Genomic DNA, 115,343 nt, shown 5'->3' with positions numbered 1-115,343 from the left:
CCTCATTGCTGAGCAAAAAGTCATCAATCGTCTTCAATCGGTTTTGATCATCCACTACAACATGCTCATATTCGTTAATCTTTATAAAAATAGTAATAGTCACCACTTATAGCAATTTAAATACTGCTAATGTTGCATTGCTCAAAGGGTAAGTGAGGTTTACTCTAAAAAACGCTTAAATACACAGATACTTTTGAACATCTTGAACTTACCGCTAGGTAGGGAGTCTGTAAAACAGGCAAATCAATAACATTGGCTCGTCGCGAGATTGTGACGCGATTGTGTTACACTTCACCCGTTTTTATTTCATAGGATTACATAATTCATGTCGTGGATGCGAAAAGCCCTTTTGTCGGTATTTCATTATCCTGTTAAGTTACTGGTTAAAGCTCACAGTATTCCAGTTAACGTTGAAACCGAATTAGGAATAGATAAGAGCAAGCCTATTGTTTATCTACTTCCCACAAACTCAGTGACCGACCAGCTTGCGCTGAGAATGTCGACCAAATACCTAGGCCTTCCTAGCCCAACAGACACACTTACACTGGCAGGTAGAGAGTATTCGTCTACTCTATTTTTACGTAAAACCCAACCTCTTTTTCGCTCATCAGCCAAAGATACGGGAATTGAAGACGTTTTCACTGACCTTTTTCATTTGCACAGAGATCACGAAAACCTCGACTTACAGGTAGTTCCTGTTTATGTAACCTGGGGTCGAGCCCCAGGCCGTGGTAATCCAGGCTTAAGCGATTTAATAGCTGATAAGGCTGCACCGAGCTGGCTACGTAAACTTTTCATCGTGCTGTTTTTAGGCAGAGATAACTTTATTAATTATTCTAAAGCTGTTTCAGCGCGGGCCATGTCAAATCAACACGGTAGTGATCAAAGCATCGCCCATAAGCTTGTACGCGTAGCAAGTACTCACTTTCAACGTAAGCGTCAAAGTATGACGGGCCCTACTCTGCTAGAGCGACAAGAACTCAACAACAGTGTATTGGGTTCGGATGCAGTACGCCGTGCGATCGCGGAAGAATCAAGAAGCAAAAAGGTCACTCACGAAAAGGCCAAGGAGCGGGCTCAAAGCTATATCACCGAAATTGCTGCAGATTATCGTGAAGGACTTATCCGCTTTGGCGACAGACTGCTAACTCGTATATGGAACAAAATTTATAACGGTATTAGCGTAGGCCACGCAGATCGCATTCGCGAGTTGGCAGCTAACGGGCACGAAATTATTTATGTACCTTGCCACCGCAGTCACATGGACTATCTGTTATTAACCTACGTGATTTATCACGAAGGTATGGTAACGCCTCACATTGCAGCAGGTATCAATCTTAACTTTTGGCCCGTAGGAAAAGTATTCCGCCGAGGAGGGGCTTTCTTCCTTCGCCGGAGTTTTGCAGGCAACAAGCTTTACACGGCCGTGTTCAGGGAATATTTAGAGCTGCTGTTTAACAAAGGCTATTCTGTAAAGTACTACCCTGAGGGTGGACGCAGCCGCACGGGCCGTTTAATACCGCCGAAAACCGGTATGCTGGCCATGACAATTCAAGCCATGCTTAAAGGCGTTAACCGCCCAGTTAGTATTGTTCCTGTCTACATTGGCTATGAAAACGTGATGGAAGTGAAGAGCTACCTGAACGAACTTAAAGGGTCAAAGAAGAAAAAAGAGTCTAACCTTCAGGTGTTTTCAGCCATTCGTAAACTTAAGAATTACGGGCATGGGTATGTGAACTTTGGTGAGCCTATCGCTCTTAATCAGTTCCTTGAAAGTCATGTCCCGAACTGGCGCGACTGTCGCGATGCCGAACCAGAGAAGAAGCCTGCTTGGTTAACGCCTGCCGTTAATGAATTAGCTAACAACGTCATGACGCGTATCAATCGCGCTGCGGCACTTAACGGCATGGCATTAGCTTCGCTATGTCTACTGTCTTCTAAAAGGCAGACTATGAGTGAGGTTGAGCTTAAACAAGCCATGGATGACTTCATGAACTTGTTTAAAACAGTGCCCTTTAGTGATGACGCCACTATTCCTGATTCATCAGCACAAGAATTGCTTCGGGATACATTAAAGTTAGGTCGTTTTGATGTTAAAGAAGACGATTACGGTCGTTTGATCAGCCCTCAGCCTAAATCTGCTGTATACCTGACCTACTATCGCAACAATATTTTGCACTTGTTCGCCATACCAGGTCTTATCATGGCGTCTATCTTCGCTAAGAAGGGCGCAACCAAGAACAGTATTTTCCAACTGATTGCAGCACTTTATCCTTTGCTGCAAAAAGAACTGTTTTTACATCTAACGCAAGATGAAGCGCTTGCGCATACTGATGCGCTGATCACGGCGATGTTAGACAACGGACTGCTGCGCCAAAAAGACGGTGAGCTTTTACCACCAGATGCACACTGCAAGCAGTTCCATTCTGCTTGGTTATTAAGCCGCTGTATGCAAGAAACATTGCAGCGTTATGCCGTAGTGCTGACGATTCTTGATAAAGAAAAGGTGATTAGCCGCAGTGCATTAGAGCGAGAAAGTAAACAAGTCGCTGAGCGCTTATCAGCCCTTTATGGCTTAAGCTCTCCTGAGTTTTACGATAAGAACGTATTGTCTAGCTTTATCGGCGCGCTGAAAGATAACCATTGGTTAGATTCAGAAAAAGACGGCAGCTTAAAATACTCGGAAGAGTGTGAAGCCTTGCGGGCTGACGTGATGGCGCTGATATGGCCTGAGATGATTCAGCATTTGGAAAATGTTGCGCTTAACTCGGCAAATTAGCGTTGTAAGCAACAAAGACTATCGCTTTGTTAAAGGCGTAAAAAACCCATGCATCCGCATGGGTTTTTTATTGAGCGTATTGTTAACTTAAAACTATATTTCGATAGATACTCAGCCAGTCTTCCATTGAGGCTGATATAGTAAAGTTGAAATAGTGCCGCTTTGTATCGCTCCTCGGTAAACCTGCGCTTAACGTGAAGCAATACAAAGCGAAAAAAGGTTTAAAACGAGCTAAGTTTCGCTTTTGAATGTATAGCTATCAAAGGCTGCTGTACATAGCCGACAAAACGTTATGCTGGTTGCGACAGAAAAAAGCGATACGCAGGGTTATCCGTTACTTCTTCTACCTTATAGCCCAATTCAGCTACATGCTGGTTAAAGTCATCCCTGCTTTCTGGCGCAATGTCAAAACCAACCAATACCAAGCCTTCCGCAGCTCCGTGGTTACGATAGTGGAATAAAGTAATGTTCCACTGCTCGCCCAATGTATTTAAGAAATTTAGTAGTGCACCTGGGCGCTCCGGAAATTCAAAGCTGAACACCTGCTCGTTTAAAATGGTCGGCGGGCGGCCTCCTACCATATGCCGAACATGAAGCTTTGCTAACTCGTTATCAGTTAGGTTAACGCAGTCATATCCTTTACTTTCAAGGTCACTTTGAAGGGACGCAAATTCTTGTTGACCGCCTTTTAGCTTTACCCCAACAAAAATATGCGCTTCGCTCTCACTTGCATAGCGATAGTTGAATTCAGTAATCGCTTTTGCCCCAACGCATTCACAAAACTGTTTAAACGCGCCTTTAGTTTCAGGAATTTTAACGGCAAAAACGGCTTCTTTCTGCTCACCTAATTCACAGCGTTCAGACACATAGCGCAGGGTATGAAAGTTGATGTTTGCGCCACATAAAATACCGCCTAGCTTTTTACCTTTAAGGTCGTGTTGCTTGGCATATTTGCGAATTGCCGCTACCGACAATGCACCAGCAGGCTCGGCGATAACGCGAGTATCATCGAAAATATCTTTTATAGCCCCGCAAATCTCATCATTGCTAACCGTAATAGTTTCATCAACTAAGCGGTTACACAGGCGAAAAGTTTCTTGCCCCATTACTTTCACAGCCACGCCATCGGCAAAAATACCTACGCTTTCCAACTCAGTAGGCTCGCCTTGCGCTTTTGCTTTAATGAAACAGGCCGACTCTTCTGACTCAACGGCTACAATCTTAATACTGGGTTTGAGTTGCTTTAAGTATACCGCAATGCCCGCGGCTAGACCGCCACCGCCAACAGCAATAAACAAAATATCCAGGTTTGGGTTTTGCTCTAACAGTTCTCGTGCAACAGTACCTTGTCCGGCGATTACATCGGGGTTATCGAAGGGCGGAACAAAGGTATACCCGTGGGTATCACACAAATCTTTGGCATGGTTGCTTGCCTGGTCGAAGCTGGTGCCATGCAAGACTACATTTACGTTATCACCACCGAAGCGACGTACAGCGTCCACTTTAATGTCAGGGGTGGTTTCGGGCATTACGATAGTTGCTTGAATGCCCTTCATTTTTGCACTGTATGCTAAGCCCTGGGCATGATTACCCGCTGATGCGCCAATAACGCCAGCTTGAAGCTGTGCTTCACTTAACGAACAAATACGGTTGTAGGCACCGCGCAGCTTAAAGCTTTTTACTGGCTGCTGATCTTCTCGTTTCAAAAAGATCTCGTTGCCAAGCTCCGCTGAAAGCAAAGACATATAAGACAGTTCACTGGCCACCGCCACATCGTAAACGGGAGCGAGTAATATCTTTTTCAGATACTCGTGGTCGCTAACGTGCTCGTTTTCCATTACAAGTCTTCCAACTTAGTGACATCGCGCACCGCACCTTTGTCGGCACTGGTTGCCAGCGCGGCAAAGGTCTTAAGTGATGTAGACACTTCGCGTACACGATCTTTCGGTTTCCAAGGCTTATCGCTTGCTTCCATTTTTGCACGGCGCTCGGCAAGTGCTTCATCAGAAATAACGATGTTGATGCTTCGGTTAGGGATATCTATTTCAATCTTATCGCCGTCTTCAACTAAGCCAATGCCGCCACCGCTGGCAGCCTCTGGTGAACAATGACCGATAGACAAGCCACTTGTACCACCACTGAAACGCCCGTCGGTTACTAGCGCGCAGTGCTTACCTAGGCCCTTCGATTTCAAGTACGACGTTGGGTACAGCATTTCTTGCATACCTGGACCACCGCGAGGGCCTTCATAGCGAATAAACACGACGTCACCGGCTTTTACTTCATCGCCCAATATGCCTGCCACTGCATCATCTTGGCTCTCGTAGATACGCGCGGTACCGTTAAACTTTAGGATGGACTCATCCACACCTGCGGTTTTAACAATACAGCCATCTTCGGCCAAATTGCCGTATAACACCGCTAAGCCACCTTCTTGGCTAAATGCATTCTCGATAGAGCGAATGCAACCATTTTCACGGTCGGCATCGGCCTCATCCCAGCGACAATCTTGGCTAAAGGCTTTTGTCGTACGAATACCCGCAGGGCCCGCGCGATAGAAGGTGATAGCGTCTTTGTTCTCTGGGTTGGTTATGTCCCACTCGCTGATAACCTCAGTAAGCTGCTTGCCTAAGACGTGATTCACATCGGTATTTAGTAAGCCTGCCTTGTTCAACTCGTTCAAAATACCCAGTACGCCGCCGGCACGGTGAACGTCTTCCATATGATATTTAGGGGTAGAAGGCGCCACCTTACACAAGTGAGGCACTTTGCGAGACAAGCGGTCGATATCATCCATAGTGAAAGGTACTTCACCTTCCATCGCTGCCGCTAGCAAGTGCAGAATGGTATTGGTCGAACCACCCATGGCGATGTCTAGGCTCATGGCGTTTTCAAACGCTTTAAAGTTAGCAATGTTCCGCGGCAATACGCTTTCATCATCATCGCCGTAGTAGCGCTTACAAAGCTCTACAATTTGCTTACCGGCTTGCTTAAACAAACCTTCACGGTCGGCGTGAGTGGCCAGCATAGAGCCATTACCCGGTAGTGAAAGACCTAACGCTTCAGTTAAGCAGTTCATTGAGTTTGCAGTAAACATACCTGAACACGACCCACAAGTAGGGCAGGCAGAGCGCTCAATTTCGTCAGTGTCGGCATCGCTCACTTTATCATCAGCAGCCGCTACCATGGCGTCAACCAAATCAAGCTTAATCAGCTGGTCTGAAAGCTTGGTTTTACCCGCTTCCATTGGGCCGCCAGATACGAATATAACGGGCACGTTCAAACGCATAGACGCCATTAACATTCCCGGGGTGATCTTGTCGCAGTTAGAAATACAAACAATGGCATCCGCGCAATGTGCGTTCACCATGTACTCCACTGCATCAGCAATGATTTCACGAGACGGAAGACTATACAGCATGCCGCTGTGACCCATTGCGATACCGTCATCTACCGCTATAGTATTGAATTCTTTGGCGACACCACCGGCTTCTTCCACGCTGCGCGCTACTAGCTGACCGAGGTCTTTGAGGTGAACGTGCCCAGGTACAAACTGCGTAAATGAGTTAGCAATAGCAATAATAGGCTTGCCGAAATCAGAATCTTTCATTCCGGTTGCACGCCATAGCGCGCGAGCGCCGGCCATATTTCTACCTTGTGTGGTAGTTGCAGAACGTAACTTGGGCATAAATCCTTCCCGTTAATTTTAGGTGCTAGGGTTTAATGCTAGACCTTTGTGTGAAACTTAAAAACAGTGGTAAACCAGTAATGCTTTGGCTTGTTTTCCAATACGCGCTGTTTTACTCAAAATTGCATGTCATACTGATGATGTATTAAATCATCTTAGGTCGTTTAAGCGAAGGGCGACAAAGCCTTACTGCTTACAGATCAGTAGCGCTTTGTTTTATATGATATCTTTGACTTACAATGCCGTATTCCGTTGACATTATAAAAATGAAATGTTGTTCGTTAGGGGTTATGGCATTCCCCTACACGCAATACGCGATAAACCGCGAATTGGTATTGCGCAAAGAAATAGCATGAAACACACGGTTTGATCAAGTTTTTTGCGGTAGAAATAGCGAGTTCTTAAGAGTAGTAAAAGGGTAATAAGCATGTTCGATTGGTTTCACTGGTTAAACCTAGCAGGCGTTGCCGTGTGTGCAATTTCAGGCACCCTTATGGCTTATCAAAAACGCATGGATGGATTTGGCGTGGTAGTGCTTGCCAGTGCTACAGCCATTGGCGGAGGTACCTTGCGAGATGTGATGCTAGATGTACCCGTGTTTTGGATTGCCGATACCGATTACTTGTACACCACGCTAATTGCCGCCTTTATACCCATTGTTTGGCTGCGAATTAGCCCACGCTTCCCTTTTCACTACCTGTTAATTGCCGATGCTTTTGGGCTAGCACTTTTTAATGTAGTAGGCATAGAGAAAGCCTTAGCCAACGACACAGGCATGGCAGTGGCGGTAGCAATGGGCACTATTACTGGTGTGTTTGGAGGGTTGTTACGCGACGTTATCTGCCGCGAAGTACCGCTGGTACTAAACGGCGAGCTTTATGCGATGACCTGTATCGCAGGCGGTATCGTATATGGCATCGCACTTGAATTTAACCTTGCTACCCAATGGTGTGGTATTGCAGCCCTTGCAACCACCGTATTGTTTAGATTAGGCGCCATGCGCTGGCATTGGCAGCTACCTGTATTTTACAACGATCATCATTAGCATCTAACCTTCGTTGCCGAGCAGGGTAATCAATGACCTAGCTCGGTGAGTATTGGCGATAAATCCCGTCGTTAGTACAGTTACATCTTTATCCCACTCTCACTAGAGTTTATGCCCAAAGCGTTAACTATTTAGCCGCACTTGAGTTTTGAAATTTCAATTAGGCGAACAATGAGTGTGTAAGAAGAGAGGGTGTTCACAATATGGGAATGGCTGTTGTTAAAACCTTTGCAGGGCAGGGGGTGTCTGCACCAGAGGTAAGTGTTGAAATTCACTTGGCTAATGGACTACCTGCCTTTCAACTGGTCGGTATGGCTGAAACCAGTGTAAAAGAAGCCCGTGAGCGGGTGCGCAGCGCGCTAATTAACAGTGGTTTCGAATTTCCTGCCAAACGTATAACGGTTAATTTAGCGCCGGCTGATATCCCAAAGTTCGGCGGCCGGTTCGACCTTCCTATTGCCGTTGGCATTTTAGCAGCATCGGGTTACATTTCAGATATTAGCCTGCTTAATATTGCCTTTGTGGGCGAGTTAGCGCTAAACGGTGAGATTAAACCGGTTAACGGGCTTATTCCTGTAGTGATGACGGCAGCGAACGAAGATATAGCCCTGGTGTATCCGGGAGATAACGATGTTGAAGCAGCCTTGGTTTCCCACGCCACACGCTTTCCCGCCTTCGATCTTCTATCTGTTTATGAACACCTTACCGGTAACAAAAAGCTCGCCAAAGGCCAGCCTTTTACTTCTCATTCATCACGCAACGCCCCAACTGGTTGGGATGATATTATCGGTCAAGAGCAGGCTAAACGGGCCCTAATTATTGCAGCTAGCGGGGCTCACAACCTACTGATGGTAGGCCCGCCAGGCACAGGTAAAAGCTTGCTTGCCAGCCGAATGTTGTCGCTATTACCGGATATGAGTGAAGAAGAAGCCTTGGAAGTCGCCGCTATTCACTCAGTGAAAGGCGAAAAGCTAAATGCTGAACGTTTTCTAACCCGCCACCTGCGCTCCCCCCATCACACAAGTTCTGCGATAGCGCTTACTGGCGGTGGTTCTAACCCTGTGCCGGGAGAAATTTCACTGGCCCACAACGGCATCTTATTTTTAGACGAACTCCCCGAATTTGGCCGAAAAGCGCTGGATGTATTGCGCGAACCGCTTGAAACTGGCGATGTGCATTTATCCCGTGCATCAGGAAGTGCAACGTACCCCGCTAATTTTCAACTCGTAGCCGCCATGAACCCAAGCCCTACTGGGGATATTGACGACAACCGCCTGACACCCCAGCAACAACTTAATTACTTAAACCGTTTGTCAGGCCCGCTGCTAGATAGAATAGATATACAAGTCGAGGTGCCTAGACTGCCAGACTACGACTTGCCAGAGCGGGGTAATAGACCTGACGACTCGTTACATGACATGCGGGAAAGGGTGATAGCTGCACGGCAAAAACAGGAGTCTCGACAAGGCAAAGCCAATGGCGCTCTACACGCGGGGGAGCTTGCCGACATCTGTTTGCTAGATGACGCAGATCTCCTCTTTTTACAGGCAGCCGCGAAACAGCTTAATTTATCTATGCGCGTATTTCACCGCACGCTAAAAGTGGCTAGAACCATTGCCGACCTTGAAGAAGAAAACACCGTATCAAGGGCGCATATCGCGGAAGCTCTGGGCTATCGAGCTCTCGATAACCTTATAAAGCAGCTCAGTGCTAGCTAAGTGCAACTAATAAAATAACTTACCCTCTAGAATGCAAGTTTAGCTGCATAAAAGCGTTGATAAGCGGTTCGTTTTGCTTATCTTGTAAACAACAAAGGCCAAGGGCATAAGGCTCGATATCTTCAACCTGAATTTGGGTTACCGCATTAGCCATACTGGAGTGGTCGAGCACTACCTTTGGCACAAAGCCCACACCACACTCTAGCGCTACCATGCTTACAATAGCTTCGTTACCGCCTACATAGGCATACACGTTAGGCCGAATACCGTGCTCGGCAAACCAGTGATAGGCGGTGCGTCGAGTTGGCCCGGTTTCAGGCATTATCACCTGATGCTTGGTCCAATCTAGCTGACTTAGCTGAGTAAGTCGCCATTCCCTTGGCGCAATAAGAACCAAAGGCACGTTATCAAGAGCGGTGAAATGCAAATCTGTTGGCATGTCAGGGGTATAAATAGCAATAGATAAATCACACTGCTTACTTTTAACTTTCTCTATGGCAAGGGCAGGGTCACCGGTTATTAGGCGTATATCGACCCCAGGGTGTTGCTGCCTGAACTGCCTTAGCATAGTGGGCAAATGGCTTTGACTGGCAGTTACCGAGCAAAATACACTTAGTTCCCCCTGAAGTGCATCGCTATCTTCTTTTAAATCAATTTTTAATTGCTGCCAATCAGCTAACGCATGTTTTGAGAAGGACAGTAGCTTGTGCCCGCTATGGGTGAGCGCGACTTTACGGTTATCCCGTTTGAACAAGGTACAGCCTAACTCGTCTTCAAGGCGCTGAATTACGCGGCTTAAAGTAGATGGCGATACATACATGGCCTCAGCGGTAACGCCAAAGTGTAGGCTGGTAGCCAAGTGGTTAAAGAGCTGTAGACTGCGAAAATCCATATACATTTCACTTTATGCAATATTATCTTGCAAATATATCATTTTCCAAAACAAAAGAAATCTTTTAGTCTCACTACCAAGTCGTCATAGACGAGGTCTGTCAACGCCAAGGTCGGTGTTTGATATTGACAAAAATGAATGTTGTTCGGAAATTTTTATGGCTAATTATTTCAACACCCTGTCACTTCGCCAGCAGTTAGACCAGCTTGGCCGCTGCCGTTTTATGGCACGCGATGAATTCGCTGACGGTTGTCAGTTCTTAAAAGGCAAGAAAATTGTCATTGTAGGCTGCGGCGCGCAGGGCCTTAACCAAGGCCTGAATATGCGTGACTCAGGGTTAGATGTTTCTTATGCGCTGCGTCAGGCGGCGATCGATGAGCAACGCGACTCTTACAAACGCGCTTCAAGCAATGGATTTACTGTTGGTACATATCAGCAGCTTATTCCAGAAGCTGATGTAGTTTACAACCTAACACCTGATAAGCAGCACGCAAGTGTAGTTGAGGCAGTAATGCCGCTTATGAAAAAAGGTGCAACTCTAGGTTACTCACACGGTTTCAACATTGTTGAAGAAGGCCAGCAAATTCGTAGTGATATCACAGTAATTATGTGTGCGCCGAAAAGCCCAGGCTCAGAAGTACGTGAAGAATATAAGCGTGGCTTTGGTGTACCAACACTAATAGCTGTGCACCCAGAAAATGACCCTGAAGGGAAAGGTTGGGATCAGGCTAAGGCACTGGCAAGTGCAACTGGCGGTGACCGCGCAGGTGTACTTGAGTCTTCATTTGTGGCTGAAGTTAAATCTGACCTTATGGGTGAGCAAACCATCTTATGTGGTATGCAACAAGTTGCAGCAGTACTTGCGTTCGAGAAAATGGTTGATGATGGTATCGACCCAGGTTATGCAGGTGCGCTAATTCAGTACGGCTTAGAAGCCATTACTGAAGCACTTAAGATTGGCGGTGTAACTAACATGATGGACCGTCTATCAAACCCTGCAAAAGTGAAAGCGTTTGAGCTTTCTGAGCAGTTAACTGATTTACTTCGTCCGCTATTTGAAAAGCACCAAGACGACATCATCAGCGGTGAGTTCTCTCGCACCATGATGGAAGATTGGGCAAATGGTGATGCGAATCTACTTAAGTGGCGTGAAGAAACCGGTGAAACCGCGTTTGAAAACGCACCAGCTTACGAAGGTGAAATCAGCGAACAAGAATTCTTTGACCACGGCATTTTACTAGTTGCCATGATCAAATGTGGTGTGGAGGTTGCGTTTGACGTAATGGTTGAAGCTGGAATTCTGCCTGAGTCTGCGTACTACGAATCACTGCATGAAACACCGCTAATTTCTAACACAATCGCACGTAAGCGTTTGTATGAAATGAATGTGGTTATTTCAGACACAGCAGAATACGGAAACTATTTGTTTGCTAACGCAGCAATTCCAATTTTGCGTGAGAAATTTATGCCTACCATCGATACCAGCGTTATCGGTAAGGGTTTAGCTTCTGCTTCTAACCAAGTAGAGAACAAACGCCTTGTTGAAATTAACGAAGCCATCCGTTCACACGGTGTGGAATCTGTAGGTAAGACCTTGCGTGGCTACATGACTGACATGAAAGCCATTATAGGATAGGACAGTTTCTGTCGTTAGGTGCTTAACTAAGCCCTCTTGCCCGACCATTTTGGTCGGGCTTTTTTATGCCTGTAACTCAGTGAGTCACGTATCTTTTACAGCGAACTGCTTAGCTAAATCAAAGCAGTTAATAGCAACCACTTATCTCTTTAAGAAACAACCACTTCCCGAACGCGTTCAGCGAAGCGAACTGACAAATAAGCCAGTGCAAAAAAGATAAGAAACCCCCAACCTATTGGCATCAAATTCCCGTTTAAAAAACTATCGACAATAAGCGCAACGGGCACTGAGAATAAGCTTGAAAAGCAGCCAATAATGGCAGCACCTAAGCCTGCCATATCGCCAAGAGGCTGCATTGCCATAGCGTTTAAGTTACCAAACAGTATGCCCACGAAGAAAAAGCCAACAAACATAACGGCCACAGTCGGAATTAACGGCGGCAGGCCATCGTAAGCAAATAACAGTGCCAAATACACCACCGCAAAACAATTTACTCCTTTAAGCGCAAATCGACAGAGCTTGCGCATGCCGAAGCGCATTACCATTTTTCCGTTAAAGTAAGAGGCAAGACCGATAGAAAAAGCAAGAGTAGCGAAGATATAGGGGAACCACTCTCCAACATTGTAAAACACAGTGAAGATGGTCTGTGACGCGCTTAAATATGCTAAAAACGCCCCGAAGATACAGCCCATTGCAAAGGTATAACCCATCACTTCGGGGTGGGTCAGGATAAATTTTGAGGATTTAAAAAAATGTGCGCGCGAGAATTTTCTGCGCTTCGCCCGAGGCAAGGTTTCTCCCTGGCGAGAGAAAAACCAGATTCCAGCCATAGTAGCCACTATGAGGAACATAGTGAAAATATGAAACCATGACGTCAATTCCATCACAGTTTGCCCAATAATTGGGGCCAACATGGGCACCAATATAAACACCATCATGATAAACGACATGACTTTTGCCATGGCATCACCCACGTATAAATCACGAATAATGGCCATTGAAGCTATGCGAGGCCCCGAAACACCAAACGCTTGAATAACACGCCCCACCAGCATGGTTTCAAGATTAGTGGCAAGCATACATACAAAGGTACCCAACGCAAAAATACACAGCCCAACAAGAATAGTAAGACGGCGACCACGGCTATCTGAGAACGGACCAAAAAACATTTGGCCAAATGCCATCCCTAAAAAGAACACGGTGACAATTAAATGGGTCTGATGCGCCTCTTGCACATTAAGTGATTCACCAATTTGAATAAGTGCGGGCAACATAGCGTCTATACTAAGTGCCACCAGCGATGTCATGGTCGCCATCAAAGCAACGAATTCAACAAGGCCAAGGGCGGGCTTTTGCACAACTGCAGTATCATCAGATACGCCATTAGATGTCTGGGGCATAAAGTCTCGAATATGAAATTAAGTGAGGGAATTAAAAAAGGCGCGAAACCATCGCGCCTTGATTAGTATACCTGAAACCTGGTTAAAAAGCCGTCAGATTTGGCTGTCTTATCGTAAATACTAGGATCTTTAACGAGTCTTATTCCTCTGTCAGACTAGCTGTTACCGCCTCGCCGTTCTTAGTCGGTTTCAGGTATTGATCTAAAAATATATCCATTTCTTTAAAGAATAGGTGGCGATTGCGCTGAATAGAAAGGCTATGGTCTCCATTTTCAAGCTCTACGTATTTAAAAACTTTGTCGTAGTCTTCTAACTCATCAGCCATATAGCGGCTGTGAAGGGGTGGAACGATACGGTCTTCTTCGCCATGCACAAGTAGAATAGGCGTCTTGATCCCTTTTGCATTGTAATAAGGCGAGCGAGCTTCCAAATCATCGTAGTCGTCACCAATTTGATTTTTAACAAACTCATTATTGAGAAAGCGACGAGAGTGAATGATAACGTGTTTAAGCGAACTCACTCCGGCAAAACTTACGGCACATTGAAACAGTTCAGGGGTTTTAACCGTTGCCATTAACGCGGCATAGCCACCATAGCTTGCGCCAACTATGCACATATTATCTTGCTCTGCGTATCCCTGTTCTACCATCCAACCTGCGGCGTCAGTGATATCGTCTTGCATAGCTAGGCCCCATCCTTTCATTTGGCTTTGCGCAAAACTATAACCATAGCCTCTTGAGCCTCTGAAGTTTGGCCTCAACACCGCGTAGCCTTTCGAGGTGAAGTATGCAGTCCAGTAGTCGAAACCGCTGAAATCCCGAGCCCCCGGCCCGCCGTGAGGATGAATAATGGTTGGGAAGGGCCCGTCCCCCTTAGGAAGGGTTAAATATGCTTCAATCTTGATACCATCTCTGGCTTCGTACTCAATAAGTTTATGCTCGGATAGTTTCGTCGAGTCTATTTGGCTGTATTGCTCAAATAGCATGTTCAGCGTGCCTTCCTTGCGATTACCCAATAAATACACACCGGGCAATATGTCAGACTCAGAATAAACAATATAAGTTTGCTCATCGTCACTGAAACTAACTAACGTGTTGTTATAATCAGGAAGTCCCTGGTCGATACCGTTTTGAAGTGCAACATAGCGTTCATCCCAATAAAATCGGCCATCATGACGCACACCGATAGCATCTCGCGTAACGGGTGAATAAATAAGGCTGCCGTTGACGTCATAGCCTTCGTCGGCATATACCTCAGTTCGCTCGTTGGTTTTAAGGTTTAGGCTATATAATGCGCGATAGTCGCCCTTGTAGCCTTTGTAATAAAGAATATTTGGGTCTTTAGCAAAGCCCACTGGATATTCACCCTTCTCCGTCATGGCGTTATAGGCAAACAAGGTTCGCCAGCCATCTTCTTCTTTTAGGAAGACCTCGCGCTCACCGCTATCATAATTAAGTGAAACGCCAATACGAACGTTACTTTGTTGATCGGTAAGCCAATCTCTGATGCGCTTTTTACCGCGCATAATGCGACTTACGCCTCCTGTATTGACATTGACTTTATACACTGAAGGTAAACCTAGCACCTCGGCATCTATTGCTACAAGTACATGATCTGGGTCATCAGGTAGCCAATCGATAACCTCATCTTGAAATTGGGGAATGTGGTTAGGGTTACCGGCCCGACGCTTAATTCGTTCCCATTCAACCATATTAAACGCGCCGCCCTCGCCATCGAATTTAATACTTAACAAGCGGGTGTCATGCACTTTTGTGGTACCACGGCGAGTTTCATAGCGCGCGCTAACCACGACACGTTCATTGTTCACCCACTTGTACCAATTGATCTTTACACGTTCATTGTCAGAGCGAAGTAGGTAATGCTTTTCACCTTTTTCCAAGTCGAAGGTGGCGAGCATGGCAAACGCCTCTCCTTGTTCAACATTTTGAACAAAAGCGATTTTTGTTCCATCGGGTGATAAAGATGGCGTCCAATAGGTTGGCAGCGAACTAAACGCAGCGTAGGCATTTTCCTGAGTAGTCGACTCAGCGCTTAACGTAGTTGAAATAGCTAACAATAGTAGGGCAATAAGCGTAGCTGGTGAGAAAGCCTTTTTATAAGACATAACATTCCCTTGTAATTTTTTATTATGGGCGGAACTTAGCTAATGAGTAAACCTCAAAACCATGTTAATTCGAGTATACAAATTTGTGACCAAATGTACAAAAAACCAACCCATGCCGGTTAATATAGATAATATTGACGCAATAATTTGATCTCTCGTCGTACTTTGCGAATACAAAATGCAGATATGGTATTATTAACCACAGATATAATATGGATTTTACCCTAAACCAGTAAGCTTCTAAGCCCAGCGTTACCTTAAGGATCTAGCCTTTTCATGCCTTCAACTTGGAGCGGGCTTGCCACTTTGCAAGGCCTATTTTCTCGACAATTAGTGCGCAAAATATCCAAAGCATACTCTTTATTAGCTAAGGCGTTGTTGTGCGTGCAGCTGTGCTTGCTGTGCACGGTATCTTTTGCTCAAGAGTCAATTACCTACGATGTTCAAGGTGTAGAAGACGCTAAGCTACGTAACAACATTCGGCTGCATTTAAGCGGACTTGATGTCGAAAAAGCATTACTAACTGACCCTTATTGGCAAGACGAAGTGGCAGAAGCGGTGGCGACGGCAGTACAACCCTATGGCTTTTACAACAGTGAAACCAAGGTACGCATACAAGAAGGGGACAAGGTCACAGTAACGGTTTCTTTGAATACTCCTCTTACTATCAACAAAGTTACCCGAGAAATCATTGGTGCTGGTCGTGAAGATAAAGCATTCAGAGAGCGTTTTAACTCACTTAAACTCAAAGAAGGTGATGTGTTAAATCAGACCATCTATGAGTCATTTAAATCTTCCATGTTTAATTACGCCCTTTCCAACGGTTATTTTGATTATTTCTGGCAGGCAACACGGCTAGATTTAGTACGTGACGAAAAACAAGCAAACGTGCTGCTAATTGCGCAAAGCGGACCTCAATATAAGTTTGGTGAACTCAAATTCGTAGGTGATGATAAAGCTAAAGCGATTATTAAACGCCTAAAACCTTTTAAAACTGGCGATGCCTATTCATCATCAGTGTTAGGCGATTTTAACAGACGTTTAAATCAGTCAGGCTATTTCAACCGGGTCATAGCAAGGCCAGTAGTCAGCGACGCAGAAGGCTTACTGGTTCCTATTGAAGTCTCGCTTCAACACAGACCTACCGATGCATTTAATGTCTCGGTCGGTGCGGCTACTGATACAGGTCCGCGAGTACGTTTGGGTTGGGAACGTCCTTGGGTTAATGACAAAGGGCACTCGGTTTCATCAGATATTTTCATCTCAGAGCCTGAACAATCAGTTACCGCCGACTACCGCATTCCAATGAAAAATATCACTCGCGACTATGCCAGTATCGAAGCGGGCTACCAGTTTATTGAGTACGCCAATACGTCATTTGAAAGCGAAACCCTTTCTTTGTCAGCACATAGATACACGCAACAAGATGGTTCGCCCTGGCAACATGATTATTCAGTAACCTACCTTAGAGAGACTTACGATCAGGGGGACCTTGATACTAATACCACCTCGTTAGTTTTACCGGGCTATTCACTAACCTATCGAGATAAAGACGACGAACTCAACATAGGCAACGGCACCTATGTTCAAGTGCTGGCTCAATATGGCAAAGAGGGTTTTGGCTCAGACATTGACTATGCTAAAACTGCCGTTGAAGGCATGTTAATTCGTACATTCGCTAATAAGCACAGAATAACTTTACGCGGAGAAATTGGAGCAATTAAAACAAACTCTTTCGATGACGTGCCTGCTTCACTTCGCTTTTACGCTGGAGGCGACCAAAGCGTTAGAGGGTTTAGCTATCGTGATTTGTCGCCGAAAGCAGATGTTATTAACCCAGAGACTGGCGAGCTTGACCTTGAATCTATTGGCGGAAAGTACCTAGTCACATCGAGCATAGAATACGCGTACTCAATTGCAGATAACTGGCGAATAGCCGCTTTCGTAGACGCAGGTAAAGCTGCAAACGATATAAGCGACTCCCTCGCTTATGGTATAGGCCCTGGGGTTCACTGGCTGTCACCTATTGGCGCTGTAAGAGTATATTTAGCCAGAGGGCTATCAAAACAAGAGAATGCTTGGCGTATTCACATAATCTTGGGGCCTGAGCTATGAGAAAACGTACAGTTTCTGCCATCTTGCTCTCGCCTGTACTGCTATTGGTTGCCATTTATGCGCTACTCATCAGCCCGTTGGGCGGCCCAACAGTAAAACTTATCGCGAACAGCTTTGTTACAAACCTTTCCATTGATGATATCGATGGCAGTTTTGCCGATACCCTTGAAATACACAATTTACAATGGGAAAACGCGCAGTGGCGCGTGGCATCGCAGTACGCCTATATTGATATAACGTGGCGTTGTCTTTTTGAGCCAAAAGTCTGCGTAAATGAACTCACGCTTGAAAATGCCACGTTAACGCAACTCGCTGCTGCTCCAGAAACCGTTGAAGAAACCAACACTGGCGATGAATTTTCTTTGCCTATTCCCATTGAAGTAGGGTATCTAGCCCTTGCAAACATTAACGTTGAGCTTCTTACCACAACCGTTGAAGTGGATGAGCTAGAGCTTGCAGATTTCAGCGGCGACCAGACGCTGGCGCTTGACAGTTTAGCCACGAAAGGGGTTCGTATAGCCCTGTTAGAACAAAATACAAAAACAAGTTCACCAGCAGCAAATACAGCTTCTCAAGCTCAGCCTTCCACGTCAAAACAGACACCTAAACAAAGTGCTGAAAAAACAGCAGGGCTAGCAACTCCAGATGAAGAAAGCGCCTTGCCTAAGTCATACTCGCTTAGCTACGAGGTGCCTGAATTACCAACAATCACCGCTCCTATTCCCATATCGTTTGGTACTTTATTGGTTGAAGACTTACACGTTACCCAAGGCGATAGCACAAAACAAATAGCATTGATATCGCTGCTCGACGCACAGTTCAAAGACAGTGAGATTGCCATTGAAGAAATGGTTGTCGCGCATGAACAAGGGGAAGTAAAAGCAAAAGCGAGCGCCACCCTTAGTGGGAACTTCCCGCTAAGCATTGCAGCTAGAGCAAAGACAGTGCTTGATGATGCTCCCCTTACCGTAAACTTAAACGCATCGGGGGCACTTGATGATTTGGCCCTTTCCGTCAACACAAAGGGGGCTGTAAACGCCGACGCTAATTTGGCGGCAAACGTGCTTAATACCGAACTCCCCATTGAATTCACAGCAAAGTGGCAAGAACAACCCATTCCAACAATGGAAAGCGCCACGTTAAAAGCAGGTACGCTGACACTTGAAGGCACTATGGGCGATTACCAGTTAAAAGGCACCGGTGCAGCAATCTTGCCAGACATAGGCAATGTGCCTGTATCCCTGGATGTTGTGCTTAAAAAGAACAATATCTATGTCAATCAGGCGAATATTGAGGCGCTAGAAGGTAGCTTAGTCAATACAGGTACCCTTTACCTAAACGAGAGTATTGCTTGGGAGGGAAAAACCACGCTTTCAAACGTGTCTGCACAGCGTTTCAGCGCTTACGCACCTGAGAACTTAAGCGGCGAGATAGAGAGCATTTTACAGTACTCAGAGCGTGGCGGGCTGCATATGAGCTTTAAAGATATGCAGGTTTCTGGCGTGCTACAAGGTGAACCGCTAGAAATAAAAGGCAACGCTGTATATGCCGGCCCCAGTGACTTATTCGTTACTAACGTAAACATCGTGCAAGAAGGGGAAAATGAAAAGAACGTTATTCGAGCTATTGCACAGGTCTTGAACAAGCGTCATTTAAACGCCGATATTACTATTAACGCAAACACAATAAATAATCTTTACCCAGAAGTATCCGGTGCGATAAATGGTAAAATATCTGCCACTGGTCCGTGGCAAAATCCACGTGCTAACGGCACGTTAGATTTATCCAACATCACTATATCACCAAATTTAAATGCCTCTGCTGCGCAGCAAGGACCGTTGAGCGGCGAGATAACACTAGATGGCACTTATAAAGATCACCAAGCACAACTAAACCTTTCGTTACCCGATAATCAAATTGCCTTCAGCCTTAACGGTTCATGGGCAAACAATCATTGGATAGGTGAGATAAGCGATACCCAGCTAGAGCTTGCTAATATGCAATGGGCGTTATCAAGCCCGTTCAAACTTGATATAGGCACTGCGCCTGTGACTGCCAAAATAGGCCAGCACTGCTGGACATCACGTCGCGAGGGAGAGCTGTGCATCTCGAACGTGAATTATCAAGACAGCAAAGCAAGTTGGGATATCAAAGCAACGTCACTACCTGTAGGGCTGTGGGCGAATGAACTAGTGCCGACTATGGTTTCAGCGCCTTCTGAAGCTACATTAAGTATTCAAACAAAAGGCAGTTATTCACAACAAGATCCTATCGATGCGACTTTTACTGCGTCAATGAGTGCAGCCCCGTGGCAATTAGGTGAAACCAGACCATTAACGCTTACCATTAACTCATTTGAAACTAGCGGTAAAATAAAACAAGGGCAGCTGGAATCAACTTCATTGATTTCTAGCAAAGAGATTGGCGATGCTACGCTCACGTTAAATACACGGCCATTTGAAGATAAGATACCTTTAGGCGGTAAGTTGGTCATGGAGGGGCTCGATGTAGCGCCGCTAAAACCTCTTTCACCCGCTATTCGCACCTTAACAGGGGTGCTTAACGGTAATATTACTCTTAGCGGTTATGCTGATGACCCATCCCTAAATGGCGAGCTTACCGTTTCTAACGGCGCAATAGATATTCAAGATACGCCTGTCACATTAGCCGACTGGAATCAAAAAGTAGTGCTTAGCGACCAAACTGCAGCGCTTGATGGCAGTTTTATACTTGGCGGAGGTAAAGGTACGTTAAAAGGTGAACTCGACTGGTCATCAGAGCCTAGCGCTAACTTTAAGTTAAAGGGCAACAGCTTTGAAATAAGACAGCCAAACATTCGTCTTAAGGTATCGCCTAATATTGACGTTGCCGCAACTAAAGAGAAGGTCGATGTAACGGGCGATATTAATATTCCGTGGGCCCGTATTGAAGTAGAGTCCTTGCCTGAAAGTGCAGTGTCACCGTCAAAGGACGTTCACTTGCGCGGAGAGCCAGACAAAGAAGAGCCGCTGGATATTGTTCATGCATCTGTGTTGGTTAATATTGATAAAAACAAAACAGAAGAGGTAAAGCTTGAAGCCTTTGGCCTTACGGCTAGCCTATTCGGCGGTATACGCGTGAACACTCAGCCGGCGTTAGTTGGCTATGGAGACCTGCAAATAATAAACGGTCGCTACAGCGCCTATGGTCAGCAGTTGATTATTCAAACCGGCGAAGTGCAGTTCAACGGTCCTATCGACCAACCGCTGTTACTGGTAGAGGCTATAAGAGACCCGGCTAAAACCGACGATGATGTGATAGCAGGTATTCGTATTGACGGGGCTGCTGACGCACCAAGCATCAACCTTTTCTCTGAACCCTCTATGGACCAGCAGGGCGTATTATCGTATCTATTAACGGGGTCTGGGCCAGATTCAGGCAGTTCAGCAGATCCTAACTACGCAGCACTGCTATTAGGTTTTGGGCTGTCGAACACGGAAACCCTTACCGGGCAGTTAGGTAGTGCTTTAGGCATCGACGACTTTAGCTTGAGTACCAATGAAAACTTGCTTTCTGTTACCGGCCAAATCAACGACCGGCTTTCGGTGGAATACAATGTGGATGTAGGTATAAAAGATAACGATGCCAATAGTACCTTGAGACGTCGACAACTCCCACCTGATTTGGCACTTAAATATCAGTTACTACCTAGCCTGTATTTAGAGGCAATACAAACCACACTGGAAGACCAATCAGAATTTGCGTTAGACCTTTATTATGAGTTCTTTTTAGGTGATAACAGAACTCGCAAAAGCGATAACGATGATGATGACAGTGATGATACCGATGAGGTTGATAATAATTCAGAGTCATCACAGAGAAGCAACGCTGAAACCTCAAGTTCCAACAAAGACAACTAAACGCTCTGTGGTAGTGCTTTGAATTTCTAAGGCCCTATTTTCTAGCGCTGCTGCGCCATACTTTCTAGCGTTTTGAGCTGCCGCTCGAAGCGCTTTTGCCTTTTGTGTGCCCATACATACCACACTAGCATTCCGATACTAAGTGATGTCATAACTATCGTCATCTTGGTGATTTTCTCTGGAGCAAGCTCCCCATAAAAATAGCGCTCTAACGATAGACCTACCCCAAAAAACATGCCTATCCAAGTTGAGTGTTTAGTCATATAAGCGATCCTGACATTATTCTTAATTTGCTTAGTCAGCTTTGCAAGATGGTCAGCAGTTTGAGTATTTTTATAAAATGCAGCTTCGCTTCTCAGCCATAGTTGGTAAGCAAGAAAAGGAATAGACGCGATTAAGATGAACAAAATTATCATTTGCGCGATATACGACATGTTGTCCCAGTATTTTAAGAAAACATAAACTCCAGGAGCAATCATTAATAAATCCAGTACCATATACCAACGCTGCTTTGTTCGTTCGCTGCGCAAACTGGACTTTACTTCCTCAACATCGATAGTCGTAACTGGCTGAGTTTGCCATAGCGCAGATAGTGCATTGTTTTGCTCATCGTCTACTGATACTGGCGAGTTCGTTTGATTTTCTTTATCTGAATTATGCATGCGGTTGCTCCTGCATGATACTTTGCTTGGCGCGTTTTAATATCACACCAACATGATTCTTAGTTAGGCCACATACGTCTGCTATTTCGTCGTAACTTAAGCCTTCAAGGGAAAGGGTAAGCACCTGTCTTGGTTGCAGTGGTAACGCTCTGACAGCGCGCAACAGGCGTTCTAAAGACTGGTGTTGGCTAGACATTTCTTCTGGGGATTTTGTGTTACTCGCGTACCCTTCAGAGCCCGTATCATCGTGGTCGTATTGGTGGGTATCAATACGCTTCACTTGACTTGCTACGTGAGTCACAGCGCGGTTGTGAGCAATTTTCAAAATATAAGTTTTTACGCTGCTATCGCCTTTAAAGCGAGACAGTCCTTGCCAGACTGCAATAGCAATTTCTTGCAATAGCTCTTGTTGCATCGCTTCGTTTGCCTCATAGCTGTTAGCTACACGGCCAAGTAGTGCTCCGTATTGCGCAAAAACATCTTCAAAACCCTGGCCCAAGGTCACATCCCTAATAGCAAAAACTGTTGTTATTTTATTGTGTTACTTCTATCAGTCTGCCCATGCCAGTTTTTATTACAAACTTTTTTCATTCCCGTTGTAATTTTTTTGAGCAGCTCCCGACTACTGATAATAGAAATGAAAATAGAACATGCTGTATTGAGAGATGCAGGCACTTCTTTAAATGCTTCGACCTTAAATGAGGAAAACATTATGTCTACGTTAAGTTTAGTTTTGTTGATTGGCAGCATCACGTCGCTTGCGCTTTTGGCAAGCTACCTAGACGCAAAATTTCAGTGGCGATTGAACGACTGGATGAATGGCGAGTGCAGTAACCCTTTTGTAAAAGCCGTTACTGACAAACAGCAGAAGCGTTTAGCGGAAAAAGATGCGCAAATTGAATCTCTGATGGCTAGGATTGAAACCCTTGAAACCATTGTCACTGAGCCTGCTTACGAGCTAAACAAAAAAATCAACGCCCTTAAGTAAACACGCTTATCAGGGGTCGTTGAATTAATGTATAGTAAAGTTCAACAGGCACTAGCTAGATACGGGTGGGCGACGCATAAAGCGGGGCACTTTCCCCATTGCAATAGCGTTACCCATCAGCACAATCACGACACCGAGTACGGATAACACACTCCAGGTATAGCCTTCAAAAAACGTTGAGATAACCAGTGCAACCATGGGGTATACCAGCACCACGTAGGCAGCCTTGTCAGCGCCCATCTGTTTTAAAAGCTTCATGTAGGCGCCAAACGCAAACACAGAACCAAAAATAGCCAAATAAACAAGTGATAGATAAAACTCAATGTGGGTAGGTATTCTTAGTTCACCAGGCATAGCCAGTGAGGTGATGAAAAGCAGCGCCATGGCGTAGCTCATAGCATAAAAATTCATTTGAATAACAGGTGTGCCCGAGGTCAAAATACGCTCGGAAATAACGTTGCCCGTTGACGCACAGAAAAAGCTGACAAATGCAATGGCAAGACCGGTGGCTAGAGCCGCGTCCATAGAGACTTTTGAAAACTCAGGCACAAACAAACACACAATACCTACTAAGCCAAAGGTGGCCCCAACCACTACTTCTTTTCTTATGGGCTCTTTTAGCCACCACCGGCGAAGTACAACGTTAATGTAAATAATGCATGAGCTCATAAGTGCCAGCAGCGCACTAATGATATGCGCTTGCGCAATATACAGCAGCGTGTAGTTTAAGCTGTATAAGAAGAGCCCTACTGCCGCCATTTTCACATGAACGTGTAAGGGAAGTTTTAGCGGTAAACGTTTAATAACACAGTATGCCCCCAAACACGCCGACGCTAAGAGGTAGCGAAGCGCTATGGCAAACGTTTCTGATGTGTGTCCGATTTGATAGGTTATTGCTATCCAGGTTGAGCCCCAAATTAGGCAACAAAGAGCAAATAAGGTCGCATTGTTCATAACCGCGTTTTAACCTAAAAACTCTGTTAAATGGGCAAGGGCTTTATCAAGCAGCTTTTGCCTGGCCCCATTCCCAATCCACGCATTATGTGGCGTTACCAATAAATTAGATAAGGGTTCTTTTAGTAATATATGGTCGATGGGCGGTGGCTCTACGCTCAGTACGTCTAAGCCTGCACCACCAATCTTGTTGTGCTTAAGCGCATGGTAAAGCGCCTTTTCATCAACCAGTCCGCCACGAGCGGTATTGATAAGAAAAGCTGTTGGCCGCATCAATGACAGCGTATCTGCGTTAATAAGCTTTTCGGTGTCTTCAGTAAGCGGGCAATGAAGGCTTATCACGTCGGCATCGGGTAAAAGGGAAGTAAGGCTAGGGCGAGGGTCGTTTTGTTTACCGGGGCGAGCAGCAATACTCACTTTCATCCCCATAGCTTTGAACAATGCTTCTACACGCTTACCAAGTTCGCCGTGACCCACGATCACCGCGTGTTTACCTGCAAGCTCGATCACTGGGTGATTAAGTAAGCAAAAATGAGAAGAAGCGGACCATCCCTGCTTATCCATATCGCGTTGATATGCCACAAAGTTCGTAGCCAAATTCAGCACTAAGGTTAACGCGTGCTGCGCCACACTATCAGTGCCGTAGCCCTCTACATTTTGAACGGAAATACCCGCTTGCTTACAATAATCACGATCGATATTGTTCATACCAGTGGCCGTTACACCAATATACTTAAGCTGTTCTGCCTGCTTTAAATCTTCGGCATTTAGCACAACTTTATTTACTAAAACCGCATCGGCTGCTCGAATACGCTCGACAATCTCTTTAGCATGGGTCTGCTGATAAAGTGTGACGTCGGCATTGAGACTATCAAGTACAGAAGTATCAAGGCTCGGTAAATCCATGGTTTCAGCGTCTAAAAAGACAACTCGCTTTTTTGGCCCATTGCGCGACGATTGTGTTTGGTTATCTTCAATTTTACCGTTCGAAGTATTGTGTTTTGTCATTGTCGATAGGCCTACATTACTTCCACAATAGATTCTAACGCTGCTTTCACGTTTACAGGAATGGGAATAGCTTTATCGGTCTTCCTATCTACAAATACATGCACAAATTGACCATGCGCCACGCGTCGCTTATTTTCGCCCGCATACACAGACAATCCATAGGTCACCGAACTTCGCCCAATTTTAATTACCCGTAGTCCAACAAAAATGTCTTCAGGATATGCCGCCGGAGCCACGTACTGGCATTGACTACTTACCACATACGCAACGGTTTGCCCGTTGTGTATATCTAAATTGCCTTTTTCAATCAAAAAGCGGTTTACCGCGCTATCAAAAAAACCGTAATACACAACATTGTTGATATGACCGTATGCATCATTGTCTTGCCAGCGGGTGGCAATAGTGACGTTATAAGGGTAATCGGCAAGTGTCGGTGTAATATCAGTCATGATCAATCCTTGGCATATACATTTAGGTGAGTGTTGTTGCCCAATCAACACAAACAGTGAACATATATAGCGCCTAAGCGCTATATCGTATTTTATTGTTTGTGCTATGAATAAAGCACCATATCGTCACGGTGAACGGCAACATCGCTTGTTTCATAACCTAACACATTGGCGATTTCTTTCGACTTTTTCCCTTTTATTAGGGTTAAGTCTCTTGCGTTATACAAGCAAAGGCCTTTAGCAATAATTTCTCCTTCGCACATCACTTCAACGGCATCACCTTGTTCAAATGAACCGGTCACGTTCAAAATACCAGTGGGTAATAGCGACGCACCTTTGCTTACCAGCGCCTCTTTCGCACCGCTATCTACCTCGACTCTGCCAGCAGTTTTAAGGGTGTGAGTAAGCCAAAGCCTTCGGGCGCTGGCCGGTGTGCTGCTAGCAGTAAATAAAGTCCCAGGTACCTTGCCTTCAAGTAAAGCATCGAAGGTTTCGCCTTTTCGCCCATTAACAATAAGGGTTTGGATACCACTGCTGGTGCACTTATCCGCCGCTTCAATTTTTGTACGCATACCACCTGTACCTACCGCAGTACCCGCGCCCCCCGCTAGTCCGTAAATAGTACGGTCGATTTTTTCCACCTTCGGAATAAGTGCCGCAGAGTCATCTTTTCTGGGGTCTGCAGTAAATAAACCGTCAATATCAGAGCAAATAATTAAGGTATCAGCCTGCGCGACCAATGCCGTGTAAGCCCCCAAATTATCGTTATCGCCCACTTTAAGTTCATTAACGGCGACTGTGTCGTTTTCATTCACAATGGGTAGTGCATTGTGATTTAAAATTTCACGTAGCGTGTTTTTGATATTTACGTAGCGCGTTCTATTGCGTAAATCATCTGCGGTTAGCAATACCTGCGCACATGGGAAATCAAAAAAGCGCTGCCAGTTGGCCATCATTAGGTTCTGGCCGATTGCAGCCATGGCCTGCTTCTCCGCAATAGAAGCGTTGTGGCGAACTTTAACTTGGCTACGACCAGCAGCGACACTGCCAGATGAAACCAAAATCACTTCTTTGCCAGCCTCTCGGCTTGCGGTAATAAAACGAGCAAGAGACAAAAGATAGCGTCCGCTACACCCATTGCCTTCGGGTGCAATAAGGGCACTGCCAACTTTAATAACAGCACGTTGCCAATTAAAACAATTCATAGGGGGGAAGAAAAAAGATAACAAGAGCTTAAGAATACGACAGTTAAAGCGTATAACAAAACGTTCTGTTACAGTTTTTTTGCGTTAAAACATGGTTAGTTTACGGTCAAAAAATTGGATTGTGCGTGCCATGCTTATATACTAGCAAGTGTTATCTTATAACAATTCTAACTTACAAGTTGCAAGGAACCTGCATGAGCACCGCAAAACGACACTTTTTCTGGCTAGCGCCAGTGTTGTCTATGCTGATTTCTCTTCCTAGTACCGCCGCTATAAAACAAACAAAAGGCGACTTTGAAGATAAATTCCGTCAGCTAGACGAAGTACTTCCTACTCCCAATGTTTATCGCAACGCCGCTGGTGAGCCTGGTCATCAATACTGGCAACAGCAAGTAGATTACGATATAGATGTAAAGCTGCTTGAAGACGAGCGCCGTATCGAAGCAAGCGAAGAAATTACGTATTACAACAACTCGCCCGATACCCTTAAGTACCTTTGGGTTCAACTTGATCAAAACAAGTTTCGTGACGACTCAATGTCTGCGCTTACTACCACTTTCGGTGGCATTGGTAACCGTGGACCAGGCACGCAAGCCGCAAGTGGCAATACGCCCGCTAAATTAAGCATGGGCGCACTGCGCCGCCAGCAGTTTGTTGAAGACAATGAACTGGGTTACACCATTTCTCGCGTTGAAGACAAAGCGGGCAATGACTTACGCCACACCATTGTTGGTACCCTAATGCGGGTTGACCTAGCTAAGCCACTAAAGCCGGGCAGCAAAGTAACCTTTGATATCGACTTTGCCTTTAATATTGTTGAAGAAGATGCGGTTTCAGCACGTGCAGGTTACGAGCACTTCCCAGATGATGAGCGCGAAGGCGGCAACGATATTTTCTTGCTAGCTCAGTGGTTCCCTCGTTTGGCGGCTTACACCGATTACGAAGCGTGGACTAACAAAGAGTTTATTGGCCGTGGTGAGTTCACCCTAGAATTCGGTAACTACGAAGTAGATATCACGGTTCCAGCTGACCACATCGTATCGTCAACAGGTGTGCTTCAAAACCCGAAAGACGTGCTTACCAAAACACAACGGGATCGATTGAAAAAAGCAGAAAAAGCTGACCGTATCGTATTCATCGTTTCTCCTGAAGAAGCTATTGAAAACGAAAAAGAAGGCACCTCTAAGCTTAAGACTTGGACCTTTAAAGCGGATAACGTACGTGATTTTGCTTGGGCTTCGTCGCGTAAGTTTGCATGGGATGCACGTGGCTATCAGCAAGGTGGTGACACTCAGCCGCTTGTAATGGCAATGTCCTTCTACCCGAAAGAAGGTGGTGAGCTTTGGCAGAAGTATTCAACAGAGTCAATCATCCACACTATGGATGTATACAGCCGTTTTAGCTTCGATTACCCATACCCAGTAGCGCAGTCAGTCAATGGTCCAGTTGGCGGCATGGAATACCCCATGATCACCTTTAATGGACCTCGTACAGAACTTCGTGATGACGGTTCACGCACCTACTCGCTAGCTGAGAAACGCTTCCTAATTGGCGTAGTTATCCACGAAGTGGGCCATATCTACTTCCCTATGACAGTAAACTCTGATGAGCGTCAGTGGACGTGGATGGATGAAGGTCTTAACAGCTTCCTAGATGGCGTTGCCGGTCGCGAATGGGACCCAACGATTCCATGGGGTGTAGAGCCGCGTGATATCACAGGCTACATGAAGTCTCAGACGCAGGTGCCAATTATGACCCAGTCTGACTCGGTACTTCGCCTAGGTCCTAATGCTTACACCAAGCCAGCGGTAGCATTAAACATTCTTCGCGAAACTATCCTTGGTCGTGAGCTATTTGACTTCGCATTTAAAGAATACGCGCAGCGCTGGATGTTTAAACGTCCAACTCCATCTGATTTCTTCCGCACTATGGAAGAGGCCTCGGGTGTAGATCTAGATTGGTTCTGGCGCGGTTGGTTTTATACCACGGACCACGTAGATATTAGCCTAGACAGCGTACACAAGCTGCGTTTAGACACTGAAGATCCAGATATCGACTTTGCTCGTGAGCGCGAAGCGGAAATGGAAAAGCCTAAGTCACTTACCGATATTCGCAATAAAGAAGAAGGTAGAAAGCTGTGGGTAGACCGCTTTGAAGATATCAGCGATTTCTACGATGAAAACGACCGCTATACCGTAACCAACAAAGAGCGCAACAAGTACAAGAAGTTCCTTGATAAGCTTGAACCTTGGGAGCGTAAAGCCTTTGAACGTGCGGTAAAAGAAGACAAAAACTACTACGTGCTAGATTTTAGTAACAAAGGTGGTTTGGTAATGCCGATTATTCTTGAGCTAGCCTTTGAAGACGGTACGAAAGAAGAAATGCGCATTCCGGCGGAAATCTGGCGTCGTACACCTAAGGCCGTAAGTAAGCTTATCGTGACTGACAAAGACAAAGAGCTGGTAAGCGTTACGGTTGACCCACATTGGGAAACTGCGGACGTAGACGTGGAAAATAACCACTACCCACGCCGTATCATTCCTTCTCGCATTGAAGCGTATAAGAACAAGCCGCGTAACACTTACGAGTACCGCGACCTTATGCACGATTCAAAGACCGAGCTAAAAACTGACGACGAGGATAAAGATGACGAATAAGTTGTCTTTATCCCGCCTGCTGCAGAGCTCTCATGCTCTGCTTGCAAGCGTTAGTGGGTTGGCTATTGCGGCTTCGCTATTTGTTAGCGCGATGTCGTTCAGCACAATTGCCCAAGCGCATCAAATAAAAGCAGCGATAACAACGGTACTGTTCAACCCCAGAACAGAAAATATCGAAGTGATGCACCGCTTTAATTTGCATGATGCTGAGCACGCGGTTAAAGCCTTATTCGATAAGCATGCAGATATTATGGATGACGTTGAAACACAGCAACAGTTTGCTGATTACGTTGCCCATCACTTTGCGATTTTAAATGCGGCAGGCGAATCGTTAAAACTTGCAGATGTGGGCTTTGAAGTTGAAGGTAAGCACTTTTGGGTTTATCAAGAAACTGCTGAACCGCCTGTGCTAGAAGGCATTAAAATTCGTCATGATGCATTGCGTGACTTATGGCCGAAGCAAGTGAATACGCTAAATGTAGAAGGCAAGGGCGATATTAAAACCCTCACCTTTGCTGATAGTGTAAATCTGCTGGAAGTGAGCTTTAAAAGTCAAAGTAGCGACCATCATTAATACCTAGCAGTATAGGTTTATGAAAGCCCACCAGCATTCTTTGTCAAACGACAGTGAAAGCTGGTGGGCTTTTTTGTTTACGTGTTTCACGGTGCCCTTATAGATAATGGATGCCTATCTCAGTCCTTGCCCCCTCTAGTTCGAGAGTCGCATTCGAATAGGGAAAATCAAATATCTAAAACACACTTTATAATTGTCGTGTGAGACCGAAGTCGTATAGTCATCTTGGCATGCATGCTCTACCTTAACTATGGATAAACAGTTAATGAGGTACATCATGACCAATAGCGCTACAGCACCGTTGCCTTCACAGGTCAAGAAAACCCAAACAAGAAGCGAGCGCCGCGCTAAAAAAATGCGTACTGCTAACGCTGTAGAGCGCGCTGAGCAAAAGGTAAATGATGAACTAACCCAAGGTGCTAATTTAACAAAGGGTAAAGCCAGCAATGCGTTCGCTGATAAGAAAAATATCATGTGGGTGCTGTTGAGCGGTGCCATGGCACTGACATTTATCGTAATGCTATTTCTGCCAGATACAGGCATGGGCGGGGGCCTAATATCAACTTATTCTGCAATGCTATGGTGCGGATTCTTTGGTGCTGCACTTTGGCGTTACAGAACAAAAAGCGGCTGGGCTGGCTTTGCTTATGGCAGCGTTATAGGACTAGTGCTTCAATTTATTTCTCAGATCATCTAAATATATAGCACTGTGTAGGCCGCACACTTTTTATGCAGTGCTCAATCTTATATTTAATTCTCTGCCTGATTCTATAATCTCAACCTTACTATCAAACTACCCAATGAGATACTTGGTGACTTATGGCTCCTATACCCGATCCAGCCGCCGTAGTTAAATGTATAAAGGGTCAGAGTACTTTTTAAGTCATGCTTTAAACGATAAATATTAATGTTCCTTTCCGTCTTTAATAAAACAGAGTGAACCTATGGCAGAGAAGCCAAATAAATCCTCCGAATCGCCGCCCCGTTCAAGCAAGGCAGTACCCTCGTCTCGCCTATCTCGTATAGGTCGCTTAGGCACGTTAGCAGGTAGGATTGCAGGTAATGTGGTTTCTCAGGGTGCTGGCCAGTTACTAAAAGGTGAGAAGCCAGTCTTGTCTTCGCTGCTTTTAACACCAAAGAATATTTCAAATATTGCCGATCAGTTTGCCAGTATGCGTGGCGCCGCCATGAAGCTTGGACAACTCATTTCCATGGATGCGGGTGACTTTTTACCCGAAGAACTCGCCGCCATTTTAGGACGTTTACGGGATGATGCTGACCCCATGCCCAAGGACCAGCTAATAGCCACGCTAAATCAGTCTTGGGGCGACAGATGGCAAGATGACTTACTTTACTTTTCCTTTGCTCCTGTTGCCGCAGCTTCTATAGGTCAAGTTCACAAAGTTATTACTATGGACGGCAAAATGTTAGCGGTAAAAGTACAGTACCCAGGCGTGAAGAGGAGTATTGATAGCGATGTGGATAACGTAGCAACGCTTATAAAGCTTACTGGCTTGGTGCCAAAATCATTAGATATAGGCCTGCTGTTGCAGGAAGCCAAAGCGCAGCTTCACCAAGAGGCGGATTACGAACGAGAAGCCGATATGCTTAACCGTTATCGCAACCTAGTTGAAGCCACTGATATCCGATGTGAAGAACAAAGCGCGTTTATTATTCCAAAGACCTATTCACCGCTTACCACAAGTACGGTACTAGCCATGGACTTTATCGAGGCGAAAGATTTGGATGTGCTAATTGATGAGCCCCAAGAAGTCCGAGATGCCGTGATGACAGCGTTAATGACGTTGTTTTTTAATGAGGTTTTCCACTTTAAGCTGCTTCAAAGCGACCCTAACCTAGCCAACTATCAGTTTAAACCTGACACCAAAGAAATTGTGCTGCTAGATTTTGGTGCCACTCGCGAAGTGTCTGAAAATATATCTCAGCAATACCAAACTTTGCTTAAGAGCGCCGCAGACAATGATAAAGCACTGATGCAGCAAGCTGCATACAATATTGGGCTTATTGATGACAGTCATTCTCAGATGCAAGTAAATGCAGTCATAGATATAGGCATGGAAGCCTGTGAAGCCATTCGCTTTGAGGGGGCTTATGACTTTGGAAAAAGTGATTTAATCGCAAGACTTCACGAAAAAGGAATGGCGCTTACAATGGAACACAACTTTTGGCACACACCGCCGGTCGATGCGCTCTTTATACATAGAAAGCTCGGAGGTTTATTTTTGTTAGCGAAGCGGTTGCAAGCTAAAGTGGATATGCGAAAGGCCGCAGGCAACTGGCTTTGCTCTTAACAAGGTTTGGCCCCATCTTACGATGAATCCTACCGCGCTTTATGCAGCTTGTTTGAATGCAGCTTGTTTGAAAGTGGGATTATCGGAAAAGGACGAAGACTCTAGTTAATGCCTTCGCCTAATCTTTACACTTCTAATAGCACTGAGCCGGTAGTATTGGGTAGATTGCGTTGCGTTTAATAGGGCAGTTCCATACTAAAAGGTAAGGCCATCTGCTCTTTGCTTTTCGGCGGGTTGCCTATCATCTCGTCGTACGGTGTATCGTGCTTCATTACAGCCTGCTGAACGCGACAATGAGCGAACGCTTCACGTATATGCCCGGCACTAAAAAAACGCATTGGCTTGTCTTTATTGTCGTAAAGCATACCGCTTTGTTTATCGATAGTCAGATAAACCAAATAGACGTTCATTTCATAAGACTGAACTTCTAAGTAATCGATAACCGTCGGCGACTCTTCAATATCCCGAAAATAAAACTTATGCATTTTCCTACCTCATGAAATCAGCGTGCGCATTACGCTCGCCCTGCTTGGTGTTATTTATATTGAATATAGCCAGGGCGAAATAATGACTTTTATACGCTATGCGAGGTTTTCAGGTTCATTCAGAAGATGAAGTGGGGGGCGGTGATTTTTATGTCGCACTGCGTTGGCTAAAACCAACAACGAAGCAATAGAAAAAACGGTGTACACAAGAGCAGCTACCCCCATTCCCGTTGCTATCCATAGGAGTGGGAAAACCAGCAACCGAGGCCCTTCTACAGCAAGTGCAACTTTTGCTCTCGACAAGATAAAGCCATTTTGTATGCCCATAACAACCACGGTTATTACAGTAATTAGTTGATGATGCGGTGGCAGACTATGCATATTCCAAAATAGGTAAAGCATTATCCCTAGTGCAATAACGTATTGTATAACAGTGTACCGTGTAACGGCTCGGTGTAACTTTGGATGATATGATTTGAATTTACTCACGCTTACTATCCTACGAGGGCACATTTAGGTAACACTGGGACTCAAGGACTCAAAATGTTAGTTAATTACTGTAAATAGCAGTGCTCTAGCATTTGCTTTTCAATGATTAATCAACACATTAGTACACAAAGCCCCAAATGTTAAACAATTGTTTTAAAAATTACTTTCACATTTACATTATATGGCGAACTGGAAGATCGAAAAAATGGGGAGTTCCCACTAATTTTTGGACGAAAACAAATCGGAAAGTGTCTTTCAAACGTTAAAATCTGTTCAAAATAAGGAATTTGGATTTTGAGGGAACATTTCTCTTGATTGATTTTCTAATTTTGGGTGTTATCTCTGGTAGTATTACCGAAAGGATATTTTTGTAGCGGAGTCATTATGAGCGAATCGTCAGAAAAGAAATCGTTAGGCCCACATTTTATTATTGTTGGCATCCTTCTTATCGTTATTCTGGCTGTAGTTTTTTGGCCAAGTGACGAAGAGCCAGAGCCAGTCATTACGCCTGAACCTGAGGTGACCGAGCCTGAAGTCACAGCGCCGCAAGAGCCAGAGATTTTTGAGCCTACCCAGCCTGCGCCCACCGTCGAGCTTGAAGAAAAAGACGACGTTGAACCATTGCCAGAACCCGTTGAACCAGATCCAGAACCACTTGATACAAGCGACCCAGCAGTCAAAGCGTCATTGATTGAGAGTTCATCAGCAGACGAAGAAACCGTAAATCGTATGCTGGTTAATGAAGGGCTTATTCAGCGCTTTGTAGTCTCTGTAACTAATCTAGCGAACGATGAGATGGCACCAAACCATCAACTACTTACGCCGCCAGAACAAAATTTCCGTGTTTATTCTCAAGCAGGAAAGCAGTGGATTGACGCTGCAAGTTATAAACGATATACGCCTTATGTAGATATGCTGGAGTCGTTCGATAATGAAGCGCTACTGAATATCTACGGTATTTATAAAGACGATATCCAAGCGAAGTTTGCAGAGATTGGTAATCCAGACCAAGACTTTAACAGCGTATTGCTAGAGGCCATAGACCAGTTACTTGATACACCAGAAGTACCGGTTCCTGTTGAGGTGTATACAGATTCGGTAGCTTACAAGTATGCCGACGATCGTTTAGAAAACCTTAATGAGCCACAAAAGCAGCTACTGCGTACCGGGCCAGACAATATGCGTCGTATTAAAGCAAAGCTACGTGAATTGAAAGTTTTGGTTGAAGAGCGTGGATCTAACTAAATTTCAACAACAACTTAAGGGCACGTCTTCAAAAGCGCGCCCTTTGCCTCCTGTCGACCAATGGAATCCAGATTTTTGCGGTAATATTAATCTGACGATAGCCCTTGATGGCCGATGGTTTTACGAAGGCAGCCCTATCGGGCGGGCAAGCCTGGTCGAGCTTTTTGCCTCTGTACTGAAGCGAGAAGGCGATAAGTACTTTTTAGTCACCCCTGTCGAAAAGGTAGGGATCACTGTTGAGGACACGCCCTTCCTAATCACCCAATGGCATATAGAAAGAAATGAAGGCGGCGAAGCGAGTGAAATTGAGATAGAGGTTGAACCGACTAGTGACTGCACCTATGTATTTACTACGCAAACCGGCGACACTGTTCGCTTAGAGCGCGAAGATCAGCTAGAACTTCGAGTTCCCCCACAAGCTATTCAGGACCCACAGGCAACACCTATTCCTTACATTCGCGTTCGTAGAAACCTATGGGCAAGGCTACATCAAAACACTTATTATCAGCTGTTAGAACAAGCCAAAGAGTCATCGGATGGTTCGAATACGCAATTTAGTATTCAATCTAGCGGTACGACCTTCGTATTGGGTGAAATACTTCAAACACCCTAATTCGCGTTTTTTACTCTTACATTACCTATGGTTACGCTACTAGTCTTGCACAGCTATTTTGCGCCTGTAACTTGCACCTACTATTAAAATACGTATCGCCATCAATATGTCATTAAAAGCACTTTATTTTGCGTTATCTCGTTGTGTGCATTACATTCGATGTAGTCTATAAAACAATCAAAAGAAGACCTACATTATGAAAAAGCCTTTGATCACCCTTGCGATTACCAGCGCACTAATCTCATCACCTTTTTCTACGGTTGCCGATACCCTCATACACGCGGGAAAAGTGTTTACTGGCACCTCAAAATCACTTCAAGAAAAAATGACCATTGTTATTGAAGGCAACAAAATAGCGGAGATAAAGAAAGGGTTTGCTAAACCACAAAAAGGCGACACCGTCATCGATTTAAGTGCTTCTACGGTTATGCCCGGTCTTATGGATATGCATGTTCATTTATCGTCGCAACACGGCGGGCCGCAAACCTACTTAGAACGTTTTTCACTTAATGAAGCCGATTACGCACTGCGTGCAGCAAACTACGCAGAAATAACCTTAGATGCAGGCTTTACCACAGTGCGTAACCTTGGTGATGGCTATAACGAAACAGTGGCTTTAAGAAATGCTATTGCGAAAGGCTATGCCACCGGCCCACGTATTTACACGGTAGCTAAATCTATTGCGACTACAGGCGGACATGCTGACCCAAGCAATGGTATGTCTCACTTACTTCGACCAGATGTAGGCCCCAAACAGGGCGTAGTTAACGGCGAAGTGGAAGCCCGCGAGGCGGTACGTGCCTGTTATCAAGATGGTGCTGACCTAATCAAAATTACTGCAACTGGCGGCGTGCTAAGCGTAGCTAAAAGTGGCCAAAACCCTCAGTTTATGACCGACGAATTAGAAGCGATTGTCGATACAGCAAAAGATTACGGTATGACGGTGGCAGTGCATGCTCATGGTAAAGAGGGCATGAAACGCGCAATAGAAGCAGGAGTGGATTCTATTGAGCACGGTACCTACATGGACAATGAAATTCGCACCCTAATGAAGAAGCACGGCACCTATTATGTACCTACTATACTGGCTGGGAAGTTTGTAGCAGATAAAGCCAAGATTGATGGTTTCTTTCCTGAGCTCGTTCGCCCTAAAGCAGCAGCCATCGGACCTTTAATTCAAAATACCTTTGAACAAGCCCACAAAGCGGGCGTAAAAATTGCTTTTGGTACAGACAGTGGTGTATCGGCCCATGGCGACAATGCACAGGAATTCTCTTTAATGGTTGAAGCGGGAATGAAACCTGCCGACGCGCTACTTAGTGCTACCGTTAATAGCGCAGATTTACTGGGCATAAGCGACATTTTAGGTACGTTAGAACATGGCAAGTTAGCAGACATTGTTGCTGTTCAAGGCGACCCGCTTGATGATATATCGCTTATGGAAAGCGTGTCTTTTGTGATGAAAGACGGGGTAGTTTACAAGCAATAAAACAATAAAAGTGGTAGAGGTTACATGGCACTAGGTAAAAAGGTTAAGCACAAAACCAAAAAGCTTATTGACTCTAAACATATGTTGAAAGGTATTACTTTAGCATCATTTTTAGAGTCGACCATTGTTCCTATACCTCTTGAAGCTGTTATGGTGCCGTTGATGCAAGCTAGGCGAGAGTCGCTATGGAAAATTGCGTTAATGGCCACCGTAGGCTGCGTGATTGGCGCTGTTTTTGGCTATGCCCTTGGCTATTTCCTTTTCGACCTTGTTGGTCAGTGGGTTATTGATACCTTTTTTAGTCAGGAGCAATTCGACAGCGTTAAACAACAAATGCAAAATCAAGGCTTTTGGTTTGTGATGACGCTAGGCATTGCGCCTATTCCTTTTCAAGTGGCCATGTTAGCTGCCGGCGCCACCCAATACTCTCTTCCGCTTTTTCTTTTAGCCACGGTTATTGCCCGCGCTATACGCTATTTTGGCCTTGCAGTAGTGGTGTATTACGCAGGTGATAAAGCCGAGCAGCTTATAAAACGCTACAAGATGAAAGCCGTGTTTGCTATTACGCTAGTGGTAGTCTTACTATGGTGGCTGTCTAATATGTTATCCTAATTGAAGAGCCTTTCGATTTGAGGGCGCTAAAGCTATCAAAATAGCATCGACCAAATCGTGCGAGCTCCCCCTTAAATTCCCAAATCAAATTACGCCAATAGATTTTTTGAACTTTACATTTGATAATGATTCTTATTTGCACTAATGTAATATAAAACAGGAGGTGCTTATATGAATGTTCAACGTTTATGCCCAGTTTACAGAAAGTGGCTACAGCTAAACCCTTCAAGCGCACGAGAGCATCGCTTAGCAATGCAGGCACAAACGCAGAAAGCCCATCAACAGGGTGAATTAGATTATGCCAGAGAGTTGGGTTATCAAACTTTTGAAGCCGCGAAGGCCATTCTTAACGCGCTGCAGCCCATATCCTCTCAAAAAGTAAACGCGGTGCAAGAAGATATACTCGCGTTCGGCACTATGGGCATGTACTTATCTTCTTTACTCGCTCAAGAGCATAAAAAACAAGAATCTCACGCAATTTTGCAGGAATGCCAACAGCAGCTAATCGCCATATTGCCTTTGCATGCCACTAACCCGTCTGTATGCCGGCTTATATCCGCCATTCAGCACACGCTTGAGCAAACCTACGAACCTCAAATTAGCAGACAGCTTGCTTCTGCAGCTCTGCATTAAATCAAACAGTTGAAGGAGCAAATGATGATGTCGAAACAAATTCCAAATGAAGACGGCTTTGTCTCTTTAAGTGTGAGAGCATCTGTACTTCAAAAAATGCTTAAAGGTGAAGTTCTGCATATGACAGATGTTCACTGCAATTGTGCTCACAGCAAACGTACGCTTCAAAACTTGCTGCTAAAAGCCGTTGCAGACAGTTCAGAACGTTAACCTGAAACGCTAGCTCGCAAGCGTAAAATACAGACAGGTGCAAAACGGAACATAACTTGATACAGGATAAATAACTCAATCGTTTTTATTTTGCAATTAAGCTATGAGAGGATACCGTGGAACCTTCGTCTAAATGGAAAGAGATAACCGCTAGAGCGGGATATAGCGCCAAAACCGTCATGTATGTTATGCTTGGTGTCTTCATTCTTACATCTGTATTTACTGCGCTTAACCGTGAAAAAGCCTCTCAGTCCAATGTCTTTCTTACACTTAAAGAACAACCACTCGGACAGATCTTATTAGGCATTCTTGTTCTTGGCTTAGCATGCTATGCCTGCTGGCGTTGGCTGCAGATTTTCATTACTGAAAAATCAGATGAGGACAGTTGGTTCATTCACATTATAAATAAGCTGTTCTTCTTTATATCGGGCGCGTTCTATTTTGTTGCTGCTTACGCAGGGGGTAAAACCTTATTAGAAGTACAAAGTAGCTCTTCATCCCAAGGTAGTGGAAAGAAGGTGAGTGAATTTCTAATGCAATACGAATGGGGGCTGTTGCTTGTAGCCGCAATCGGGCTTTGCATCATCATATTTGCCGTTGTGCAGTTCAAACATGCTTACACTGCAGACTTTTTAAAGAAGTTTTCACTACACGCTTTAAATCAGCGAATTAGAAAGAGTGTGAAAGTAACTGGTCGCCTGGGGTATACCGCGCGAGGAGTCGTTTATTCCTTAGTAGGTGTTTTTTTTATTCTTGCCGCCATATTAAGTAACCCATCGCAAGCAGGTGGATTACAAAAAGCACTAGAAACCTTAATGAAGCAGCCCTTTGGCCCTTATCTCATCGCTGCTGTAGGCGCAGGCTTTGTTATGTTCGGCCTTTATTGTGCGCTGGAGGCGAAATACAGAAAAGTAGAGTAGGAAATTTAAATGAAAGGCGCTAAAAGCCTAAATTTGAATGATAAAAGGGCGCTTAAGCGCGCCCTTTTTTAATCACATATTGGTAAGGCAAGGTCTCTGTTTGAGACGCTACTAATGTATGGTCCATAAAACGGCAAAAGCTAGGAATATCTCTTGCCGTTGAGGGATCGTCAGCCGTGACCGATAAGGTTTCCCCATCGGCCAGCTTACGAATATTTAGACGCACCATCATCACCGGCTCCGGGCAACGTAAGCCTAGTGCGTCTAGATGCTGACTTGCTGCGCTAAAGGCGCTATCAAAATCAGATGCCATAGTTTTCACGGTAGGCGTTAATGGCATTGATTTCATTATCAAAACCGCCTTTTTCAATCAAATAAGCCACCACATCGGCTAGCGATACGATAGAAATCACCTGAGTGCCAAAATCACGCTCTACTTCTTGAATAGCTGACAGTTCACCATTACCGCGCTCTTGTCTGTCTAATGCGATCAATACGCCAGTCAAACTTGCCTGCTGCTGTTCAATTAATGTCATCGATTCACGAATAGCGGTACCCGCGGTAATTACGTCATCCACCAGCATAACCTTGCCTTCAAGCGGACTGCCTACTAAATTGCCGCCTTCACCGTGAGTCTTCGCTTCTTTACGGTTGAAGCAATAAGGTACGTCAAGGTTGTGGCTATCGGCCAGTGCGACGGCGGTAGTCGTCGCAATAGGAATGCCTTTATACGCTGGACCAAACAGTACATCGAACTCGACACCTGCATCCATTAACGCATCAGCGTAAAAACGACCTAGCTTGGCCAGATCGCCGCCGCGATTAAACAAACCGGCATTGAAAAAGTACGGGCTAACGCGGCCTGACTTTAAAGTAAATTCGCCAAATTTCAGTACGCCACGCTCAATGGCAAACTCGATAAAATCACGCTGAAACGCTTTCATGATGACCTCTTTATTACTAACTTATCCGTAGGCGCTAAATTCGCTTTGATAACTCGCTTACGCTAGCGCAGCTTTTTGAATGTCGAACAATTCGCGTAGGCCATGCTTGCCAATTTTCAGCATTTCGTCGAGCTCTTCAAACGAGAAGGGTTCGCCCTCTGCCGTACCTTGAACTTCAATCAGCTTGCCGGTTTCGGTCATTACGATGTTCATGTCTGTCTCTGCCTCAGAGTCTTCAGTGTATTCAAGATCAGCGATTGGCGTACCTTCATAAATACCCACCGAAAGGGCAGCAATCATGTGCTTAAGCGGGTTAGTTTTGATAATGCCTTTTGCACGCATGTAAGTAAGTGCATCAACAAGAGCTACACACGCACCGGTAATTGACGCTGTACGCGTACCGCCGTCGGCCTGAATAACGTCGCAGTCTAACGTAATGGTGTTTTCACCCAGAAGCTTCAGGTCTACTGCCGCTCGCAATGAACGCGCAATTAAACGCTGAATTTCTAACGTACGTCCGCCTTGTTTGCCGCGCGCAGCTTCACGGCCGCTTCGCGTGTGAGTAGCACGTGGAAGCATGCTGTACTCAGCAGTAATCCAGCCTTTCCCTTGGCCCTTCATAAAGCGTGGTACACCTTCTTCCACCGTCGCATTACACAACACTTTAGTGTTACCGAACTCTACAAGTACAGAGCCCTCTGCGTGACAAGTGTATTGGCGAGTAATTGTAACAGGGCGAATTTGACTGGCGGTTCTGCCGCTTGGACGCATAGTGTTCTCCACAACGTAAGTGCTTAAAAAAGGGTAGCGTTTTACAGGTTTTTATCGGCGATATGAGAATAGAAAGCCCAATTCGCGGTCAAAACCTATAAATTCGATGTAGCTACGAAATTGCGCCTAAGTATAACGCAATACCCGCGGCCGTTAAAAACGAACTTTACATGTTTGCTTATTGAATTACGTAAATGTGCGCTAATATACAAAATACAAGAAAACCTGCTGTAGATATTCACGTATACAACACGACGTTCGGGTTGTTTTTGCAGGCTTTCAGTTAAATTTAAAGGATATTTATGATTTACAGCATGACAGCGTTTGCGCGCGTAGAAACCAAAAAAGAGTGGGGCTCAGCCGTATGGGAAATACGCTCGGTCAACCAACGCTTTTTAGAAACCTATTTTCGCCTACCGGAACAGTTCCGCTCGTTGGAGCCAGTTTTACGTGAACGGTTTCGTAAAAAGCTAGCTCGAGGTAAGGTGGAATGTGCGCTACGCTTTACCGCGAACGATGCTGCTGTAACCAAGCTAAGCTTAAACGAAGAGTTGGCTAAGCAAGTGCTTCACGCTGCTGATTGGGTGCAATCCCATGGTCAGTCTACGGGTGTAAACCCACTAGACGTTTTACGCTGGCCTGGGGTAATTGCAGCGGAAGAAGCCGATATGGATACCATCCACGGTGACGTAATGGCAGCGTTCGACCAAGCGTTAAACGACTTCATCAGTGCCCGCGCTACAGAAGGCGAAGCCCTTAAAGGTATGATCACGCAGCGCCTAGACGCCATTGAAGTGGAAGCTGAAAAAGTAGCCGCGCGTATGCCTGAAATCATGGTGTGGCAGCGAGAAAAAGTGCAAACCCGCTTTGAAGAGGCAAAGGTTGAACTTGATGCAGGCCGCTTTGAACAAGAAATGATCATGCTGGCTCAAAAAGTAGATGTGGCGGAAGAGTTAGATCGTCTGAATGCTCACGTTAAGGAAACCCGCAATATCCTTAATAAGGGCGGGGCAGTGGGCCGCCGTTTAGATTTCATGATGCAGGAGTTTAACCGCGAATCGAACACGTTAGGTTCAAAGTCTATCAGCACCGACATCACACAATCGGCAGTTGAACTTAAAGTACTGATTGAGCAGATGCGCGAGCAGATTCAGAATATTGAATAATATCCGTTGGAGTCCAAAAGCCTCCGCTAAAGCCCAGCCATACTGGGCTTTTTTATTTTTATGAAGCCCCATGGCTTGATGCACCTCAAAGATATTTTTATATATCGCGGCGAACTGATCGAACAGAAAGTTGAAAACCACCAGGCGCTAAAATTTTATTTAGTACCGAAACGCGAGGATCGGTATTCCCTTTCTCGATATCACGCAATGTTTTATCAGACACCTTAATAAATTTCGCGTATTGTGTTTGGGTCATGCCATAAAGTTGGGTACGAACTTGCTTTACTAGTTCGCCTATGCCGATAATATTGTTTGCAAGATCATTTTCAAGCTGAGCTAAAGTTTCTTTTCGTTGTTCACCCGTCAACCTAACCATCATAGACTCCCATTGCTACTAACTTAGTTTTAGTGTTACTAAAACCAATCGCCGGAAAATTCAATATCTCATCTGGGCAGTGCAATCTTTTTAACCTCTCAGGCAAGTCGATTAGTTTTTCTGCCAGTTGCCGCAAAAATAAAATTATTTCATAAGGCTCACAATAATCTGAAAGCTGCTCTGCAATGATTAAAAAATTAACGTGCCCACCTACTTCGCAACTTCGCCCCCACTTAAATAAACGGGTTATCCCTTCTTCATCGGCTTTCATAGGAGCAAAATCATAGATGGGTGCAAAACAAATATCGCCGTCATATTTTAAAAATGAAATGTTGCGGCCGTGATTGTCTGAGTTACCGAAAACAATATTTAAAAAATCTCTAACAACATATTGCTTAGCAAATTCGTTTTTCGTCATTTGAGTTGCAGAATTTATTCTTCGCCACACCGTCTCCATCACATCAAAATGATCTTGATAGCTGCCAGGCTCGGCATTAATGATTGAATAAATACTTTCCAATCCAATACGACTAGCCACACCACTTTCTATGCGGACGTCAAAGCGAGGTAGCCATAAACTAGCTTGGCCACTTTGTTTATCTTCTAATATTTTTAGCTTTTCAACATCGATGGTGGAAACATTTGTACCCTTCAGAATCTCCGAAAGTGCCTTATAAAAAACGCCCTCAGCTTTTAAGATGTTGTTATCTCGAGTTGAGCGTCTATTTCTAGCAAACTTGGTTAGATAAGGTGTGGCGGTCAACGGCTTACCTGCAAAGTCCCCATCAATGAAAACATTATCATCTTCAAGCATGAGTAGCAGTTTTGGTGCAACACCACCAGCTCCTGTCGCCCCTCCTACTGCGGCGCCTTGTTCATTAGCATACTCTAAAAAGTCATATTGTAATGAAATCACGTTCTCAATTGGAAAACGGCGAGAGTCGATATTAGCTTCTGTCGGTACGGCTTCTTTTATTCTTAAATTACCAACGGGCGACATACAAGCATTAGTCAACAGTGCGTAATTTTGTTGAAACTCGTCTGAGCGACTGACATTAAGATAACTGAGCCACCAATCTCGAGACTTACCCACCGGCAAAATATCATCTAATAGAGCTGGCCAATGAGGGTAGTCTTTAGGAACAATGCTAATAGGCGCATTGACGGAGCATGCCCAGCAATCTTTAAGCTCATAGCTTGCGACCTTAGCAATATAATCATGCTCATAATACAGCGAACAACTTGCATTGATCCGCTCATCAGAAAAACACAAAGTAGCAGCATCCCACCATTGGCCTTGATTAAATAATTGCAGTGTGACTGTTTGCATCATCTATCCAGTAGTTTATTACCGTTTAGTATAAAATATTAGCACAGTTTCGGTAGAAATCTACCGTTTCAATGTAAAGCAACAGTCATTTACAGTAACAAACTACCGCCAACTATAAAATGGATTATCTTTGTCAGTACTTTGTTTGCGTTTTTCCCAATTTAGATAGCACTAAGCCCAGACTTCTATGTGGGTATGGTGCTGATGCAGTATGTTTGGTAACTCTTTAGTTAGAAGCTTCCCGGCTCACCGTTAACGCACTATTTGTTATTAACGACTAACGCTTCTAATAGTTCATTTCAAATACTGTGTTAAAAAGGCCTCGTGCGAGGGAAGTTTAGCTACGTGGTTATCCACCTGCTGCTTTAACCCTGCCATAAACTGCTTAAGTGACTGTTCACTCATCTCATCGGCTACGCGGTGATATTGCTTGGGCGTCATGCCTTGGCCCATTAATACTTGAGTCCAGGAATCAACACGAAAAATATCTCCGTCATCCAAAAACACGCGGCCAGTTTCGGCAAATAAAGCCAATTTATGTTTAAGTGACGGCGGAATCTCCATGCGTTGGCATTGCTGCCAAAAAGGGCTGTCCTCGCGCTGTGTAACCTTGTAATGCATAACAATGAAGTCGAGTATGGCCGACATTTCGCTATCAAACTTGTTGTTGTATTCATCGATTGCGCTTTGGTTGATGCCATCAAAAGGGAATAGGCGCATTAAGCGTATAAGGCCGGTCATGATTAGATGGATGCTGGTCGACTCTAGTGGCTCAATAAAGCCACTGGATAGCCCTAGCGCTACGCAGTTTTTATTCCAGCCTCGCCTGCGTTTACCAGGCGTAAAACGAATGACTCTAGGTTCATTAATTGGTGCGCCTGTTACCTGCGATTTAAGTGTATTAATGGCGTCCTCTTCGCTCATAAAGCGGCTACAAAATACCAATCCATTGCCCATTCGCTCTTGAAGTGGTATCTGCCAACGCCATCCCGCCCTGTGTGCCACACTTTTGGTATATGGCACAGGTGGGGCAGTAAGTTCTGTTTGCATGGCTACTGCTTTATCGCAAAAAAGATAGTGTCGCCAATCGTCGTAACCGGTGTGAAGCGCCTGTTCAATAAGCAGCCCTTTAAAGCCCGTACAGTCTATAAAGAAGTCACCGTTTATCACTTCTCCGCTTGCTAATTGAAGGGACTGGATGTTGCCTGATTGCGGGCAAACATCGACCTTTACTATATCTCCTTCCTTGTGCGTCACCCCAGCCTCGCAAGCTAACGATTTTAAAAATCGACCGTAGGCGACGGCATCAAAGTGATAGGCAAAGTTGAGCGGCATAGCTTCTGATGTAGCAAATTTATTCTGCTTAGCGGCAATCAGTTCAGGGCAATAATCACCAAATTCACCACCGAAACCATATTCTTTAGCCCGCAGCCAAAAATGATGAAACTCTCCTGCCCAGCATTCTCTTCCGGTAATGCCAAACGAGTGGATATAGCTGTGACCCTGTTCGCGCCAATCTTCAAACTCAATGCCCAGTTTGAACGTGGCTTGTGTAGCGCGCATAAAGGCTTTTTCGTCGATACCAAGCAACTTGTGAAATGTTCTAATAGGCGGAATAGTCGCCTCGCCCACACCTACAATACCAATATCTTTCGACTCGACTAACGTAACGTTTATTGACTTACCCAAAAGCCGAGACAGCGCCGTGGCCGCCATCCATCCTGCAGTACCGCCACCTGCAATAACAACGTTCTTAACGGGCGTTTGATTGTTACTGCTATCTAAACCCGATACGGCCATATGAGGTGTCCTTTTTATATGAAGAGGTATTTTTGTTTAAATTTGTAGCGCGATCACCTTCACTTGAAGCGCAAGCGTTGCCATAGTCCTGACGTTGAGTTTGCGAGTGAAGGTGTTTCTGCTCATTGTAATAGCGATTTGCGATATCTTTGAGCAGCGTATTATTAGTTGGTAGGCCCTGCAAATAGGTATTTTTAGTCTGTTGTAACGTTTCACTAAGATGCAGGGCTTTACGCTTATCTTTTTCGTTTAAACGTAGTGGCGGCCCTAACGTAGTAAAGCCCATCCCGTACAAAACATATTGGTAGCTAGCAGAAGGAAAAACCTCTTCGTTCTCGATAAGATCTAAGCGTGAAGGGCTTTGATACTTCCACAGTTTAAGCAGCTCAGCGAGTGAGTCAGGAATTGAAGCATCACTTCTCTGTGCTACCCAATAAGGCTCTTCTCTATCACTAAGCACATAATGTAGCTTCAAAAAGTCGATAACTCGCTGCCAGCGATATGCGAAGCGCGAGTTATAGCGCTTACTGACTATTTCCATGTGCTCTTTATTATGCGGAAACGCCTCACAGAGCATACGTAAGCCAAGCTCGACCATTGCAATGGCTGATGCTTCAAGCGGTTCAACAAAACCCGAAGACATACCTAAACTTAAACAGTTCTTTACCCAAAATTTTGACCTGTAGCCCGGCTCAAAAGAAAGTGTGCGAAAGGCAAGTTCATGCTCATTTGCACCAGAACAACGTTCACAAACATAGTCAATAAGGACCTGCTTTGCCTGCTCTTCACTTGTGAATTGGGAAGAATAAACCAGGCCAGTACCTCGCCGGTGCTGCAATGAAATATCCCACGTCCACCCACAGGTTTGTGCAGTAGCCACAGTGGTACTTTTTATTTCGTTATCATTGTCTGCATAAGGCACTTGCAAGGCTATGGCTCTATCGTTAAGCATGGCGCACTTAACGGGTGCCCACGGAACATTAAAATGTTTATCAATAAGCAAACCGTTGTTACCAGAACAATCGATAAACAAATCGCCAGACACCTCCTGCCCACATTCTGTTACGACTTTTTCAATGTAGCCATTTGGATGTGAAGTGACTGAGGCAATATGACCTATAACGTGTTCAACGCTCAGCTTGTTTACACAGTGCTTTTTCAATAAATCAGCGAGCTTTGTGGCGTCAAAGTGGTAACCGTAATTAAGCACATGAGCATAGTCGGGCGTAGCAATTTGCTTTGGCGCCTTGCCTGCTGCACACATTGTCGATTGTAGAGAAAAGGCGTCTTCGTATGGCATGTCAGGCGCAAAAGCTTGCCAACAAGCATGAATATTAAGTTCGTTGTAGCCCGTTGGAATAGTAAATGGATGATGATAGTGGTGCCCGCCTTTACGCCAATTAACAAAGCTAGAGCCTTGCTTGAAAGCACCTTGGCATAGGGTTAAAAATTCAGATTCATAAATGCCAATATCCAGAAGAGTATCACGAAGTGACGGCCATGAACCTTCACCAACGCCGATGGATGACACCGTAGGAGATTCAATAAGGGTAACCGAGTGTTTTTCGCTAAGCTTCGCTGCAAGAACGCCAGCAGCAAGCCACCCTGCAGTACCACCTCCAACAATGACGACCCGATGTAGGCCGCATTGGTTTTGTGAATTACTCATAAAACGATAACCACGCTATCTTGAAAAGCTCTGTTTCTCTCACGTGTCGAAGCTTTTTGTATACTATTCAAACAGCACTATGACAAAAAAGCCCGCTAAAGCGCAACCCTAAGCGCTATAGCGGGCAAACACACCCCAATTTTTAGAATGTATATCTAGCACTTAGTGCATACCTTGCGCCAAACTCATCCAAGTTCCAAAGCATTGCACTGGTGCGTCCATGGCGACGAATATTTTCTTCAGTAATATTGATACCTTCGAAGGCCACTGTTAAATCTTCGGTTATATCGTATGAGATACTCAAATCAATTTGTGAATAAGCTTCGGTATAGCCCGGCTCATTAATATACTGAGACGTAGTGTCTAAGAACTTGTCACGCCAGTTGTATGCAATACGAGCTTGCAGCGCGTCTTTCTCGTACATGAATACTAGGTTTGCAGTGTCGCTTAATCCCACTAGCGCGAACTGAGTAATTGAGGGTGCCGCTTCATTGTCAAACCCGATATCACCTTTAACAGACGTGTAGTTCGCTAACACACCAAAACCACTGTCGCCAAAGAAGTGTTGCGCAGCTACTTCAAAGCCATAGATATTTGCGGCTTTATTGTTCACTGGCTTTGAGTTGATAAAAGTGATGAGAGGGTCGTCGCTGTTCGGTAGAATATCGAACTGCTGCTCAAATTGTTCATCGGTTAATGAGTCATATTCAATACCGTTTTCTATGGCAGCAACCATATTAAAGAGAGATGTATCGTTTACCGGTATTCCACGGGCTTCTAACTCTGCACGCGCAGCTTCTGCGCGCGGGCCATTTGTCACATCTCTTAGGCCGAATACGTTCTCTTCAACTTGTTCATTACCTATGAAATTTTTCACCCGCTTGTCGTAAAAGCCCACTGATACATAGCTTGTTTCATCGAAATAGTACTCAACAGATAGGTCTAAATTATCAGACTCAAGCGGTATCAAAGATGGGTTACCAGAACTCGCCGTTGCAGTAATACTATCGGTAAGCAGCGTAGGTCCACTTTGCGGCGACACTGACGCAGCAGCACTTAGATTGTTATAGGTAGGGCGCGCAATTGTTTTGCTGTAAGAGAATCGAGCAATCACATTTTCAATAATTTCAATATCGAAGTCTAACGCAGGAAGCACATGGTCATAGCTGGCTTCCACTTCAACGTCTTCCATTTCACTACCGAAGCGTACATTGAAATCGTTATTTCCTTCCCATGCTATACCGCTGGGCAAACTAATATTTGCAATTGAAGTAACATCGGTATTTTCGTAGCGTACACCGGTCAGAAGGTTATATTCCATTCCGTTTAATTCGCCCGATAAGTCTAGCTCGAAGTAAACGGCGGTAATATCTTCTTCAATAGTTCTGTTGGTAGCAAACGGGTTGTTAGCAACTAAGTCAAAACCATACTGCTGCGCTGCAAATGCACCAATCTCAGCCACGCTCCCAGTAAAACCTTGAGAAAACATACCATCGGTATTGAAGTCATCAAATTCGCTTGCTAAATCGAGCGGAGTTAGCGAGCCTGAAGGTAATTCACCAGGGTTTTCTATACCCCAATTACCCATTGTGTGGCGCGTTAGTGACTGAAGCGATGTACTTTCCATAGAACGCGACTCTATACCAAAGTTAATGCTTCCTGTGTCCATCGTATAAGACCCATCAAGACGGGCTTGAGTAATTTCAGTATCTTGCGATGAAAAGTTCATATCCAAAATTGACGTGCCCACATCATCTTGATCTAACACGCCGTTACCGTTCAAGTTGTCCCGCGCGGCATCGTCAAAATCAACAAACATAACAGGGAAATCGCCGCTAAAGTCGACGCCTTGCCCTTTAACCACATTTGCACCTAGCCCTAAGTTTGTCCACGTCCCATAAGGGGCATCTGGGCGGCCTTCAGCTGACGAGTTATGAAGATCAAAAACCAGCGTAAAGTCATCGTTAACGAAGTACTCAAGGTTTAGGCCAATCGATTTATTTTCGTTTACTTGGTTAAGTTCTTGTAGCGCTAGGCCTAAATCGCGAGGAAGCAAATCACGGCGCTCTTGTGAAATTAATATTGGTGTTTTAACTGCTTCATCATCGAAAGTTAGCTCAGCGAAATACCTATCGTCCATCCAAATTGACTGTTCAGCACGCGCTTCATAAAGATCTTGTTTCGAATAAGTATAATCAAGCGTAGCCGTCATTTTTTCTGAGGGCGCAAATTGGAACGTTAGCTGTGCATTGGTTCTCTCACGCTCTCGGTCTGCCATGTAGTAACGAAGGTCAGAAGGAATAGCAAACAGTTGTCCCATAGCTGGCGCATTATTTAATACAACAGGGTCACCGCTGTCTGGGTTCGCTGGGTCTGGAGATTGAGGAACAGTTCCATCGAAAGGATTTACTCTCCATTGATTAACAAATGCACCTTGTGCTGCACTGTCGCGCTGCTGGAAAGAGCCCGTAAATGTGACGCCAAATGTATTATCGTCATTAAGATAATTAATAAATCCTGACAGTTCTGGCGTAACATCATCACCCACGCGATTTGTTGTATCGTGCAAGGCTTTAGCACCAACACTAGCAGTTATACCGTTGTCTGCTGCATCAAATGGGCGAGCAGTTCGAATGTTAACCGTTGCACCTATACCTCCCGTGGCAATGCTCGCTCTGCCCGTTTTATACACCTCCACTGCCCGCACACTTTCAGAAGCAAGGTCAGAAAAATCGAACGCACGAGAAGTTGGCGTCCCGCCACCTCCAGGTAAAGCAGAGCCTGGCATGGTCCTACCGTTTAAGGTGACCATGTTAAAATCAGGTCCAAAACCACGGGCAGTGACTTGGCTACCTTCACCATTATTTCGACTGATTGAGATACCTGTTATCCGCTGAAGGGATTCAGCTAAGTTCGTATCTGGAAACTTTCCGATGTCTTCCGCTGAAATGGCATCGACAACGCCCGACGAGTCACGCTTTATTCCCATCGACTCTTGAACACTGCTTCTGATACCGGATACCTGAATCACTTCAATATCGCTGTTCGAATCTTGTGCGGCGACCGGTGACATAACGCCACTGCTTAATGTGGTTCCCAGTATTAACGACAAGCTTGTTGCGATTTTACTTTTGTGTGGTGTTTTGTGTGTCACGATCGCTCTCTCTTTCATCTGTTATATAAGTGTGTTTGAACCTTTAGCGCTTCAGAAAGGGCTTTCTCAAAAAACGAACAAAAAAACCTCGATAAGAAAGCGCTTTCCGAACATTAATTCAACAAATGAATTAGATCAACACATTTTTTACAATAATTTCACAGGGAGTGTGCTTCTCTAAACTAATGAACAATAAAATTAAAGTAAAAAAGATATTAAATTCATAAACATAATATAAAAGATTGATTTTGACTCACTATTTTTTATTTATGTCAGATAATTGACCACCCCTATATCTGTTAACTTAAAAATGACATTATATTGAGAAAGCGCTTTCTAATTGTATTTTATTTGTGCTATAACTCACCTCTATTAAAAATTTATCATACTGCTTTACTGCGCAATATGGTCTTTGCGCAGGAAGAAAAGAGGTTATCTATTATGCACAGTATTTCTCTGCCCGCAGACAGTCCTTTGTTAAAGCAATCATTTCTTTATGGAACCGCTACCTCAAGCTTCCAAATTGAAGGTGATGTAGAAAATCGCCTAGAGTGTATATGGGATAGATTTTGCGAGCGTCCTTCTGCAATTGCCGATCATTCTAATGGCGATGTGGCCTGCGAGCACATTGCGCGTTGGAGAGAAGATTTCGAGATTCTGTTAGACCTTAATGTAGACGCTTACCGCTTCTCTATTTCTTGGCCTCGCGTCATGACGCAAAACGGTGAGTTAAACCCTAGAGGCGTAGCCTTCTACAAAACATTAATTGATGCCCTAAACGACAAGGGCATTAAGCCATTCGTAACACTTTATCATTGGGATCTGCCGCAATATTTAGAAGACAAAGGCGGATGGCTATACAGACAAACGGCTTATGAATTCCAAAACTATGTGGATAAAATTTCCCGTGCTCTTGGTGAAAACGTTTTTTCTTACGCCACCTTCAATGAACCATTTTGCAGTGCTTATCTCGGATATGAAATTGGCGTACATGCGCCGGGCAGGACGGGAACGAAGAATGGACGCACTGCAGCTCACCACATTTTGCTAGCTCATGGTTTAGGTATAAAAACACTTCGAGAAAACGTTCCAAACAGTGAAGCCGGTATAGTATTGAATTTCACGCCATGCTACCCCGCCACACAGAAATCAGAAGACTTATTAGCCACCCGCAAAGCTGATGAATATATCAATCAGTGGTATATGCAGCCAGTAATGGAGGGAAGCTATCCTGAAGTCTTATTTGAGCTAGACGAAGCAAACAGACCACCGATAGAAGCAGGGGATTTGGAGATTATTTGCCAGCCTATCGACTTCTTAGGTGTTAACTTCTACACGCGTTTACACTATTCAGCGCCGAATGAAAAAAACGCATTGTTTTTCGAACACCCTCACCAAGGGCCGCTAACCGATATTGGGTGGGAAATCTATCCAAAAGCACTTTATGATTTACTTACGTCATTAAATGAGCGGTACACGCTGCCTCCTATTTTCATTACTGAAAACGGCGCTGCTATGGCAGATAAATTAATAGACGGCAAAGTTAACGATGTGGACCGTGTTAAATATTACGATGAGCATTTAAATATGGTCCATAAGGCAGTCAAAGAAGGAGTAAAAGTGAGCGGTTACTTCGCATGGAGCCTCATGGATAACTTTGAATGGGCAGAAGGTTATGAAAAACGATTTGGCCTCGTTTACGTTGATTTTGAGACCCAGAAGCGCACACCAAAACTTAGCGCAAATGCTTACAAAACTTTGCTAGCAAGTAGAACATAGTGATATTGGAAAAAACGATGGACCATAAACTGACTATAAAAGAAAAAATAGGTTATGGAATGGGCGATGCTGCTGCTAACTTAGTTTGGCGAGGCGCGCTTGCCTACCTTGCAGTATTCTATACCGATACCTTTGGTATTACTGCAGCCGCCGCGGCCATGTTGTTCCTCGTGGTTCGTCTTTCAGACGGCGTTACCGATATCATTATGGGGATGATTGCCGACAGAACACAAACCAAAATGGGAAAGTTTCGGCCATGGATACTAGGCTCAACGCCATTTCTTGGCCTTTTTATGATCCTTTGTTTTACTACACCAGAACTTTCCTACCCTGGCAAGCTTGTTTATGCCTACCTTACTTACATCGGACTTACACTGGCGTATACGGTTAATAATGTGCCTTACTCAGCGCTAATGGGTGTAATGACCACTGACGATAGGGAACGAACAAGTCTATCTGGGTTTCGCTTTGCTGGCGCTTTTTTAGGTGGTTTAGTAGTTATGGGCTGCTTGCCCATGCTAGTAAATTGGTTAGGAAAAGGTAACGATGCGACTGGCTATCAGTATACGATGTGGCTATTTGCTGCCTTGTTGGTTGCGTTGATGTGCATTACCGTATTCACCACAAAGGAGCGTGTGACCATACAAAAATCATCTCAATGCTCTCGCCCTTTGTCATCTGAACTTTCTGATTTAGCTAAACAGCTGCCACTAATTTTAATTCCACTTTTAGCGATAACAGCCTTTTTCTATTTCCGCGATATACTAACTGGCGTGATTTTTATTGCTGTTATGGTGTTCACCTCCATAGCAATTAAACAGCTAACTCGTCGCCCAGAATCTATGAACACCCGCTCACAGCAGGATATTATCGATTTACTGTCAAACAAACCTTGGTTGATACTCTTGGGAATGGGGTTTTTGACCATGATGTTTAACGGTATCAAATATGGCGTTATTGCTTATTACTTTAAATATTATATGGGAAATGAGCTACTCACAGGGTACTTCTTCATTGCTCTACTCGTGGTATCCATATTTGGTGCGCTAACTACGGCTAAGCTATCTTCAATAATGGGACGAAAGAAGCTTTTTATAGTCGCGCTTTTAGCGAGTAGCTTACTAACCTGCGGCATTTACTTTGTGCCCCAAGGTAATGTGATCGGAATATTCATTCTTGGCTGCAGTGCCGAATTTTTTGCAGCTATTTTACCTACCTTATTTTTCTCTATGCTGGGCGACTCCGCGGACTATAGTGAGTATAAAACCGGACGTAGAGCGACAGGTTTGGTTTATTCAGCGGGCTCTTTTGTCCAAAAGACAGGGGGGGGCTTTGCAGGTGCTTTAGTACTATTGGTGCTGGGCAGCTACGGTTACAACGGGCTCGATGTCAATACTATCAACCAATCTCTTCCTGGTATGAAGTCATTGATGAGTTGGATACCTGCGTTATTCGGCTTCGCTGGAGCAGCTCTTATCTGTTTGTACCCTTTAAATGATGAGAAACAGCGAGAAGTCACTAAAGCTTTGCTTACTCGACGTAGCGAACAACCGCTTATAACGGCATAATACAAACACGTTAAGTGATTGATTTAAGAAACGAGGTTTTTACACGTGCCTACCATTTACCAAGTTGCCGAGCGCGCAGGTGTTTCTCTATCTACCGTATCCCGCGTTTTAAACGGAAAAGCCTCGGTAAATAAGGTGCTGCGAGAACGGGTGGAAAAAGCAGTAGAAGAATTAAACTACCGTCCAAATTCCGTCGCCCGCTCTTTGGCTAATAGCCGAACAGACAGCATTGGTGTGCTTGTACCTGAACTAAACGCTCCTTTTTTTGGCGACTTGATGCAGGCAGTAGAATCAACGTTACGTGCTGCAGATAAGCACGTCATCATTACTGTAGGGCGAAACTGCTTAGAAACTGAAAAAGATGCGGTCGAATTCTTAATAAGCCGTAATTGCGACGCACTTATCATGCACGCCGAGGCGCTGTCAGATGAATACTTATTAGAACTTAATCAGTCCAAACTTCCTATTGCTTTAGTTAACAGGCAAGTCGAAGGTCTCTCTGAAGCGTGCACTACGCTGGATAATGAAAAAGGGGGATATCTTGCCACCCGCCACTTACTCGAATTAGGCCATAAAAACATTGCGTATATATCAGGTCCAATAGAAAAGCGAGACGCCAAACTGCGTTTGGAAGGGCACAATCGTGCGCTGTCTGAAGCTGGGCTTTTAGTTAACTCCGAACTCGTCTTTGAAGGCAATTATACTGAGGAAGACGGAAAGCTTGGGTTATTGGAACTTATGGCTCGCGACCAACCATTTACCGCATTAGTATGTGCTAACGATTGGATGGCGTCAGGCGCAATAAGCTGCGCCCGAGATTTGGGTATGAGTCTTCCTCACGACCTATCAATTGTTGGTTTCGATGACGTCGTTTTCGCACATCATGTATTTCCCCGACTTACGACGGTAAGTAACCCTGTTGCTAACATGGCCGAGATGTCAGCAAAATACATTTTAAACAAAGTTTATGGGCAAGCTAATGACGTTAAACTGAGCTTCGAGCCCACGCTTATACTGCGTGAATCTACTATGAAGTATGATGGCTAAGATAATTTGTAAATCTCTACTGCTGCAGAAGTACAAAGAAAAATCTATTTATATATTGTAAGCGGAACCAATCTGAACTGTAGCCCATATGGTTATGGGAAAATAGCATATAGAGCCTGTTCCATGTGGAACATGGCAAAACGTCAGCATCGTGTATAAGTATCGGACGCCTCCGAACTATATAAATTCCCTTTGTAATCGAGAGCGCATTTACCCCTGCTAATTAGACAAGCTAAGCTCTAAGCTACATTTATCTTTCAGTTAAACTACAAATGAATCACCTAAGACGTTAGGTTATCGAAAAATAGGAGTTTACTTCCGATGTAGGCACAGTAGATTTATCAGCATAACGCGGAAAGTTTGGGGAAAAATCATGAAACATTTTTTGTTGGGTTTGGTATGGCTTTGTTTAGGGGTAGGAACAAAGGTCATTGCCAATACTGCCGAAGCCACTGTAAATCGAACCCTTGATGCGCTGCATCACAATGCGTCCGTTGCTAACTTTAAAGCGTATTTCAGCTTGTATCACGAAAATGCCATATTCATTGGTACTGACGCGTCGGAAGTTTGGGATAAAGAAACGTTTAAAGCCTATGCGAAACCCCATTTCGATAAAGGTACGGGATGGACGTATTACCCTAGAGATAGACACATCTATTTTTCGCCAGACCGCAATATAGCTTGGTTCGACGAGTTGCTAGACAATAAGAGTTTAGGCGAAACAAGGGGGACTGGTGTTCTGATAAAAGTTGGCGAGGATTGGAAGCTAGCACAATACCATCTAGCTATACCGATTCCTAACTCAATAGCTGACAGCGTTGCCGAACAAATTAAAACAATGGACAACGAAAAAGCCCCGCTTTAATACGGGGCTTTTAGCGCTTTCGCTTACGTACTAGGCATTAGGTATTAGATTGGGTAAGCGGCTGAATTTCCATCTCAACGCGACGGTTCATAGAACGGTTTGCCGCACTGTTGTTAGGCACTTTTGGCGAGTATTCGCCCATGCCGACAGTGGTAATACGTGTGGGGTTAACTGAGTAGTTAATCAGTAAGTTTTTAACTGCACCTGCACGACGCTCAGATAAAGACTGGTTATACTGCTCTGACCCCGTATCATCAGTGTGGCCTTTAATCATCAATACGGTTTTTTCGTAGTTGTTTACGACTTTAGCAACATCTTGAAGCACTGGGTTAAAGTTAGGGCTAATGCTCGAGCTATCTGTAGCAAATGTAATATCTCCAGGCATGATCAATCGCAGATTATCGCCCTCACGTACCACTTGAACACCAGTATCAGAAAGTTCGCTTCGAAGTTCTTCTTCCTGTTTATCCATGTAATTACCAATTGCACCGCCTGCGATAGCGCCTACCGCAGCGCCCCACGCATAGCGACTTTTATCGTTATCGCCAGTAGCTTTACCAAGCAGTGCGCCTACTACAGCGCCGATTGCAGCGCCTTTTTGCGTATTGTTAGGGTCATTTGCACAACCAGCCACCGTTAATGATGCAGCAATCAAACTTACAGCAAGAGTCTTTTTCATAACTTCCTCTTTTTCGATTAAAAGCCCAGCATTGAGAAGTGCCAGATGTCCATTGCCACTCTCAATAGGCTTTGTATAAAAACTTTTATTAATTCCTTAACCTTATACTCAGGTTTAGCAATTAACGTTCCACTCATTATTTTCGAGATAGGTAGCAGGGTATTGATACTACTATCTATATTTTAGAATTAAAAAATTATTGCTGTTAGATCAGTGATAAACGACGAGTCCTTCTTATCCTGATTAGCTAATCTCGATAAATTCTAAATGACACATTCTGAACCCAAGCTAAACAAATGCGTTTATTTTTGTAAAATGAGAGAAAAGAGATGGAGCGACACAGTGTAAACTCTACACTGTGTTGCCAATAAGTAACGTTTTAACCAACCGAAACTGAACGCTCAAAGAATGCATTTACATCTATTTTGTAGTCTGAAGCGATAACAGCCTTTGTGATGCTTACGGTTTTATCTATAGATAGGTCAATATCTTTCGGTGTTAAATAATGACTGTTACGGACGGAATAGAAAACCTTTACCAATGGTGTAAGAGGTGAACCTTTCTGTTCCAGTACCATAGCTAGCCTTTCATTAGACAGTAATACTAGGCTACCTACGGGATAAACACCTAAGCATTTTATGAATTGCTGAACAAGTGACTTATCAAGTCGGGTGGGGGCATCATTCATTAAAATAGAGAATGCTTTTTGGCTAGACATACCTGCTTTGTAGACCCTATCCGCAGTCAGCGCATCGTACATATCTGCGATAGCCAACATACGTCCTGCTTTGCTAATGTCGTCACCCTTGGTTCCGGCTGGGTAGCCTAGACCGTCTAAACGTTCATGGTGTTCACTAATCGCCTGTATAAGCGGTTGCGCTATGTCTGTTTCTTTTAGATAGTCTACGCCGTGCTTTACATGCCCCTTCATAATATCCATTTCGCTATCTGTTAAGCGACCTGGTTTATGAAGTATTTCATCTGGAATTTTTATCTTTCCTAAATCATGCAAAAAACCCGCGTAAGAAAGATCTTGAACCTCTTCTTCTGACATACCTAAAAACTTGCCAAAATTCGCTAACAGAATAGCAACGTTAAGGGAGTGTTCTAGTAAGTAATCATCTTTTTCGCGAATTTTAGTTAAGCAAAGCAGCGCATCAGGATTTCTATCAACTGACTCCACCAACTTGCTCGAAAATGCTTTTGGAATGCTTGCATCAAAAGGTGTTTCCTTTTGAACACTAGCAAGCAAAAGCTTTTGAATCGCTTTGCCTTGTTCGTGAAGTTTAGATGCCCTCGTTAGCTCATTTTCAAGGGAAACTTTTTTAGCTTTTTCAGTCTTATTCGAATTATTCGGCTTACTATTGCCCGTAGAAGAAGTCGAATTATTACTAGGATCAAATGCTTTCTCAGTATCGATTGCTAATGTTTTTACGCCTTGCTTTTTCAATACATTAACGACATCGTTTGATATAACACGCCCTTGGCTTTTAACTGTTAAAGTACCTTTTTGCTCTAGTATTTGATGAACAAACATACCCGGTATTAGCTGATCTATCGTAATCTTTTTAATCATTCTAAATGCACAACACTATTTTCCAAATGCAGTTCGGTGCTATTAAGGAGTTTCATAACTGCAAACCCTAATACTCTAACTCTACCAGTATAGTGTGTAAATCTGGCATCCATGCGAATTTTCTCATATTGACCCGGTTATTTTTAACTACAACACCTTCCGCTGTTAAACGCTGTCGTTGCTCCTCTGCTTTTTCCGAGCCAGCAGGAAAAGCAATTTTTCCGTCACTACGTAATACTCGATGCCAGTTACAGTCTATGTTTATCTCTCTTAAACATTTTCCCATCATTCTTGCTCTGCCAGGTAACCCACATAAATCAGCGAGTTGGCCGTAACTAATTACATGTCCTGATGGTACGTAAGAAAGCGTTTTCTCTACTCTAGATTGTACGGCTTCACCTGCCATGTTGTATATTATCCTATCTGGTAAGTTGCGCTGTTAAATAGGTGATTGCGATAAATAAACGCAGTTAACATTGTAAAAAAAGGTAGAGAAATTAGGTAATGCGCCTTTATTGTAAAAAATGTGGATACCCCGAAGCAACGTGTATCTGCGTCCATATTAGCACTGTGAATACGTCATTGAATATCATCATTATTCAGCATGAAAAAGAAGCCTATCATGCGAAAAATACTGCAAGGCTAATTTCTTTGTGTATTCCAACAAGTCGTATTGTTCTTACAAATGATGCGCAAGCTATGGGTAGCTTGCCCAACGAGTGCTCTCTAGAACATACAGCACTCATGTATCCCAGTGATACCAGTATGCCGATAGAAAGAACTGCACCAGAAAGACTAAAGCAATTGTCTACCTTGTTGTTAATAGACGGCAGTTGGAAACAGGCATTCGGCATAGTTAAACAACATCCATGGCTCGCTACTTTGCCTACATTTCACTTTTCGTCGGCGCCAACGTCTAATTATGCAATCCGCCACACAAAATTAGAGCACGCGCTCTCTACACTCGAAGCGACGGCCTATGCGATAAGTTGTTTAGAAAAAACCGACGTATCTGCACTTCACGAAGCACAGTGTGCCTTACAAAAACATTGGCGAGGGCCAAAGTCCCATAGAAGACAAATCTAACGCTTAAAAGGCCACAGGCTTTTCTAAATGTTCATTGGTATAAAGCCTTCGTGCTCTTTAATTAAACTTATCCAATGGCGAATAGCAGGGTACGCCGACAAGTCGAAGCCGCCTTCATGAGCTACATGGGTATAAGCAAACAGTGATATATCAGCTAAGCTAATGGTATCGCCTATCAAATAGGGTGTGTTATTAAGTTGATGTTCCATTACCTCAAGCGCTCGGTATCCACCCGCTTGCTTAGACTCATATTCCGCTTTTCTGTCATCAGGCAACCCTAAATAGATATTGATGTAGCGGGCAACGGCGATATAGGGTTCGTGGCTATACTGTTCGAAAAACTGCCACTGTAACAGTTGCGCAAAGTGATAGGGGGAAGAGGGAACGTAGGGCGTATTAGAAGCAAGGTAATGCATGATAGCGTTTGACTCTGACAACACCCTTCCGTCATCGAGTTCAAGTATGGGAATTTTACCGTTAGGCGTTTTTTCAAGAAAGGACGGCGCTCTGGTCTCCCCCTTCATAATATCAACATCAACCCATTCACAGGCTTTGCCTAATAGAGAAAGAAGCAATTCGAGTTTGTAGCAGTTTCCAGAACGTTTATCGCCGTATATTCGCACAGTGGTAATCTCAATACAGTTAGGTAGAAGGCAACATGCAAGTGTTTCAGCTTAAGCTCGCTGATTCACTTAGCTACATTAACCTTTATCTATACACGCAGTAAAATTAGAATTGCAGTATTTTTCTTTCAGGCCAAGTAAATATTCTATTTCTTTGCTTCTTTCTGACGTCACGCTTTCTTTGATTAGGCGATCTATCCTTCTATCTAAATCGCTCGCCAGTAACAGCTTTGTCTTACCTAATTTACGATAATAATTGATTAACGGCGAAACGAGTAGGAGTGTTAAAAACAGGCATAATGAAGATATAAAAACCATATCAAACAGATGAACCGATAAATTTATCCAAAATACAGGCATTATCAAGAACACCAATAATGTTGTGGCTATAGTGATAGCGGCAACGGTTATTACACTTTTATACATCCTTATTTTGACGATAAGCTCCATACCTTCAGTATCGAGAAATGTCCTTAGGTGCCGGTTTACTGTCGTTATTTGGAATATATATAGGGACATGAGTAACCAGAAAGGTATAGCTCCCATTGCAACGATGAAGACCTCTTTCTCGTTAATTCTTGAGATCAGTCCTTCAGTTACCATGTACAATATAGGCATTATAAAACCTAAAGACACTGACCAAATTAGGTGTTTTTTAAATTGCTCTGACAAAGCTTTTCTATGTAGCCAAAAATCATGACGTCGTTTAGTTAATTCAAGGATAAGCAAAAGATGCTTGGCAACACTCTTTTGAATGACTCTAATAGATAAAAGAAACGCGCCACTAAGCAGTGATGTTCCGATTGCAGTATTAAAATCTCTCTGTGCATCCAGAGAGGCGATATCTAACTGTATGGTGCCGCCAATAATGTGTAGTACGATCATGGAGGTTGCAAGCAGTAAGGGATACGTTAGGTTTTCTAGTAAGTTAACTTTATTCATAAGAGAAAATTAGAACCATACCCCAAGAAACAGTTATTAATAATACGCACGCAATAAACCTTATTTTATCTTTAACCCCGAATAGGTTCATCGATAGCGAATTTATCCTTTCTAAATCTTGTTCGTACAACACTAGCTTTTCTGAAGATATCTCTTTATTTACTAATACATTAAGTTCTTCACATTTTTTATTTTTACCTTGAAGCCACTTAGATTGTAATTTTAGAACAGGATGAAATAGGTAAAACGCGATAATGGATAAAAACAGTAACGTCATAGCAATATCTAAAAAAGGAACGTTTTTGTTAACCCAAAATATTGGGAAAAGAGAAAATGCTCCAATGGACAAAGTCGCGTTAATTAAGGATAAACGGGCCAAAGAGGAGAGAGAGTTTAAATAGTCAATGTAGTTCTCAGTCTGACTTAGTACGTACTTTTTTAAATAGTTTACGTTTGACGTTGATTGAATTAAAAAGAGAAAAAACAAAAACCAAAAAAGTACTGCACATCCTGTAATCACGTATTGATACCACTTTACCTCGGAAAAAAGGAGGTTTTCTATAATTACGTACGTTACCGTCGCAAAAACAGCAGTAATGAGGCTATTTATGATGTGTAGCTGAAATTTTGTGAAAAGTTTTTGCCTATGCTGACTCAAATGACTCAATTGATTTGTTTTTACCAACATTGAGATCAGTGTGCTTAGTACATTCTTATGATTCAATTGTAAACAAAACCAAAAATACCCAGAAAGCAAAGTCATGGCAATTGCAGAGTTAAAGTCTCTCTGTTCGCGAACGCTTCCGTCACTATCCAGCGCTAAAGCACCACTAACGTAGTGTACAACTAGAAGAACAACAACCAATAAGAATGGATACAATCCTATAAATACACCGTTATGCGCATTTGAATATGGATTTAATTTCATTATTTAAATAATTATTTAAAGGTAGCTCTTCCTGCTTTCAATTAATTTAATAAACTCGAAAGAAGCATACCCATGGGCTACTGATAACATCACAACCTTAAGCTTTAAAGCCTGCGTAAGCAATATAAATAAACGTAAGGGAATGTGAACGTTTACTTTTCGTTCGACAATAAAAAACCCGCCAGTTGGCGGGTTTTTTCAAAGCTGTGCTTTTTACTTGCGTAACTTCTGAATAAGACGAAGTTGTGCAATTGCTTCTGCAAGCTCGTGAGCTGCTTCTGCATAGTTAAAGTCAGCGCCTGGATTGGCGATGTGCTCTTCTGCACGTCGTTTGGCTTCTTGTGCTGCCTGCTCGTCAAGATCTTCAGCTCGAACCGCGGTATCAGCCAGTACGGTAATGTTGTTAGGCTGTACTTCTAGTACACCACCTGCAACATAGATAACTTCTTCTTCACCGTGCTGTTTAACCAAACGCACCATACCAGGTTTAATAGCAGAGATAAGTGGCGCGTGACCTGGGTTAATACCCAATTCACCTTCGCTACCTGTCACCTGAATCGATTCAACGCGTCCTGAGAAAATCGCTTTCTCCGCGCTTACTACGTCCAAATGTACTGTCATTGCCATGTGAACCTCCTGATTAGGTACGTTAGCATGATGCTAGGCTAGCTAATGCTAGCCCCGCTATTATGCTTTCTTGGCTTTCTCTAGCGCTTCTTCGATAGAACCAACCATGTAGAAGGCTTGCTCTGGAAGGTGATCATACTCACCGTCTAGAATGCCTTTAAAACCACTGATTGTGTCTTTTAGAGAAACATATTTACCAGGTGCACCGGTAAATACTTCTGCTACGAAGAACGGCTGAGATAGGAAACGCTGAATCTTACGAGCACGTGATACTACTTGCTTGTCTTCTTCAGATAGTTCGTCCATACCTAGGATCGCGATGATGTCTTTCAGCTCTTTATAACGCTGAAGAACAGTCTGTACGCCACGTGCTACGTCGTAGTGCTCTTGACCGATTACTAGTGGGTCTAACTGACGAGACGTTGAATCTAGTGGGTCTACCGCAGGGTAGATACCAAGAGAGGCGATATCACGAGAAAGTACTACCGTTGCATCCAAGTGAGCAAAGGTTGTCGCTGGAGATGGGTCAGTCAAGTCATCCGCAGGTACGTATACCGCTTGGATTGACGTGATTGAGCCAGTCTTCGTTGACGTAATACGTTCCTGAAGTACACCCATTTCCTCTGCAAGAGTAGGCTGGTAACCTACCGCAGATGGCATACGACCTAGAAGTGCTGATACTTCAGTACCTGCTAGTGTATAACGATAGATGTTATCTACGAAGAATAGAACGTCACGACCTTCGTCACGGAACTTCTCAGCCATAGTTAGACCGGTAAGTGCAACACGTAGACGGTTACCCGGTGGCTCGTTCATCTGACCGTATACAAGCGATACTTTATCAAGTACGTTTGAATCGTTCATTTCGTGATAGAAATCGTTACCCTCACGAGTACGCTCACCAACACCTGCGAATACTGAGAAACCGCTGTGCTCGATTGCGATGTTACGGATAAGTTCCATCATGTTTACAGTTTTACCTACACCCGCACCACCGAATAGACCAACTTTACCACCCTTAGCGAATGGACAAACCAAGTCGATTACTTTGATACCAGTTTCTAGTAGTTCTACCGAGCTAGACTGATCTTCGTAGCTAGGCGCTTCACGGTGAATAGACATACGCTCTTCTTCACCAATTGGGCCTGCTTCGTCGATTGGGTTACCCAATACGTCCATGATACGACCTAGTGTCTTCGTACCAACTGGAACCATGATTGGGTTACCGGTATTTTCTACTGTAAGACCACGTTTTAGTCCGTCAGTAGTACCTAGTGCGATGCCACGAACAACACCGCCACCTAATTGCTGTTGCACTTCCAGGGTTAGACCTGACAAGTCACCTTCGGTAACTCGTAGTGCGTCATAAACTCTTGGTACCGCATCTTGTGGAAATTCAATATCCACAACGGCGCCAATGATTTGGACGACCTTACCTTGACTCATAATTTGTCCTCGTTATCTCTTTTAAACCTTTGCCTACACCGCTGCGGCACCGCTAACAATCTCACTGATTTCTTGTGTGATTGCAGCCTGACGCGCTTTGTTATATACCAGTTGTAACTCATCAATGAGGTTACCGGCGTTGTCGGTTGCTGCCTTCATGGCAACCATTCGCGCAGCTTGTTCTGACGCCGCGTTTTCTACAACACCCTGATACACCTGAGACTCAATGTAACGAACCATTAGTGCTTCCAAAATTTCTTTTGGATCTGGCTCGTAGATGTAGTCCCAACGATGTTGATATTCTTCGTCTTCTGACTTTGGCAAAGGCAATAACTGATTGATCACAGGTTTCTGTGTCATGGTGTTAACGAAGTCATTGAATACCAAGAATACTCGGTCAATTTGTCCTTCGTCGTACGCTTTAAGCATAACGCGTACAACACCCACTACATCGCTCACAGACGGCTTGTCACCTAAACCAGATTCAGCAGCAAGCAACTTGCCACCAAAACGGTTGAAGAAACTGCACGCTTTAGAACCTAATGCAGCGAAATCCACTTCTACACCCTGTTCACGCCATTTTTTGACGTCTTGGGTGACGAGCTTAAATTCATTGGTGTTCAAGCCACCACATAAGCCTCGGTCAGTGGAAATCACAATGTAACCGACGCGCTTGACTTCACGCTCTTCCAAATATGGATGGCGATATTCAAGGTTACCGTTTGCAATGTGACCAATCACTTTAAGCATATTTTGTGCATATGGACGGCCAGAAGCCATACGTTCCTGCGCCTTTTTCATTTTAGACGCAGCAACCATTTCCATCGCACTGGTAATCTTTTGAGTATTTTTGATACTCCCAATCTTACCTTTTATTTCTTTACCGCTGGCCATGACTATCTCTCCGATTACTCAACGAATTGCGCTGGTGGTTAAACACCAGCACCATTGATTACCAAGTTTGTGTCGCTTTAAAGTTTGTTAAAGCGTCGTTCAACTTAGAGGCAATCTCGTCGTTGTAGTTACCTGATTCGTTGATAGTCTTCATAAGGTCAGCGTGTTCGCTGTTCATGTAAGAGTGAAGAGCGGCTTCAAAATCTAGGATTTTGTTCAGCTCGATACCCTTAAGGAAACCTTTTTCTACCGCGAACAGAGATACACCCATGTTAGCAATTGATAGTGGAGCGTACTGCTTCTGCTTCATTAGCTCAGTTACGCGCTCACCGTGCTCAAGTTGCTCACGAGTTGCATCATCAAGGTCAGAAGCAAACTGCGAGAACGCCGCAAGTTCACGATACTGAGCTAGGGCTAGACGGATACCGCCACCCAATTTCTTGATGATTTTAGTCTGTGCAGCACCACCAACACGAGATACCGAGATACCAGCGTTAACCGCTGGACGGATACCTGCGTTAAACAAGTCAGTTTCTAGGAAGATCTGACCGTCGGTAATTGAGATTACGTTAGTTGGTACGAATGCAGATACGTCACCAGCTTGCGTTTCGATAATAGGAAGCGCAGTCAATGAACCTGTCTTACCTTTCACTTCACCATTAGTGTAACGCTCAACGTATTGCTCGTTTACACGTGCAGCACGTTCTAGTAGACGTGAGTGAAGGTAGAATACGTCACCTGGGTAAGCTTCACGGCCTGGTGGACGCTTAAGTAGTAGTGAGATTTGACGGTAAGCAACAGCTTGCTTAGACAAATCATCATATACGATTAGCGCATCTTCACCGCGGTCACGGAAGTATTCACCCATAGTACAACCAGAGTAAGGCGCTAGGTACTGAAGCGCTGCAGACTCAGAAGCAGATGCTGCAACCACGATAGTGTGGTCAAGGGCACCGTGCTCTTCTAGTTTACGTACTACGTTAGCGATAGTAGACGCTTTCTGACCAACCGCTACATACACACATTTAATGCCTGTACCTTTTTGGTTGATGATAGCGTCAACAGCCATTGCTGTTTTACCACACTGACGGTCACCGATGATAAGCTCACGCTGACCACGACCTACTGGGATCATGGCATCAACTGACTTATAACCAGTTTGTACTGGCTGGTCTACTGATTGACGTTCAATTACGCCAGGAGCAATTTTTTCAACTGGCTCGAAACCAGCTGCGTCGATTGCGCCTTTACCATCGATAGGCTCACCTAGTGTGTTTACAACACGACCAAGAAGTGCGTTACCTACTGGTACTTCAAGAATACGGCCAGTAGATTGTACTTTATCGCCTTCTTTCAGGTCCGCGTAAGGACCCATAACAACTGCACCTACAGAGTCTCGCTCAAGGTTTAGTGCAATTGCGTAACGGCTTCCAGGAAGCTCAATCATTTCACCCTGCATTACATCTGCAAGGCCATGAATGCGGATAATACCGTCAGTTACTGCGACGATAGTACCTTCATTACGTGCTTCACTGCTTACATTGAACTGTTCAATTCTTTTTTTGATCAGTTCAGCAATTTCAGTGGAATTAAGTTGCATGCTCTTATCCCCGTTATGCTTGCAACGCGTCTGCTAGACGGTTCAATTTCGACTTTACGGAACCATCAATTACTGTATCACCGGCATTTATTACCATTCCAGCGATCAGGGCAGGGTCCACGTTACAATTAAGCTTCACTTTACGTGCCAAACGTTTTTCCAAAGATGCTACCAATTCATTTGTTTGGGCATCAGTCAGCGTAGATGCTGAGGTTACGTCCACTTCTACTTCTTTATCGTAATCCGCTTTAAATGCGTCAAACAAAGTAGAAATTTCAGGCAACGCGGCTAAACGTTTATTCTCAGCCAGAACCTTTACTAGGTTTTGACCGTGTTCGTCGAGTTGCTCACCACACACATTATTAAAAATGTCGGCTAGCGTATCAGCGGCGATAGCACCAGTTAGCAACTGGTGCATATCTTCATTTACTGCTACTTCACCTGCAAAGGTGAGCATTTCTTGCCATTTTGCAACGGCATTTTTCTCGACAGCAAAATCGAAAGCAGCTTTAGCATAAGGACGAGCAACAGTAGTCAATTCAGACATGGCTCATCTCCCAATTAAAGCTCAGCGACAAGTTTTTCAACAATGTCGTTTTGTGCGTTAGCATCGATTTCACGTTGTAAGATTTGCTGTGCGCCAGCTACTGCAAGTGCAGAAACCTGCTTGCGCAAATCTTCTTTGGCACGATTGCGTTCAGCTTCAATCTCGGCATAACCAGAAGCGATAATTTTTTCGCGTTCCGCATGACCTTTTTGCGTTTCATCGTCAACCAATTGGTTGGCACGCTTTTTAGCCTGCTCGATAATTTCAGCTGCTTGCGCTTTCGCATCTTTCAATTGCTCAGTAGCTTTCGCTTGAGCAAGCTCTAGGTCTTTCTCTGCACGTTCAGAAGCTTCAAGCCCATCGGCAATTTTCTTCTGACGTTCTTCAATCGCTGCCATTAGTGGAGGCCATACATATTTCATGCAGAACACCACGAACACAGCGAAGGCGATTAATTGACCAATAAAAGTGGCGTTAAAATTCACAATCGCCCCTCCTCTTAAAGTTCGCTAAAAAAGTGTTTAGTAATATTAGGCACCAACAGCGAACAATAGGTATAGAGCGATACCAACACCGATCATCGCGATGGCGTCGATAAGACCCGCTACGATGAACATCTTAACTTGTAGTTGAGGTGCTAGTTCAGGTTGACGAGCAGCAGATTCTAGGAATTTACCACCTAGTAGACCGAAACCAATAGCGGTACCTAGGGCACCAAGACCAATCAGTAGTGCAACAGCGATGTATAACATTTACGTCTCCGATTTAAGTTAAATTTAAAGTTAATGTTTAAAAGTCAAACTCTGTAAAAACGGTGCCGATTACAAATTAGGATCGACACCCGTTAATGCTTAGTGGTCTTCACACGCCAGGCTTAAATACACGATGGTTAGCATCATGAAAATAAACGCTTGAAGCGGAAGTACCAAAATATGGAACACAGCCCACATGAAGTGCAGTGGAAGCTGGAAGTAGCCAATCGTCGCGATAAGGATGAAGATTAGCTCACTCGCATAAAGGTTACCGAACAAACGCAGTGCTAGTGAAAGCGGGCGCGCAAGCAAAGTAACCGTCTCAAGAATAAAGTTCACCGGAATAAAGATTGGGTGACCGAAAGGCTGCATAGTTAGCTCTTTCGCAAAACCACCGATACCTTTCATCTTGATTGAATAGAAAAGGATAAGGATAAACACGCCTGAAGCCAGTGCGAACGTCAAGTTAAGGTCAGTGGTTGGCACTGCCTTGTTGTAAACGTCGTGTGGATCCATGCCAAAAGCCGCTTGGCCGATAAGACCAGATACCCATGGAATTAAATCAACTGGCACCAAGTCCATTAGGTTCATTAGCAATACCCATACAAAGATGGTCAGTGCTAATGGCGCGATTAATGCGCTCTTACCATGGAAAGTGCTTTTAACGTTGTCGTCAACGAACTCGACAACAAGCTCAACAAACGCCTGCATTTTGCCAGGTACGCCCGTTGTCGCTTTTGATGCAACGCTTCTAAAAATGATTAAGAAAAGAAGACCAAGACCAATAGACCATGCCAGTGTATCAACATGCCATGCCCAAAAACCGGCATCAGAACACGCTTTGTTAAACGCAATTCCGTTGTCGGTTGAGCACATGGTGGCATTGGTCAAGTGGTGCTTGATGTATTCTGAGGTAGTATATTCAGATGCCATTGTTTAACCCAAGTTGTAAAGTGTAAAAATTTGGTGACTGGTTCTTATATCTCATTCGGTCGAAAACATGGTTTTCGTTATCGCAACGACTCGCGTTGTCTTTATTGCTTCGTACCGTAATGAAACATAGCTAGCCCGTGGCTAGCAGTTGTAATCACAAATGCCATGAAAATTTCTAATGGCGTGGCGTTTAAACCTTTAAAAGCAATTACAAATAAAATGATTGTCAGTGCCAGCTTCAATTTTGAGCCTTGGCTAAAACTTCGTGCAACAAGTTGGTTTTTACTTGCACCTACGTATCGAAACGCGAAAGCCATAAAAACACTATTGGGCAGGATACTGATTAAAGCGCCTGCTGCTGCCGACATGGCGGAATGACTTCCCCCTGCAGCACCTGCGATGACCGTAACGAATAGGGCCGTGACAGCCTGAAAAAGTAGCCCTTTTTTTGCGAGTTTTAACCCGCGCTTTGCTAACTTGTTCGTCACTTTTACTCGCAGCTTGTTCACGTCTTACAAAAAGCGTCAGAAGTATACTGTTTTACCGACAATTTTCAACAGTACAACGCTTTTTGAAAGTTATTCTGAAAATTTTCTATTGCTATAACCGGAAAGGAGAGTGTCCGGTGTTAGCACCGAACAGCGTATCAATTGCGGGTAGGCAAAGAGATCATCTCAATTATTATTATTTTAACCTATTGAATTTTAGAGATAATTCCATCTAATTGTTCAAGGTCGCTAAAGCTAATCGTTAGCTTACCTTTGCCTTTTGCATTGTGATCAATGCTCACAGGTGTGCCCAAATTTTCTGAAAGTCGTGTCATAAGGTTTTGCACGTCAGGGTCAACTTTCTTCTCTGGCTTAGGTTTAGCGGGCTCTAAAAGCTTTTTAACAAGCTTTTCAGTATCGCGCACGGTAAGACCTTTGCCCGACACTACTTGCGCCGTTTCTGACTGAGTTTCACCTTCTAGCGCTAACAGCGCTCTAGCATGACCCATTTCAATATCGCCATGCTCAACTAACAATTTCACGTCATCGTTTAAATTATTCAGGCGAAGTAGATTTGTCACCGTGGTACGTGATTTGCCCACCGCTTCGGCCACTTCTTGATGAGTCAGCGCGAACTCGTTCATTAAACGGTCTAGAGCCTGAGCCTCTTCCATTGCATTGAGGTCTTCACGCTGAATATTTTCGATAAGCGCAATGGCAACGGCGGCTTCATCAGGTACGTTTTTGACTAAACACGGCACTTCGTCTAGTTGTGCTAGCTGTGAAGCGCGCCAGCGACGTTCACCAGCAATGATTTCATAACGGTGCTCGTCGACTTTTCTGACTACAATAGGCTGAATTATACCTTGTGCTCGAATTGACGAGGCTAATTCTTCTAACGCCTCAGGCGACATGTCTTTACGAGGCTGATATTTGCCTGGCACTAAGTATTCAATAGGCAGTTTGCTTAACTCGCCGTTGGATGAATTTACCTCGGCGACATCTTGTTCTTTCTGAGCAGATGATTGGCTGGTTGCGAGTAGCGCATCTAAACCGCGGCCAAGGCCTCTTTTACGTGCTGACATAGTGTCCTCTATGGCATGTGCTGATGGTATTCAGCTTATTGTGTTTAACTAGCTTTTGCCTGTTTAGGCGATGTTTTGTCCCTACGGCGCAGTATTTCACCGGCCAATGCTAGGTAGGCTTTAGCACCTGTCGATGACTTATCATAGTACATCGCTGGCGCACCAAAACTTGGCGCTTCAGCCAAGCGAACATTGCGCGGAATAACCGTACGATAAACCTGTTCGCCAAAATGGCGCTTCAACTGTTCTGAAACGTCGTTAGCTAGGCGATTGCGCGGGTCGTACATAGTACGCAATACGCCTTCAATCTTCAATTCAGGATTCACCACTGATGCCAATTTTTGAATGGTATCCATAAGGGCCGTAAGCCCTTCAAGTGCATAGTATTCGCACTGCATAGGCACCATTACCGAATCAGCTGCAGCTAAGGCGTTCACGGTTAACTGGTTGAGTGAAGGCGGGCAGTCGATAAAGACAAAGTCGTAATAGTCCATAACTGGCTTTAGCGCATTGCGAAGCCTTACTTCACGGGCAAACATTTCCATCAGCTTAATTTCTGCTGCGGTTACATCACCGTTCGCGGCGATGAGATCGTACTTACCGCTTGTCGCTTTAACGATAACGTCGTTAATGGGCTGTTCTTCAATCAACAATTCAAATGCCGTAGACTCGACGTCGTATTTATCAACGCCGCTTCCCATGGTGGCATTACCCTGTGGATCGAGATCAATCAGCAACACCTTGCGTTTGGTTGCTGCCATTGACGCTGCCACGTTAACTGCGGTGGTTGTCTTCCCAACACCACCTTTTTGATTCGCGATCGCGATTACCTTAGCCACGTTAGATCCTGTTTTCGTCTTTTTCTATTTTTTGGCTATTTCTTTTTAAGCCAAACCAGATGTCTTTCACCTACTAAATTTGGCACAGTGAGGTTTTCTGTCTTACTCACATGGAAGTGATCGCTCACTTCTTCTATCTCATCTTTTGGAAACTGACCTTTAAGCGCCAAAAATTGCCCTTCAGAATCTACCAGATGCTGACACCAGTGCAACATATCTTTTAGCGAAGCGAAAGCTCGACTTAGCACAATATCATAAGGCGTGTCGCCATTGTGCACTTCTACGCGGCTTTGTACTGGAGTTACGTTAGTTAACCCAAGTGTATGCACACATTGCGTCATAAATCGTACGCGTTTACCCAATGAATCGAGCAGCGTAAAAGATTTATCTGGAAAAGCGATAGCTAAAGGCATACCCGGAAGGCCAGGGCCTGTACCAACATCAATGATATTGTCACCCTCAAGAAAAGGGACAATCGCTAACGAGTCCAGAATATGTTTTACCATCATTTGCTTTGGATCCCGAACGGATGTGAGGTTATACGCCTTGTTCCATTTATCCATAAGCAGCACATAGTCGACTAACTGTTGATGTTGCTTGTCACTCAAATCAAGTGAAAGAGCATCAAGTCCAGAAACCAAAATGGTGTGCAATTCTTGCTGTATCGTCATTGAAAAATCTGTCTGTTCGCGTTGGAGTCTTTGTCTTAACTTAGTCTTTAACATAAACATTAGCGGCGAACCGCAATTTGTTTTATGCATTTGTCACACTTTTATCATCGCTGATCAATGCGACTTATTCACGTACAAATTAAATGTACTTTGAGTAAAAGCCGCACGACGCTAATAAAGGGGAACAATAGAACTGTATGAAAGCGCCTAGTTTTTCTAGTTTCCGCATAATTGAGGCAATTATAACGAGCATAATACGCGAATAAATAGGAAAAACTAAGCGCTGCGAGTAGCTTGATGAATCAAGCGCGTGTTTTACGCACTAATTTTTTCTTGCTTGCGCAACATGCCGTGTTTTTTAAGGTAAACCAACAGCAAAGAAATGGCCGCAGGCGTGATACCAGAAATACGCGAGGCCTTACCGATTGTTTCTGGTCTAGCTTCCGTTAGTTTGGCAACCACCTCATTCGATAAGCCAGAGATCTTGCTGAAATCCATATCAACCGGAAGCAGTGTATTTTCGTGTCGCTGCGTTTTGGCGATTTCATCCATTTGACGGGCGATATAACCCGCATACTTAATTTGAATTTCAACTTGCTCTGCCGCTATCGGATCATCAAGACCAGGACCTATGCTCTCAATTTCCATTAACTGACTATAAGTCATTTCAGGTCGGCGTATCAGTTCTTCAAGAGAATGCTCGCGGCTCACCGGATTTTTCAACATAGGATTGAGTTCAGGTGTAGCTGCGTGATCAGGGTGGATCCACTGTCCGCGTAGACGCTGTAGCTCGCCTTCAACCGCTTCCATCTTCTCGTTGTACTTCGCCCAGCGGGCATCATCAACAAGACCAACCTCGCGGCCCATCGACGTTAGACGACTATCAGCATTATCTTCACGAAGCAGTAGTCTGTATTCAGCGCGACTTGTAAACATGCGGTAGGGCTCTTTCGTCCCCATAGTGGCTAAGTCGTCGATAAGTACGCCCATGTATGCTTGGTCTCGGCGTAAAATCAGTGGATCTTTCTCTTGAACTTGCAGTGCCGCGTTTGCACCCGCTACAAGGCCTTGCGCACCCGCTTCTTCATAGCCAGTGGTACCGTTAATCTGACCTGCAAAGAACAAACCTTGGATGAATTTAGTTTCCAATGTTTGCTTTAAATCACGAGGATCAAAGAAATCGTACTCAATCGCATAACCTGGGCGAACAATATGCGCATTTTCAAAACCTTTGATCGAACGGACAAGATTCATTTGAACGTCAAAAGGCAAGCTGGTTGAAATACCGTTTGGATAAACCTCAATACTGTTTAAGCCCTCTGGCTCAACAAAAATTTGATGCGATGTCTTGTCAGCAAAGCGTGTGATCTTATCTTCAATGCTTGGGCAGTAACGCGGACCGATACCCTCGATTACGCCAGTGAACATTGGTGAGCGATCTAATCCACCGCGAATAATATCGTGAGTTTTTTCATTGGTATGTGTGATGTAACACGGGATCTGGGTAGGGTGCATACTTCTATCACCCATAAACGAGAATACCGGCGTTGGATTGTCACCAGGCTGAGGTTGCATCACAGAAAAGTCTAATGAGCGTGCATCAAGTCTCGCTGGCGTCCCCGTTTTTAAACGCTCAACGCGAAACGGAAGTGCACGAAGTCTTTCTGCAAGAGCAATAGACGGTGGATCGCCCGCACGACCGCCGCGATAGTTCTCAAGACCAATGTGAATGGTGCCGCCAAGGAAGGTGCCTACTGTGAGCACAACTGACTTAGCTTTAAATTTCAGTCCCATTTGCGTAACCACACCGCAAACCTGATCGTTTTCAACAATAAGATCGTCGACGCTTTGTTGGAATAACGTCAGGTTTTCTTGGTTTTCAACAATGTCACGAATAGCATTTTTATACAGTGTGCGATCAGCTTGCGCACGAGTAGCGCGTACTGCTGGGCCCTTTGAAGAGTTCAATGTTCTAAATTGAATTCCACCTTTGTCGATAGCCAGTGCCATAGCGCCGCCTAACGCATCGATCTCTTTTACAAGATGGCCTTTACCGATCCCGCCGATTGCTGGGTTACAGGACATCTGACCGATCGTTTCGATATTGTGAGTTAGCAAAAGCGTATTTGCTCCCATGCGAGCAGCTGCAAGTGCCGCCTCTGTACCTGCATGTCCACCACCTACAACGATGACATCAAATGCTTCAGCATAAAACATGGTTAAACCTCACTATTAACTTACGATAAGCCGATTGAAAACTAATTTTTCTCAAGTAAAGACTGTCGAAAAAAGGGCGCGTATTTTATCTGACTTATTGGATAAAGAAAATGATTAAATTTTCCTCAAAACCTGTTTTTGAAAAGGTGTGATCGGATTATAAGATCTTAAGATCTCTTTTAGATCTGTTTATTTTTATTTTTATTAGGATCATGAAGATCTGTGGGTAACCGATCAAAGCACATAAAGATCATCAAGTTACGCGATCAATAACATTGGGAAACCCCGATCCATAACCCTACTTCAAACTTGTGTATAAATAGCCTTTTTATCCACACCCTGATTTGTTTTAAAAGTTATACTTTTTTGGATCAAAGCTTATACACAGTGGTTTGTAGGATCCTATCCACAGGGGTGATCAAGATGTGATCCAACTGGGGATAAAATGTTTGCTATTTATGTATTGTGATCTAAAGATCGTGTAACTGCGCGTGTTATAGCGTGATCTTATTGTGGAGGAGATCTTTTCCAAAAGCTGTGATTAGATCGCCAGATCTCGTTAATGTGTCTTTTAAAAAAAGTGCGCAATTTTATAAACAACGAAATTATTTTCTTCAAAATTAGCTATTTCTCTCAATAAAAATATCTGCACTGCCCAAAATACAGTCACATTTTAAAGCAGAATATGAAGCAGTAAGATGATTCAATGGTATAAATTAACGGGATCGATGTGTGTATTTACGTTTTGGAACAGCATTATGTGATTGAACGACTGGACAACAGATTGATTGATCCAATCTCAATTAATACAAATCCGCATAGATAATTACCCACTCAGAAGGCGCTGGCGAGTTTCCTAACGAAGCGTGGGAATGCGGATTCGTATAACACAAACTGTAAAGAGAAGAAGCGTTTCTAAAGGATAAAACGAAGAATGAGCAATAAACTGAAAAGGCGTAAACCAGGTGCTGTTAGCGCACCTGGTTAGGTTGATAGCGTGGCTGTGCTACAGAACCTTGCATATCCTCTTGTTCGATAGTTAGGCCTTCACGGCGGCTTGGGCCTTGGAATCGAACCTTGTAAGTGTCGTACTCTTTAATCGATTCGAAACAATAACGACCAAGGGCATTTTCTAGTTCGGCTAAGTTGTGATTAGTGATTAAGATACAGTTTTTCTTGTTCACTAAGCGCTGTCTGAGTAAGTTCCCAAACCAACTCTGTGCGTTTTTCTTAAGTGCTGATTCGTTGACACAGACCTCATCTAAAATAAGCAAATCTACGTCTAAAAGCTCTTGATTAATCTCTCTGAAACGCTGACTAGCATTATCGGTAGCAGAGAAATCAAAAGAAAAATTGCGCATTTCGAGCAGAGTCGAAAGCTGACGGTATAGCACAGAGATCTCATATTGCTCGATAAGTTGATGGGCAATAGCACCTGCAATATGAGATTTACCGCGACCATAATCGCCGTAGAAAATCATCATATGAGAACCACTTTGGCGCCAGGCTGGATCATCATGAGCAGCGATAAACGACTGTGCAATAGAAACCGCTTCTATGACATCGTCACTGTCTTCCACCAAGTTGGCAAACGTCCACTTCGGATTTAAGTCAGAACGGCCATGAATAGCTTCTACACGCGCTTTCTTACTGCGCTGCTGTAGTTGTGACACTTCCTCGTTAGCTTTCGCTTCATACTGCTTGCGCAGCGTTTTGTAGTCGATGTACTCACCATTGGGATCGACATCTTTTTTTAGCGCTTTGGCAAGATTAGCAATTTTGTCAGTTATACGATCCATAATGAATTAACTCTTCTTTGTTGCGGCATACTTTTCAACCAGCTTTCTTGCATTATCATCTGCTTCTATGCCGGCTGCAACTTTCACTTGCTGCGTTCCTACCACTTTTGTTGGAGCATAGCCTGAAGCCAAGCGCTTTCTCTTGATATTGTTAGCGAATTTTTGCGTCCATTGAAATTCACTAAACACAGAACTCGGTCTTCCCAACCAGTAGGCGATGAATTCACCCACCTCATTATCATCGAATGTTTTGTCGATAATACCAAGTAGGGAGGCCATTTCTTCAAACAGCGCTTTATTAGGCGTCCAATGTGGGCTCATGGCACTATGACGAGCATGAAGCTGTTCAAAGTCTGACTGCGGCTCGCTTAAAAGCGGAAGAAGAAGGGTTTTCCCATTAATTGTGTGTTCAAGGTCAAGCTCAAGGGGCAGGGCTACCAAACCCACTTGTTCTAGCTGTCTTACTAAACTGTTGACCTGGCGCCCACGCTGATATGGTTCTTCTTTGTCGTCGCCGTTTAGTAAATTTAATAGCTGCTTGTAATCAATAGGCGCGGACGATGTGGTCGCTGAATTCGCATTTGGGCGAAGGCCCAGTAAATAAAGGACCCTACAGTCGTTAGAAAGAGGGGACTGTAGTACAGCGAGTTCAGCTTGGGTAAGATTGCTGTTCATAGTGCAATGTCCACATTAATGGTGTTGTTAAGCATTTGTCAGCTTTTCTTCAAACCATTCTACTGCAGCATCTTCAGGAATAGGATGTTCAAGCACATCTATGTAAAGGGCATCAGTGATTAATGCACCACCAGCGTTTTTTATGTGCTTCTCCATTTCTTTCGCACCGAAACAAAAGGTGTCGTAGCTGGTGTCGCCCAGACCAATAACGTAGGCGTTAACTGAGCTTAGATCAGTATTTTCTAGCTGTTTTGCAAACGGTTGGATATTGTCAGGTAATTCACCTGCACCATGGGTAGACGTACATACGATCCACGTTGAGTCTGTATTGATCTCTTCTAAACTCGGTTCAGCATGAATAGTGTAGGTGTGCCCGCTTGCATCAAGTTTTTCTGCAATGGCATCTGCTACGTACTCTGCGGCACCTAACATGGTGCCAACAATTATTTCAAAGTGCTTGCTCATTAATGGGTTACTTCTCTATTTACAATTGTCGTCTTAACGCAAGTTAGTCTTATTTGTTAGGTTATTTACCATCTTACTTAACACTTTATTGGTTACGCTACTTGCCGATACAAAATGAGGAAAAAATCTTGCCAAGCAAATCGTCGGATGTGAACTCACCGGTTATCTCACATAGCGCCTGATGAGCCAAACGCAACTCTTCAGCCAATAATTCACCGGCCATGGCGTCATGTAGCTGCTGTTCACCTGTGCTTACATAGCTGTAGGCTTGATCAAGTGCATCTATGTGTCGTCTTCGCGCTATAAACTGACCTTCGGTGGTCGTATCAAAACCCATAGTTTTCGCTAAATGTGCTTTTAGCGTATCGACACCGCTACCTTCTTTGGCAGATAAGTTGATCACTGAGATATCGCCTTGTTCGGTAGCAACCGTGCTTTGTCCGATATCTAAGGTACTTAGGTCCGCTTTATTGCGCACCACTGTAACCGGGATCCCTTGTGGCAAGCGCGCCATAAATTCTGGCCAAATTTCATAAGGGTCGATAATTGACGTTGCGGTAGAATCCACAACAAACAACACATGGTCACCTTCGTTAATAGCTTGCCACGCACGCTCAATGCCTATTTGCTCTACTTTATCTGGGCTTTCACGAAGACCAGCAGTATCGATAATATGCACCGGCATACCATCAATGTGAATGTGCTCTTTGAGTACATCGCGTGTAGTACCGGCAATATCAGTAACAATAGCGCTATCCCGTCCTGCTAAGGCATTTAGCAAACTCGACTTACCCGCATTAGGGCGCCCCGCAATCACCACCTGCATACCCTCACGCAGCAAGGTTCCTTGCTTGGCTTGCTCGCGCACTTTAGTAAGACTCTGCATGATGGCGCTTAAATCACCCGATACTTTTCCATCAGACAAAAAGTCGATTTCTTCTTCAGGAAAGTCAATGGCGGCCTCTACGTACATACGAAGATGTACAATTTGGTCAGACAACGTTTGGATTTGTGTGGAAAACTCACCCTGCAGTGAACGCAACGCACTTTTGGCTGCCTGTTTCGAGCTTGCATCAATTAAGTCGGCAATTGCTTCTGCCTGTGCAAGGTCTAATTTATCATTCAAAAAGGCCTGTTCACTGAATTCACCCGGGTTGGCCAAGCGAGCATGACCTGTAGCAAGTACAGCATCAATCAGCATATCCATCACTACCTGACCGCCATGGCCCTGTAATTCAAGTACATCTTCACCGGTAAACGAATTTGGGCCTTTAAAAAACAGGGCTATGCCTTGATCTATTACGCTGTTATTGGCGTCAACAAACGGTGTATAGGTTGCAAGACGTGGTGTCAACGCACTAGGAACTAATGCATCAGCTATAGCTTTAGCTTTCGGGCCAGATACGCGCACTATACCCACGCCGCCACGACCCGGGGCCGTTGCTTGTGCGGTAATGGTGTCGGTAGAAAGGGTGAGTGATTCCATAAATTAGTCGCGGAAATTCTTAAATTGAAAAGGTTGACCTAAATTCGATTCTTTTACGAGTGCAATCACTTGCTGTAAATCATCGCGCTTTTTACCAGTTACGCGAAGCTCTTCACCTTGAATGGCGGTTTGCACTTTAATTTTGGCGTCTTTAACCAGCTTTACAATTTTCTTTGCTGTTGGTTGTTCAATACCTTCTTTAAACGCAATGGTTTGGCGATAAGTTTTGCCATGTGCGTCATAAGGCTTCACATCCATCGAAGAGGTGTCTACATTGCGCTTAGACATCGCCGTTCTAAACATACTTTCCATTTGCTGAAGTTGGAATTCAGCTTCGGCTTTCATAACCACGGTTTTATCTTTGTACTCAAAGCTCGCGTCAATGCCGCGAAAATCAAAACGCGTTGATAGCTCTCGGCTTGCGTTCTCGGTGGCGTTACGAACTTCTTCCATATTGATTTCTGAAACAATATCAAATGATGGCACAGGTTAATCCTCTATCTTTTAAGACAAAACAGCCCGCATAGGCGGGCTGTATAATTTATTGATCAGCGTGTTATTTATTGCTGATGCCCCGCTTCTCCATGGAAGCATAAATCATTTTGGCTTGAACCAAGGTAATCACATTACTTACTAGCCAGTATAGTACCAGACCCGCAGGGAACCACAGGAAGAAAACACTCATTGCTACCGGCATCCACTGCATGATTTTTTGCTGCATTGGATCGGTAATGGTGGTCGGCTGAAGCTTTTGCAACAGGTACATACTTGCGCCTGTTAGAATAGGCAGTACAAAGTATGGGTCCTTTGTAGAAAGGTCAGTAATCCAAAGCACAAAGTCTGCGTGGCGTAGTTCAACACTTTCCATCAGTACCCAGTAAAGGGCTAGGAAGATAGGCATTTGCAGAAGAAGGGGTAAACAGCCGCCCATCGGGTTTACTTTTTCTTTGCGGTATAGCTCCATCATGGCTTGTGACATTTTCTGTCTGTCATCGCCAAAGCGGTCTTTTAGCTGCTGCATCTTAGGCGCTAGGTTGCGCATGCGCGCCATTGATTCATATTGCTTCTTGGTTAGCCAGTACATTGCACCTTTCACTACAATAGTGATAAGGATAATTGCCACACCCCAGTTATTAACTAAGCTATGTAGGAACGTAAGCAGGGCAAACAGCGGTTGTGAAATCCAGAAAAGAATGCCGTAATCAACAGTCAGGTCTAAACCGCGAGCAATCTTGGCAAGCTTATCTTGGTCTTTCGGGCCCATGTATAGGGTAGACGCAATCGTTTTAGTTTCACCAGGAGCAACGCTTTCAGAAGGTGATAACACACCAATTACAGCGTACTGATTTTTTAAGTTACGTGAATAAAGCGTATTCGTTTGTTCTTGTGAAGGTACCCATGCTGACACAAAGTAATGTTCAAGCATGCCAACCCAACCCGCTTTTGTGGTTTCGCGAAGGTTGTCATCTTCAATCTCGTCAAACGAGTACTTCTGGTAGCGATCGTCTTCTGTTGAATAAGCAGCACCACGGTACGTTGGCATAAACATGTTACCGTCGTCTTCAAACTCCATCACTTGCTTAAGCTGTGCGTACGGCTGAACCGTTGCTGCGCTGTCGGTACCATTTTCAACACTATAACTTACGTTTACGTCGTAGTGACCTTTAGTGAAAGTGAAGGTTTTGGTGATAGCCAAGCCCTGATTATTTTTCCACGTAAGAGGAATAACAAGGGTGTCGCCCGTCATTTCATAGAATTCATTTTGCGCGTTGTAAACAGGGCGGCCACTGCTGCTTGCATCTGGACCCTGTGCGCCAATAAGACCGCTTTGCGCTACATAAAGACCGTTCCCAGAGCGAAGCAGGCTGTAAGGAATGTCTGAACCTTGCTCTACTGGAAACTTAAGTAAGTCTGCTGATACTACATCACCGCCTAACAAATCGATGCGTAAATCTAGCGTATCGGTTTTTACTTCAATAATACGGTTTGTGTTTTGCGCCGCAGCAATAGGCTGTGCAGCGGGTACGCTATCACTGCTAGGTACATCTTCACTACCTTTGTCATCAAATGAAGGTACACCTTGTGATGTTTCTTGCGTTTGTTGTTGCTCAACAGGCACAACTGGCTGCGGCCCATAATCTTTTTGCCATGATTGCCAAAGCAAAAAGCTAACTAGCGCTAGGCCAATTATCAGAAAACTACGTTGCGATTCCATAGAGGTCTCTTTATTTTGAGTGTTTATCTTGTTGTTTTTCCGGCACTGGATCATATCCGCCGGCATGCAAAGGGTGGCATTTTAATATGCGTTTAATAGATAACCAACCGCCTTTTACTAATCCGTGTGTTTTTAATGCGTCTATAGCATACCAAGAACAAGAAGGATGGAAACGACATCGTTGCCCTAATATAGGGGAAATGAACCATTGATAAAATTTTATCAAGGCCAAAGGCACAGCAATTAAGAGTTGCCGCAACGCTTGTTTAATTTTTTCCATAGCTTGTCCAATGTAGCGAAAACTTCTTGGTTGCTAAGGTTGTCAGCGCCTGACTTGCCAATAACGATAATATCGACATTGGGTAAGTTGTGCTGCCTATGCCGAAAACTTTCTCTGACTAATCGCTTTAACCGATTTCTATCGTGAGCTTTACGAATACGTTTTTTAGCAAGCGTAATACCCAAACGAGGATTAGAGAGTGTATTTTTTCGAGCTAGAACAGTAAAAGAGGGGGATACAGCAGGGATTGCGTCATCAAACACATAGGTAAAGTGGGTGGGAGTTAACAGACGCAACTCCCTTGAAAAATTATTCTCACCCACTTTTGGCGTCTTTCTAATTAAGCAGAAAGACGAGCGCGGCCTTTTGCACGGCGAGCTGCTAGTACTTTACGACCATTTTTAGTCGCCATACGAGCACGAAAACCGTGAGAACGCTTGCGCTTTAGATTGCTCGGTTGAAATGTTCTTTTCATGACCAAAGTCTCACTTATATTTAGTTAAACATAGGCGTTTTTGGTAACACATTATACTGTTGCCAGAACAATGTGGTGTTTTCACCAGAAAAGCCCATCGAAAAAGGACGCTGAATTCTAGAGATCTCGGGGCCTGCTGTCAATGGATATTCTCGCTTTTCGGACGAATAAGTGAACAATTTATGCTGTTTTTTGAACGATAACACTGTTTTTTACACAATTTACTTGTGAATAACGCATAAATTTGACTCAGGTTATCCACAGCAGATTGTGAAAAACATGACGTTAGATATAAATTGCAAGGCGATCTAGCGGTTTTCTTAGTGAAATTTAGATTGATTTTTTCTTGTTATAGTTAGATTTGATCTAAAGGTTAATATTAATCAATTCAAGGGTTTAAGTTTTTGATCGAAAAGATCGATCGGGATCGCCATTTACATTGTGTTGATAACGTAAGATAATCCACAGCGATTAAAACGAAAACTTAAATTTCTCGCTGCTACTCTACACCTCCAACGCTATTTTCTTCTAATGGCGCGCTTCAGTGCCTGCTATTCTATGCTTGGCTTTCAAAAGGGTGGTTTTTTAGCGAGTTAAGGGAGCTAACAACGTACCATGTCCTTGTGGAACCAATGTCTTGAAAGACTGCGTCAAGAACTACCTACGCAGCAATTTAGTATGTGGATACGACCGCTTGTTTGTGAAGAGCAGGGCGGTGTTGTAGCACTATATGCTCCCAATCGTTTTGTGCTTGATTGGGTAAGAGACAAGTACCTAAATAATATCACTGCTCTGCTAAGGGAATTTGCTGGAGCCGATGCACCCCAATTGCGTTTAGAGGTAATGAGTCGCAATAGTGTAAATCGCTCTCAGCCGACAGCGGGTAATGCCGCTGGTTCAGTACATAGTACAAATGGTGACAGCTACACCAATAATACTACTACTGTGAATTCACCAAATCAGGCGTCTAATTCGAATTACAGCGCGCTACAATTTACTAACCGCAACGACGAGAGCCAGGTTCAGCATTCATCGTATCAGCGTCAGCCTACCTTACCTCAAGAGAGTAATGCTGCGATGGGCTCTAACGGTGGTGATCACTTCGGTTATAAAGATCAGAATAAGGATCTTAGCGCTTATTCGCAGCAAGCTGATCAGAATAATACAGCTGCAAGAAATGTAGATCCTAATGGTCAAAACCATTACGGTAATCATGCGCCACGATCGTCAACGCCGCCAAAGGTGATCCCGATCCCTGAAGCGATGAAACATAAGAGTAATATTAATCCGACATATCAGTTCGATAATTTTGTCGAGGGTAAATCTAACCAACTAGCACGTGCGGCGGCGACTCAGGTTGCCAATAACCCCGGCGGTTCTTATAACCCATTGTTTATCTATGGTGGAACAGGTTTAGGTAAAACTCACTTATTGCATGCGGTAGGCAATGGTATTGTTGCAAATAATGGCGATGCCAAAATTGTTTATATGCATTCTGAGCGCTTTGTACAAGATATGGTTAAGGCGCTTCAAAATAATGCTATAGAAGATTTTAAACGTTTCTATCGAAGCGTCGATGCGTTACTTATCGATGATATTCAATTTTTTGCAAACAAAGAGCGTTCGCAGGAAGAGTTTTTCCATACGTTTAACGCGCTTTTAGAAGGTAACCAGCAAATTATCTTAACCTCTGATAGATATCCCAAAGAGATTGATGGGGTAGAGGATAGATTGAAGTCGCGCTTTGGATGGGGCTTAACTATTGCTATTGAGCCACCTGAGCTTGAAACTCGTGTTGCAATCTTGATGCGTAAAGCGGCTGAAAACCGCATACATTTACCTAATGAAGTAGCGTTCTTTATCGCTAAGCGTTTACGCTCGAATGTACGTGAGCTAGAGGGCGCATTGAACCGAGTTATTGCAAACGCGAACTTTACGGGCCGCCCTATTACCATTGATTTCGTACGTGAAGCCCTACGCGATTTATTAGCGCTTCAAGAAAAGTTGGTAACCGTTGATAATATTCAGAAAACTGTTGCCGATTATTATAAGATAAAAGTAGCTGATATTTTGTCTAAACGCCGTAGTCGTAGCGTAGCACGACCTCGCCAAGTAGCGATGGCGCTGGCTAAAGAGCTAACTAACCACAGTTTGCCTGAATTAGGTAATGCGTTTGGTGGGCGAGACCATACTACCGTTTTGCATGCGTGTAGAAAAATAGAGCAGCTAAGAGAAGAAAGTCATGATATAAAAGAGGACTATAAGAACCTCATTAGGACTTTGTCTTCCTAACAACACGACTTTAGAGGCGAGATAGCACTGCGATGAAATTTTCTATAAGCCGCGAACAATTTTTACAACCCCTACAATTAGTGTCAGGTGCTGTTGAGCGTCGACATACGTTGCCAATTCTTTCTAACGTTCTTATTAAAGTTAGTGAGGACGCACTTTGGCTTACCGGTACAGATTTAGAGGTCGAGCTAATTTCTAGTGTAAAGCTAGAGGGCGAATTTACCGAAGGTGAAATTACTGTTCCAGCTAAAAAGCTGTTTGATATTATCCGTGGTATTTCTGAAGGAACAGACATTCATTTTTCTTTAGACGGAAGTAAAGCGCTTATTCGCGCGGGGCGAGGTCGCTACACACTTTCTACGTTATCTGCTAACGACTATCCTAACCTTGAAGATTGGGAAGGTGAGGTCGAATTTGAATTAACGTGCAGTGACTTAAAACGTCTCATTGACGCAACCAGCTTTTCTATGGCGCAACAAGATGTGCGCTACTATCTAAACGGTATGTCTCTTGAAACGGAAGAGAATATTATTCGAACTGTTGCTACTGACGGTCACCGTTTAGCACTTTGCCGTTTAAACTATGAAACTGCGTTACCGTCTCGCCAAGTGATTATTCCTCGTAAAGGTGTATTAGAAATTTCACGTCTTATTAGCGAAGATGACAAGTCGCTAAAAGTACAAATTGGCGCTAATCATCTACGCATATTCTCAAACGATTTTATTTTCACTTCAAAATTAGTAGATGGTAGGTTCCCAGACTATCGCCGTGTCTTACCTCAGAATGGTGACAAGGAAATTATTGCAAGTAAAGCGGTCCTAAAAGACGCATTTTCGCGAGCAGCAATATTATCTAATGAAAAGTTCAGAGGTGTACGATTAAACCTTTCTTCTGGTGAACTTAAAATAACGGCAAATAACCCAGAGCAAGAAGAAGCAGAAGAAATCGTTGATGTTCAGTATCAGGGCGATGATTTAGAGATAGGCTTTAATGTTGCCTATCTCATTGATGTTTTAAATGCGTTAGGCTCTGATGGCGTAAAAGTAAGCCTGTCTGATTCAAATGCGAGTGCGCTCATTGAAGATGATGCTGATGATGCCGCGTTGTATGTAATTATGCCAATGCGACTATAGTTTTCTCTATAAAAGTATTCGCCCCTTTTCTTATAACGACTTTGTTTTGTTATTTACATATCCAATCCAAGAAGCGATAAGTTTAGTTATTTATCGCTTCTTTTTTATCTTTAGTGTGGCCTCATGAAACTGGACCGCGTCCAGATTACTCAGTTTCGTAATCTTACCTCCGTAACGCTTTCTCCTTCACCCTCCTTAACAATAATTAAAGGTGCGAATGGCAGTGGAAAATCATCACTAATAGAAGCGCTTTACTATCTAGGTTTTGGTCGTTCTTTTAGAACAAATAAACACAATTCAGTTATTCAGAATGGACAAGACAGCTTTAGCGTTTTTGCTTCCTGTAAAACTGAAGCCGAAGAAAAATTGAAGCTCGGTTTTCAAAGAAGTCGAAACGATACATTTACCTGTAGTATTGATGGCGCGCACTCAAATAAATTGTCTGACTTAGTCAGCCTAGTTCCTATTCAACTTTTTACGCCCCAAAGCACAGACCTCATAATAGGCTCGCCATCTGAACGTCGACGTTTTTGTGATTGGGGATTGTTTCACGTGGAACATCAATTTCAGTCACTTGCTAACCAGTACGGTAAGTTTTTAAAACATAGAAACGCACTATTGAAACAGCAAGCAAACTTGTCTGCACCACAAAACCAATATTGGGAAACACAGTTTGCCGAGCTTGGTGAGACTTTAACTTTAACACGTCAGGGATACGTCGATAGGCTTACACCTATTTTTAAACAGTATGCAGAAGAATTTCTTCCAAACTTTGACGTGGAATTAAGTTACTATAAAGGGTGGGAAAAAGATGTCGCTTTATCAGAAAGCTTAGTTAAAAAGCGTGAGTATGATGGTAAAATAGGACATACCTCTTCTGGGCCTCACAAAGCTGATTTAAAGCTTAAAGTGAACGGGGTAAATGCTCAGGAGCTTTTATCGAGAGGTCAGCTTAGAATGGCTGTGGCTGCACTACAAATGTCACAGACAAAGCTATTCAACTCGGCAACGAAGCGAAAAAGTATATTCCTACTTGATGATGTAGGTGCTGAGTTAGACGCAGATAAAAGAGAACAATTTATTGATGGGTTGCTCGAAATGGATACGCAGGTTTTCGTTACTGCAATTGAGTCCACGCAACTCGCATTTATACAAAAATACAACGAAAAGAAAATGTTTCACGTGGAACATGGAAGCGTGAAAGAGGAGTAAAAGCTAGTATGTCAGAAGAGAACAACTACGACTCGTCCAGTATTAAAGTACTTAAAGGATTAGATGCAGTAAGAAAGCGTCCTGGTATGTATATCGGTGATACTGATGATGGTACCGGACTACACCACATGGTATTTGAGGTGGTCGATAACTCTATCGATGAAGCACTGGCGGGACACTGTTCTGAAATAACTGTGCAAATCCATAGTGATGGATCAGTTTCTGTGTCTGACGACGGACGTGGTATCCCTACAGAATTACACCCCGAAGAGGGCGTGTCTGCAGCCGAAGTGATAATGACGGTACTTCACGCGGGCGGTAAATTTGATGACAACTCATATAAAGTTTCTGGTGGTCTTCACGGCGTGGGTGTATCGGTAGTAAACGCACTTTCTAGTCGCCTAAAGCTGCGCATTCGTCGCGCAGGTAAAGCCCATGAGCAAGAATACCAACATGGTGTTCCACAGGCGCCACTCGCAGTTACTGGCGACACAGACAAAACGGGAACGATGATTCGTTTCTGGCCAAGTTCGGATACGTTCACAGATACACTGTACCATTACGATATTCTTGCTAAGCGCCTTCGCGAACTTTCATTCCTAAACTCTGGTGTGTCAATTCGTTTGAAAGACGAACGTGACGGTAAAGAAGACCACTTCATGTACGAAGGTGGTATTCAAGCCTTTGTTGAATATTTGAATGAAAAGAAAACGCCTGTACATCAAAAAGTGTTTCACTTCGCAAGCGAGCAGGAAGATGGCATTGCTGTAGAAGTTGCAATGCAGTGGAACGATAGCTTCCAAGAGAACGTTTTCTGTTTTACTAACAACATTCCACAGCGAGATGGCGGTACTCACTTAGCAGGCTTCCGTGGAGCGTTGACGCGTACGCTGAACAACTATATGGAAAAGGAAGGCCTGAATAAAAAGGCGAAAACCAATGCCAGTGGTGATGATGCTCGTGAAGGTCTTACAGCTGTAATTTCAGTAAAAGTACCTGACCCGAAATTTAGCTCACAGACAAAAGATAAGCTTGTATCTTCTGAAGTTCGTCCTGCAGTTGAATCTGCGATGAATGAAAAACTCGCCGATTTCTTACTAGAAAACCCAGCTGAAAGTAAGATTATTGCTAGTAAGATTATTGACGCTGCGCGAGCGCGTGAAGCTGCTCGTAAAGCTCGTGAAATGACACGCCGTAAGGGCGCGCTAGATTTAGCTGGTCTGCCAGGTAAGCTTGCTGATTGTCAGGAAAAAGATCCTGCACTAAGCGAACTATACATAGTGGAGGGTGACTCAGCGGGCGGTTCAGCTAAGCAAGGTCGTAATCGTAAGAACCAAGCTATTTTGCCGCTTAAAGGTAAAATCCTTAACGTAGAGAAAGCACGTTTCGACAAGATGCTTTCTTCACAAGAAGTTGCAACGCTTATCACGGCATTAGGCTGTGGTATTGGTCGTGACGAATATGACCCAGAAAAGCTGCGCTATCACAGCATCATTATCATGACCGATGCTGATGTGGACGGCTCTCACATTCGTACGCTTCTTTTAACTTTCTTCTATCGTCAAATGCCTGAAATCATCGAGCGTGGTTATGTCTATATTGCGCAGCCGCCGCTTTATAAAGTGAAAAAAGGTAAGCAAGAGCAGTATCTAAAAGACGATGACGCTTTGACTAATTACCTTACAGGTATCGCTATTGATGGTGCATCATTGCACACTAGTGATGACGACCCAGGCATCAGTGGTGTAGGGCTAGAAAACCTAGTTAAGCAATATCAGTCAGTAGAGAAAATGATTGCGCGTATGAAGCGCAAAATGCCTTCAGCTATTCTTTACCGCATGCTGTACACACCTACGCTAAATCTAGAAGACTTAAAAGACGAAGCGGCTCTAGAGCACGTAGCAAAACACTTCGTTGAACAGTTAACAGAGCGTGAAAATGATGGTGCTACATACCGTTATGAAATTCGTACTGATGCTGAGCTTAGCGAGTACTACATCACGATCATCATGCGTATGCACGGTATCGATTATGAGTACATTATCGACCATGAATTCATTGAGTCGTCTGAGTACCAGCGTCTAAAAGAACTTAACTTAGCTATCAATGATATGATGGGTGTAGACGCTTACATTAAGCGTGGTGAACGCAAACAGCCAGTAGAGTCTTTCAAAGACGCATTAGAGTGGTTAATGAATGAAGCGAAACGTGGTCAATACATCCAGCGCTATAAAGGGTTAGGCGAGATGAACCCGGAGCAGCTTTGGGAAACTACCATGGACCCTGAAAGCCGACGTATGCTTCAAGTTACCATTGAAGATGCTATTGGTTGTGACCAGTTGTTTACAACGCTAATGGGCGATCAGGTAGAGCCGCGTAGAGAATTTATCGAAGCGAATGCGCTGAAGGTAGAAAACCTAGACGTGTAGTAGATTAATCTATTAATGAAGCGACCACTTGGTCGCTTTTTTTATTTCTAGAGAACGAGAAAATGAGATATAAAAGACAGTAACGTTATAGTGTGTTCACCGTAATAACGTAATGAATTAAATAATCAAGGATATATGTTAAAAAAATACCGCTGTAATGCGGCATTCATTTTAAACTTTGGTCACTACCAATGCGACTTCTCCCGCACTAGCAGGGTTTACAGTAAAGCGGTAAGTACCTGTAGTAGAGGGAGTAAATTGTAAGTTCTCTGAGCCTTGCTCACAGACTAAATAGGCGGTAGAGCCTAGCATCACCGGCTGACCTTTATATTTGCCACCACAGCTCTGTGAGGGCGTCCATTTTGCATCAGACAATCTGAAATCGTAAGGTTGTCCGTCGGCAATCAGTTCAACATCTACTGTCCAACCTAAATCTGATGGTTTGAACTTATAGCTTGCATCGGCTTCCCACCAATTAAACACGCCTCTTAAAAACATGTTTTCAAATTGAATGCGTGGCACTTCCGGTGCTATTTCTGGGATCTTAAAACTTCCACTGCTTGAGCACGCCGACAGGGCTATGCACATAGAAGCAATAGTTAGTAACTTTTTCACAGTTTCTCCCTTTATAAAAAAGCCCAACGTAAGGGTTGGGCTTTCATTTATTGCAGCATTAAACTGCATTAACGTTAACTAGCCTTATGACTTCGCAAGAATTGAAATATCTGCGGTAGTAAGGAAAAGTTGCCTCAAAAGCGATAGCAAAGCAAGTCGGTTATTCTTAACTGCTTTGTCATCTGCCATAACCATTACGTTATCAAAGAAGTTATCGATTACATTACGTAGCGTAGCAAGTGCCGACAGAATGCGTGTGTAATCATGCGAAGGTAGCGCGTTATCCACTTCTTTTTGTGCGGCTTTTAAGTCAGCATAAAGCGCTTTTTCAGCATCTTCAGCTAAAAGTGACTCATCAATGTTAGCCAAGTTAGTCACATCTACTTTTTGCTTAGCAAGAATATTTGCTACGCGTTTGTTAGCGGCAGCTAACGCCTCTGCCTCTTCTAATGCCTTGAATTTATCAACCGCATGGACACGAGCTAGATAATCAGATGGCTTAGTAGGGCGACGGGCTGCTACGGCTTGAATAACGTCAATGGCGATAGCTTGATCTTGTAAGAGGGCATTGAAGCGACCTAATACAAAATCAACAACCTGCGTTTGTGTTTCAGCATTTGTTAACTTATCGCCATACACATCGATAGCTTTACTTACTAGCGTTTCAAGATCTAGCGGCAGTGACAGCTCAGTGACAATACGTAGTACACCGATGGCTGCACGACGAAGCGCAAACGGGTCTTTATCACCTTTTGGCAGCTGGCCAATACCGAATATACCAACTAGTGTATCAAGTTTGTCAGCAAGGGCTACTGATGCGCTTACGCCAGAACTAGGAAGGGTGTCGCCAGCAAAACGCGGCATGTATTGTTCGTACAGCGCTTCAGCAACAGGTGCATCTTCACCGTCGTTTAACGCATAGTATTTACCCATAACGCCCTGAACGTCTGGAAACTCCATAACCATGTTCGACATTAAGTCGGTTTTAGCTAGAAGACCAGCTCGTGCTGCTTGAGTTTCATTCGCATCTATCTGCGAAGCGATAAACGCCGATAGGGCAGAAATACGTTCAGACTTTTCTTTAAGCGTTCCAAGCTGCTTTTGGAATAACACGGTTTCTAAGCTTTTAAGGCGGCTTTCTAGCGTTGTCTTTTTATCGCTGTTAAAGAAGAACTCTGCATCGGCAAGGCGAGGGCGGATAACCTTCTCATTACCTGAGATAACTTGAGATGCGTCATGGCTTTCAATATTCGTCACAAACAAGAAAGTGTTAGAAAGTGCGCCATCACTATCAAGCAGCGGCACATACTTCTGGTCGTCCTTCATTGTGTAGATAAGTGCTTCTTTCGGCACTTCTAAGAATCCCTTATCGAATCCTGCTTGCAGCACTACAGGCCATTCTACCAGGGAAGCAATTTCTTCCAGCAGTTCTTCGTCGTAATCTGGCTTAAGCGATAAGTTTTTGGCTGCGTCTTCTAATTGCTGACGCACTTTATCTTTACGCGCCTCAAAATCTGCCAACACATATTGTTGCTCTAATGCAGAGGCGTAGTTGTCGGCATGATCAAGCTCAAAACGACCTTCGCCGTGGAATCGATGACCTTGAACAACGCGGCCGCTTGTTAGGCCCAATACTGAAACGTTAACCACTTCGCTTCCATAAAGCACACAAAGGGTGTGCACAGGGCGAATAAATTGAGTGTTGTAGTTACCCCAGCGCATAGGCTTTGGAATAGGTAACTTGCTTACTGCTTGATTAATCAAACCTTCTAACAACTCAGCAATAGTTTGACCAGGCACATGTGCTTTATGAAGAAGCCATTCACCTTTATCCGTAACCAAACGCTCTGCGTCAGAAACGTCTATACCGTTACCGCGTGCCCAACCTTGAGCTGCCTTAGTGGGGTTGCCATCAGCGTCAAATGCCGCAGATACTGCTGGGCCGCGCTTCTCTACTACTTTGTCAGCCTGACCTTCAGCAAGACCTGAAACGTAAACCGCTAAGCGGCGAGGGGCGGCAAACCAGCTAACTGAGTCAAAGCTTAAGTCAGCTTGGCTAAGTGCTGCTTCAAATTGTGTGGCGAAGGCTTCGCCCAAAGACTTAAGTGCTTTTGGTGGTAACTCTTCAGTACCTAATTCAACTAAACAATTTTCTGTACGCACGCTTATGCCTCCTTGTTACATAGCGGGAAGCCTAGTGCTTCACGTGCTTGGTAATAGCTCTCTGCACACGCTTTAGCCAGCGTACGAACGCGAAGAATATAGCGTTGGCGTTCTGTTACTGAAATAGCATGACGTGCATCAAGCAAGTTAAATGCGTGAGATGCCTTCATAACCTGCTCATAAGCGGGTAGCGGAAGGTTGTTCTCAATTAGCTTTTTACTTTCGGCTTCACACTCGTCAAAAGTTCTAAACAGGGCTTCCACGTTGGCGTGTTCAAAGTTATACGTAGATTGTTCTACTTCGTTTTGATGGAATACATCACCATAGGTGACTTTACCCATTGGGCCATCAGTCCATACTAGATCATAGATACTATCTACACCTTGAACGTACATAGCTAGTCGCTCTAAGCCGTAGGTGATTTCACCAGTAACAGGCTTACATTCAAGGCCGCCTACTTGTTGGAAGTAGGTGAACTGAGTCACTTCCATACCGTTAAGCCATACTTCCCAACCTAGTCCCCACGCACCAAGCGTCGGTGATTCCCAGTTGTCTTCTACAAAGCGAATATCATGAACCAGCGGATCAAAGCCTAACTCTTTCAAAGAGCCCAAGTACAACTCCTGAATATTGTCAGGTGAAGGCTTAAGCATTACTTGGAACTGATAGTAATGCTGTAAGCGATTTGGGTTCTCACCGTAACGACCATCGGTGGGTCTACGGCATGGTTGAACATAGGCGCTACTCATTGGCTCTGGACCTAAAGAACGTAGGAATGTCATAGGGTGAAAAGTACCTGCACCCACTTCCATATCCAGAGGCTGAATAATAACGCAGCCCTGACGCGCCCAATAATCTTGAAGCGCAAGGATCAACCCTTGAAAGGTTTTAATATCGTATTTCTGCATACATCCGCTGCTTATTAGTTAACTGACTTAAAATTGAGGTGGGATAGTATACAATTTGTGAGGCATAGTATGTAGGTGTAAAGGGTGAAAAAACGTCACGAATACAGGCAATATGCCACTTCACAATAAGGATTTAATCTTAAGCCATGACCAATCAATTAAAAACAGCACAAAACAGGCCATTACACCGATGCGGTTGGGTGAGCAATGACCCTATTTATCTGGCTTATCATGACAACGAATGGGGTGTACCTGAGCTAGATAGCCGAGCGCTGTTTGCTAAATTATGCCTAGATGGTCAGCAAGCAGGCTTGTCTTGGTTAACTATCCTTAAAAAGCAGCAGAATTTTGAGCGGGCATTTCACCAGTTTGATCCTGAGAAAATCGCGACGATGGGCCCTACTGATGTCGAAAGGCTAATGCACGACAGCGGTATAATCAGAAACAAGCTTAAAATAGAGTCTGTTATTAAAAATGCTAAAGGGTATCTGGCCATAGAAGAAACACAGTCATTTAGCGAGTTTATTTGGCAATTTACAGGCGGACGTACTGTGATAAATGCTTGGGATAACTTTAAGCAGGCCCCCACCTCTACCGACGCATCGAAAGCGATGTCAAAAGCATTAAAAAAGCACGGGTTTAATTTTGTAGGCGAAACAATTTGCTACGCTTTTATGCAGGCAGTGGGAATGGTTAATGATCACGAAGTAGGGTGTCACTGTTATCAGCGTACCTGTGACTTAGCGATAAAGTGATATGGTAAGGGACACAACATTGAGTATAGAAATTAATTCATAAAAAACAAAAAAGACCGAGCACCTAGTGATGTTCGGTCTTTTTTATATATGCCTGTCGCTAAAGCTTTTGTTTTTACGCAATAGCGTTACATTCTTATTGAGCGCTTATCAAGGTTTCACAGTAGGCTTTAAGCGGTGGCAATTCATCCAATACCTTAGACTCGTATTCAGACTCAATTTGTTCTCGTGCGATATCCTGTTTTCTTCGCTCATTTTTGGGAAGTTGTTGCCTTGCCTCTAAAATCGCGAAGCCACTGACTTCGGTAAAAAGTGCGTGAACTTGCGGATACTGCGCTTTAAAGTCAGGTGGTGAATTAATAGGAAGGGCGTTAAGCAAATTAACGATGCGAATAACACCTTCTGATAAATCACATTGTTGTTGTTCCATTGCTTTAGCAATCACTATGATGCTATCAGTGATATTAGCAATGCGAGATTGCCTTGCGGCTTCCTGTCGAGCTTTCTGCTGCTTCAGCATAAACAGCAGTTTGCCTGCGTAAAAGCCAAGCCCGACAATAATGAGTAGCGCAATGCCTGAAAGTACTGCCCAAAGCATAACGTTTTCCTGTTTCTATTAATGCTTAAAGTCGTCGATGTTAATAGCGTCTAAATCGTTAAACGGATCCATATCGTCGTCTTCATCATCTTCTTCCACTATACCTAACAGATCGCAAAGGATGCGATGGCGCGCCATTTTTTCATCTACGTATGCTTGTTGCTCGCGAGTAAGCGGCTTGTCATCATCAAGCTTATCAAGTAAATCTGTTAAGCGTTGGTCCGCTTCTAGAGCGGCCAACTCTTGGGCTGGAGTAGCGTACTTTTTCTTTTGAGCTGGGGTTGGTGTTACTGCTGTTTTTACAAGCTGAACGGGCTTCTTGCTGCCGTGACGAGGATCTTTATTCTCAGCGCTCTTTTTGCCAGTTACTTTTTTCTGTTCAACATTGTGACGACTACCTGCAGGCTTGCCCTTGTGTTTTTTAGGGCGAGGCGAGTCTGATTTACGGTTTTCGCTAGGTTTAAAGTCAGGGTCTTTACGAACGCCGATTTGACCGACTTTACGTGATTTCTTTGAACGTGCCATAATTTCCAAATAACAAAGAGAGTGAAAAAACAACGCTATTATAGCGCGAATTAGTGTCTACGTATTGATCTTTGGGTGTGCGGTTAAAAATCAATACACCATAAAGGTAGTCATAGATAATCTATTTTAGCGCTTCTTCAATAGGACAACGTCATTTGCTGGAAAACTCACATCATAACCGTATCTTTGTGCTAGGAAGTGAAAGGTTTTTTCGCTGAAGAAGCTTACATGTGTGATGTCGTTTTTATAATGCCAATTTGCAAAGCGGGCTTTATCGAGCACGCGTTTTGTCATGATGGCAAGAACCCCGCCAGGGGCAACAAGTTTGTTGAACAGCGCCCATTCCACGTGAGGGGCGTGAAAGTGTTCGATAGCCTCAGTACAAGTTACAATGTCGTAGCTTCTCTTAAGTACCTTTAAGGTCGGGGCATAGAAGGGGTCGTATGTACTCATATTCACCCCTTCATCTGACAGCATGCTTGCGAGAACAGGCGCCGGGCCACAGCCAAAGTCTAATCCAGATAGCGCTGGCGCGTTACTCGCTTTTATAAAAAGTGAAAGCGGCGTTAAAACCTTTCCTAAAAACTTTCTATATCCTTCATCTTCGAAGCTGTTTTCGTGAAGATCATATTCCTGTTTTTCTATTTCTTTTGACGGCAGGAATGCAGGTGAAACATAAACAAGGTCGCATTGATTACAATGAAGGTATTCCCGCTTTTTATCAGTATGGTAGTGAGACGATGTATTAGCGCTTTGACATAAAGGACAAGACATAAAGGGCGGATATTAATAAAGGGGCTAAAAAAGAAAAAGGTGATGGTTTTCACCATCACCTTACATTGTATGAGTGTCAGATGACACCTCTCCCGTTATACACATCTATGTGTAGCTGGCTTCCCTAGCTGTGCTCCCCTTATTTTTATTTTTAGCAGAGCTGTATTGTTGTTTTTGGCCCTCGTGGCTCTTTATCCCGTCTTCCATGCTGCATTTTTATTATTATTCTTGTTATTTAGCTTGTAGATTTTCGAAGGCACCTACAAACTACGCCGTTAGATTACACGAATAATTTTAAAATACAACTTTTTCGGTAACAAAAATTTAACAACAACGTGTGAAAACGGTAAGGCTTAGTGTAAGCCTGCGATATAGTTAGATAAAATTTCGATATCTTCGTCGGTTAATTTCATCGCAATATCACGCATCATGCCATTCATATCGTTGTGACGTTGACCAGAACGGAAAGCCTTTAGCTGAGATGCAGTGTAGGTAGCATGCTGTCCGCTGATGTCAGGGAAGCCTGCTAATGCCATACCGTTACCTTTAGGTCCATGGCAAGCGATACATGCTGTTACGCCACGTGACTCGTCACCACCTTGATAAAGTGCGCGTCCAGCTTCTACATATTGCTCAGGCGTTTCGCCCGCTTTAGGCTCTTGGCTTGAGAAATAAGCAGCTAGGTCTTTCATGTCTTGCTCTGATAGTGGAGCAGCCATGCCATTCATAACAGCATTGTTACGACCTTCCTCGCCACCCGTTTGAGAGGCAAGTTTAAATTCGGTTAATTGCTTAACAATGTACTTCTCATGCTGGCCAGCAAGTTTTGGGTTCATGTCAATCATGCTGTTGCCATCAGGGCCATGACAGGCTGCACATACTGCAGATTTCGCTTTACCTGCCTCGGCGTCGCCTTCTGCCATAGCAGTTGCGCTCAAACCCAAAGACATACACACCAACAAACACAGTTTTTTCATAATAAATCTCTTAAATGGATCCAACGGCTCGCGTGATATACGTGATATCATGCGTATTTTACACATTTAACGCGTCAGAAAAACCTATTCCATGATAAAACTATGGTTTTTAGCTGGTTTATTCATTAAAAAACTGTAAACCGAAGGTTGAGACGCATGTGGAGGTAAGTCTAGATGTCGTATTACACCAAAGCAAAATTCTTTACGAGTGCACCTGACATTCGTCATTTAAAGAATGACAGCGGTATTGAAGTTGCGTTTGCGGGTCGCTCGAATGCGGGCAAGTCGAGTGCGCTAAATACATTAACCCGTCAAAGAAACTTGGCGAGAACCAGTAAAACACCAGGTCGTACTCAATTAATCAATGTATTTGAATTAGAGGAAGACTTACGCCTTGTCGATTTGCCGGGTTACGGATTTGCTAAAGTCCCGGTTGCGATGAAAAAGAAGTGGCAAGCGTCATTAGGTGAATACCTTCAAAAGCGTAAGTCGCTAAAAGGTTTGGTGGTGCTAATGGATATTCGTCATCCTTTTAAGGATTTAGACCAAGACCTCATTCATTGGGCTGTGGCATCAGATATTCCAGTACTCGCGCTTCTTACTAAAGCCGATAAACTCAAAAGCGGAAAGCGCAAAGCACAACTATTAATGGCCCGTGAAGCTGCTATGGCATTTATGGGTGATGTGACGGTACAAACCTTTTCATCATTAAATAAACATGGTTTACCAGAGCTAGAGCGTATCTTAGATTCATGGTTTGGGTTGGGCAAATCAGTTGATGAAGACACATCCGATAGTGAAGTCCAGTAACGTTAACGGTGAATTTCACTTGTGCTGACTTAGTGTATTTAGTGGGAAAACTAGATGCGCTAGAAAAAAGAACGCCCCGCATAGAGCGAGGCGTAAACTGAGAGAAAACACATAAAAACCGTAGATATAGAGTAGCAGTAATCAAAGAAGTTCAGGAAAAATAGAAAGAAAAATCACTTAAATTGTTATGTGTCTGATATTTAAGGGTTATTTGTTTTCTACAGACATAAAAAAACCCCGACAAAACTGTCGGGGTTAAAGCAAAGGTTTGAAAACAGCTTTCTCACCTCTGTACCCTACATGTGTAATATTACAACAAAGCACAGAAAAGGCAAGGGCGTTATGTAATTAAATTACCAAATTTAATGAAAATGAACGGCCTTTTAATGTGAAAACTGTAATCTAATTACCAAACTAATGAGCTTCATCCCAGTTTTCGCCCACTCCAGCCTCAACAACCAGTGGTACATTAAGCGTAGCTGCGCTTTCCATAAGTGCAGTAATAGTAGAGACATAGGTCTCAACCTTGTCTTCTTTTATTTCGAAAACCAATTCATCATGCACTTGCATCATCATGGTTACATCGTCAGATGCATTTTTTCTGATCCAGTCGTCAACTTTAATCATGGCCATTTTAATAATGTCTGCCGCCGTACCTTGCATTGGCGCATTGATTGCTGCGCGCTCCGCACCTTTGCGGCGTGCGCCATTACTTGCTTTAATATCAGGCAAGTATAGCCTGCGACCAAATACGGTTTCTACATAACCCTTTTCTTTTGCACTCTCACGAGTAGAGTCCATATATTCAAGCACACCAGGGTAGCGCTCAAAGTAAAGGTCCATGTATTTTTGGGCTTCGTTGCGTGGAATATTAAGTTGTTTAGATAGTCCAAACGCACTCATACCGTAAATTAAGCCGAAGTTAATCGCTTTTGCACTGCGTCGCTGCTCGGTCGTTACCTCATCAAGCGGTACGCCGAATACTTCCGCAGCGGTTGCTTTGTGTATATCTTTGCCATGAGCAAAGGCATCAAGTAGGCCTTTATCGCCGGAAAGGTGCGCCATAATACGCAGCTCAATTTGAGAGTAGTCAGCTGCGACAAACTTATTTCCTTCCCTTGGAACAAAAGCCTGGCGTACGCGACGACCTTCTTCATTGCGAATAGGAATATTTTGTAAATTAGGATCGGTTGAAGAAAGACGCCCTGTTGCCGTTACCGCTTGATGATAAGACGTATGCACCCGACCTGTACGATGATTGATCATCTTAGGAAGTTTATCGGTGTAGGTATTCTTTAGCTTAGTTAAGCCGCGGTATTCCATGATCTTTTTAGGCAGCGGATACTCAAGCGCCAGTTCTTGAAGTACATCCTCAGAAGTAGAGGGCGCTCCTTTTGGCGTTTTCTTGATAACTGGCAGCGACATCTTTTCAAATAGAACATGCTGAAGCTGTTTTGTTGAGCCTAAGTTGAATGGCTCGCCCGCTTCCTCATGAACCTCACTTTCTAGCTCGGCAATACGACTAGCAAGATCTTGGCTTTGTTGACTAAGTCTCTGGCTGTCAATCAGTACGCCTTCTTGCTCCATGCGAGAAAGAACGCACGCAAGAGGAACTTCAACGTCTATCAACAAGTTTTTAAGCTCCGGAATATCTTTTAACTTTGTCCAAATAGCGTTATGTAAGCGAAGCGTAATATCAGCATCTTCTGCTGCATATGGGCCTGCTTCTTCTAGGTCAATTTGGTTAAAGGTAAGCTGTTTTGCGCCTTTGCCAGCAATTTCTTCAAAGTGAATGGTTTTATGACCAAGATAAGCTAGAGCTAGTGAGTCCATATCGTGGCGCTGGGCGGTGCTGTTTAGTACATAGCTTTCAAGCATGGTGTCGAAGCCAATGCCATTTAAGATTATGTCATAGTTTGCTAATACATTTTTATCGTACTTAATATGCTGGCCTACTTTGATAACCTTGTCTGATTCCAAAATAGGTTTTAATGCCTCTAATACAAACTCACGCGATAGCTGTGCCGGTGCATCTGGGTAATCATGGGCTACAGGTACGTAAGCTGCTTCACCTTCCTCTATACAAAATGAAACGCCAACTAATTCGGCATCCATGTAGTTAAGGCTAGTAGTTTCGGTATCAAAGGCAATTAATTCTGCTTTTTCAAGCTTAGCAATCCAAGCGTTAAAGCGCGCTTCATCAAGTACGGTTTCGTATTTCGATTTGTCGATATCTACCGAAGTACTTTTCTCACTTTCTTGTGCACTGCTGTTATCTTCACTGCTAGTCGTTTCACTATTTGAGGTATCACCGCCCGCCATAAGCGCGCTTACTTCTGTATGCCAGCGTTTAAATTCATACTCAGCAAATAGATCGCGAAGTTGTTCGATATCAGCTTGGCTAGGCATCAAGGCTTCAACATCATAGTCTAGGTCAAGATCGATGCTAATAGTGGCTAGGGTATAAGAGAGTCGTGCTTGCTCCTCGTACTCCTGCATTTTAGCCGCCATTGACTTGCTACCTCTAAACGATAGATCGGCGATTTTATCCAAATTCTTATAAATATCGTCGATACCGCCAATACCATTAAGTAAGGCTTGAGCACTTTTATCGCCTACACCAGGTACGCCGGGTATGTTATCTACCTTGTCGCCTTTTAGTGCAAGGAAGTCGATCACAAGCTCTGGTGGAATGCCAAACTTAGTATTTACACCTTCAACGTCCATTACCTGATTGGTCATGGTGTTGATCAAGGTGACATGTTCATTCACCAATTGCGCCATGTCTTTGTCACCGGTGCTGATAAGGGTATCAATACCTTTCTCTGTGGCATGTTTGGCTAAGGTACCTATAACGTCGTCCGCTTCTACGCCCGACTCGACAATGACAGGTAAGCCCATTGCCTTGATGATGGTATGTAATGGTTCGATCTGGCTTCTTAGCTCATCCGGCATAGGTGGACGATTCGCTTTATACTCTTTGTAGATGTCGTCGCGAAAAGTTTTTCCTTTGGCATCAAAAATTACCGCCATGTGCGTAGGGTTGTATTGCTTGATCAAGCTTTTGAGCATGTTCACAACACCATAAATGGCACCGGTATCTTGGCCTTTTGAGTTCGTTAATGGTGGTAAACCGTGAAAGGCACGAAAGAGATATGACGATCCATCGACAAGAATAAATGGAGGCTTTTTAGAATCTGGCATAGCGGGCGATTTTCCAATATACAATATGAGCGCAAGGATGCCACAGGCTAGGGCAGATCGCCATATCATGAAGTAAGATTAAACGTGACAGCCGATCACAATTCGCCTGTGGATAACTTTGTGATCTAAAGTTTCAGACACAGAGATCCGGATGATCTTTGTCAAGTTAAAGATCACCTTCTAAATCAAGAAAAATAAGGGAATGAGACTAAGGTGTGAAAACAGCGTACCTGCTACTAATCATTCCATTTTGTGTGGATAACTTGGTGTACGTTTATTTTTGGTTTAACCAAGTTGGTCAAGTAATGTAGCATAACCGTTAACATTGTATACACGTATTTATAAGAACTTTTTTTGTACACTTGTGTGTTTAATAGCCAAATTTTGAATAAGTAGATGGCATAACGTCTAGGAGGACAATATGAAACAAGTAGCCGTTATTTTAAGTGGTAGTGGTGTGTTCGACGGGGCAGAATTACATGAGGCGGTATTAACGCTTCTAGCCATTGAGCAAGAGGGGGCATCTTATCAATGTTTCGCGCCCGATGTAGAGCAACTTCACGTGGTCAATCACTTAACCGGTGAAGTGGCGGAAGGTGAAACCAGAAACGTATTGGTAGAGTCAGCCCGAATAGCTAGAGGCAATATAAAGCCTGTCACTGATTGTGACGTTAATGCATTTGATACACTTATACTGCCTGGGGGCTTTGGTGCGGCGAAAAACCTTTGCACCTTTGCTGTAGACGGTGATAAATGTACCTTTAACGAAGAGGTTCTTGAGGTCTGTAAGGCATTTGCACAAGCTAAAAAACCTGCAGCTTATGCGTGTATTGCACCCGCATTAGCCGCTAAAGTGTATAGCAACAAGACTAAGCTAACTATTGGCGACGATGAAGCCACGGCTTGCGGCTTGAATGCCTTAGGTGCCACTCACGTGGAGTGTCCGGTAGATGAGGTTGTCGTGGACAATGATGCAAAGTTGGTAACCACACCTGCCTATATGCTGGCCCAAAGTGTTAGTGAAGCGAATGCGAGTATTAGCAAAATGGTCAAGACTGTACTTGCCATGAAATAGAAAGCTTGGGGCTGGCTTTTCTGAACCGTAAAGTTAAGCTCCATTCTATATAATTAGCTTAATGTTGTGGGGAGACAAAGGTTTCCCCTTAGTGATTATAGTCCTATAATCAAAACCCTATGCGAAACACATTAAGTTTACCTTTTTTGTTTTAGGTAACGACGTTTGTTTTTTGGAAGTCAGTTCAAAAAGCATTAAAACTAGGGCACTTAAGCCCTTATGCGCGCTATAAAAATAAAGGCATAATAAACAATGCACTACCGTGCCATCATACGAATACTCGGGTTACTAATAGCGCTTTTTAGCGTAACCATGATCCCACCAGCTATTGTGTCGTTGATATATCAAGATGGTAGCGGTCTTCCTTTCACTCTCGCTTTTATATTCTGTGTCATTGGCGGCATGGCCTTGTGGTATCCCAATCGTCAGCAAAAAAATGACTTAAGAGCGCGAGAAGGGTTTTTAATAGTCGCGCTATTTTGGTCAGTACTGGCAAGCGTGGGTGCAATTCCACTTATCTTGCTTGAGCAACCTAGCATGACAGTAACCGATGCTTTTTTTGAATCGTTCTCTGGCCTGACGACCACTGGTGCTACGGTTATCGAAGGGATAGATTTTCTCCCTCATTCAGTGCAATTTTATCGTCAACAGCTACAGTGGCTAGGCGGTATGGGTATCATTGTACTAGCCGTTGCCATATTACCTATTCTTGGTGTTGGGGGCATGCAGCTGTATCGAGCTGAGACACCGGGCCCGGTTAAAGATAACAAGATGACGCCGCGTATTGCCGATACGGCAAAGCATCTATGGTATATCTACCTCACTATAACCATTGCGTGCGCGGGGGCATATTGGCTTTCAGGTATGAATGTATTCGATGCTATTTGCCATGCATTCTCAACCGTAGCCATTGGTGGGTTTTCTAACCATGATGCGAGCTTAGGGTACTTCAACAGCCCTATGGTAAACGTGGTTTGTACAGTCTTTTTACTTATTGCTGCGCTGAATTTCTCGCTGCACTACGCCGCGGTAAGTTCACGCTCAGTGAAAGGCTACTTTAAAGATCCAGAATTCAAAGCGTTCTTTATTATTCAAGCGTCGCTAATTAGTATTTGTTTTCTAGTACTAACTCTATCAGGCTACTATAGTTCCGCTGAGCAAGCCTTAGATCAAGCTATGATTCAGGCCGTGTCCATTAGCACGACGGCCGGATTCGCCACTACTGACTTTTCTGTATGGCCTACGTTTTTACCCATAATGCTTATTTTTTCTAGCTTCATAGGCGGTTGCGCCAGCTCTACAGGTGGTGGCTTAAAGGTAGTACGTGTGTGCTTATTGTTTTTACAAGGCAAGCGTGAAGTAGATAGACTTATCCACCCTAAAGCCGTGTACAGTGTTAAGTTTGGTGACCGTGCTATGCCGGACAGAGTGGTAGAAGCTGTATGGGGGTTTTTCTCGGCTTACGCCGTAGTATTTGTGGTAATAATGATAGGTCTAATTGCTACAGGTTTAGATAACCTCAGTGCTTTTACTGCAACGGCGGCCATGCTTAATAACTTAGGCCCAGGCCTAGGCAGTGTGGCAGCAAATTATGCCGATGTAACTGATGCCGGTAAATGGATCCTAATAACGGGTATGGTGTTTGGTCGACTAGAAGTTTTCTCATTACTGGTACTATTCTCGCCTACGTTCTGGCGAAGCTAATATCTAGAATTGAAGGCTTTGCTAAGTCTTACGGTTTAAAACCAGCTAAAAAAAGGGCGATACTCATCGCCCTCTGCCTTATAAGTCTATATTCGAAACACTGTACCCGAATACCTTTGCGAAGCTTCAAAAGAGCGGGGTATAGCGCTAGCCAAAGAAAAATGCACTCGGCTGGAACAGCTTTTCTACATCATTGATGTACTTCTTATCTACCAAGAACAAAATGACGTGATCGTTCGCTTCTATCTTTGTATCACTGTGGGCAATAATTACCTGTTCGTCGCGAACGATAGCACCTATAGTCGTACCAGGGGGGAGCTTGATGTCGCCAATTTGCCTGCCAACCACTTTAGATGTGTTTTCATCGCCATGGGCAATAGCTTCGATAGCCTCTGCAGCGCCACGACGTAATGAGTAAACGTTAACGATGTCGCCACGGCGTACGTGCGTAAGTAGTGCCGAAATCGTGGCTTGTTGTGGTGAAAACGCAATGTCTATCTCGCCACCCTGAACGAGATCTACGTAAGCACTTCGCTGAATAAGCACCATGGCTTTTTGCGCGCCCATACGTTTTGCCAGCATGGCCGACATAATATTCGCTTCATCGTCATTGGTAACCGCAATGAATGCATCAACCTGTTCGATATTTTCTTCGCTAAGCAATTCAGGATCAGACGCGTCACCACTAAAGACGATGGTTTTATCTAAGTTGGCAGATAGATATTTTGCACGCTCTGGGCTGTATTCAATAAGTTTAACGTTATGATTGTGCTCAAGCTTCTTCGCTAACCCTGCGCCAATTAAACCACCGCCGGCTATCATAATTCGCTTGTAGCTTGACTCGAGCTTTTGAAGTTCACTCATTACTGCACGAATGTGCTTAGTGGCGGCAATAAAGAATACTTCGTCATCTGCTTCTATAACCGTTGTTCCCAGTGGACGAATAGGGCGGCCGCGACGGTAAATAGCTGCAACCCGGGTTTCCACATTAGGCATGTGATCTTTAAGTGCAGATAACGCGTGGCCTACCAATAAGCCGCCGTAATAGGCTTTAACGGCTACCAAGCTTGCCTTACCTTCTGCGAACTCAACAACCTGAAGGGCACCGGGATAATCGATAAGGCGTTTAATTGCTTTGGTTACCAGTTGCTCTGGGGCAATAATGTGGTCTACCGGAATGTCTTGCTGCTTATATAGCTGCTCTTGGTAAATAATGTATTGTTCTGAGCGTACACGGGCAATTTTTGTGGGCGTTTTGAAAAGGCTATAGGCAACCTGACAGGCGAGCATGTTGCTTTCATCACTATTGGTTACGGCTATCAGCATATCAGCATCTTCCGCACCGGCTTTGCGCAAAACATCAGGGTGTGAACCCACACCTGTAACAACCTGCAAATCAAGGCGATCTTGCAGCGCGCGCAGAATAGTGGGGTCAGAGTCAATAACGGTAATTTCGTTATTTTCACCTACTAGGTTTTCAGCAAGAGTTCCGCCTACTTGTCCGGCCCCTAAAATGATGATCTTCATCGTTGTTATTTTGCCTTCATATCTGTGCAGGTCATAACTATGTAACCTGCACAACTATTAAACTCAGTCTGTCGACTTTACCAGCCTCGCATAATAGAAACCATCCATTTGTTGTTCCCCTGGCGTTATCTGACGTCCAGGTTTATCTATGGTTTCTGTTTTCACTACAGGCGATAACTTGGCATTTGGCGTGTCGGCTAGAAACTGCTGTATCTGCGCCATGTTTTCTTTTGGTAAAATTGAACAGGTTGCATAAAGCAAGGTACCGCCTGGTTTTAATAGGCCCCACAGCGTATCTAATATACGGCGTTGTAGCTGCGCTAAGTTGTCGATGTCATTGGATTTTCGAAGCCAGCGAATATCTGGGTGACGACGTATAACGCCAGTAGCAGAGCAGGGGGCATCCAGTAAAATTCTATCGAAGGGCTTTCCATCCCACCAAGTTTCTGGATTAGACGCATCACCCTGCTTAATATCTACGACGTGTTTAAGGCGCGTCATGTTTTCTTCTACGCGTTTTAGGCGTGTAGCATCGGCATCAAGTGCCAACACGTACTCAGTATCCGGGGCGCATTCTACAATGTGCCCGGTTTTACCGCCTGGTGCGGCGCAACAATCTAAAATACGCTCATTTGCTTGTGGCTGTAAGTAGTGTGCGGCTAATTGAGCTGCACCATCTTGCACCGCAAAGTGCCCTTTATCAAAGCCAGGCAGAGCTGTAATGTCTTCACGTTTAGTCAGAATTACTGCATCTGCGTGATTGTCGCTAAGGGTATATTGTACGCCAACACTATCTAGCGCCTTGGTAAATGCTGCCAATGTTGTTTGCAGTTTATTCACACGAAGCCAGATGGGAGCCATAGCGTTAGTTTCGCTACGCACTTGGTCTGCATCGGCGCCATAGGCGTTTTCTATTGCCTTAAACAGCCACTTAGGTAAACCGCTGTTTATAATGGCATCGTCTACATTTTTGTCGGCAAGGTTCTCTCGCTGAAAATTGCGTAATACCGCATTCACCAAGCCTTTAAGCGCTGCTGCGTTTAAATAAGACGCTGCAGCAACCGTTTCACCTACTGCAGCGTGATTGCTAACACGTGAAAAGTTAAGCTGGTACAGACCAAGAAGTATAAGGTGTTCAATAACCTTTTTATTTCCCTTTAAGGGTCTATCTAACAAAGAGCGCAGCCAGTGCTGTAAAAGAGGAAGGCGACGCATTACCCCTAACGACATCTCTTGAATCCATGCGTTATCTTTGGCGTTGTGTCTGCGTTGAACACGTTCCAGGCATTCACGCGATGACTTGCCTTGCTCTAAAATTTGATAAATGACCCACGCACAATCTGCGCGCAGGTTTTTCTGTTTGGGAAGGGGTAATGGTTTCACGTTTAGTCCGCTTTTGTCAGACAACGACCCACTTCAAACCACGTTTGGCGAGCATTGATAACGTCTGACGCTGGTAGCGCCTTTTTACCTGGAATTTGAAGTGTTGTGATGCAAAGTGCGTCGCGCCCTGTTGCTATGGTTATGCCTTCTTTATTAGCACTAACGATCGTACCTGGCTTAACCTCTTTATCTAGTGTAACAACGGTAGCTGACCACACCTTCACATTTTGATCTTCTACCTTCATCCACGCTACTGGCCAAGGGTTGAAGGCGCGAATGTTTCGTTCTATTTGCTTGGCATCGTCTGCCCAATTGATAAGCGCTTCTTCTTTAGAAAGCTTTTTCGCATAGGTGGCCATAGAGTCATCTTGTTTCGTAGGCCTATAGCTTTCAAAGTTGTCGACAACTTCAACTAATGCTTTTGGTCCTAGTTCTGCAAGCTTGTCATACAAAGTTGCGCTGGTGTCTTCAGGTGTAATAGGTAATGTGGCGATGTGCAGCATATCGCCAGTATCTAAACCTTCATCCATTTGCATTATGGTTACGCCTGTTTCAGCGTCACCCGCCCATATAGCGCGCTGTATTGGAGCTGCGCCGCGCCACTTTGGCAAAATAGAACCGTGTACATTAATACAACCTAGCTTAGGAGCGTTAAGCACAGCTGTAGGTAATATTAGGCCATAAGCAACCACCACCATTAAATCGGCATTTAGCAAGGCTAACTCTTCTTGTGCTTCTGGCGCTTTTAACGACTGAGGCTGATACACAGGAATGGCATTTTCTTCAGCTAGCACCTTAACTGGACTGGCTGTGAGTTTCTTACCACGGCCAGCGGGCCTATCAGGCTGAGTGTAGACAGCAATAACCTCGTGCTCACTCTCTAGCAACGCCGATAGATGTTTAGCTGCAAAATCCGGAGTACCGGCAAAAATTACTTTTAATGGAGTTGTCACGTTATTCCCTAGGCTTTTGCGGCAAGACGCGCTTCTTTCTCAAGCTTTTTACGAATACGTTGGCGCTTAAGTGGCGATAAATAATCGATAAAAAGTTTACCTTTTAAATGATCGAGTTCGTGTTGAATACAGATAGCCAGCAGGCCTTCGGCATCTAACTCAAAGGTCTCGCCATTCTCATCTAACGCTTTAACCGTTATTGCTTCAGCGCGCTCAACCTTGGCGTAGTTACCCGGTACAGACAAGCAGCCTTCTTCGCTAATTGTGGAACCATCTTTACGAATAATTTCAGGGTTAATAAATACGCGAGGCTCGTTTTGATCTTCCGATACGTCCATTACAACAACTTGAACGTGGCGGTTAACTTGCGTCGCTGCAAGGCCAATACCGTTCTCGTCTTTCATGGTTTCGAACATGTCCGATACCAATTGTTTAATTTCGTCGTTAACTTCTTCTACGGGTTTAGCTACCGTGCGAAGACGTTCATCAGGAAAACTTAATACGTCTAAAATTGCCATTTCTCGCTTACTTCACCTTTTCGCTGTATAAATTCATATACGATCTAATTGCCAGCACGCTTTACAGTGCTTATTAAGTTACTATTCTAACGTATATCGGGTGGTTTCGTGCAGTTTTTTGCCTAAACCCTACAAGAATACGTACTTCTGCCGATATAGTGCTATTGTCTGAAAAATCAACAATAAATGACAGTGAATAATTTGCAGGTGGTCAATTTGAAAAAGCGATTAACATACGCGCGTCGTGCAGCAATATTTATTCTTGGAGTGCTTTTGTCTTTGCCTGCGTTCGCGCTTCAATTAAAAGACACTGCGCCAGAAACCTATACGGTGAAGCGTGGCGACACCCTATGGGAAATTGCGAATATTTTTCTTAACGAGCCTTGGCTATGGCCAGAGCTATGGCGAACGAATACGCAAATAGATAACCCTCATCTTATCTATCCCGGAGATGTCATCGTTGTAGGTTTCATTGATGGTCAGCCTGTTTTAAGCGTGAAGCGCGACAAGCTAGCCTACAATCTGTCTCCGACTACTGATAAGCGCATAAAGCCAAAACCTGTCGACGTCCTGTCTTGGACAACTATCTCTCCTTTTGTAAGACAACATATGTTGCTAGACGAAGACGACTATTCAGCCTTACCTAGACTCCTAGGTAATCAAGACGGAAATGTTAGGTTTGCTTCAGATGACTTTGTGCTTAGTCAGCAACAATTCAGTACTAACGACCAGTACAGAGTGATTAGAAAGCACGCTACTATCAGAAACCTAGATGGAGAAACGCTAGGCATTCAGGTCACCCATGTATCTAATGCTTCGTTGGTAGAGAAAGACCAAGCAGACGATACCATGCTGCTGTTTATTGATGACGCCAATCAAGAAGCAAAACGTGGTGACAAATTGATGGCCGGGGGCTTTACTCATCCAGAAGGTTTCGAGCTTACGCCTGCTACCTCACAACGAGGAGTAGTCGTAGGCGACTTGCATGATCACGACTTACTTGGCAAATATGATGTTGTCATTGTTGACCTTGGCGCAATGGATGTAGCGCCAGGCACAGTATTGGGGGTGTATGCTCAAGGCCCAGCCATTATTGATGAAGATAGCCCGCGTTATGTTGATGAACCCGGTGCTAAAAACGGTGGTGAGTGGTTTATTGATACGGTAGCACAGCCAGCACTCAAAGTAGGTGAGGTGATTGTTTTTAAAACATTCGATGCGGCAAGCTATGGATTAATAACAAGAGCGAATAAAGGAATTAAGCGCGGCTTTATTGTCGCTAAGCCTTAGACGCTGTAGGTTTCATTGTCGCTCATAAAGGAGCGACAATGAAACAGCGCATTTCTCAATCAAACAGCGAGCTATTCGCATGGGTAGCACTGGCATCGGCTCAGCGCATCTCCCCTAAAATCTGGCTACAGACCCTAGAACACTATCAACTATCTCCTGCTGATTTAGCCGGTAATTCATCATCGCTTCCCGACGCTGTGAAACAGCTCGTAGATCAAATATCAAAGCCCCTTATTGATGCTGCTTTCTTATGGCAACAAGCGGCTGATAATAGACACATTATTTCTTATTCGTCTTCATACTACCCTCAATCGTTAAAGCAATTGGACAGTCCACCCCTAGTACTATTTGCAACGGGTGATAGTGCTCTGCTGCGAAGTCCGCAAATTGCCATTGTGGGCAGTAGAAGGGCTAGCATGCAGGGTAAGCGGATCGCCAGTGAATTTGCATCAGGGTTGTCTAATAATGGAGTTGCAGTAACAAGTGGCCTTGCTATGGGCATTGATAGTGCCGCGCATCAAGGCGCTTTGTCGGGAAATACAGGAACAGTCGCAGTGATGGGCACGGGTCCTGAAGTAGTCTACCCCGCTAAAAATCACACGCTCTACGAGGCAATAAATAATGACAAGGGCGTTACCGTCACAGAGTTTTTTCCTGGGCAAGGGCCTAAACCTTGGCACTTCCCCCGCAGAAACAGAATTATCGCTGCGTTATCACTTGGAACCTTGGTAGTAGAGGCAAAAATTAAGAGTGGCACCTTGATAACTGCGAATTTGGCCGCAGATATGGGGCGAGAAGTATTCGCTGTGCCTGGTAGTATCTTTCACGCGTACTCTGAGGGCTGCCATTTGTTAATCCAACAGGGCGCCAAATTAGTAATTAATATTATCGATATTCTTGATGAAATTGGTCTTCAGCCTGAACAACTGGGCTTGGATGTTAACGAGCAAAACGAAAAAAGTGCAGCGAATAGCTTGGCAACCGATAAATTATTAGCTAGTGTGGATTATGACATCACCGCTATTGATGTTATAGCCCAGCGCAATGCCTTATCAGTATCGCAAGCAATGGCATCATTATTAGAATATGAGTTGCGTGGTTTAGTAACCGCTGTCCCGGGTGGTTACGTTAAATTGAGGGGAAAATAATATGTTCGATATCCTCATGTATCTGTTTGAAAACTTCATTCACAGTGAAACGGAAATTCGTGTTGATCAAGACGAGTTGACGGAAGAACTTGTGCGCGCAGGTTTCCATCACGATGAGATTTATAAAGCCCTCGCATGGTTAGAAAAGCTAGCGGCTCTGCAAGAAACGGATATAAAACCGTACTTTTGTAAAGGGATTAGCACCAGCTTAAGCCGTATCTACACCCACGAAGAACAGATGCGTTTAGATGTGGAATGTCGCGGTTTTCTTATGTTCTTAGAACAGGTCAACGTACTTGACGCGTCTACGCGTGAAATGGTGATAGACCGCGTTATGGAAATCGATTCCAATGAATTCTGTTTAGAAGACCTTAAGTGGGTTGTGCTAATGGTACTATTTAACGTACCTGGCAAAGAGAAAGCCTACGCACAAATGGAAGATCTTTTGTTCGAAGAGCCAGACGGCGTGCTGCATTAGTGCAGTCGTAGTCACTGATATTTAAATCTTTACTTACAAAATGCGCTGTGAAATTACAGCGCGTTAAGGCCTTAACGTCTAATACATGTCTAAAATAGACCACTCACTTTTTTCAGCGCACGAGCATGCTCTAGATGATAACTTCGGAGACTGCCCCGAGTGCGGCAAGCCCCTTCATATAAAGAACAGTAAATCAGGTCCATTTATTGGGTGTACAGGCTACCCTGAATGCAACTTCAGTAAGCCGCTTCACGATAAACAAACCACTATTCTTAAAACCTTAGATGGTATAGCGTGCCCCGAATGTGCTTCTGACCTTGCTATAAAAAAGGGGCGGTTTGGTATGTTTATTGGCTGTACAAATTTTCCTACGTGCCATCACATAGAGCCTATTAAGGAAAAAGAAGACACCTTGGTAGATTGCCCAAAATGTAAGAAAGGGCATTTGATCTCGCGTACTAATAAATACGGTAAACAGTTTTTTGCGTGTAACCATTATCCACAATGTCGATATGTGCTAAATTTCGCGCCGATAAATGAAAGCTGCCCAGACTGCGGTTGGGGAGTATTGATAGATAAAAAGGGGCAGTTGCAGTGCCCTCAGCCTAGTTGTGGCTTTAAAAAGTAGTTATATGATTAACTAAACGAACAACTAAACCAAGAACTATACAAAGAGATCAAAACCATGTCTGATACCCAAAATGGGAACGTGAATACGTTTACACCCGTTGAGGCTAATACATCTGAAGTAGACCCTGTTGTTGCCGCTTTTGAAGCGGGAAATTTAATCGTTTATCCAACCGAAGCGGTAATGGGCATCGGATGTGACCCAGACAATGAAGCAGCGGTAAATGCGCTGTTAGAGATAAAACAGCGACCAGTAGAAAAGGGCGTTATTTTAATAGCTGCTAATTACAGTCAGCTATTGCCCTATGTTAACGACAATGCCATACAACCACATCGTCGCACCGATATTTTCTCAAGCTGGCCTGGCCCGAACACTTGGCTATTACCTAAGTCGTCATCGGCGCCTGTTTGGTTAACCGGTAAGCATAGTAAAATAGCAGTGCGCGTAACTAATCATCCAGTAGTAGTAGAGCTGTGCAATAAGTTAGGGAAGCCACTTGTTTCTACAAGTGCTAACCTAACCGGTCAACCGCCAGCCACCACTACTGAAGAGGCAAAAGCCGTATTCGCTGATTCCGTTTTCTACGTTGACGGTGCAGTAGGTGGTGCAACTAAACCCAGTACCATTCGCGATGGTGACACAGCAGAGGTAATAAGAGCATGACATCAGCAGAATTACTGGACGGTAAAAATGCCGCTGAAGTAATAGAACAAGTAAAAAGCTATCTACTAGGGCTGCAGGACACAATCTGCCAAACCCTCGAGCTCGCCGACGGAAAAGGTCAGTTTGTCGAAGACAGTTGGCAGCGTGAAGAAGGCGGCGGTGGTCGCTCTCGAGTCTTAAAAAACGGTGCGGTGATTGAGCAAGGCGGCGTTAACTTTTCACACGTGTTTGGCAGCCAAATGCCAGCATCAGCAACGGCAAATCGTCCCGAGCTTGCGGGCAGAAACTTTCAAGCAATGGGCGTATCACTTGTTATCCACCCACATAACCCGTATATCCCGACGTCGCACGCTAATGTTCGCTTTTTCATTGCGGAAAAAGAAGGTGAAGCACCTATCTGGTGGTTTGGTGGTGGTTTTGACTTAACGCCGTTTTACCCGTTCAAAGATGACGTTGTGCACTGGCATGATACCGCAAAGAAATTATGTAAGCCGTTTGGCGATGATGTGTACCCTAAGTATAAAAAGTGGTGTGACGATTACTTTTATTTAAAACATCGCAACGAAACTCGCGGCGTGGGAGGGTTGTTCTTCGATGACCTGAATGAGTTGGGCTTTGAACAGTCATTTGCGTTTATGCAGGCGGTAGGCAACGGCTTTATTGATGCTTACGTTCCTATTGTAGAACGCCGTAAGCAAACCGATTTTGGTGAAAGAGAGCGAGACTTCCAGCTATATCGCCGAGGTCGCTACGTTGAATTCAATCTAGTATTCGACCGCGGTACCCTGTTTGGATTACAAACCGGAGGGCGCACAGAGTCTATTTTAATGTCAATGCCGCCGCTAGCCCGCTGGGAATATTGCTATACGCCCGCACCGGGTAGCGCTGAAGCTAAGTTAACTGACTGGTTAAAGCCAACTGACTGGTGAATTTAATTTAGTAAGGTCGCTTTTACTGATTTATCTGACGTCATTAATGACGAAAACGCCGTGCGAGTTGAACACACGGCGTTTTTTGATCTGCATCAAGTCCGAATATCATCTTTGTTTCAGTGAGTTATCAAGCTTGCGCTGGATCAATGTTTCTCTTAACCAAGGGCGTAAAGTAGCGCCATCTTAGTTAAACACAAAAGAGACACATCATGCGCAAACACTTTTTATCTGCATCTGCACTTTGTCTTACAATTGCTGCAATTTCACCTCTAGCTAGCGCTCATCAACAGGGCGATTGGATTGTCCGTGGCGGTCTAACTACCGTTGCTCCTGACGAATCTACTTCTAACATTGTCGCTGGTGGAACAGACCTCGGTGTTGCCCTTAATATTGATAATGATACCCAGCTAGGTTTGAACGTTGCGTACTTTATTACCGATAATATTAATATTGAGCTGCTTGCAGCAACGCCTTTTAAGCACGACGTGAACTTTTCTGTTGCAGACCCTCTTGGTACAGGGAACCAGCTTGGTGAAGTGACGCACCTTCCTCCTACATTAACCGCGAACTATTACTTCAACGACGCAAGCTCTGCATTTCAGCCGTACATTGGTGCAGGTATCAACTATACCTTTATCTTTGACGAAGAGTTTACGGGCGCAAATGAAACTGCGGGCTTAAGTGACCTATCGCTTGATAACTCATTTGGTGTATCGGCTCAGGTTGGTATGGACTATCAAATAGATACTAAGTGGCATGTAAACGCATCGGTTCGTTATATAGATATTGATACAGAAGCCACCTTTAAAGTTGGCGATGCTGCTGGAAAGGTTAGTGATATTGAAATAGACCCTTGGGTGTACACGATATCCGTAGGTTACACCTTCTAGGGCCTAAACCTAACAGTTGAAGCTTTCACAATTGCACTACTTTATACGCCACGAAGAGCGTAGACAGTAACAGGGGACTTGCGCGTTAAAAGGTTAATCTTTTCAACGCGCTTTTTTATTTTGTATTCACCATGTGATTGGCAAGTTGATCAAGTGCATCAAGTAACTGTTGAGCTAAGGCGATATCATTAACCGTTTTAAACATGGCTTTGCGCATACAATACATCCACTGCGCCTTCAACTCTGGTGTTACTGTGTAGGGAAGGTGGCGTGCACGCAAACGGGGGTGTCCAAATTGCTGCTGATAATCATCAGGACCACCCAGCCATAAACTCAAATATAAAAAGAATACATGACGAATTCTGTCTAATGGCTGAGGGTGAATAGCAAGTAGTTCATTCGCAAGTGGATCGGTCTCCATAATGTCATAAAACGTATTTGCTAATTCTCGTACTTTCTCCTCTCCACCTATACGCTCATATGGTGTACTCTGCGAAGCACGACTATCGCTTTTCTTCTTTATATTAAATAAGTCTCGTATTCCCATGAAAAAATTCGCTGTATTCGGAAATCCTATTGCACAGAGTTTATCACCAACTATTCATCAAATGTTTGCTGATCAAGTTGGAGAAAAGATTTCTTATGAAAAGATACTTGCGCCTGAAGATGGTTTTGTTGAAGCCGCCAAAGCGTTTTTAGCTCAAGAAAACGCTGTAGGCTGCAATGTCACCATGCCTTTTAAGCTTGATGCCTTTAACTTAGCAAAAGTAGATGACCAAGCAGCTAAAGATGCACAAGCTGTTAATACATTAATGAATGGCGACAGAGGTGAGCTGCTAGGGTTCAACACAGACGGTGTTGGACTAGTAAATGATTTACTAAATAGTGGCGTGAAAGTTAAAGATAAACGCGTATTGCTTATCGGTGCCGGCGGTGCAGCCCGTGGTGTTATTTCTCCATTATTAAAAGCGGGCGCTGCTTCACTGACTATTGCGAACAGAACGAAAGCAAAAGCTGACGAAGTCGCAAGCGCCGCGTCAAACGCAAAAGTGCAGGTGGTGCCTATTGAAGATATCGCAACGATAGCACCTCATATTATTATCAATTCAACAGCCGCTAGTTTAAATAATGAGTTGCCGTGTAGTTTGAACGATGGTGTTTTACACCACTGTGAAGTGGTTTACGACATGGTTTATAAAAATTCACCTACGCGCTTTATGAGAGATGCGGCTGAGCTAGGTGTTAATACGCAAATAGATGGGTTAGGGATGCTAGTTGAGCAAGCTGCCGAAGCATTCTATATATGGACACAAAAGCGACCTGATACCTCGGACATTGTAAAACGGGTTAGAGATATTGTTGAGCAAAGTGAGAAGCGAAACTAGTTCGCTTCTTCTAGGTACTCATCTTTTAATACTACATAGTTCACGGCAGACTGTTTTAGAAATGCCATTTCAGCGTCGTTGAGTGGCCTTTTCTTTTGCATGGGGTTTCCTACATAAAGAAATCCGCTCTCTAATCTTTTGTTTGGCGGTACTAATGTACCTGCGCCAATGAACACATCGTCTTCAACAACAACGCCATCCATTACAATTGCGCCCATACCGACCAGAATACGATTACCTAATTGGCAGCCATGCAGCATACATTTGTGCCCAACGGTAACGTCGTCACCAATAATAAGTGGAAACCCATCAGGGTTTTTATCTGATTTACGGGTAACGTGCAAAACACTGCCGTCTTGTATATTACTGCGAGCGCCAATACGAATCTTGTTCACGTCACCGCGTGCAGCAACCAATGGCCAAATACTGGCATCATCTTTTAATACTACATCACCGACTATTCTTGCCGAGTCATCAATATAGACATTCTTGCCTAAAGTAGGAGATATGCCTTTAAAACTATCAATCGATTTATGCATTAGCGCAACTCTTGTTTATTACCGGTTTATTGTGATGATTCTTCTATTCCTACACGTGCCTTTATTACTTTATTCTTTTTAGTATCTTCACGTATCGCTTTGCTTCTCTGTAGCATTTCTGGCGTAACATATCCGCGTTTATGGTCAAGGTGTATGCACACAGCTGAATAACGTATGCGTTTAGCTTTTAGGCCATAGTTAACTAATCGATCGCCAAATTCACAATCTTGACCACCATATTGCATAGTTTCCTCAAAACCGTTTACTGCCAGAATGTGCTCTTTGTAACATGAAGCGCTATGCCCATTCCAAGTTGGGCGAGCCGGGCTTATCTTATTTAAGAACTCTGCCCAGGCCCCTCTTGCAGTGAGCTTCATCGTTTTATGCGTCTTTTTTAAACCTTTACTAACTAACCAATTCACATTGAATGCTCGCTGACTTACGATATCCTCACGTGTGATTGCTTTACTTACACTCATGGGTAATTTGAAGTACCCACCAGAAAGATAGGTATTTTTCTCTGATAATCTTAGATGTTGCTCTACAAAGTCGTTTCGAGGAATGCAGTCGCCATCTGTGAAAATTAAGTATTCGCCCTCAGAGGCTACAATAGCTTTATTAAGAATACGGCACTTTTGGAAACCATCGTCTTCTTGCCAAACGTGTTTGATAGGTATATCTGTTTCTTGCTTGAGACGTTGGATAAGTGCTTTAGTGTCTTCACGAGAGCCGTCGTCCGCAATAACAATTTCGAAGTTATCTGCGGTTTGTTCGAAGAAACCCCATAGTACTTTTTCTAACCACGCGGGTGAATTATAAGTTGTAAAAATGACGCTAGTTTTCATAATGCGTGATAGACCTCTATATAGTGTAGTTAAGCAATATTGATAATACGTATCCAACTCCCCGCTAACAGATGCTTATATACTGACAAAATTGAAAGCAAGTATCGGCAGGTTATTTCCCGTAGTTTATCTAAGTGTAGAGAGTAATGACACTGTCGCTGTTAATCACTATGAATCATATTATTGGTTAAAAAGGATTGTGGCATGCGTATGGAGTTATTCTTTTTTTAGTAACTTAAAGCTAATGTGAGTATCCGAACAGATATATAACAGTTCGATGAATACTGTTTTATAGCTAAATAGATACTAATGCTTTAGCTTGAGAGCTTTAAATTGTTCAAATAAAGCTCATGTTGTGGGTAATTTGAGCGTTCAAAACAAATATGACACT

Annotated in this window: 105 protein-coding genes (1 of these 105 running past the window's edge); 40 read left to right on the top strand and 65 right to left on the bottom strand. The window is 44.0% G+C overall.

Annotated elements, in window-relative coordinates; translation table 11 throughout:
* Positions 1-55: the start of a sensor domain-containing diguanylate cyclase gene (locus tag ACYTPF_RS10445; protein ID WP_461852165.1), read on the bottom strand. Its footprint begins 2,228 nt before the window's first position; 55 of the gene's 2,283 nt are visible here — the first part of the coding sequence; its start codon is at positions 53-55; the stop codon falls past the left edge of the window.
* 270 nt (positions 56-325) lie between these two features.
* Between ACYTPF_RS10445 and plsB the strand changes: the two genes are divergently transcribed.
* The gene (gene plsB / locus ACYTPF_RS10440; RefSeq protein WP_179985050.1) at positions 326-2,779 is read left to right on the top strand and encodes a glycerol-3-phosphate 1-O-acyltransferase PlsB; all 2,454 of its coding nucleotides are present in this window, start codon (positions 326-328) and stop codon (positions 2,777-2,779) included.
* Between the two features lie 290 nt (positions 2,780-3,069).
* On the opposite strand, the gene ilvA is transcribed toward plsB, so the two are convergent.
* The gene (gene ilvA, locus ACYTPF_RS10435) at positions 3,070-4,617 is read right to left on the bottom strand and encodes a threonine ammonia-lyase, biosynthetic (protein WP_179985051.1); all 1,548 of its coding nucleotides are present in this window, start codon (positions 4,615-4,617) and stop codon (positions 3,070-3,072) included.
* Positions 4,617-6,467 (bottom strand): dihydroxy-acid dehydratase, encoded by a 1,851-nt coding sequence (ilvD, locus tag ACYTPF_RS10430; protein ID WP_461852164.1) that lies wholly within the window; start codon positions 6,465-6,467, stop codon positions 4,617-4,619. Before ilvD ends, ilvA begins: the two co-directional genes overlap by 1 nt.
* Positions 6,468-6,894: 427 nt before the next feature.
* Between ilvD and ACYTPF_RS10425 the strand changes: the two genes are divergently transcribed.
* A complete protein-coding gene (locus tag ACYTPF_RS10425) occupies positions 6,895-7,512 on the top strand; it encodes a trimeric intracellular cation channel family protein (RefSeq protein WP_269917885.1) in 618 nt (205 codons plus the stop codon).
* A 203-nt stretch (positions 7,513-7,715) separates the two neighbouring features.
* Entirely contained in the window at positions 7,716-9,230 is a 1,515-nt protein-coding gene (locus ACYTPF_RS10420) for a YifB family Mg chelatase-like AAA ATPase (protein WP_461852163.1), read from the top strand.
* Positions 9,231-9,249: 19 nt separating this feature from the next.
* Here ACYTPF_RS10420 and ilvY read toward each other — a convergent pair whose 3' ends face one another.
* On the bottom strand, positions 9,250-10,122 hold the full coding sequence (gene ilvY, locus ACYTPF_RS10415) for an HTH-type transcriptional activator IlvY (protein ID WP_461852162.1): 873 nt from the start codon (positions 10,120-10,122) through the stop codon (positions 9,250-9,252).
* A gap of 157 nt (positions 10,123-10,279) precedes the next feature.
* On the opposite strand from ilvY, the gene ilvC reads away from it, so the two are divergent.
* Positions 10,280-11,758 carry a ketol-acid reductoisomerase gene (gene ilvC, locus ACYTPF_RS10410; RefSeq protein WP_269917883.1) on the top strand — a complete coding sequence of 493 codons (1,479 nt, stop codon included), beginning with the start codon at positions 10,280-10,282 and terminating at the stop codon, positions 11,756-11,758.
* A gap of 149 nt (positions 11,759-11,907) precedes the next feature.
* Here ilvC and ACYTPF_RS10405 read toward each other — a convergent pair whose 3' ends face one another.
* Positions 11,908-13,158, bottom strand: a complete 1,251-nt coding sequence (locus ACYTPF_RS10405; RefSeq protein ID WP_461852161.1) for a multidrug effflux MFS transporter — start codon at positions 13,156-13,158, stop codon at positions 11,908-11,910.
* Positions 13,159-13,297: 139 nt separating this feature from the next.
* Entirely contained in the window at positions 13,298-15,283 is a 1,986-nt protein-coding gene (locus ACYTPF_RS10400) for an alpha/beta hydrolase family protein (RefSeq protein WP_461852160.1), read from the bottom strand.
* 276 nt (positions 15,284-15,559) lie between these two features.
* On the opposite strand from ACYTPF_RS10400, the gene ACYTPF_RS10395 reads away from it, so the two are divergent.
* Together ACYTPF_RS10395 and ACYTPF_RS10390 are read left to right on the top strand one after the other, a co-directional pair.
* Positions 15,560-17,398 (top strand): autotransporter assembly complex protein TamA, encoded by a 1,839-nt coding sequence (locus ACYTPF_RS10395; RefSeq protein WP_461852159.1) that lies wholly within the window; start codon positions 15,560-15,562, stop codon positions 17,396-17,398.
* Entirely contained in the window at positions 17,395-21,297 is a 3,903-nt protein-coding gene (locus ACYTPF_RS10390; RefSeq protein WP_461852158.1) for a translocation/assembly module TamB domain-containing protein, read from the top strand. The genes ACYTPF_RS10395 and ACYTPF_RS10390 overlap by 4 nt, the downstream gene beginning before the upstream one ends.
* A 41-nt stretch (positions 21,298-21,338) precedes the next feature.
* Here ACYTPF_RS10390 and ACYTPF_RS10385 read toward each other — a convergent pair whose 3' ends face one another.
* A complete protein-coding gene (locus tag ACYTPF_RS10385) occupies positions 21,339-21,959 on the bottom strand; it encodes a hypothetical protein (protein WP_461852157.1) in 621 nt (206 codons plus the stop codon).
* On the bottom strand, positions 21,952-22,458 hold the full coding sequence (locus ACYTPF_RS10380) for an RNA polymerase sigma factor (RefSeq protein WP_179985062.1): 507 nt from the start codon (positions 22,456-22,458) through the stop codon (positions 21,952-21,954). The genes ACYTPF_RS10385 and ACYTPF_RS10380 overlap by 8 nt, the downstream gene beginning before the upstream one ends.
* Before the next feature lie 213 nt (positions 22,459-22,671).
* Between ACYTPF_RS10380 and ACYTPF_RS10375 the strand changes: the two genes are divergently transcribed.
* Positions 22,672-22,947, top strand: a complete 276-nt coding sequence (locus tag ACYTPF_RS10375; protein ID WP_179985063.1) for a hypothetical protein — start codon at positions 22,672-22,674, stop codon at positions 22,945-22,947.
* 51 nt (positions 22,948-22,998) lie between these two features.
* On the opposite strand, the gene ACYTPF_RS10370 is transcribed toward ACYTPF_RS10375, so the two are convergent.
* The 4 genes from ACYTPF_RS10370 to proB all read right to left on the bottom strand — a co-directional run bounded on the left by ACYTPF_RS10370 (position 22,999) and on the right by proB (position 26,563).
* Entirely contained in the window at positions 22,999-23,901 is a 903-nt protein-coding gene (locus tag ACYTPF_RS10370) for a DMT family transporter (RefSeq protein WP_461852156.1), read from the bottom strand.
* Between the two features lie 9 nt (positions 23,902-23,910).
* A complete protein-coding gene (locus tag ACYTPF_RS10365; protein ID WP_461852155.1) occupies positions 23,911-24,909 on the bottom strand; it encodes a D-2-hydroxyacid dehydrogenase in 999 nt (332 codons plus the stop codon).
* Positions 24,910-24,920: 11 nt separating this feature from the next.
* Positions 24,921-25,358: an acyl-CoA thioesterase gene (locus ACYTPF_RS10360; RefSeq protein ID WP_179985066.1), complete on the bottom strand. Its 438-nt coding sequence runs from the start codon at positions 25,356-25,358 to the stop codon at positions 24,921-24,923.
* Between the two features lie 104 nt (positions 25,359-25,462).
* Positions 25,463-26,563: a glutamate 5-kinase gene (proB, locus tag ACYTPF_RS10355; protein ID WP_461852154.1), complete on the bottom strand. Its 1,101-nt coding sequence runs from the start codon at positions 26,561-26,563 to the stop codon at positions 25,463-25,465.
* 194 nt (positions 26,564-26,757) lie between these two features.
* Here proB and ACYTPF_RS10350 point away from each other — a divergent pair, with 194 nt between their 5' ends.
* The 4 genes from ACYTPF_RS10350 to ACYTPF_RS10335 all read left to right on the top strand — a co-directional run bounded on the left by ACYTPF_RS10350 (position 26,758) and on the right by ACYTPF_RS10335 (position 32,106).
* Positions 26,758-29,220, top strand: a complete 2,463-nt coding sequence (locus ACYTPF_RS10350; protein ID WP_179985068.1) for a M1 family aminopeptidase — start codon at positions 26,758-26,760, stop codon at positions 29,218-29,220.
* Positions 29,210-29,794, top strand: coding sequence for a DUF6702 family protein (locus ACYTPF_RS10345; RefSeq protein WP_179985069.1), 585 nt, complete (start codon positions 29,210-29,212; stop codon positions 29,792-29,794). The genes ACYTPF_RS10350 and ACYTPF_RS10345 overlap by 11 nt, the downstream gene beginning before the upstream one ends.
* Positions 29,795-30,071: 277 nt before the next feature.
* Positions 30,072-30,491, top strand: coding sequence for a hypothetical protein (locus ACYTPF_RS10340; protein ID WP_461852153.1), 420 nt, complete (start codon positions 30,072-30,074; stop codon positions 30,489-30,491).
* Between the two features lie 247 nt (positions 30,492-30,738).
* Positions 30,739-32,106 (top strand): ABC1 kinase family protein, encoded by a 1,368-nt coding sequence (locus ACYTPF_RS10335; RefSeq protein WP_461852152.1) that lies wholly within the window; start codon positions 30,739-30,741, stop codon positions 32,104-32,106.
* Positions 32,107-32,282: 176 nt separating this feature from the next.
* Here the strand turns inward: ACYTPF_RS10335 and ACYTPF_RS10330 are convergent, their stop codons facing one another.
* Both ACYTPF_RS10330 and ACYTPF_RS10325 read right to left on the bottom strand, forming a co-directional pair.
* A complete protein-coding gene (locus ACYTPF_RS10330; protein ID WP_269917869.1) occupies positions 32,283-32,591 on the bottom strand; it encodes a DUF6482 family protein in 309 nt (102 codons plus the stop codon).
* A 96-nt stretch (positions 32,592-32,687) separates the two neighbouring features.
* Entirely contained in the window at positions 32,688-33,080 is a 393-nt protein-coding gene (locus tag ACYTPF_RS10325; protein ID WP_461852151.1) for a hypothetical protein, read from the bottom strand.
* 384 nt (positions 33,081-33,464) lie between these two features.
* Here ACYTPF_RS10325 and ACYTPF_RS10320 point away from each other — a divergent pair, with 384 nt between their 5' ends.
* From ACYTPF_RS10320 to ACYTPF_RS10290, 7 genes are all read left to right on the top strand, one after another.
* Entirely contained in the window at positions 33,465-34,325 is an 861-nt protein-coding gene (locus tag ACYTPF_RS10320) for a DUF3014 domain-containing protein (protein WP_179985074.1), read from the top strand.
* Positions 34,312-34,938, top strand: coding sequence for a DUF1285 domain-containing protein (locus ACYTPF_RS10315; RefSeq protein ID WP_461852150.1), 627 nt, complete (start codon positions 34,312-34,314; stop codon positions 34,936-34,938). The genes ACYTPF_RS10320 and ACYTPF_RS10315 overlap by 14 nt, the downstream gene beginning before the upstream one ends.
* A 196-nt stretch (positions 34,939-35,134) precedes the next feature.
* Entirely contained in the window at positions 35,135-36,427 is a 1,293-nt protein-coding gene (locus ACYTPF_RS10310) for an amidohydrolase family protein (RefSeq protein WP_461852149.1), read from the top strand.
* Between the two features lie 24 nt (positions 36,428-36,451).
* Positions 36,452-37,039 (top strand): YqaA family protein, encoded by a 588-nt coding sequence (locus ACYTPF_RS10305; RefSeq protein ID WP_461852148.1) that lies wholly within the window; start codon positions 36,452-36,454, stop codon positions 37,037-37,039.
* Between the two features lie 171 nt (positions 37,040-37,210).
* Entirely contained in the window at positions 37,211-37,672 is a 462-nt protein-coding gene (locus tag ACYTPF_RS10300) for a hypothetical protein (protein WP_461852147.1), read from the top strand.
* Positions 37,673-37,699: 27 nt separating this feature from the next.
* A complete protein-coding gene (locus tag ACYTPF_RS10295) occupies positions 37,700-37,882 on the top strand; it encodes a hypothetical protein (RefSeq protein ID WP_461852146.1) in 183 nt (60 codons plus the stop codon).
* A gap of 116 nt (positions 37,883-37,998) precedes the next feature.
* On the top strand, positions 37,999-38,802 hold the full coding sequence (locus ACYTPF_RS10290; RefSeq protein ID WP_461852145.1) for a DUF1206 domain-containing protein: 804 nt from the start codon (positions 37,999-38,001) through the stop codon (positions 38,800-38,802).
* 52 nt (positions 38,803-38,854) lie between these two features.
* Here the strand turns inward: ACYTPF_RS10290 and tusA are convergent, their stop codons facing one another.
* The 3 genes from tusA to rph are packed head-to-tail and all read right to left on the bottom strand — an operon-like array spanning position 38,855 to position 40,517.
* A complete protein-coding gene (gene tusA / locus ACYTPF_RS10285; protein ID WP_214992661.1) occupies positions 38,855-39,115 on the bottom strand; it encodes a sulfurtransferase TusA in 261 nt (86 codons plus the stop codon).
* Positions 39,105-39,746, bottom strand: a complete 642-nt coding sequence (gene pyrE / locus ACYTPF_RS10280; RefSeq protein ID WP_461852144.1) for an orotate phosphoribosyltransferase — start codon at positions 39,744-39,746, stop codon at positions 39,105-39,107. Before pyrE ends, tusA begins: the two co-directional genes overlap by 11 nt.
* A 57-nt stretch (positions 39,747-39,803) precedes the next feature.
* A complete protein-coding gene (gene rph, locus ACYTPF_RS10275; RefSeq protein WP_014951432.1) occupies positions 39,804-40,517 on the bottom strand; it encodes a ribonuclease PH in 714 nt (237 codons plus the stop codon).
* A gap of 302 nt (positions 40,518-40,819) precedes the next feature.
* On the opposite strand from rph, the gene ACYTPF_RS10270 reads away from it, so the two are divergent.
* Positions 40,820-41,683 carry a YicC/YloC family endoribonuclease gene (locus tag ACYTPF_RS10270; RefSeq protein ID WP_461852143.1) on the top strand — a complete coding sequence of 288 codons (864 nt, stop codon included), beginning with the start codon at positions 40,820-40,822 and terminating at the stop codon, positions 41,681-41,683.
* A 97-nt stretch (positions 41,684-41,780) separates the two neighbouring features.
* On the opposite strand, the gene ACYTPF_RS10265 is transcribed toward ACYTPF_RS10270, so the two are convergent.
* The 5 genes from ACYTPF_RS10265 to ACYTPF_RS10245 form a co-directional block, all read right to left on the bottom strand.
* On the bottom strand, positions 41,781-42,062 hold the full coding sequence (locus tag ACYTPF_RS10265; RefSeq protein ID WP_461852142.1) for a helix-turn-helix transcriptional regulator: 282 nt from the start codon (positions 42,060-42,062) through the stop codon (positions 41,781-41,783).
* Positions 42,052-43,389 carry a HipA domain-containing protein gene (locus tag ACYTPF_RS10260; RefSeq protein ID WP_461852141.1) on the bottom strand — a complete coding sequence of 446 codons (1,338 nt, stop codon included), beginning with the start codon at positions 43,387-43,389 and terminating at the stop codon, positions 42,052-42,054. The genes ACYTPF_RS10265 and ACYTPF_RS10260 overlap by 11 nt, the downstream gene beginning before the upstream one ends.
* A 294-nt stretch (positions 43,390-43,683) precedes the next feature.
* The gene (locus ACYTPF_RS10255; protein ID WP_461852140.1) at positions 43,684-45,189 is read right to left on the bottom strand and encodes a tryptophan halogenase family protein; all 1,506 of its coding nucleotides are present in this window, start codon (positions 45,187-45,189) and stop codon (positions 43,684-43,686) included.
* A complete protein-coding gene (locus tag ACYTPF_RS10250; RefSeq protein ID WP_461852139.1) occupies positions 45,167-46,858 on the bottom strand; it encodes a tryptophan halogenase family protein in 1,692 nt (563 codons plus the stop codon). Before ACYTPF_RS10250 ends, ACYTPF_RS10255 begins: the two co-directional genes overlap by 23 nt.
* Before the next feature lie 142 nt (positions 46,859-47,000).
* Positions 47,001-49,931, bottom strand: coding sequence for a TonB-dependent receptor (locus tag ACYTPF_RS10245; protein WP_461852330.1), 2,931 nt, complete (start codon positions 49,929-49,931; stop codon positions 47,001-47,003).
* 522 nt (positions 49,932-50,453) lie between these two features.
* Between ACYTPF_RS10245 and ACYTPF_RS10240 the strand changes: the two genes are divergently transcribed.
* From ACYTPF_RS10240 to ACYTPF_RS10225, 4 genes are all read left to right on the top strand, one after another.
* Positions 50,454-51,791 carry a GH1 family beta-glucosidase gene (locus ACYTPF_RS10240; protein WP_461852138.1) on the top strand — a complete coding sequence of 446 codons (1,338 nt, stop codon included), beginning with the start codon at positions 50,454-50,456 and terminating at the stop codon, positions 51,789-51,791.
* Positions 51,792-51,808: 17 nt separating this feature from the next.
* The gene (locus tag ACYTPF_RS10235; RefSeq protein WP_461852137.1) at positions 51,809-53,359 is read left to right on the top strand and encodes an MFS transporter; all 1,551 of its coding nucleotides are present in this window, start codon (positions 51,809-51,811) and stop codon (positions 53,357-53,359) included.
* A 45-nt stretch (positions 53,360-53,404) separates the two neighbouring features.
* Entirely contained in the window at positions 53,405-54,406 is a 1,002-nt protein-coding gene (locus ACYTPF_RS10230) for a LacI family DNA-binding transcriptional regulator (protein WP_179985086.1), read from the top strand.
* A gap of 373 nt (positions 54,407-54,779) precedes the next feature.
* Positions 54,780-55,271 carry a nuclear transport factor 2 family protein gene (locus tag ACYTPF_RS10225; RefSeq protein ID WP_461852136.1) on the top strand — a complete coding sequence of 164 codons (492 nt, stop codon included), beginning with the start codon at positions 54,780-54,782 and terminating at the stop codon, positions 55,269-55,271.
* A 37-nt stretch (positions 55,272-55,308) separates the two neighbouring features.
* On the opposite strand, the gene ACYTPF_RS10220 is transcribed toward ACYTPF_RS10225, so the two are convergent.
* The 3 genes from ACYTPF_RS10220 to ACYTPF_RS10210 form a co-directional block, all read right to left on the bottom strand.
* On the bottom strand, positions 55,309-55,950 hold the full coding sequence (locus tag ACYTPF_RS10220) for an OmpA family protein (protein ID WP_179985088.1): 642 nt from the start codon (positions 55,948-55,950) through the stop codon (positions 55,309-55,311).
* 379 nt (positions 55,951-56,329) lie between these two features.
* Positions 56,330-57,526, bottom strand: coding sequence for an HD-GYP domain-containing protein (locus tag ACYTPF_RS10215; RefSeq protein ID WP_461852135.1), 1,197 nt, complete (start codon positions 57,524-57,526; stop codon positions 56,330-56,332).
* A gap of 67 nt (positions 57,527-57,593) precedes the next feature.
* Complete coding sequence (locus ACYTPF_RS10210) at positions 57,594-57,932, bottom strand: MGMT family protein (protein ID WP_269917852.1); 339 nt, start codon at positions 57,930-57,932, stop codon at positions 57,594-57,596.
* A gap of 98 nt (positions 57,933-58,030) precedes the next feature.
* Between ACYTPF_RS10210 and ACYTPF_RS10205 the strand changes: the two genes are divergently transcribed.
* Entirely contained in the window at positions 58,031-58,612 is a 582-nt protein-coding gene (locus ACYTPF_RS10205) for a tRNA-uridine aminocarboxypropyltransferase (RefSeq protein WP_461852134.1), read from the top strand.
* A 23-nt stretch (positions 58,613-58,635) separates the two neighbouring features.
* Here the strand turns inward: ACYTPF_RS10205 and ACYTPF_RS10200 are convergent, their stop codons facing one another.
* The 25 genes from ACYTPF_RS10200 to rpmH form a co-directional block, all read right to left on the bottom strand.
* Positions 58,636-59,235, bottom strand: coding sequence for a glutathione S-transferase family protein (locus ACYTPF_RS10200; protein ID WP_461852133.1), 600 nt, complete (start codon positions 59,233-59,235; stop codon positions 58,636-58,638).
* A 78-nt stretch (positions 59,236-59,313) separates the two neighbouring features.
* Complete coding sequence (locus ACYTPF_RS10195; protein WP_461852132.1) at positions 59,314-60,177, bottom strand: hypothetical protein; 864 nt, start codon at positions 60,175-60,177, stop codon at positions 59,314-59,316.
* Positions 60,170-61,105 (bottom strand): hypothetical protein, encoded by a 936-nt coding sequence (locus tag ACYTPF_RS10190; protein ID WP_461852131.1) that lies wholly within the window; start codon positions 61,103-61,105, stop codon positions 60,170-60,172. The genes ACYTPF_RS10195 and ACYTPF_RS10190 overlap by 8 nt, the downstream gene beginning before the upstream one ends.
* 213 nt (positions 61,106-61,318) lie before the next feature.
* Entirely contained in the window at positions 61,319-61,732 is a 414-nt protein-coding gene (locus tag ACYTPF_RS10185; protein WP_012520215.1) for a F0F1 ATP synthase subunit epsilon, read from the bottom strand.
* 60 nt (positions 61,733-61,792) lie between these two features.
* Complete coding sequence (gene atpD, locus ACYTPF_RS10180; RefSeq protein WP_012520216.1) at positions 61,793-63,178, bottom strand: F0F1 ATP synthase subunit beta; 1,386 nt, start codon at positions 63,176-63,178, stop codon at positions 61,793-61,795.
* Positions 63,179-63,211: 33 nt separating this feature from the next.
* Complete coding sequence (gene atpG, locus ACYTPF_RS10175; RefSeq protein ID WP_012520217.1) at positions 63,212-64,072, bottom strand: F0F1 ATP synthase subunit gamma; 861 nt, start codon at positions 64,070-64,072, stop codon at positions 63,212-63,214.
* Positions 64,073-64,130: 58 nt separating this feature from the next.
* Complete coding sequence (gene atpA / locus ACYTPF_RS10170; RefSeq protein WP_269917847.1) at positions 64,131-65,672, bottom strand: F0F1 ATP synthase subunit alpha; 1,542 nt, start codon at positions 65,670-65,672, stop codon at positions 64,131-64,133.
* A gap of 13 nt (positions 65,673-65,685) precedes the next feature.
* Positions 65,686-66,219, bottom strand: a complete 534-nt coding sequence (gene atpH / locus ACYTPF_RS10165; protein ID WP_025257159.1) for a F0F1 ATP synthase subunit delta — start codon at positions 66,217-66,219, stop codon at positions 65,686-65,688.
* 14 nt (positions 66,220-66,233) lie between these two features.
* Positions 66,234-66,704 carry a F0F1 ATP synthase subunit B gene (gene atpF / locus ACYTPF_RS10160; protein WP_269917846.1) on the bottom strand — a complete coding sequence of 157 codons (471 nt, stop codon included), beginning with the start codon at positions 66,702-66,704 and terminating at the stop codon, positions 66,234-66,236.
* 45 nt (positions 66,705-66,749) lie between these two features.
* A complete protein-coding gene (atpE, locus tag ACYTPF_RS10155; RefSeq protein WP_012520222.1) occupies positions 66,750-66,971 on the bottom strand; it encodes a F0F1 ATP synthase subunit C in 222 nt (73 codons plus the stop codon).
* A 99-nt stretch (positions 66,972-67,070) separates the two neighbouring features.
* Entirely contained in the window at positions 67,071-67,904 is an 834-nt protein-coding gene (gene atpB, locus ACYTPF_RS10150) for a F0F1 ATP synthase subunit A (protein WP_012520223.1), read from the bottom strand.
* Positions 67,905-68,005: 101 nt separating this feature from the next.
* The gene (locus ACYTPF_RS10145) at positions 68,006-68,392 is read right to left on the bottom strand and encodes an ATP synthase subunit I (protein WP_461852130.1); all 387 of its coding nucleotides are present in this window, start codon (positions 68,390-68,392) and stop codon (positions 68,006-68,008) included.
* A 206-nt stretch (positions 68,393-68,598) separates the two neighbouring features.
* Positions 68,599-69,477, bottom strand: a complete 879-nt coding sequence (locus ACYTPF_RS10140) for a ParB/RepB/Spo0J family partition protein (RefSeq protein ID WP_461852129.1) — start codon at positions 69,475-69,477, stop codon at positions 68,599-68,601.
* A gap of 44 nt (positions 69,478-69,521) precedes the next feature.
* A complete protein-coding gene (locus ACYTPF_RS10135) occupies positions 69,522-70,316 on the bottom strand; it encodes a ParA family protein (protein WP_461852128.1) in 795 nt (264 codons plus the stop codon).
* A gap of 35 nt (positions 70,317-70,351) precedes the next feature.
* Positions 70,352-70,987 carry a 16S rRNA (guanine(527)-N(7))-methyltransferase RsmG gene (gene rsmG / locus ACYTPF_RS10130; RefSeq protein ID WP_461852127.1) on the bottom strand — a complete coding sequence of 212 codons (636 nt, stop codon included), beginning with the start codon at positions 70,985-70,987 and terminating at the stop codon, positions 70,352-70,354.
* A gap of 315 nt (positions 70,988-71,302) precedes the next feature.
* A complete protein-coding gene (gene mnmG, locus ACYTPF_RS10125; protein ID WP_179985101.1) occupies positions 71,303-73,204 on the bottom strand; it encodes a tRNA uridine-5-carboxymethylaminomethyl(34) synthesis enzyme MnmG in 1,902 nt (633 codons plus the stop codon).
* Positions 73,205-74,175: 971 nt separating this feature from the next.
* Positions 74,176-75,003, bottom strand: coding sequence for an ATP-binding protein (locus ACYTPF_RS10120; RefSeq protein WP_071960318.1), 828 nt, complete (start codon positions 75,001-75,003; stop codon positions 74,176-74,178).
* A 6-nt stretch (positions 75,004-75,009) separates the two neighbouring features.
* Entirely contained in the window at positions 75,010-75,678 is a 669-nt protein-coding gene (locus ACYTPF_RS10115) for a DnaT-like ssDNA-binding domain-containing protein (protein ID WP_461852126.1), read from the bottom strand.
* Between the two features lie 27 nt (positions 75,679-75,705).
* Positions 75,706-76,143 carry an FMN-binding protein MioC gene (gene mioC, locus ACYTPF_RS10110; protein ID WP_179985103.1) on the bottom strand — a complete coding sequence of 146 codons (438 nt, stop codon included), beginning with the start codon at positions 76,141-76,143 and terminating at the stop codon, positions 75,706-75,708.
* A gap of 97 nt (positions 76,144-76,240) precedes the next feature.
* Positions 76,241-77,629 (bottom strand): tRNA uridine-5-carboxymethylaminomethyl(34) synthesis GTPase MnmE, encoded by a 1,389-nt coding sequence (gene mnmE / locus ACYTPF_RS10105; RefSeq protein WP_461852125.1) that lies wholly within the window; start codon positions 77,627-77,629, stop codon positions 76,241-76,243.
* A gap of 3 nt (positions 77,630-77,632) precedes the next feature.
* A complete protein-coding gene (locus ACYTPF_RS10100; RefSeq protein ID WP_118491035.1) occupies positions 77,633-78,115 on the bottom strand; it encodes a YajQ family cyclic di-GMP-binding protein in 483 nt (160 codons plus the stop codon).
* A gap of 70 nt (positions 78,116-78,185) precedes the next feature.
* Positions 78,186-79,844 (bottom strand): membrane protein insertase YidC, encoded by a 1,659-nt coding sequence (gene yidC / locus ACYTPF_RS10095; protein ID WP_461852124.1) that lies wholly within the window; start codon positions 79,842-79,844, stop codon positions 78,186-78,188.
* Positions 79,845-79,854: 10 nt separating this feature from the next.
* A complete protein-coding gene (yidD, locus tag ACYTPF_RS10090; protein WP_205422076.1) occupies positions 79,855-80,103 on the bottom strand; it encodes a membrane protein insertion efficiency factor YidD in 249 nt (82 codons plus the stop codon).
* The gene (rnpA, locus tag ACYTPF_RS10085; RefSeq protein ID WP_461852123.1) at positions 80,088-80,447 is read right to left on the bottom strand and encodes a ribonuclease P protein component; all 360 of its coding nucleotides are present in this window, start codon (positions 80,445-80,447) and stop codon (positions 80,088-80,090) included. Before rnpA ends, yidD begins: the two co-directional genes overlap by 16 nt.
* Before the next feature lie 17 nt (positions 80,448-80,464).
* Positions 80,465-80,599: a 50S ribosomal protein L34 gene (gene rpmH / locus ACYTPF_RS10080; RefSeq protein ID WP_014290886.1), complete on the bottom strand. Its 135-nt coding sequence runs from the start codon at positions 80,597-80,599 to the stop codon at positions 80,465-80,467.
* A gap of 615 nt (positions 80,600-81,214) precedes the next feature.
* Between rpmH and dnaA the strand changes: the two genes are divergently transcribed.
* The 4 genes from dnaA (at position 81,215) to gyrB (ending at position 87,665) form a co-directional block, all read left to right on the top strand.
* Positions 81,215-82,891 carry a chromosomal replication initiator protein DnaA gene (gene dnaA, locus ACYTPF_RS10075; protein WP_461852122.1) on the top strand — a complete coding sequence of 559 codons (1,677 nt, stop codon included), beginning with the start codon at positions 81,215-81,217 and terminating at the stop codon, positions 82,889-82,891.
* A gap of 32 nt (positions 82,892-82,923) precedes the next feature.
* Positions 82,924-84,024, top strand: a complete 1,101-nt coding sequence (gene dnaN, locus ACYTPF_RS10070; protein ID WP_179981861.1) for a DNA polymerase III subunit beta — start codon at positions 82,924-82,926, stop codon at positions 84,022-84,024.
* A 123-nt stretch (positions 84,025-84,147) separates the two neighbouring features.
* Positions 84,148-85,236: a DNA replication/repair protein RecF gene (gene recF, locus ACYTPF_RS10065; RefSeq protein ID WP_461852121.1), complete on the top strand. Its 1,089-nt coding sequence runs from the start codon at positions 84,148-84,150 to the stop codon at positions 85,234-85,236.
* 8 nt (positions 85,237-85,244) lie between these two features.
* A complete protein-coding gene (gene gyrB / locus ACYTPF_RS10060; protein ID WP_179981863.1) occupies positions 85,245-87,665 on the top strand; it encodes a DNA topoisomerase (ATP-hydrolyzing) subunit B in 2,421 nt (806 codons plus the stop codon).
* A gap of 171 nt (positions 87,666-87,836) precedes the next feature.
* On the opposite strand, the gene ACYTPF_RS10055 is transcribed toward gyrB, so the two are convergent.
* From ACYTPF_RS10055 to glyQ, 3 genes are all read right to left on the bottom strand, one after another.
* Positions 87,837-88,280 carry a hypothetical protein gene (locus ACYTPF_RS10055; RefSeq protein WP_461852120.1) on the bottom strand — a complete coding sequence of 148 codons (444 nt, stop codon included), beginning with the start codon at positions 88,278-88,280 and terminating at the stop codon, positions 87,837-87,839.
* Between the two features lie 84 nt (positions 88,281-88,364).
* Positions 88,365-90,443 (bottom strand): glycine--tRNA ligase subunit beta, encoded by a 2,079-nt coding sequence (gene glyS, locus ACYTPF_RS10050; RefSeq protein WP_461852119.1) that lies wholly within the window; start codon positions 90,441-90,443, stop codon positions 88,365-88,367.
* 2 nt (positions 90,444-90,445) lie between these two features.
* Positions 90,446-91,351, bottom strand: coding sequence for a glycine--tRNA ligase subunit alpha (gene glyQ / locus ACYTPF_RS10045; protein ID WP_014947716.1), 906 nt, complete (start codon positions 91,349-91,351; stop codon positions 90,446-90,448).
* Positions 91,352-91,497: 146 nt separating this feature from the next.
* Between glyQ and ACYTPF_RS10040 the strand changes: the two genes are divergently transcribed.
* Entirely contained in the window at positions 91,498-92,106 is a 609-nt protein-coding gene (locus ACYTPF_RS10040; protein ID WP_461852118.1) for a DNA-3-methyladenine glycosylase I, read from the top strand.
* A 136-nt stretch (positions 92,107-92,242) separates the two neighbouring features.
* Here ACYTPF_RS10040 and ACYTPF_RS10035 read toward each other — a convergent pair whose 3' ends face one another.
* The 4 genes from ACYTPF_RS10035 to ACYTPF_RS10020 all read right to left on the bottom strand — a co-directional run bounded on the left by ACYTPF_RS10035 (position 92,243) and on the right by ACYTPF_RS10020 (position 94,980).
* Positions 92,243-92,704, bottom strand: coding sequence for a DUF2489 domain-containing protein (locus ACYTPF_RS10035; RefSeq protein WP_179981868.1), 462 nt, complete (start codon positions 92,702-92,704; stop codon positions 92,243-92,245).
* Between the two features lie 18 nt (positions 92,705-92,722).
* Positions 92,723-93,229 (bottom strand): Der GTPase-activating protein YihI, encoded by a 507-nt coding sequence (yihI, locus tag ACYTPF_RS10030; protein ID WP_179981869.1) that lies wholly within the window; start codon positions 93,227-93,229, stop codon positions 92,723-92,725.
* Positions 93,230-93,355: 126 nt separating this feature from the next.
* Positions 93,356-94,003 (bottom strand): class I SAM-dependent methyltransferase, encoded by a 648-nt coding sequence (locus tag ACYTPF_RS10025; protein WP_461852117.1) that lies wholly within the window; start codon positions 94,001-94,003, stop codon positions 93,356-93,358.
* Between the two features lie 353 nt (positions 94,004-94,356).
* Positions 94,357-94,980 (bottom strand): c-type cytochrome, encoded by a 624-nt coding sequence (locus ACYTPF_RS10020; protein WP_179981871.1) that lies wholly within the window; start codon positions 94,978-94,980, stop codon positions 94,357-94,359.
* A gap of 174 nt (positions 94,981-95,154) precedes the next feature.
* Between ACYTPF_RS10020 and yihA the strand changes: the two genes are divergently transcribed.
* Positions 95,155-95,790, top strand: coding sequence for a ribosome biogenesis GTP-binding protein YihA/YsxC (yihA, locus tag ACYTPF_RS10015; protein WP_179981872.1), 636 nt, complete (start codon positions 95,155-95,157; stop codon positions 95,788-95,790).
* Between the two features lie 414 nt (positions 95,791-96,204).
* Here yihA and polA read toward each other — a convergent pair whose 3' ends face one another.
* On the bottom strand, positions 96,205-98,994 hold the full coding sequence (gene polA / locus ACYTPF_RS10010) for a DNA polymerase I (RefSeq protein WP_461852116.1): 2,790 nt from the start codon (positions 98,992-98,994) through the stop codon (positions 96,205-96,207).
* Between the two features lie 421 nt (positions 98,995-99,415).
* Between polA and elbB the strand changes: the two genes are divergently transcribed.
* Both elbB and ACYTPF_RS10000 read left to right on the top strand, forming a co-directional pair.
* Positions 99,416-100,069, top strand: a complete 654-nt coding sequence (gene elbB / locus ACYTPF_RS10005; protein WP_179981874.1) for an isoprenoid biosynthesis glyoxalase ElbB — start codon at positions 99,416-99,418, stop codon at positions 100,067-100,069.
* A 252-nt stretch (positions 100,070-100,321) separates the two neighbouring features.
* Positions 100,322-101,773, top strand: a complete 1,452-nt coding sequence (locus ACYTPF_RS10000) for a TrkH family potassium uptake protein (protein WP_179981875.1) — start codon at positions 100,322-100,324, stop codon at positions 101,771-101,773.
* Positions 101,774-101,920: 147 nt separating this feature from the next.
* On the opposite strand, the gene trkA is transcribed toward ACYTPF_RS10000, so the two are convergent.
* From trkA to def, 4 genes are all read right to left on the bottom strand, one after another.
* Positions 101,921-103,300, bottom strand: coding sequence for a Trk system potassium transporter TrkA (trkA, locus tag ACYTPF_RS09995; RefSeq protein WP_136782368.1), 1,380 nt, complete (start codon positions 103,298-103,300; stop codon positions 101,921-101,923).
* Positions 103,301-103,363: 63 nt separating this feature from the next.
* Positions 103,364-104,683 carry a 16S rRNA (cytosine(967)-C(5))-methyltransferase RsmB gene (rsmB, locus tag ACYTPF_RS09990; protein ID WP_461852115.1) on the bottom strand — a complete coding sequence of 440 codons (1,320 nt, stop codon included), beginning with the start codon at positions 104,681-104,683 and terminating at the stop codon, positions 103,364-103,366.
* 2 nt (positions 104,684-104,685) lie between these two features.
* Positions 104,686-105,636, bottom strand: a complete 951-nt coding sequence (fmt, locus tag ACYTPF_RS09985; RefSeq protein ID WP_461852114.1) for a methionyl-tRNA formyltransferase — start codon at positions 105,634-105,636, stop codon at positions 104,686-104,688.
* A gap of 8 nt (positions 105,637-105,644) precedes the next feature.
* Positions 105,645-106,154: a peptide deformylase gene (gene def, locus ACYTPF_RS09980; protein WP_179981878.1), complete on the bottom strand. Its 510-nt coding sequence runs from the start codon at positions 106,152-106,154 to the stop codon at positions 105,645-105,647.
* 216 nt (positions 106,155-106,370) lie between these two features.
* Between def and ACYTPF_RS09975 the strand changes: the two genes are divergently transcribed.
* The 7 genes from ACYTPF_RS09975 (at position 106,371) to ACYTPF_RS09945 (ending at position 112,183) form a co-directional block, all read left to right on the top strand.
* Positions 106,371-107,444: a LysM peptidoglycan-binding domain-containing protein gene (locus ACYTPF_RS09975; protein WP_461852113.1), complete on the top strand. Its 1,074-nt coding sequence runs from the start codon at positions 106,371-106,373 to the stop codon at positions 107,442-107,444.
* A 38-nt stretch (positions 107,445-107,482) separates the two neighbouring features.
* Positions 107,483-108,592, top strand: coding sequence for a DNA-processing protein DprA (gene dprA, locus ACYTPF_RS09970; protein ID WP_461852112.1), 1,110 nt, complete (start codon positions 107,483-107,485; stop codon positions 108,590-108,592).
* Between the two features lies 1 nt (position 108,593).
* Positions 108,594-109,070: a DUF494 family protein gene (locus ACYTPF_RS09965; protein ID WP_014947732.1), complete on the top strand. Its 477-nt coding sequence runs from the start codon at positions 108,594-108,596 to the stop codon at positions 109,068-109,070.
* Between the two features lie 85 nt (positions 109,071-109,155).
* A complete protein-coding gene (locus tag ACYTPF_RS09960; RefSeq protein ID WP_179981881.1) occupies positions 109,156-109,698 on the top strand; it encodes a DNA topoisomerase family protein in 543 nt (180 codons plus the stop codon).
* 57 nt (positions 109,699-109,755) lie between these two features.
* Positions 109,756-110,361, top strand: coding sequence for an L-threonylcarbamoyladenylate synthase type 1 TsaC (locus ACYTPF_RS09955; protein WP_179981882.1), 606 nt, complete (start codon positions 109,756-109,758; stop codon positions 110,359-110,361).
* Positions 110,358-111,290 carry an oxygen-dependent coproporphyrinogen oxidase gene (gene hemF, locus ACYTPF_RS09950; protein WP_179981883.1) on the top strand — a complete coding sequence of 311 codons (933 nt, stop codon included), beginning with the start codon at positions 110,358-110,360 and terminating at the stop codon, positions 111,288-111,290. Before ACYTPF_RS09955 ends, hemF begins: the two co-directional genes overlap by 4 nt.
* 212 nt (positions 111,291-111,502) lie before the next feature.
* Positions 111,503-112,183, top strand: a complete 681-nt coding sequence (locus ACYTPF_RS09945) for an OmpW family outer membrane protein (protein ID WP_461852111.1) — start codon at positions 111,503-111,505, stop codon at positions 112,181-112,183.
* A gap of 115 nt (positions 112,184-112,298) precedes the next feature.
* On the opposite strand, the gene ACYTPF_RS09940 is transcribed toward ACYTPF_RS09945, so the two are convergent.
* On the bottom strand, positions 112,299-112,730 hold the full coding sequence (locus ACYTPF_RS09940) for a group II truncated hemoglobin (protein ID WP_179981885.1): 432 nt from the start codon (positions 112,728-112,730) through the stop codon (positions 112,299-112,301).
* Between ACYTPF_RS09940 and aroE the strand changes: the two genes are divergently transcribed.
* Positions 112,729-113,568, top strand: coding sequence for a shikimate dehydrogenase (gene aroE, locus ACYTPF_RS09935; protein WP_461852110.1), 840 nt, complete (start codon positions 112,729-112,731; stop codon positions 113,566-113,568). The genes ACYTPF_RS09940 and aroE overlap by 2 nt on opposite strands.
* On the opposite strand, the gene ACYTPF_RS09930 is transcribed toward aroE, so the two are convergent.
* Positions 113,565-114,107 carry a gamma carbonic anhydrase family protein gene (locus ACYTPF_RS09930; protein ID WP_179981887.1) on the bottom strand — a complete coding sequence of 181 codons (543 nt, stop codon included), beginning with the start codon at positions 114,105-114,107 and terminating at the stop codon, positions 113,565-113,567. The genes aroE and ACYTPF_RS09930 overlap by 4 nt on opposite strands.
* 26 nt (positions 114,108-114,133) lie before the next feature.
* Positions 114,134-114,952: a glycosyltransferase family 2 protein gene (locus ACYTPF_RS09925; RefSeq protein WP_461852109.1), complete on the bottom strand. Its 819-nt coding sequence runs from the start codon at positions 114,950-114,952 to the stop codon at positions 114,134-114,136.
* Positions 114,953-115,343 lie beyond the last annotated feature (391 nt).

Source organism: Alteromonas sp. HB246098, from assembly GCF_054890645.1.
This window is presented reverse-complemented; position numbering and strand designations above follow the sequence as displayed.

What these genes read in the sequence shown, in the direction of transcription:
- plsB (WP_179985050.1), top strand. Translation starts at nt 326, where the DNA reads ATGTCGTGGATGCGAAAAGCCCTTTTGTCGGTATTTCATTATCCTGTT.
- ilvA (WP_179985051.1), bottom strand. Translation starts at nt 4,617, where the DNA reads ATGGAAAACGAGCACGTTAGCGACCACGAGTATCTGAAAAAGATATTA.
- ilvD (WP_461852164.1), bottom strand. Translation starts at nt 6,467, where the DNA reads ATGCCCAAGTTACGTTCTGCAACTACCACACAAGGTAGAAATATGGCC.
- ACYTPF_RS10425 (WP_269917885.1), top strand. Translation starts at nt 6,895, where the DNA reads ATGTTCGATTGGTTTCACTGGTTAAACCTAGCAGGCGTTGCCGTGTGT.
- ACYTPF_RS10420 (WP_461852163.1), top strand. Translation starts at nt 7,716, where the DNA reads ATGGGAATGGCTGTTGTTAAAACCTTTGCAGGGCAGGGGGTGTCTGCA.
- ilvY (WP_461852162.1), bottom strand. Translation starts at nt 10,122, where the DNA reads ATGGATTTTCGCAGTCTACAGCTCTTTAACCACTTGGCTACCAGCCTA.
- ilvC (WP_269917883.1), top strand. Translation starts at nt 10,280, where the DNA reads ATGGCTAATTATTTCAACACCCTGTCACTTCGCCAGCAGTTAGACCAG.
- ACYTPF_RS10405 (WP_461852161.1), bottom strand. Translation starts at nt 13,158, where the DNA reads ATGCCCCAGACATCTAATGGCGTATCTGATGATACTGCAGTTGTGCAA.
- ACYTPF_RS10400 (WP_461852160.1), bottom strand. Translation starts at nt 15,283, where the DNA reads ATGTCTTATAAAAAGGCTTTCTCACCAGCTACGCTTATTGCCCTACTA.
- ACYTPF_RS10395 (WP_461852159.1), top strand. Translation starts at nt 15,560, where the DNA reads ATGCCTTCAACTTGGAGCGGGCTTGCCACTTTGCAAGGCCTATTTTCT.
- ACYTPF_RS10390 (WP_461852158.1), top strand. Translation starts at nt 17,395, where the DNA reads ATGAGAAAACGTACAGTTTCTGCCATCTTGCTCTCGCCTGTACTGCTA.
- ACYTPF_RS10385 (WP_461852157.1), bottom strand. Translation starts at nt 21,959, where the DNA reads ATGCATAATTCAGATAAAGAAAATCAAACGAACTCGCCAGTATCAGTA.
- ACYTPF_RS10375 (WP_179985063.1), top strand. Translation starts at nt 22,672, where the DNA reads ATGTCTACGTTAAGTTTAGTTTTGTTGATTGGCAGCATCACGTCGCTT.
- ACYTPF_RS10370 (WP_461852156.1), bottom strand. Translation starts at nt 23,901, where the DNA reads ATGAACAATGCGACCTTATTTGCTCTTTGTTGCCTAATTTGGGGCTCA.
- ACYTPF_RS10365 (WP_461852155.1), bottom strand. Translation starts at nt 24,909, where the DNA reads ATGACAAAACACAATACTTCGAACGGTAAAATTGAAGATAACCAAACA.
- ACYTPF_RS10360 (WP_179985066.1), bottom strand. Translation starts at nt 25,358, where the DNA reads ATGACTGATATTACACCGACACTTGCCGATTACCCTTATAACGTCACT.
- proB (WP_461852154.1), bottom strand. Translation starts at nt 26,563, where the DNA reads ATGAATTGTTTTAATTGGCAACGTGCTGTTATTAAAGTTGGCAGTGCC.
- ACYTPF_RS10350 (WP_179985068.1), top strand. Translation starts at nt 26,758, where the DNA reads ATGAGCACCGCAAAACGACACTTTTTCTGGCTAGCGCCAGTGTTGTCT.
- ACYTPF_RS10345 (WP_179985069.1), top strand. Translation starts at nt 29,210, where the DNA reads ATGACGAATAAGTTGTCTTTATCCCGCCTGCTGCAGAGCTCTCATGCT.
- ACYTPF_RS10340 (WP_461852153.1), top strand. Translation starts at nt 30,072, where the DNA reads ATGACCAATAGCGCTACAGCACCGTTGCCTTCACAGGTCAAGAAAACC.
- ACYTPF_RS10335 (WP_461852152.1), top strand. Translation starts at nt 30,739, where the DNA reads ATGGCAGAGAAGCCAAATAAATCCTCCGAATCGCCGCCCCGTTCAAGC.
- ACYTPF_RS10330 (WP_269917869.1), bottom strand. Translation starts at nt 32,591, where the DNA reads ATGCATAAGTTTTATTTTCGGGATATTGAAGAGTCGCCGACGGTTATC.
- ACYTPF_RS10320 (WP_179985074.1), top strand. Translation starts at nt 33,465, where the DNA reads ATGAGCGAATCGTCAGAAAAGAAATCGTTAGGCCCACATTTTATTATT.
- ACYTPF_RS10310 (WP_461852149.1), top strand. Translation starts at nt 35,135, where the DNA reads ATGAAAAAGCCTTTGATCACCCTTGCGATTACCAGCGCACTAATCTCA.
- ACYTPF_RS10305 (WP_461852148.1), top strand. Translation starts at nt 36,452, where the DNA reads ATGGCACTAGGTAAAAAGGTTAAGCACAAAACCAAAAAGCTTATTGAC.
- ACYTPF_RS10300 (WP_461852147.1), top strand. Translation starts at nt 37,211, where the DNA reads ATGAATGTTCAACGTTTATGCCCAGTTTACAGAAAGTGGCTACAGCTA.
- ACYTPF_RS10295 (WP_461852146.1), top strand. Translation starts at nt 37,700, where the DNA reads ATGTCGAAACAAATTCCAAATGAAGACGGCTTTGTCTCTTTAAGTGTG.
- tusA (WP_214992661.1), bottom strand. Translation starts at nt 39,115, where the DNA reads ATGGCATCTGATTTTGATAGCGCCTTTAGCGCAGCAAGTCAGCATCTA.
- pyrE (WP_461852144.1), bottom strand. Translation starts at nt 39,746, where the DNA reads ATGAAAGCGTTTCAGCGTGATTTTATCGAGTTTGCCATTGAGCGTGGC.
- rph (WP_014951432.1), bottom strand. Translation starts at nt 40,517, where the DNA reads ATGCGTCCAAGCGGCAGAACCGCCAGTCAAATTCGCCCTGTTACAATT.
- ACYTPF_RS10270 (WP_461852143.1), top strand. Translation starts at nt 40,820, where the DNA reads ATGATTTACAGCATGACAGCGTTTGCGCGCGTAGAAACCAAAAAAGAG.
- ACYTPF_RS10265 (WP_461852142.1), bottom strand. Translation starts at nt 42,062, where the DNA reads ATGATGGTTAGGTTGACGGGTGAACAACGAAAAGAAACTTTAGCTCAG.
- ACYTPF_RS10260 (WP_461852141.1), bottom strand. Translation starts at nt 43,389, where the DNA reads ATGCAAACAGTCACACTGCAATTATTTAATCAAGGCCAATGGTGGGAT.
- ACYTPF_RS10255 (WP_461852140.1), bottom strand. Translation starts at nt 45,189, where the DNA reads ATGGCCGTATCGGGTTTAGATAGCAGTAACAATCAAACGCCCGTTAAG.
- ACYTPF_RS10250 (WP_461852139.1), bottom strand. Translation starts at nt 46,858, where the DNA reads ATGAGTAATTCACAAAACCAATGCGGCCTACATCGGGTCGTCATTGTT.
- ACYTPF_RS10245 (WP_461852330.1), bottom strand. Translation starts at nt 49,931, where the DNA reads ATGTCACCGGTCGCCGCACAAGATTCGAACAGCGATATTGAAGTGATT.
- ACYTPF_RS10240 (WP_461852138.1), top strand. Translation starts at nt 50,454, where the DNA reads ATGCACAGTATTTCTCTGCCCGCAGACAGTCCTTTGTTAAAGCAATCA.
- ACYTPF_RS10235 (WP_461852137.1), top strand. Translation starts at nt 51,809, where the DNA reads ATGGACCATAAACTGACTATAAAAGAAAAAATAGGTTATGGAATGGGC.
- ACYTPF_RS10225 (WP_461852136.1), top strand. Translation starts at nt 54,780, where the DNA reads ATGAAACATTTTTTGTTGGGTTTGGTATGGCTTTGTTTAGGGGTAGGA.
- ACYTPF_RS10220 (WP_179985088.1), bottom strand. Translation starts at nt 55,950, where the DNA reads ATGAAAAAGACTCTTGCTGTAAGTTTGATTGCTGCATCATTAACGGTG.
- ACYTPF_RS10215 (WP_461852135.1), bottom strand. Translation starts at nt 57,526, where the DNA reads ATGATTAAAAAGATTACGATAGATCAGCTAATACCGGGTATGTTTGTT.
- ACYTPF_RS10210 (WP_269917852.1), bottom strand. Translation starts at nt 57,932, where the DNA reads ATGGCAGGTGAAGCCGTACAATCTAGAGTAGAGAAAACGCTTTCTTAC.
- ACYTPF_RS10205 (WP_461852134.1), top strand. Translation starts at nt 58,031, where the DNA reads ATGCGCCTTTATTGTAAAAAATGTGGATACCCCGAAGCAACGTGTATC.
- ACYTPF_RS10195 (WP_461852132.1), bottom strand. Translation starts at nt 60,177, where the DNA reads ATGAATAAAGTTAACTTACTAGAAAACCTAACGTATCCCTTACTGCTT.
- ACYTPF_RS10190 (WP_461852131.1), bottom strand. Translation starts at nt 61,105, where the DNA reads ATGAAATTAAATCCATATTCAAATGCGCATAACGGTGTATTTATAGGA.
- ACYTPF_RS10185 (WP_012520215.1), bottom strand. Translation starts at nt 61,732, where the DNA reads ATGGCAATGACAGTACATTTGGACGTAGTAAGCGCGGAGAAAGCGATT.
- atpD (WP_012520216.1), bottom strand. Translation starts at nt 63,178, where the DNA reads ATGAGTCAAGGTAAGGTCGTCCAAATCATTGGCGCCGTTGTGGATATT.
- atpG (WP_012520217.1), bottom strand. Translation starts at nt 64,072, where the DNA reads ATGGCCAGCGGTAAAGAAATAAAAGGTAAGATTGGGAGTATCAAAAAT.
- atpA (WP_269917847.1), bottom strand. Translation starts at nt 65,672, where the DNA reads ATGCAACTTAATTCCACTGAAATTGCTGAACTGATCAAAAAAAGAATT.
- atpH (WP_025257159.1), bottom strand. Translation starts at nt 66,219, where the DNA reads ATGTCTGAATTGACTACTGTTGCTCGTCCTTATGCTAAAGCTGCTTTC.
- atpE (WP_012520222.1), bottom strand. Translation starts at nt 66,971, where the DNA reads ATGTTATACATCGCTGTTGCACTACTGATTGGTCTTGGTGCCCTAGGT.
- atpB (WP_012520223.1), bottom strand. Translation starts at nt 67,904, where the DNA reads ATGGCATCTGAATATACTACCTCAGAATACATCAAGCACCACTTGACC.
- ACYTPF_RS10140 (WP_461852129.1), bottom strand. Translation starts at nt 69,477, where the DNA reads ATGTCAGCACGTAAAAGAGGCCTTGGCCGCGGTTTAGATGCGCTACTC.
- rsmG (WP_461852127.1), bottom strand. Translation starts at nt 70,987, where the DNA reads ATGACGATACAGCAAGAATTGCACACCATTTTGGTTTCTGGACTTGAT.
- mnmG (WP_179985101.1), bottom strand. Translation starts at nt 73,204, where the DNA reads ATGTTTTATGCTGAAGCATTTGATGTCATCGTTGTAGGTGGTGGACAT.
- ACYTPF_RS10120 (WP_071960318.1), bottom strand. Translation starts at nt 75,003, where the DNA reads ATGGATCGTATAACTGACAAAATTGCTAATCTTGCCAAAGCGCTAAAA.
- ACYTPF_RS10115 (WP_461852126.1), bottom strand. Translation starts at nt 75,678, where the DNA reads ATGAACAGCAATCTTACCCAAGCTGAACTCGCTGTACTACAGTCCCCT.
- mioC (WP_179985103.1), bottom strand. Translation starts at nt 76,143, where the DNA reads ATGAGCAAGCACTTTGAAATAATTGTTGGCACCATGTTAGGTGCCGCA.
- mnmE (WP_461852125.1), bottom strand. Translation starts at nt 77,629, where the DNA reads ATGGAATCACTCACCCTTTCTACCGACACCATTACCGCACAAGCAACG.
- yidC (WP_461852124.1), bottom strand. Translation starts at nt 79,844, where the DNA reads ATGGAATCGCAACGTAGTTTTCTGATAATTGGCCTAGCGCTAGTTAGC.
- rpmH (WP_014290886.1), bottom strand. Translation starts at nt 80,599, where the DNA reads ATGAAAAGAACATTTCAACCGAGCAATCTAAAGCGCAAGCGTTCTCAC.
- dnaA (WP_461852122.1), top strand. Translation starts at nt 81,215, where the DNA reads ATGTCCTTGTGGAACCAATGTCTTGAAAGACTGCGTCAAGAACTACCT.
- dnaN (WP_179981861.1), top strand. Translation starts at nt 82,924, where the DNA reads ATGAAATTTTCTATAAGCCGCGAACAATTTTTACAACCCCTACAATTA.
- recF (WP_461852121.1), top strand. Translation starts at nt 84,148, where the DNA reads ATGAAACTGGACCGCGTCCAGATTACTCAGTTTCGTAATCTTACCTCC.
- gyrB (WP_179981863.1), top strand. Translation starts at nt 85,245, where the DNA reads ATGTCAGAAGAGAACAACTACGACTCGTCCAGTATTAAAGTACTTAAA.
- glyQ (WP_014947716.1), bottom strand. Translation starts at nt 91,351, where the DNA reads ATGCAGAAATACGATATTAAAACCTTTCAAGGGTTGATCCTTGCGCTT.
- ACYTPF_RS10040 (WP_461852118.1), top strand. Translation starts at nt 91,498, where the DNA reads ATGACCAATCAATTAAAAACAGCACAAAACAGGCCATTACACCGATGC.
- ACYTPF_RS10035 (WP_179981868.1), bottom strand. Translation starts at nt 92,704, where the DNA reads ATGCTTTGGGCAGTACTTTCAGGCATTGCGCTACTCATTATTGTCGGG.
- yihI (WP_179981869.1), bottom strand. Translation starts at nt 93,229, where the DNA reads ATGGCACGTTCAAAGAAATCACGTAAAGTCGGTCAAATCGGCGTTCGT.
- ACYTPF_RS10025 (WP_461852117.1), bottom strand. Translation starts at nt 94,003, where the DNA reads ATGTCTTGTCCTTTATGTCAAAGCGCTAATACATCGTCTCACTACCAT.
- ACYTPF_RS10020 (WP_179981871.1), bottom strand. Translation starts at nt 94,980, where the DNA reads ATGAAAAAACTGTGTTTGTTGGTGTGTATGTCTTTGGGTTTGAGCGCA.
- yihA (WP_179981872.1), top strand. Translation starts at nt 95,155, where the DNA reads ATGTCGTATTACACCAAAGCAAAATTCTTTACGAGTGCACCTGACATT.
- polA (WP_461852116.1), bottom strand. Translation starts at nt 98,994, where the DNA reads ATGCCAGATTCTAAAAAGCCTCCATTTATTCTTGTCGATGGATCGTCA.
- elbB (WP_179981874.1), top strand. Translation starts at nt 99,416, where the DNA reads ATGAAACAAGTAGCCGTTATTTTAAGTGGTAGTGGTGTGTTCGACGGG.
- ACYTPF_RS10000 (WP_179981875.1), top strand. Translation starts at nt 100,322, where the DNA reads ATGCACTACCGTGCCATCATACGAATACTCGGGTTACTAATAGCGCTT.
- trkA (WP_136782368.1), bottom strand. Translation starts at nt 103,300, where the DNA reads ATGAAGATCATCATTTTAGGGGCCGGACAAGTAGGCGGAACTCTTGCT.
- def (WP_179981878.1), bottom strand. Translation starts at nt 106,154, where the DNA reads ATGGCAATTTTAGACGTATTAAGTTTTCCTGATGAACGTCTTCGCACG.
- dprA (WP_461852112.1), top strand. Translation starts at nt 107,483, where the DNA reads ATGAAACAGCGCATTTCTCAATCAAACAGCGAGCTATTCGCATGGGTA.
- ACYTPF_RS09965 (WP_014947732.1), top strand. Translation starts at nt 108,594, where the DNA reads ATGTTCGATATCCTCATGTATCTGTTTGAAAACTTCATTCACAGTGAA.
- ACYTPF_RS09960 (WP_179981881.1), top strand. Translation starts at nt 109,156, where the DNA reads ATGTCTAAAATAGACCACTCACTTTTTTCAGCGCACGAGCATGCTCTA.
- ACYTPF_RS09955 (WP_179981882.1), top strand. Translation starts at nt 109,756, where the DNA reads ATGTCTGATACCCAAAATGGGAACGTGAATACGTTTACACCCGTTGAG.
- hemF (WP_179981883.1), top strand. Translation starts at nt 110,358, where the DNA reads ATGACATCAGCAGAATTACTGGACGGTAAAAATGCCGCTGAAGTAATA.
- ACYTPF_RS09945 (WP_461852111.1), top strand. Translation starts at nt 111,503, where the DNA reads ATGCGCAAACACTTTTTATCTGCATCTGCACTTTGTCTTACAATTGCT.
- aroE (WP_461852110.1), top strand. Translation starts at nt 112,729, where the DNA reads ATGAAAAAATTCGCTGTATTCGGAAATCCTATTGCACAGAGTTTATCA.
- ACYTPF_RS09940 (WP_179981885.1), bottom strand. Translation starts at nt 112,730, where the DNA reads ATGGGAATACGAGACTTATTTAATATAAAGAAGAAAAGCGATAGTCGT.
- ACYTPF_RS09930 (WP_179981887.1), bottom strand. Translation starts at nt 114,107, where the DNA reads ATGCATAAATCGATTGATAGTTTTAAAGGCATATCTCCTACTTTAGGC.
- ACYTPF_RS09925 (WP_461852109.1), bottom strand. Translation starts at nt 114,952, where the DNA reads ATGAAAACTAGCGTCATTTTTACAACTTATAATTCACCCGCGTGGTTA.